The 115,343-nt window shown below is 45.9% G+C and carries 97 protein-coding genes and 1 other annotated feature (1 of these 98 running past the window's edge); of the genes, 74 read left to right on the top strand and 23 right to left on the bottom strand.

The genetic code is table 11. From position 1 onward, the window contains the following. The first annotated feature begins 29 nt into the window (after positions 1 to 29). Positions 30 to 1,742: a methyl-accepting chemotaxis protein gene (locus MHB85_RS06360; protein WP_091015461.1), complete on the top strand. Its 1,713-nt coding sequence runs from the start codon at positions 30 to 32 to the stop codon at positions 1,740 to 1,742. A gap of 340 nt (positions 1,743 to 2,082) precedes the next feature. Further along, on the top strand, positions 2,083 to 3,060 hold the full coding sequence (locus MHB85_RS06365; RefSeq protein WP_091015459.1) for a TRM11 family SAM-dependent methyltransferase: 978 nt from the start codon (positions 2,083 to 2,085) through the stop codon (positions 3,058 to 3,060). A 302-nt stretch (positions 3,061 to 3,362) separates the two neighbouring features. On the opposite strand, the gene MHB85_RS06370 is transcribed toward MHB85_RS06365, so the two are convergent. Beyond that, positions 3,363 to 4,319, bottom strand: coding sequence for a D-2-hydroxyacid dehydrogenase (locus tag MHB85_RS06370; RefSeq protein WP_192133055.1), 957 nt, complete (start codon positions 4,317 to 4,319; stop codon positions 3,363 to 3,365). Between the two features lie 207 nt (positions 4,320 to 4,526). On the opposite strand from MHB85_RS06370, the gene thpR reads away from it, so the two are divergent. Continuing rightward, positions 4,527 to 5,129, top strand: coding sequence for an RNA 2',3'-cyclic phosphodiesterase (thpR, locus tag MHB85_RS06375; RefSeq protein WP_091015456.1), 603 nt, complete (start codon positions 4,527 to 4,529; stop codon positions 5,127 to 5,129). A 130-nt stretch (positions 5,130 to 5,259) separates the two neighbouring features. Beyond that, positions 5,260 to 6,117 carry a cell wall hydrolase gene (locus tag MHB85_RS06380; RefSeq protein WP_091015454.1) on the top strand — a complete coding sequence of 286 codons (858 nt, stop codon included), beginning with the start codon at positions 5,260 to 5,262 and terminating at the stop codon, positions 6,115 to 6,117. Positions 6,118 to 6,392: 275 nt separating this feature from the next. Here the strand turns inward: MHB85_RS06380 and MHB85_RS06385 are convergent, their stop codons facing one another. After that, positions 6,393 to 7,607 (bottom strand): MGDG synthase family glycosyltransferase, encoded by a 1,215-nt coding sequence (locus MHB85_RS06385; RefSeq protein WP_091015453.1) that lies wholly within the window; start codon positions 7,605 to 7,607, stop codon positions 6,393 to 6,395. Between the two features lie 367 nt (positions 7,608 to 7,974). Between MHB85_RS06385 and MHB85_RS06390 the strand changes: the two genes are divergently transcribed. From MHB85_RS06390 to MHB85_RS06405, 4 genes are all read left to right on the top strand, one after another. Then, positions 7,975 to 8,556, top strand: a complete 582-nt coding sequence (locus tag MHB85_RS06390; protein ID WP_036611349.1) for a TetR/AcrR family transcriptional regulator — start codon at positions 7,975 to 7,977, stop codon at positions 8,554 to 8,556. A 206-nt stretch (positions 8,557 to 8,762) separates the two neighbouring features. Continuing rightward, positions 8,763 to 11,045, top strand: a complete 2,283-nt coding sequence (locus tag MHB85_RS06395; protein ID WP_210109520.1) for a YhgE/Pip family protein — start codon at positions 8,763 to 8,765, stop codon at positions 11,043 to 11,045. Between the two features lie 672 nt (positions 11,046 to 11,717). Further along, complete coding sequence (gene gltB / locus MHB85_RS06400) at positions 11,718 to 16,316, top strand: glutamate synthase large subunit (protein ID WP_210109519.1); 4,599 nt, start codon at positions 11,718 to 11,720, stop codon at positions 16,314 to 16,316. Positions 16,317 to 16,546: 230 nt separating this feature from the next. After that, entirely contained in the window at positions 16,547 to 16,702 is a 156-nt protein-coding gene (locus MHB85_RS06405) for a hypothetical protein (protein WP_017690128.1), read from the top strand. Between the two features lie 97 nt (positions 16,703 to 16,799). Here MHB85_RS06405 and MHB85_RS06410 read toward each other — a convergent pair whose 3' ends face one another. After that, positions 16,800 to 17,168, bottom strand: coding sequence for a helix-turn-helix domain-containing protein (locus MHB85_RS06410; protein WP_017690127.1), 369 nt, complete (start codon positions 17,166 to 17,168; stop codon positions 16,800 to 16,802). A 378-nt stretch (positions 17,169 to 17,546) separates the two neighbouring features. On the opposite strand from MHB85_RS06410, the gene MHB85_RS06415 reads away from it, so the two are divergent. From MHB85_RS06415 to MHB85_RS06550, 28 genes are all read left to right on the top strand, one after another. After that, positions 17,547 to 17,951, top strand: a complete 405-nt coding sequence (locus tag MHB85_RS06415) for a hypothetical protein (RefSeq protein WP_341072648.1) — start codon at positions 17,547 to 17,549, stop codon at positions 17,949 to 17,951. A gap of 155 nt (positions 17,952 to 18,106) precedes the next feature. Then, positions 18,107 to 18,865, top strand: coding sequence for a tyrosine-protein phosphatase (locus tag MHB85_RS06420; RefSeq protein ID WP_105597655.1), 759 nt, complete (start codon positions 18,107 to 18,109; stop codon positions 18,863 to 18,865). Between the two features lie 32 nt (positions 18,866 to 18,897). Next, positions 18,898 to 19,653 (top strand): YveK family protein, encoded by a 756-nt coding sequence (locus tag MHB85_RS06425; RefSeq protein WP_197997772.1) that lies wholly within the window; start codon positions 18,898 to 18,900, stop codon positions 19,651 to 19,653. Further along, entirely contained in the window at positions 19,634 to 20,311 is a 678-nt protein-coding gene (locus MHB85_RS06430) for a CpsD/CapB family tyrosine-protein kinase (RefSeq protein ID WP_091015443.1), read from the top strand. The genes MHB85_RS06425 and MHB85_RS06430 overlap by 20 nt, the downstream gene beginning before the upstream one ends. A 192-nt stretch (positions 20,312 to 20,503) precedes the next feature. After that, on the top strand, positions 20,504 to 21,406 hold the full coding sequence (galU, locus tag MHB85_RS06435) for a UTP--glucose-1-phosphate uridylyltransferase GalU (RefSeq protein ID WP_036611572.1): 903 nt from the start codon (positions 20,504 to 20,506) through the stop codon (positions 21,404 to 21,406). Next, positions 21,403 to 22,101 carry a sugar transferase gene (locus MHB85_RS06440; protein ID WP_036668903.1) on the top strand — a complete coding sequence of 233 codons (699 nt, stop codon included), beginning with the start codon at positions 21,403 to 21,405 and terminating at the stop codon, positions 22,099 to 22,101. Before galU ends, MHB85_RS06440 begins: the two co-directional genes overlap by 4 nt. 34 nt (positions 22,102 to 22,135) lie before the next feature. Beyond that, positions 22,136 to 23,512, top strand: coding sequence for an O-antigen ligase family protein (locus tag MHB85_RS06445; RefSeq protein WP_091015441.1), 1,377 nt, complete (start codon positions 22,136 to 22,138; stop codon positions 23,510 to 23,512). After that, positions 23,509 to 23,967, top strand: coding sequence for a PssD/Cps14F family polysaccharide biosynthesis glycosyltransferase (pssD, locus tag MHB85_RS06450; RefSeq protein ID WP_036611329.1), 459 nt, complete (start codon positions 23,509 to 23,511; stop codon positions 23,965 to 23,967). Before MHB85_RS06445 ends, pssD begins: the two co-directional genes overlap by 4 nt. Continuing rightward, positions 23,964 to 24,443, top strand: a complete 480-nt coding sequence (pssE, locus tag MHB85_RS06455) for a PssE/Cps14G family polysaccharide biosynthesis glycosyltransferase (RefSeq protein ID WP_091015440.1) — start codon at positions 23,964 to 23,966, stop codon at positions 24,441 to 24,443. The genes pssD and pssE overlap by 4 nt, the downstream gene beginning before the upstream one ends. Before the next feature lie 38 nt (positions 24,444 to 24,481). After that, positions 24,482 to 25,549, top strand: a complete 1,068-nt coding sequence (locus MHB85_RS06460; protein WP_341072649.1) for a glycosyltransferase family 4 protein — start codon at positions 24,482 to 24,484, stop codon at positions 25,547 to 25,549. 21 nt (positions 25,550 to 25,570) lie between these two features. Then, complete coding sequence (locus MHB85_RS06465) at positions 25,571 to 26,515, top strand: glycosyltransferase family 2 protein (RefSeq protein ID WP_091015437.1); 945 nt, start codon at positions 25,571 to 25,573, stop codon at positions 26,513 to 26,515. A gap of 11 nt (positions 26,516 to 26,526) precedes the next feature. Next, positions 26,527 to 27,549, top strand: a complete 1,023-nt coding sequence (locus MHB85_RS06470; RefSeq protein WP_341072651.1) for a glycosyltransferase — start codon at positions 26,527 to 26,529, stop codon at positions 27,547 to 27,549. Between the two features lie 46 nt (positions 27,550 to 27,595). After that, positions 27,596 to 28,498: a glycosyltransferase gene (locus tag MHB85_RS06475; RefSeq protein WP_105597659.1), complete on the top strand. Its 903-nt coding sequence runs from the start codon at positions 27,596 to 27,598 to the stop codon at positions 28,496 to 28,498. Positions 28,499 to 28,506: 8 nt separating this feature from the next. Further along, positions 28,507 to 29,883, top strand: coding sequence for a lipopolysaccharide biosynthesis protein (locus tag MHB85_RS06480; protein WP_091015432.1), 1,377 nt, complete (start codon positions 28,507 to 28,509; stop codon positions 29,881 to 29,883). Continuing rightward, positions 29,870 to 30,898: a polysaccharide pyruvyl transferase family protein gene (locus MHB85_RS06485; RefSeq protein WP_253506276.1), complete on the top strand. Its 1,029-nt coding sequence runs from the start codon at positions 29,870 to 29,872 to the stop codon at positions 30,896 to 30,898. The genes MHB85_RS06480 and MHB85_RS06485 overlap by 14 nt, the downstream gene beginning before the upstream one ends. Then, complete coding sequence (locus MHB85_RS06490) at positions 30,895 to 32,277, top strand: sugar phosphate nucleotidyltransferase (RefSeq protein ID WP_105597661.1); 1,383 nt, start codon at positions 30,895 to 30,897, stop codon at positions 32,275 to 32,277. Before MHB85_RS06485 ends, MHB85_RS06490 begins: the two co-directional genes overlap by 4 nt. Before the next feature lie 32 nt (positions 32,278 to 32,309). Then, positions 32,310 to 33,641 carry a UDP-glucose dehydrogenase family protein gene (locus tag MHB85_RS06495; RefSeq protein ID WP_105597662.1) on the top strand — a complete coding sequence of 444 codons (1,332 nt, stop codon included), beginning with the start codon at positions 32,310 to 32,312 and terminating at the stop codon, positions 33,639 to 33,641. A 13-nt stretch (positions 33,642 to 33,654) separates the two neighbouring features. Then, positions 33,655 to 34,575 carry an LCP family glycopolymer transferase gene (locus MHB85_RS06500; RefSeq protein ID WP_105597663.1) on the top strand — a complete coding sequence of 307 codons (921 nt, stop codon included), beginning with the start codon at positions 33,655 to 33,657 and terminating at the stop codon, positions 34,573 to 34,575. A 39-nt stretch (positions 34,576 to 34,614) separates the two neighbouring features. After that, complete coding sequence (locus MHB85_RS06505; RefSeq protein WP_341072652.1) at positions 34,615 to 36,756, top strand: WD40/YVTN/BNR-like repeat-containing protein; 2,142 nt, start codon at positions 34,615 to 34,617, stop codon at positions 36,754 to 36,756. A 10-nt stretch (positions 36,757 to 36,766) separates the two neighbouring features. Beyond that, positions 36,767 to 37,351 carry a VanZ family protein gene (locus tag MHB85_RS06510; protein WP_091015422.1) on the top strand — a complete coding sequence of 195 codons (585 nt, stop codon included), beginning with the start codon at positions 36,767 to 36,769 and terminating at the stop codon, positions 37,349 to 37,351. Positions 37,352 to 37,435: 84 nt separating this feature from the next. Next, complete coding sequence (locus MHB85_RS06515) at positions 37,436 to 37,957, top strand: hypothetical protein (protein ID WP_091015421.1); 522 nt, start codon at positions 37,436 to 37,438, stop codon at positions 37,955 to 37,957. A 251-nt stretch (positions 37,958 to 38,208) separates the two neighbouring features. Beyond that, positions 38,209 to 38,460, top strand: a complete 252-nt coding sequence (locus MHB85_RS06520; RefSeq protein ID WP_127551208.1) for a hypothetical protein — start codon at positions 38,209 to 38,211, stop codon at positions 38,458 to 38,460. 32 nt (positions 38,461 to 38,492) lie between these two features. Continuing rightward, positions 38,493 to 39,401, top strand: coding sequence for an ABC transporter ATP-binding protein (locus MHB85_RS06525; RefSeq protein ID WP_192133078.1), 909 nt, complete (start codon positions 38,493 to 38,495; stop codon positions 39,399 to 39,401). Continuing rightward, the gene (locus MHB85_RS06530) at positions 39,394 to 40,185 is read left to right on the top strand and encodes an ABC transporter permease (protein WP_091015416.1); all 792 of its coding nucleotides are present in this window, start codon (positions 39,394 to 39,396) and stop codon (positions 40,183 to 40,185) included. The genes MHB85_RS06525 and MHB85_RS06530 overlap by 8 nt, the downstream gene beginning before the upstream one ends. 177 nt (positions 40,186 to 40,362) lie before the next feature. Continuing rightward, positions 40,363 to 41,436 (top strand): AI-2E family transporter, encoded by a 1,074-nt coding sequence (locus MHB85_RS06535; protein WP_244660966.1) that lies wholly within the window; start codon positions 40,363 to 40,365, stop codon positions 41,434 to 41,436. A gap of 216 nt (positions 41,437 to 41,652) precedes the next feature. Continuing rightward, the gene (locus MHB85_RS06540; protein ID WP_341072653.1) at positions 41,653 to 42,048 is read left to right on the top strand and encodes a GntR family transcriptional regulator; all 396 of its coding nucleotides are present in this window, start codon (positions 41,653 to 41,655) and stop codon (positions 42,046 to 42,048) included. A gap of 341 nt (positions 42,049 to 42,389) precedes the next feature. Beyond that, positions 42,390 to 43,172, top strand: a complete 783-nt coding sequence (locus MHB85_RS06545) for a DUF1648 domain-containing protein (protein WP_181155315.1) — start codon at positions 42,390 to 42,392, stop codon at positions 43,170 to 43,172. A gap of 58 nt (positions 43,173 to 43,230) precedes the next feature. Further along, positions 43,231 to 44,820 carry an alpha/beta hydrolase family protein gene (locus MHB85_RS06550; RefSeq protein ID WP_341072654.1) on the top strand — a complete coding sequence of 530 codons (1,590 nt, stop codon included), beginning with the start codon at positions 43,231 to 43,233 and terminating at the stop codon, positions 44,818 to 44,820. 125 nt (positions 44,821 to 44,945) lie between these two features. Here the strand turns inward: MHB85_RS06550 and MHB85_RS06555 are convergent, their stop codons facing one another. Beyond that, complete coding sequence (locus tag MHB85_RS06555) at positions 44,946 to 46,304, bottom strand: hemolysin family protein (RefSeq protein ID WP_076209623.1); 1,359 nt, start codon at positions 46,302 to 46,304, stop codon at positions 44,946 to 44,948. A gap of 376 nt (positions 46,305 to 46,680) precedes the next feature. Here MHB85_RS06555 and cls point away from each other — a divergent pair, with 376 nt between their 5' ends. Both cls and MHB85_RS06565 read left to right on the top strand, forming a co-directional pair. Then, positions 46,681 to 48,120: a cardiolipin synthase gene (gene cls, locus MHB85_RS06560; RefSeq protein ID WP_341072657.1), complete on the top strand. Its 1,440-nt coding sequence runs from the start codon at positions 46,681 to 46,683 to the stop codon at positions 48,118 to 48,120. 347 nt (positions 48,121 to 48,467) lie between these two features. Further along, complete coding sequence (locus MHB85_RS06565) at positions 48,468 to 49,379, top strand: YitT family protein (protein ID WP_036668942.1); 912 nt, start codon at positions 48,468 to 48,470, stop codon at positions 49,377 to 49,379. 55 nt (positions 49,380 to 49,434) lie between these two features. Here the strand turns inward: MHB85_RS06565 and ligD are convergent, their stop codons facing one another. From ligD to ku, 5 genes are all read right to left on the bottom strand, one after another. Next, on the bottom strand, positions 49,435 to 50,325 hold the full coding sequence (gene ligD, locus MHB85_RS06570; RefSeq protein WP_341072659.1) for a non-homologous end-joining DNA ligase: 891 nt from the start codon (positions 50,323 to 50,325) through the stop codon (positions 49,435 to 49,437). Between the two features lie 39 nt (positions 50,326 to 50,364). Then, the gene (locus MHB85_RS06575; protein WP_341072660.1) at positions 50,365 to 51,315 is read right to left on the bottom strand and encodes an ATP-dependent DNA ligase; all 951 of its coding nucleotides are present in this window, start codon (positions 51,313 to 51,315) and stop codon (positions 50,365 to 50,367) included. A 54-nt stretch (positions 51,316 to 51,369) separates the two neighbouring features. Continuing rightward, positions 51,370 to 52,467: a GerAB/ArcD/ProY family transporter gene (locus MHB85_RS06580; protein ID WP_341072662.1), complete on the bottom strand. Its 1,098-nt coding sequence runs from the start codon at positions 52,465 to 52,467 to the stop codon at positions 51,370 to 51,372. Between the two features lie 177 nt (positions 52,468 to 52,644). Then, positions 52,645 to 53,514 (bottom strand): VOC family protein, encoded by an 870-nt coding sequence (locus MHB85_RS06585; protein WP_091015400.1) that lies wholly within the window; start codon positions 53,512 to 53,514, stop codon positions 52,645 to 52,647. 316 nt (positions 53,515 to 53,830) lie between these two features. Then, positions 53,831 to 54,745, bottom strand: a complete 915-nt coding sequence (ku, locus tag MHB85_RS06590) for a non-homologous end joining protein Ku (RefSeq protein ID WP_017690092.1) — start codon at positions 54,743 to 54,745, stop codon at positions 53,831 to 53,833. A gap of 248 nt (positions 54,746 to 54,993) precedes the next feature. Here ku and MHB85_RS06595 point away from each other — a divergent pair, with 248 nt between their 5' ends. The 7 genes from MHB85_RS06595 (at position 54,994) to MHB85_RS06625 (ending at position 61,861) form a co-directional block, all read left to right on the top strand. After that, on the top strand, positions 54,994 to 55,290 hold the full coding sequence (locus tag MHB85_RS06595; RefSeq protein WP_192133236.1) for a hypothetical protein: 297 nt from the start codon (positions 54,994 to 54,996) through the stop codon (positions 55,288 to 55,290). 4 nt (positions 55,291 to 55,294) lie between these two features. After that, positions 55,295 to 55,471 carry an H-type small acid-soluble spore protein gene (locus MHB85_RS06600; protein ID WP_026081228.1) on the top strand — a complete coding sequence of 59 codons (177 nt, stop codon included), beginning with the start codon at positions 55,295 to 55,297 and terminating at the stop codon, positions 55,469 to 55,471. A gap of 266 nt (positions 55,472 to 55,737) precedes the next feature. Beyond that, the gene (gene tsaE / locus MHB85_RS06605) at positions 55,738 to 56,220 is read left to right on the top strand and encodes a tRNA (adenosine(37)-N6)-threonylcarbamoyltransferase complex ATPase subunit type 1 TsaE (RefSeq protein ID WP_017690089.1); all 483 of its coding nucleotides are present in this window, start codon (positions 55,738 to 55,740) and stop codon (positions 56,218 to 56,220) included. 2 nt (positions 56,221 to 56,222) lie between these two features. After that, positions 56,223 to 57,071 (top strand): tRNA (adenosine(37)-N6)-threonylcarbamoyltransferase complex dimerization subunit type 1 TsaB, encoded by an 849-nt coding sequence (tsaB, locus tag MHB85_RS06610; RefSeq protein ID WP_341074203.1) that lies wholly within the window; start codon positions 56,223 to 56,225, stop codon positions 57,069 to 57,071. 239 nt (positions 57,072 to 57,310) lie between these two features. Further along, positions 57,311 to 57,832, top strand: coding sequence for a ribosomal protein S18-alanine N-acetyltransferase (gene rimI / locus MHB85_RS06615; RefSeq protein WP_036668955.1), 522 nt, complete (start codon positions 57,311 to 57,313; stop codon positions 57,830 to 57,832). Then, positions 57,829 to 58,884 carry a tRNA (adenosine(37)-N6)-threonylcarbamoyltransferase complex transferase subunit TsaD gene (gene tsaD, locus MHB85_RS06620; protein WP_091015395.1) on the top strand — a complete coding sequence of 352 codons (1,056 nt, stop codon included), beginning with the start codon at positions 57,829 to 57,831 and terminating at the stop codon, positions 58,882 to 58,884. The genes rimI and tsaD overlap by 4 nt, the downstream gene beginning before the upstream one ends. Positions 58,885 to 59,632: 748 nt before the next feature. Then, positions 59,633 to 59,969: a binding site (T-box leader), on the top strand. Between the two features lie 332 nt (positions 59,970 to 60,301). Continuing rightward, a complete protein-coding gene (locus MHB85_RS06625; protein WP_192133091.1) occupies positions 60,302 to 61,861 on the top strand; it encodes a 2-isopropylmalate synthase in 1,560 nt (519 codons plus the stop codon). A 649-nt stretch (positions 61,862 to 62,510) separates the two neighbouring features. On the opposite strand, the gene MHB85_RS06630 is transcribed toward MHB85_RS06625, so the two are convergent. Then, a complete protein-coding gene (locus tag MHB85_RS06630; RefSeq protein ID WP_091015391.1) occupies positions 62,511 to 64,469 on the bottom strand; it encodes an ABC-F family ATP-binding cassette domain-containing protein in 1,959 nt (652 codons plus the stop codon). A gap of 278 nt (positions 64,470 to 64,747) precedes the next feature. On the opposite strand from MHB85_RS06630, the gene MHB85_RS06635 reads away from it, so the two are divergent. From MHB85_RS06635 to MHB85_RS06680, 10 genes are all read left to right on the top strand, one after another. Beyond that, positions 64,748 to 65,386 carry a 5-formyltetrahydrofolate cyclo-ligase gene (locus MHB85_RS06635; protein WP_192133093.1) on the top strand — a complete coding sequence of 213 codons (639 nt, stop codon included), beginning with the start codon at positions 64,748 to 64,750 and terminating at the stop codon, positions 65,384 to 65,386. Between the two features lie 27 nt (positions 65,387 to 65,413). Next, complete coding sequence (gene moaC, locus MHB85_RS06640; protein ID WP_306068493.1) at positions 65,414 to 65,905, top strand: cyclic pyranopterin monophosphate synthase MoaC; 492 nt, start codon at positions 65,414 to 65,416, stop codon at positions 65,903 to 65,905. A 37-nt stretch (positions 65,906 to 65,942) separates the two neighbouring features. After that, positions 65,943 to 66,428, top strand: a complete 486-nt coding sequence (locus MHB85_RS06645; protein ID WP_017690080.1) for a MogA/MoaB family molybdenum cofactor biosynthesis protein — start codon at positions 65,943 to 65,945, stop codon at positions 66,426 to 66,428. 208 nt (positions 66,429 to 66,636) lie between these two features. Further along, complete coding sequence (tatA, locus tag MHB85_RS06650) at positions 66,637 to 66,885, top strand: twin-arginine translocase TatA/TatE family subunit (RefSeq protein ID WP_036611264.1); 249 nt, start codon at positions 66,637 to 66,639, stop codon at positions 66,883 to 66,885. Between the two features lie 78 nt (positions 66,886 to 66,963). Next, complete coding sequence (gene tatC / locus MHB85_RS06655; RefSeq protein ID WP_192133095.1) at positions 66,964 to 67,746, top strand: twin-arginine translocase subunit TatC; 783 nt, start codon at positions 66,964 to 66,966, stop codon at positions 67,744 to 67,746. A gap of 472 nt (positions 67,747 to 68,218) precedes the next feature. Further along, entirely contained in the window at positions 68,219 to 68,500 is a 282-nt protein-coding gene (gene groES / locus MHB85_RS06660) for a co-chaperone GroES (RefSeq protein ID WP_017690077.1), read from the top strand. A gap of 83 nt (positions 68,501 to 68,583) precedes the next feature. Next, entirely contained in the window at positions 68,584 to 70,218 is a 1,635-nt protein-coding gene (gene groL, locus MHB85_RS06665) for a chaperonin GroEL (RefSeq protein WP_036611259.1), read from the top strand. Between the two features lie 204 nt (positions 70,219 to 70,422). Continuing rightward, the gene (locus MHB85_RS06670; RefSeq protein WP_091015384.1) at positions 70,423 to 70,860 is read left to right on the top strand and encodes a hypothetical protein; all 438 of its coding nucleotides are present in this window, start codon (positions 70,423 to 70,425) and stop codon (positions 70,858 to 70,860) included. A 113-nt stretch (positions 70,861 to 70,973) separates the two neighbouring features. Further along, positions 70,974 to 71,216, top strand: coding sequence for a hypothetical protein (locus tag MHB85_RS06675; protein ID WP_341072663.1), 243 nt, complete (start codon positions 70,974 to 70,976; stop codon positions 71,214 to 71,216). 132 nt (positions 71,217 to 71,348) lie between these two features. Further along, entirely contained in the window at positions 71,349 to 71,696 is a 348-nt protein-coding gene (locus tag MHB85_RS06680) for a hypothetical protein (RefSeq protein WP_091015379.1), read from the top strand. 126 nt (positions 71,697 to 71,822) lie between these two features. Here MHB85_RS06680 and MHB85_RS06685 read toward each other — a convergent pair whose 3' ends face one another. Next, a complete protein-coding gene (locus MHB85_RS06685) occupies positions 71,823 to 72,392 on the bottom strand; it encodes a hypothetical protein (RefSeq protein WP_143786497.1) in 570 nt (189 codons plus the stop codon). A 315-nt stretch (positions 72,393 to 72,707) separates the two neighbouring features. After that, positions 72,708 to 75,827: a glycoside hydrolase family 2 TIM barrel-domain containing protein gene (locus tag MHB85_RS06690; protein ID WP_105597684.1), complete on the bottom strand. Its 3,120-nt coding sequence runs from the start codon at positions 75,825 to 75,827 to the stop codon at positions 72,708 to 72,710. A 93-nt stretch (positions 75,828 to 75,920) separates the two neighbouring features. Here MHB85_RS06690 and MHB85_RS06695 point away from each other — a divergent pair, with 93 nt between their 5' ends. The 14 genes from MHB85_RS06695 to MHB85_RS06760 all read left to right on the top strand — a co-directional run bounded on the left by MHB85_RS06695 (position 75,921) and on the right by MHB85_RS06760 (position 95,140). Continuing rightward, entirely contained in the window at positions 75,921 to 76,787 is an 867-nt protein-coding gene (locus MHB85_RS06695) for a helix-turn-helix transcriptional regulator (RefSeq protein WP_223199868.1), read from the top strand. A gap of 240 nt (positions 76,788 to 77,027) precedes the next feature. Continuing rightward, entirely contained in the window at positions 77,028 to 77,963 is a 936-nt protein-coding gene (locus MHB85_RS06700) for a helix-turn-helix domain-containing protein (protein ID WP_192133097.1), read from the top strand. Between the two features lie 27 nt (positions 77,964 to 77,990). Continuing rightward, positions 77,991 to 78,479, top strand: a complete 489-nt coding sequence (locus MHB85_RS06705; protein WP_192133099.1) for a DinB family protein — start codon at positions 77,991 to 77,993, stop codon at positions 78,477 to 78,479. 190 nt (positions 78,480 to 78,669) lie between these two features. Next, the gene (locus MHB85_RS06710) at positions 78,670 to 78,957 is read left to right on the top strand and encodes a hypothetical protein (protein ID WP_091015368.1); all 288 of its coding nucleotides are present in this window, start codon (positions 78,670 to 78,672) and stop codon (positions 78,955 to 78,957) included. 169 nt (positions 78,958 to 79,126) lie between these two features. Continuing rightward, complete coding sequence (locus MHB85_RS06715) at positions 79,127 to 79,819, top strand: hypothetical protein (RefSeq protein WP_192133101.1); 693 nt, start codon at positions 79,127 to 79,129, stop codon at positions 79,817 to 79,819. Positions 79,820 to 79,938: 119 nt separating this feature from the next. Beyond that, positions 79,939 to 80,463 carry a GNAT family N-acetyltransferase gene (locus tag MHB85_RS06720; RefSeq protein WP_192133103.1) on the top strand — a complete coding sequence of 175 codons (525 nt, stop codon included), beginning with the start codon at positions 79,939 to 79,941 and terminating at the stop codon, positions 80,461 to 80,463. A gap of 383 nt (positions 80,464 to 80,846) precedes the next feature. Continuing rightward, the gene (rhaD, locus tag MHB85_RS06725; RefSeq protein WP_105597690.1) at positions 80,847 to 81,692 is read left to right on the top strand and encodes a rhamnulose-1-phosphate aldolase; all 846 of its coding nucleotides are present in this window, start codon (positions 80,847 to 80,849) and stop codon (positions 81,690 to 81,692) included. 326 nt (positions 81,693 to 82,018) lie between these two features. Beyond that, positions 82,019 to 83,836 carry an APC family permease gene (locus MHB85_RS06730; protein WP_192133106.1) on the top strand — a complete coding sequence of 606 codons (1,818 nt, stop codon included), beginning with the start codon at positions 82,019 to 82,021 and terminating at the stop codon, positions 83,834 to 83,836. Positions 83,837 to 84,179: 343 nt separating this feature from the next. Continuing rightward, positions 84,180 to 85,142, top strand: a complete 963-nt coding sequence (locus MHB85_RS06735) for a carbohydrate ABC transporter permease (RefSeq protein ID WP_192133107.1) — start codon at positions 84,180 to 84,182, stop codon at positions 85,140 to 85,142. After that, the gene (locus tag MHB85_RS06740; RefSeq protein ID WP_091015359.1) at positions 85,139 to 85,960 is read left to right on the top strand and encodes a carbohydrate ABC transporter permease; all 822 of its coding nucleotides are present in this window, start codon (positions 85,139 to 85,141) and stop codon (positions 85,958 to 85,960) included. The genes MHB85_RS06735 and MHB85_RS06740 overlap by 4 nt, the downstream gene beginning before the upstream one ends. 350 nt (positions 85,961 to 86,310) lie before the next feature. Further along, complete coding sequence (locus MHB85_RS06745) at positions 86,311 to 87,690, top strand: ABC transporter substrate-binding protein (RefSeq protein ID WP_192133109.1); 1,380 nt, start codon at positions 86,311 to 86,313, stop codon at positions 87,688 to 87,690. A 188-nt stretch (positions 87,691 to 87,878) separates the two neighbouring features. Next, on the top strand, positions 87,879 to 89,033 hold the full coding sequence (locus MHB85_RS06750; protein WP_192133111.1) for a copper amine oxidase N-terminal domain-containing protein: 1,155 nt from the start codon (positions 87,879 to 87,881) through the stop codon (positions 89,031 to 89,033). Between the two features lie 605 nt (positions 89,034 to 89,638). Continuing rightward, positions 89,639 to 94,795: an S-layer homology domain-containing protein gene (locus MHB85_RS06755; RefSeq protein WP_192133113.1), complete on the top strand. Its 5,157-nt coding sequence runs from the start codon at positions 89,639 to 89,641 to the stop codon at positions 94,793 to 94,795. Between the two features lie 132 nt (positions 94,796 to 94,927). Beyond that, positions 94,928 to 95,140, top strand: a complete 213-nt coding sequence (locus MHB85_RS06760; protein ID WP_047842001.1) for an immunity 17 family protein — start codon at positions 94,928 to 94,930, stop codon at positions 95,138 to 95,140. A 252-nt stretch (positions 95,141 to 95,392) separates the two neighbouring features. Here the strand turns inward: MHB85_RS06760 and MHB85_RS06765 are convergent, their stop codons facing one another. After that, positions 95,393 to 97,981 (bottom strand): glycine betaine ABC transporter substrate-binding protein, encoded by a 2,589-nt coding sequence (locus tag MHB85_RS06765; protein ID WP_192133115.1) that lies wholly within the window; start codon positions 97,979 to 97,981, stop codon positions 95,393 to 95,395. After that, on the bottom strand, positions 97,947 to 99,176 hold the full coding sequence (locus MHB85_RS06770) for a quaternary amine ABC transporter ATP-binding protein (RefSeq protein WP_192133118.1): 1,230 nt from the start codon (positions 99,174 to 99,176) through the stop codon (positions 97,947 to 97,949). The genes MHB85_RS06765 and MHB85_RS06770 overlap by 35 nt, the downstream gene beginning before the upstream one ends. Positions 99,177 to 99,677: 501 nt before the next feature. Between MHB85_RS06770 and MHB85_RS06775 the strand changes: the two genes are divergently transcribed. Continuing rightward, complete coding sequence (locus tag MHB85_RS06775; RefSeq protein WP_341072664.1) at positions 99,678 to 100,253, top strand: GbsR/MarR family transcriptional regulator; 576 nt, start codon at positions 99,678 to 99,680, stop codon at positions 100,251 to 100,253. Between the two features lie 127 nt (positions 100,254 to 100,380). Here the strand turns inward: MHB85_RS06775 and MHB85_RS06780 are convergent, their stop codons facing one another. Both MHB85_RS06780 and MHB85_RS06785 read right to left on the bottom strand, forming a co-directional pair. Continuing rightward, positions 100,381 to 102,012: a helix-turn-helix domain-containing protein gene (locus MHB85_RS06780; protein WP_341072665.1), complete on the bottom strand. Its 1,632-nt coding sequence runs from the start codon at positions 102,010 to 102,012 to the stop codon at positions 100,381 to 100,383. 186 nt (positions 102,013 to 102,198) lie between these two features. After that, positions 102,199 to 103,485 carry a DUF5050 domain-containing protein gene (locus MHB85_RS06785; protein ID WP_341072666.1) on the bottom strand — a complete coding sequence of 429 codons (1,287 nt, stop codon included), beginning with the start codon at positions 103,483 to 103,485 and terminating at the stop codon, positions 102,199 to 102,201. A 243-nt stretch (positions 103,486 to 103,728) separates the two neighbouring features. Between MHB85_RS06785 and MHB85_RS06790 the strand changes: the two genes are divergently transcribed. Then, positions 103,729 to 104,742: a Gfo/Idh/MocA family oxidoreductase gene (locus MHB85_RS06790; protein WP_192133124.1), complete on the top strand. Its 1,014-nt coding sequence runs from the start codon at positions 103,729 to 103,731 to the stop codon at positions 104,740 to 104,742. 32 nt (positions 104,743 to 104,774) lie between these two features. Beyond that, positions 104,775 to 105,761 carry a Gfo/Idh/MocA family protein gene (locus MHB85_RS06795; RefSeq protein ID WP_192133233.1) on the top strand — a complete coding sequence of 329 codons (987 nt, stop codon included), beginning with the start codon at positions 104,775 to 104,777 and terminating at the stop codon, positions 105,759 to 105,761. Between the two features lie 3 nt (positions 105,762 to 105,764). On the opposite strand, the gene MHB85_RS06800 is transcribed toward MHB85_RS06795, so the two are convergent. From MHB85_RS06800 to MHB85_RS06810, 3 genes are all read right to left on the bottom strand, one after another. Next, on the bottom strand, positions 105,765 to 106,598 hold the full coding sequence (locus MHB85_RS06800; RefSeq protein WP_192133235.1) for an SIS domain-containing protein: 834 nt from the start codon (positions 106,596 to 106,598) through the stop codon (positions 105,765 to 105,767). A 98-nt stretch (positions 106,599 to 106,696) separates the two neighbouring features. Then, positions 106,697 to 107,530, bottom strand: coding sequence for an ABC transporter permease (locus MHB85_RS06805; protein ID WP_091015342.1), 834 nt, complete (start codon positions 107,528 to 107,530; stop codon positions 106,697 to 106,699). Next, complete coding sequence (locus tag MHB85_RS06810; protein WP_192133126.1) at positions 107,523 to 108,428, bottom strand: ABC transporter ATP-binding protein; 906 nt, start codon at positions 108,426 to 108,428, stop codon at positions 107,523 to 107,525. Before MHB85_RS06810 ends, MHB85_RS06805 begins: the two co-directional genes overlap by 8 nt. A gap of 444 nt (positions 108,429 to 108,872) precedes the next feature. Here MHB85_RS06810 and MHB85_RS06815 point away from each other — a divergent pair, with 444 nt between their 5' ends. Both MHB85_RS06815 and MHB85_RS06820 read left to right on the top strand, forming a co-directional pair. Continuing rightward, entirely contained in the window at positions 108,873 to 110,708 is a 1,836-nt protein-coding gene (locus MHB85_RS06815; protein ID WP_192133127.1) for an HSP90 family protein, read from the top strand. Further along, positions 110,708 to 111,763 carry a hypothetical protein gene (locus MHB85_RS06820; protein ID WP_091015337.1) on the top strand — a complete coding sequence of 352 codons (1,056 nt, stop codon included), beginning with the start codon at positions 110,708 to 110,710 and terminating at the stop codon, positions 111,761 to 111,763. The genes MHB85_RS06815 and MHB85_RS06820 overlap by 1 nt, the downstream gene beginning before the upstream one ends. 157 nt (positions 111,764 to 111,920) lie before the next feature. Here the strand turns inward: MHB85_RS06820 and MHB85_RS06825 are convergent, their stop codons facing one another. From MHB85_RS06825 to MHB85_RS06840, 4 genes are all read right to left on the bottom strand, one after another. After that, positions 111,921 to 114,128, bottom strand: coding sequence for a serine hydrolase (locus tag MHB85_RS06825; RefSeq protein ID WP_192133128.1), 2,208 nt, complete (start codon positions 114,126 to 114,128; stop codon positions 111,921 to 111,923). A 50-nt stretch (positions 114,129 to 114,178) separates the two neighbouring features. Next, positions 114,179 to 114,949, bottom strand: coding sequence for a DUF3169 family protein (locus tag MHB85_RS06830; RefSeq protein ID WP_192133129.1), 771 nt, complete (start codon positions 114,947 to 114,949; stop codon positions 114,179 to 114,181). A gap of 1 nt (position 114,950) precedes the next feature. Continuing rightward, a complete protein-coding gene (locus MHB85_RS06835; RefSeq protein WP_192133130.1) occupies positions 114,951 to 115,160 on the bottom strand; it encodes a helix-turn-helix domain-containing protein in 210 nt (69 codons plus the stop codon). A gap of 175 nt (positions 115,161 to 115,335) precedes the next feature. Next, a protein-coding gene (locus MHB85_RS06840) for an MDR family MFS transporter (protein ID WP_341072667.1) crosses the window boundary here: on the bottom strand, positions 115,336 to 115,343 show its final stretch. Its footprint extends 1,273 nt past the window's final position; 8 of the gene's 1,281 nt are visible here — the last part of the coding sequence; its start codon lies off the right edge, out of view — the gene reads right to left on this strand; its stop codon occupies positions 115,336 to 115,338.

Genomic DNA, 115,343 nt, shown 5'->3' on the forward strand with positions numbered 1-115,343 from the left:
ATGACCGAAGAGGTCAAGGGGGAAATCATATGTTCAGCAGATTCAAGATCAAGAGTATCGGTCTGCGTATCAGCATCGCGTTCTACTTGTTAATCCTCTGTTTAATTGTTTTGAGTGTCACGATTGTCACCCGGATGAATTCAATTGAAACCAATACCAATGAAATTACGAACAATTGGATGCCATCAATCCAGCAAATTAATCGGTTAAACTATACCACAGAGCATGTCCTGTCACTAAGTTATCGTCACTTTGACGCGGAAGAAACAGACAAGGCATTTTTGTCAGAAGAGCGTACCAAGTATATTCGTGAGACGACGCAGGCGATTAAAATTTATGATCAGCAGGAGAAGTCTGCGGAAGAGCTCGAACACTGGTCTGCGTTCAAGAACAAATGGGAAGCATATCTCAAGATTAATACGCAATCGATCAAGCTGAGTGATGAGGGTCAGACACAGCTGGCGAAGGAAGTAGCTGATAAAGGTGCTGATTCCTTTGACACTATGCAAGTCGATCTCGATTATCTCGTGGAATACAATCAGGAACAGTCCAATCTGGCGGCGTCCCAAACGATCCGATCGGTGCAGGATGGTAGGTTAATCATCATTATCGGTGTTCTTGTCATGATTGTCATTACAGCGATCAGCATTCCGATTATTCGTTCACAGGTCGTGAAACCACTGCTACGTGTCATTAGTGCGGTGAAACTGATTGCAGAAGGCCAACTGAATGTTCAGGACATACATACCAAACATGAGGATGAAGTCGGTGTTCTGGCCAAAGCGGTGAATGACATGAAAGGTAACCTGACTTCCATGGTTCTGAGCGTCAGACGAATTGCGCAAGCTGTCAATCTGCAAAGTGGAGAACTTGCAATATCCTCAGAAGAGGTTAAGATTGGTAGTCGCCAAATTGCTGTGACCATGGAAGAGTCAGCCAAGGCCGCGGAGAGCCAGGCAGAGACAGCCGTGGAATCAGCTCGTACGGTTGAAGTGTTGAATGATCACATTCAGAATCATACGGAACAAGGTAGCCAGCTGCGCGTCATGTCGGATCTTGTACTGGAGCAAGGGCTGAATGGTCGCAAGGCGATGGAACAGTCGGTGCAGCAGATGCAACAGATTTCCGGTTCGGTCTCGGCTTCCATGAACAAGATGGAACGGTTGAATCGTAAAAATGAAGATATTTCCAAGCTGGTTCAGGTCATTCATGACATTGCACGTCAAACCAATCTGCTGGCATTGAATGCCTCCATTGAGGCAGCACGTGCGGGAGAGAGTGGACGCGGATTCGCTGTAGTTGCATCAGAAGTGCGGAAGTTATCTGAGGCTGTGCAGACTTCGGTCGAAGAGATCACAGCGATTACCGAGGATATTCAGCAGGAGTCACAAGGGGTAGTTGCGGAATTACGTACGGGCGTTCAGGAGACCGAACTGGGTCAGGAACATGTGCTTGCTTCAGGTCAACTCTTCCGTACAATTAACGAATCGGTGGAAGGCATGGTTGGTGTCATCAGCACGATGACAGATGGTCTCGCAGGTATGCAGGAGGCAAGCGGACGAATGAATGATTTCAGTCAGCAGATTTCCGCTGTTTCGGAACAATCGGCAGCGAGTGTGGAAGAAGTTTCTGCATCGGCGGAAGAGCAGGTAAGTTCCATGGAAACGATTAGCGGCAACATTCAAAGTCTGAAAGAATTATCGGAAGATTTGCTTACATCCATTGAAAAATTAAAAATATAACCTTCTTCTTATAATAGAAGAAGCTGGAATCAAGCAGGCGGCGATTGGTGAGAAATCAGTATGATATATGAGCTGTTGGCCTATAACGTTTGCCAGCAATAATGATTAGGTTTCCAATGTTATAATCTCAAAATAAAGTAAGGCGTTCCTAAACAATGGGAACACCTTACTTTTTTCTTTCCAAATAGATACGTGCAAGGAAATGGATAGTTGTTTAGGAGCCTAACATTGTATACAATGACTACCTGAAGCAAACGTATGAGTCGTATTTGATATGTCTTCAATGAGCTTACTATTTATATAGAAGAAACATGATTAATGAAGGAAGGAGAGGGGGATTTTGCCTGATGAAACACTTGGTATTTACGCTACTTCTGGAAAACACCTCTACACCTTTGCTTGCCACGAGAACGAGCAAGAATTATGCATGCTGGAGCTGAATACGCTGCTTGAACCGAGTTCGGAGATCCCTATGGATATGGGGTCGTATGTGTGGTCTGAACGATGTATTCCACCTGGACGTAGTCCTTTTATCCATGGCAGACTTGACGTGATCGGCGAAGGGGATGCCGTGACTGATTTGCTTCCTCTTGCCAGAGATATTCATCTGTTGCCTGAAGAGACATTTAAGGTGGTTTGTCTGAAAGAAGGGGACCATACCCCTGATTATGCACAGTCTCGTCAACTGGAAAAAGAAATCGGCATGTGCATTAAGGGCAAGGCACAGATGAAACAACCTAAGGTGACTTTCGGCCTAATCCAAACAGGAGAAAAATGGATCTTGGGCCAGTGGACAGAAGCGGATCGATCATGGCAGATTCACCGGCAGAAGCCGCAAAATTACTCGACTGGATTTGGCATCACGCTCGCCAGAGCGCTGGTTAATATTGCTGTTCCGAGAGTAGAAAACCATCTCTTGCTTGATCCATGCTGCGGTATGGGAACGGTTGTAATTGAGGCTTTATCCATGGGAATTGATGCAAAAGGTAACGATCTCAATCCGCTGGCTGTCCGAGGTGCACGTATCAATCTGCCGCATTATGGGTATGATTCGGATCGAATCACACTGGGGGATATGAATGAGCTGCAAGATTTGTATGATGCAGCAATTCTGGACATGCCCTATAATCTCTGCTCTGTACTTCCGGATGCTGAGCAACGAGCCATGCTGGAGAGTTTGCGCAGATTGGCAAAACGGGCAGTGATTGTTTCCACAGAGTGGGTAGAAGAGCACTTGTTGGAAGTGGGATGGGCTGTAAAAGAGTACCGAACAGTACACAAAGGCACGTTTATACGTCATATTTGGCTTTGTATGTAAGCGTAAAAAAACAAACACTCTACCTCTAGGGAAATTTCCAGAGGTAGAGTTTTTTTACTGTGTACATTTCAATTGAACTAATGATTTACACGAGAACGTAGAGGACAGAAATAACCTGAAGAAGCGGAGCGTTCACCTTTATTCACAGATTTTAACCTTTCTACAAGTGAATTAAAAAAATCTGGGAATAACAGTGATCGGAAGGTTGTTCTGTCATCGAAGTTGCAAGTGTAAATATTTTTTAGTTCTATTGAAATCGTTGATTTGATTTGCACAATATTGCATGGGAACGGGTGTTTGTGTTAATATTTATGACTATAATCCACAAGGTTCACCGGCAGGGTATCGCCAGCGACGTAAGCTTCCAGATTTTTGACGAAAATATCGACTGCTCGATCCGCGTATTGCTCTGTACTTCCTGCGATATGGGGCGTAATTAACACGTTATCCATGCTCCATAGCGGGTGGTCTGCAGGAAGAGGTTCTTCTTCGAACACGTCCAGTGCAGCGAAAGCAACTTGACCGTTTTGGAGTGCATTCAGCAACGCTTCCGTTTTCACACTAGGGCCACGGCCCACATTGACGAAGCAGGCACCGGATCGGAACTGCTCAAATGCAGTTTGATCATATATATGTTTGGTTTCATCAGTTAGCGGTAAAATGTTAATTACATAATCGCCTTGGCTCAAGGCTTCATGTAAACCGGTCATGTCGTACATTTGGTCCACATTGGGGACATCCTTACCTGAGCGGCGAACTCCGATTGTGTGCATGCCGAGTGCTTTGAGAATACGGGCTGTTTCCGTACCGATCTCACCTACACCAACGATGACCGCTGTTTTGCCATGCAGTTCCGGTAGTGGTTTGGCAGGAGCTTTCCATTCGGCCTGTTGTTGATGCAGCATAGCTTGTCTCAGCCAGCGACTGTGGGATAACATCATGCCCAGAATAATTTCGGTGATAGGAATCGCGTGAACTCCATTTGCACTGGTGACCTGAATGTTCTTTTGTTGCAAATCTGCGAAGGGGAGATTGTCTACACCAGCAGACCAGACCTGAACCCACTTCAACAGGCTGTCCTGTTTCAATGCATGCTCTGTGACGAGTGGGGACCAACCTAAAATAACCTCAGCTTCTTTCAACTCAGCGGGATCCAATTCCTTGGCTTTTCCGAATTTCAGGGTGTATCCCGGTGCAGCATTCTGAATGCGCTCTTGCTGTTCTTCGGATAGAGATGGAAAACATACAATTTTACCCATAATGTGTGGTCCTCCTGAGATAAATAGTTTGATGAGTTTGATAATTAAAGTGTATCAGATTTGGTGTTGGATGTGCATTAAGGTGGGAAATGCAGGAATCTAGCCTTATTTGCAAATGGTTATATTTGTGTCACTCTATACTTACCCAACTTGAAACGATATGTATAGTTATGAAATAATAGAGCGAACTTTAGAGAGGTGTATGCAATGAATAACCAATCACATCAGGATCATTCCTCCCGACGGGAAAGATTGTTTGTAGCCATTCGTCTTCCTGTTGCTGTTCAGCAGTCTCTTCAGATGGATGCGAGGCTTGTACAGAACAAGCTGGATTTTCGTAAATGGACAGATCATAGAGATTATCATATAACCTTGCAATTTCTGGGGGATACGTTAGTTAGTGACATCGGACACCTGCGAAAAGCATTGCGCTCAGCAACAAGCGGATTCCAGCCGTTTGAACTTCAGCTTTCCGACTGGGGCACATTTGGGCTTGAAGAAGCACCTAAGGTGCTTTGGAAAGGTGTTAGCGGAGAGATAGAGCGCTTGTTTTCATTGCAAAAACAAATCGTGCAGGCGACTTCGCCCCTTGGGTATGAAGCTGAATTAAGACCTTATGCTCCCCACATTACCATTGCCAGAAAATATCTGGGACAGGTTCCAGGTAATGAGAATAAAGGGGTATCTGGAGTGCTTCCGGAACATTCCACAGGTGTTAATTCATGGATGGTGGAGGACATTGTACTTTATGTGACAAGGCTTGGCCAATCGCCAATGTATGAGGTAGTGGACACGTTCACTTTTTCCTGATAATCATTTTTATGCCATAAAATCACATTGACATAACGTTTATCCCTATGTAATATTAGCCATCGTTATTCAAATTCTTTTTTTTGGGTTACTTAGTTAAGGGAATTGTTTCGACAGGAGGAATCTTCGAATGAACATTATAAGCAAAAATCGTTGGGTAGCACCGATGTTATCAGTGCTGCTTGTATGTATAGTGGGGGTAAATGTCGTTCAGGCGACGGGGAAGTGGAATGAAGCTAGTGATAGTAAACAGATGACCGAACTTGCGGCTTCTGGGCAAAATAATCAAACATCTACGCAAGAAGAGAGGCGCATGATGGAAGATGGGACAAGTCTGTCCTCTAATCTGTCTGCCCAAACTGTAGCGTGGACTGAATCTCTGCCAGCGAAGAACTGGCTTACAACTGCTCAAGAAGAGCAGGAATTGCAAGAAGCCAAGGCCAAGAACAAAGCTAGAGCGGTAGCTGCGGCCAAAGCCAAAAAAGAAGCTGCACTGAAATTGGCCAAAGTGAAACGTGCCAAAGAAGTCGCTGCTGTAACAACTCCCCCCCAAAAACTATACTTTACACGGACCAAACTTCTGAACCAGGAAGACTCGAAACTTGCAACCTGGTCATACAGTGTGTCCGATAAAGAACTGCATCTGCTGCAAAAAATCGTCATGGCAGAAGCGGAAGGTGAACCGTACGAAGGCAAAGTGGCAGTTGCCAATGTTGTCTTAAACCGGCTGCGGTCAGCCAATTTTCCCGATACCATTTACAAGGTCATCTATCAGAAATCCCAGTTTAGTCCTGTAGCGAACGGACGCATGAAGCGTGTGGTTCCCAACGAGGACAGCATCAAAGCAGTGAATGCTGCGTTGAACGGGAAGAAGGAAGTTGCCGATGATACGTATTATTTCTTATCATTGACGCTTGCCGACGATCTGACAGTTGCTCGTTCGCAGAAAAAAGTAAAAACGATCGGTCATCATACTTTTTACAAGTAATCGACCCGTAAATTCTGCAAACAGGCAGGGTAGTTAACTGTGTGTGCATCACACGGCCCTTGAAAAAGCCTGAATCGTAGTTTTATTTCGTTATTTAAAAATATCGTTATACTCTAAATTACCCTTTTTTCTGCCAAATCATACGGTGGAATTCGTGAAAATAAAAGAAGGTTCCCTTCCAAAAATGCGGAAGGGAACCTTCTTTGTATATCGTGAGCAATTGTCTTGTCCCCTATAACACCTCGTGAGAGCTATTCTATAGGTCCGTAGAGGCGTCAGAATGGTATTCTGGTACCTGACAAGGACGTGGCAGTAATTCCGGCTGTGAAGCGCTCCAAGGAGGTTGTTGTGACATCGGCTGTCGTTGGAAACAATAAGTCATGAACAGCTTGAGCACAGCACTTCGGATCATAGACCGAATGGTTACCTGAATGATGCGCTACGTTCAGCGGGCTTTCAGTTTGAGTAGATGCCTGCTCAACTAGTTGTCTGAAACGATTGGTGATCACGTCGGCAGAGTGAATGACCTGGCCGTATCCGGCTTGTACAAAGTATTCACAGTTCTCTTCCTCTTGACCTGCAATTGGAGGAATGAACAACATCGGTAGACCCTTGGCCAACGCTTCAGTGCATGTCATACCACCTGGCTTCGTAATCAGCACATCGGATAAATCCATCAGTTTGCTTACTTCCCGTGTATATCCCAAAATACGAATATTCGGATGCTGGAAGCAAGGCATTTCCTTCATTTTTGCAATCATTTTTTCATTACTTCCTAGACAGAAGACCAATTGAACACGATCTGCCCAAGACGTGAGAGCTTTCATATGATCCTCATCAAACGAAAGTCCCCATCCGCCACCCATAAGTAGCGCCGTAGGCATGTTCTGAAGCCCCATCTCTTCCCGTAGCTTCACCTTATCTCCTGCTTCCCAGAAGTCTGGATGCACAGGTATTCCCGTGATCTGAATATGGGAGGGATCGACACCCCGGATCTCAAGCAATGCTTTGACCTGAGGGGTAGAGACCAGATATTTGTTCACTTCCGGATTAATCCATGTTCCGTGCACGTCATAATCCGTCACGACCGTATAGAGCGGGATATTCAGACCCTGGCGTTTGAGCCGGGAGATGACAGCATTCGGAAAAGGATGGGTACAAATCACTGCATCGGGTTTCAGTTGGGATACGACCTGTGCCGTCTGTGTATAGAAAATTCGGTGCAACGCCAGCTTGGTAAAACCATTTAATGATTTATTGTACTGTGTGCGGTACAACAGGCTGACCAGTTTGGGTTGAACCGATAGTGTCTTTCGATATGCAGAGAAAATTAGTGGAGCTACCGTTGGGTTCAAAAATTTGCCTAGTTCAATGACACGACTGTGAACATGTGGACTGACTTTTTTGATGCCATGTGCCAGCGCATGAGCGGCCTGAGTGTGACCGGTACCGAAACCTTCCGATAATAAGAGCACTCTTGGTTTTCGCATGAGTTCACCTTTATTCATAAGTTTTAATTCATTGTTTATTCTAGCTATGGAATGCGTTACTACATGAATATACATTGAAGCACAAAATCATGTTTCTTCTATGAATATTTACACCATATATCTTACAATGAGACAAACTAAACTTCATTATATACACGTATTATCTGAGTCATCTTACACTATAGACGACGACAGAAGGAGTTTCCACTGCATTTAGGTTAAAAAATATTAACACAATTTTTAAAATGTTAGGGTTGCAATCTGTTTTTGAAGGTGGTATTGTAGTTTTTGACCGAATGACTGAATTGTATTTTTGGTCATTTATGTAGAGCGATTGAACAATGAACGTGATTAAAGGAGGGATACGATGGCTCCGATTGACAGGAGACAGCAGGTTATTCATGCAGCAGCCCAGTCGTTTGCCATGTTTGGATATAAAGCAACGACGATGGATCAGGTCGCCAAGATTGCGAACGTTGGCAAAGGAACGATCTATACGTTTTTCACCAATAAGGAACAATTGTTTGATCAGATCCTGGTAGAAGTGATTCAGGAAATGAAAAACATCGCGCATCGTGAAGTACATCAGGAAAGTGCATTTTTCGATAATCTGTTTCGGGTACTGGATGCATTGTTAGAGTTTCGTCGTGATCACGATCTGCTCGTTAAGTTATCTCAGGAGCTGAAGGACTTTGGAACGCTGCAGGCCAAGGAAGGATTGGACAAGGTGGAGAAAGTAATCTCCGACTTTCTGGCTAAGGAGCTTGAGAAAGCAAAAGACAATGGAGAGATTCGAGATTGTGATCCGCAAGTCGTCGCATTTATGATGATTCGCCTGTACATTGCACTCACTTCAGACTGGAGCAAACAACATCAACCGCTGAGCAAAGAGGAAATTAAGACTTACTTTCGCCTTTTCTTAATGGAAGGAATTGCTGCTGTAACGTAATCCGAATTTAATCTACTATAATATAAGGATTTTTACGCGTATCAAGCAGGGAGGCTTGTCGGAAGACAGGTTGTTTTTTTGTCCTAAAGTGACCGTTTGAGGAAAGTGGTCACTTCGTATTTCAGTATGTTTTCTGGAATGCGACATTGTATTTCATTATGGTTATTCCTGCTCATGGAGCAGAGAGATTAAGGGGAGAAAATGACATGAAATCTTTATCCGTGTTTTTCAAGGATGTGGGATCGGCCGTGAGAAACCCGAAGGTGTTGATCCCTGTTATTGCAATAATGTTCATACCGATCCTATATAGTGGCATCTATCTGGCAGCCTATTGGGACCCGTATGGTCATGTGGATGAGATGCCGGTTGCCGTTGTCAATCTGGATAAAGGCGCTGAGCTGGAGGGCAAATCCCTCCATGTGGGTAGTGATCTGGTGGATGAACTGAAGAAAAATGCCGATTTCAAATGGGATTTTGTCAGTGCGAGTCAAGCCAAAGAAGGCATGAGTAATGACAAATATTATATGCAAATTACGATTCCGGAGAACTTCTCATCCCAAGCAACAACATTGCTCGATGACAAGCCGGAGCCGGCTGATCTGATCTATGAACCAAACGGCAATTACAGTTTTGTCGGTGCACAGATCGGTAAGACCGCTATTAAGGACCTGAAAGCAAAAGTCTCAGCCAAAGTAACGGAATCCTATGCAGAAACATTGCTCGACAAGTTCTCCGAAGTATCGGATGGCTTGGCTGAGGCAGGTGATGGGGCGGGTGAACTGAATACCGGCGCAGGCAAACTGGATGATGGTGCTGTTAAGCTTAAGGATAACCTGGCGAAGCTTGCATCAGGAACGCTTGAACTTCAGGAAGGACTTTCTCCATTAAGTGATGGTGTTAACGCGCTGCATACAGGGGCAACCAAGCTTGAAAGTGGAACATCGAATCTTGTATCCGGTCTGCAACAGCTTCAGGCAGCTGCTTCGAGCCAGCTTCAGAGCGGAGCAGATCAGTTGAAGGATGGCAGCGCCAAGTTGGAAACCGGACTCCAGTCTTCACTGGATGGCACAAGTAAGTTGCAGGCTGGCCTGAAATCGTCAGAACAGGGCAGTGCGAAGCTGTCAGATGGTCTGCAAAGTGCCGTTCAGGGCAGCGGTACACTGGCAACAGGCCTGCAATCGGCTGTAGATGGCAGTGGTAAGGTTGCTGATGGTGCACAGGGCGTAGCCGCCGGATTGAAACAGCTTGCTGCATCGAACCCCGAACTGGCCGAAAATACAGATGTACAGAAGCTGCTTGCAGCAAGTGAGGCTGTCGCTGACGGCAGTGCACAACTGCATGAGAGCGAGCAGAAGCTGGCACAAGGTGCAGATCAGCTGCATCAGGGCAACCAGCAACTGGCTGCAGGTGCAGCCGAGCTTCATGGAGGTCAGGAGCAACTTCTTGCTGGTGCGAACCAACTGGTAGATGGTCAGCAGCAATTGCTAGCTGGTGCCGGACAGCTTAGTCAAGGAGGAGCGAAGCTCTCCGATGGTCTGAAGCAGTTCAGCGGCAAACTGGGCGATGCTGCAAGTGGTGGTACATTGCTTGCAGATGGTGCCAAGCAGCTGGGCTCAGGGACAACGGCTTTGCAAACGGGTGTGGGTAAACTCAGTGGTGGTGTTAATTCACTAACCGATGGTTCCAAGCAACTGGGTGATGGCGCTGGCAAACTGGCTGACGGTCTTACCGAGCTAAAAGATGGCTCAGGTGAACTGGCAACCAAGCTGAATGATGCCGCACAGAAAACATCTGAAGTTAAGAAAACGGATGATGTGGTGAACATGTTCGCTGAACCTGTAAACTCCTCGGAGAACACAGCAGAGAACGTGAGCAATTATGGTACAGGATTGACACCGTTCTTCCTGTCGATTGGTCTGTTTGTGGGATCGCTGATTTCCACGATTGTATTGAAAATGCGGGAAACGTCCGTACCGGGTGCAACAGGCTGGAATCGTTTTGTCAGCCGGACACTGGTATTTGGGTCTGTGAGTATTTTCCAATCGGTTATCGTGGCAAGCTTCATGTTATATGGTCTTGGACTGGAGACGCACAGCGTAGGGCTGTTCTATCTGTTTACCATTATTACAGGGCTGACCTTCATGTTGATCGTTCAGGCACTTGTAACCTGGCTGGATCTGCCTGGACGTTATGTTGTCATTCTGCTTCTGGTCTTCCAGCTTGCGGCTAGTGCAGGGACCTTCCCTGTAGAACTGATTCCATCATGGCTTCAAGCATTTAGCCCTTGGTTGCCAATGACACACAGCATTATGGGCTTCAAAGCCGTGGTATCGAGTGGTAATCTGGATGTGATGTGGCATCAGGCAGGAATTCTTAGCATCTATGCAGGTGTATCCATCCTGCTGACGCTTGCTTACTTCCTTTGGAATGGCAGACGTCCGAAAAAAGAAGTCGAACAGGCTGATTCTGGTCAAGTTGTGACGGCATAAGTCGAACCTGATCTTCAGCAGGGTCATATTTTTGAAAAAAAACTTTATTTTCTTGTAGTGAAATTATGCAATATAGTAGTCAAATAGTGCAAATAGCCTGTGACCCCAAAAAGGGGTTGCAGGCTATTTTGTATACAAATGCATAGAGAAGTAAAGTTTCACTGGCTTAAGCAGTGAAAATTTGGTGGAATTATGGATAAACCTAGGCTGTACATGGAACGATTTTCTTCTGTCAGCAATTTAATTCAGTTGTACTCTGGCTTAAAAAGTGTATAATTATTCGAAAAAGAGATGAATTTAAACGTCACTACTGTAAAGCTGTACTGCAAAACATTTCTTATCAGAGGTATTAAAAAGTTTAAATTGCGCTGATGTTAGGTCGGTGTTAAAATAATAGAACTATATCAAAAAAACGTCGCTCCATTTCAGTAGTCGTGCCAGCGGCTGCGTGATGATTTATACATGCTGTTTGCCGGATCGTCCGGATCAGCTCATCTCATTTAATGGCTTCTGCCCAATAGCAGGCATTATTTTTGACAGTCTCATGCTGTCCCCTCTTCTATCTAGCAGGCTCTATCGCAAGCGAAAGGCCAGCTCCTCCCGTTTCATTGTTGCCTGTTGCCTATGTTCTTGATCTTTCCGAAATACTTCATTATAGAAAGGTTGCGTTCCATGAGACACATCGGATTACCTCCAAAACAGGGTCTGTATGACCCGCAGTTCGAAAAAGACGCATGCGGAATGGGTTTTGTTGCCAACATCAAAGGAGTACCTTCACACGATATCGTTAGTCAGGCACTGACCATGCTTAGTAACATGGAGCACCGTGGAGGACAGGGAAGTGAACCAAATTCCGGTGACGGAGCAGGTATCCTGATTCAGATCCCGCATCGCTATTTTGCACAGGAAGCGGAACGTCTTGGTTTTGCATTGCCTGAACAGGGTTTCTATGGCGTAGGGATGTTGTTCATGTCCCAAGACCCTGCCATCCGTAGTGCACATGAAGAGAGCCTTAAGAAGATTATTGAAGAAGAAGGACAGACGTTCCTGGGTTTCCGGGATGTTCCTACTTTTGATGAAATGCTTGGCCGTTCTGCACTTGCAGCGAAACCTTATGTACGTCAGGTGTTCATTGGAAGATCAGCAGATGTGAAGGATGAGCTTGGATTCGAGCGTAAGCTGTATGTTATTCGCAGACGTGCTGAGCTGGCTATTCGTTATTCGGCAGATGAAGCAGAAGGCGGTTCATTCTACCTTCCAAGCTTGTCTTGTCGCAAAATTGTATATAAAGGCATGCTGACAACGGAACAGGTGGGAGAGTTCTATCTGGATCTGCAGCAAGACCTTGTTGAATCGGCTATTGCACTTGTGCATTCCCGTTTCAGTACAAACACCTTCCCGAGCTGGGAACGTGCCCACCCGTATCGCTTCATGATCCACAACGGTGAGATCAACACGATGCGTGGTAACGTGAACTGGATGCATGCTAGACAGTCCTTGTTCGAGAGCGAGTTGTTCGGTGACGACATCGCGAAAGTAAAACCGGTCATCAATCCAGACGGTTCGGATACAGCCATGTTTGATAACACACTGGAGTTCCTGTATCTGAGCGGCCGTTCTCTGCCACACGTGGCCATGATGATGGTTCCTGAACCTTGGAGCACGGATGAGGGAATGGACCCTGCCAAAAAGGCATTCTATGAATATCACAGCACGATGATGGAGCCTTGGGATGGACCAGCAGCAATGGCCTTTACAGATGGTTTGCAAATTGGTGCAACACTTGACCGTAACGGCTTGCGTCCAGCTCGTTATTATGTAACCAAGGATGACCGTATTATCCTGTCCTCAGAAGTTGGGGTACTTGATATCGCACCGGAAGAGATCCTGTACAAAGATCGTCTGCGCCCAGGTCGGATGTTGCTTGTGGATACACAAGAAGGCCGCATCATCGCGGATGAGGAAGTAAAAGCAATCATTGCAGCCGAGAATCCGTATCAGGATTGGCTTGATGAGCATTTGATGGATCTGAGCGAGTTGCCGGAAGCACCGGAACTTCCTGATCCAAAACATGATAACGTGACCCAGCTTCAGCTGGCATATGGTTATACATTTGAAGAATTGCGTAAAATCCTGGAGCCCATGGCAACAACAGGTATGGAAGCTACGGGGTCGATGGGTTATGATGCACCGCTGGCTGTGCTGTCGGATCGTCCGCAGCGTCTGTACAACTACTTTAAACAGATGTTCGCCCAGGTAACCAATCCGCCAATCGATGCAATCCGTGAAGAGATTGTAACGTCTACGGCAACAACCATTGGACCTGAGCGCAACTTGTTGAATCCAGAACCGGAGAGCTGTCGCCAGATCCGTCTGGATACACCGGTATTGTCGAATGAAGACTTTGCGAAGATTCGCCATGTGCGTCGCCCAGGCTTCCGCTCCATGACGATTCCAATTTTCTTCACCGCTGCGGAAGGAGCAGAAGGACTGCGCAAAGCAATGGATCTGCTCTTCGAAGCTGCGGACCGTGTCATCGACAAAGGTCATAACATTCTGATCCTGTCTGACCGCGGTGTGGACGCAGAGAATGCTGCCATTCCTGCATTGCTTGCTGTAGCAGGTCTGCATCACCATCTGATTCGCCAGGGAACCAGAACAAAAGTCAGCATTATGCTTGAATCGGCAGAACCGCGTGATATTCACCACTACGCGTTGCTGCTGGGTTACGGTGTAAGTGCGGTGAACCCTTATCTGGCCTTTGAAACGCTGGATGACATGATTCAGCAAGGGTTGCTGCGTGGTATCTCGCATGAGAAAGCAGTGAAAAACTACATTAAAGCAGCTACCAAAGGCGTTACTAAAGTGTTGTCCAAAATGGGAATTTCTACGATTCAATCGTATCGTGGGGCTCAAATATTCGAAGCGGTAGGTCTGAAATCAGACTTCGTTGACCGTTACTTTACCTGGACACCTTCCCGTATCGGTGGAATTGGGTTGGAAGAAGTGGCAGCCGAAGCGTTGACACATCATAACCGTGCCTTTACGGAAAAAGACGGTAACGATAAAGTATTGGATTCCGGTGGGGATTATCAATGGCGTAACGACGGAGAAGAGCATCTGTTCAATCCGCAAACCATTCATACTCTGCAACATGCGGTACGCACTGGGGATTACAAGCTGTATAAAAAATATTCCAAACTTGTGCAAGGTGAGAATGATCAACTGTTGACCATTCGCTCCATGCTGAAACTGAAACCAGTTGGAGATTCCATTCCACTCGAAGAAGTTGAATCCGTAGAAGATATCATGCGTCGTTTCAAAACAGGTGCAATGTCCTTCGGTTCGATCAGTAAAGAGGCGCATGAAGATCTTGCCATTGCTATGAACCGTGTTGGAGGTAAATCCAATACCGGTGAAGGTGGAGAAGATCCGGCTCGCTTCATTAAAGATAGCAACGGGGATTCCCGTCGCAGTGCGATTAAACAGGTCGCATCCGGACGTTTTGGTGTTACATCCAACTACTTGGTTAATGCCGATGAAATTCAGATCAAAATGGCTCAGGGAGCTAAACCAGGTGAAGGCGGACAACTGCCAGGACGTAAAGTGTATCCATGGGTTGCTGAAGTCCGTGGTTCAACACCAGGTGTAGGTCTGATCTCGCCTCCACCGCATCACGATATCTACTCGATCGAAGATCTGGCAGAGTTGATCTATGACTTGAAAAATGCCAATCCGCGTGCTGAGATTAACGTGAAGCTTGTATCGGAAGTGGGCGTGGGTACCATCGCAGCTGGTGTAGCCAAAGGCCGTGCCGATATCATCCTCGTCAGCGGATATGACGGTGGTACAGGTGCATCACCGCAAGGTTCGATTCGCCACGCAGGTATGCCTTGGGAACTAGGTCTTGCAGAGACACATCAAACGTTGATGCTGAACAATCTCCGTGACCGTGTTGTCCTCGAAACAGACGGTAAAATGCTTAACGGCCGTGACTTGGCGATTGCAGCCTTGCTTGGAGCAGAAGAGTATGGTTTCTCTACAGCACCGCTCGTTGCACTTGGCTGTATCATGATGCGTGTCTGTCAAATGGATACCTGTCCGGTTGGTGTAGCGACACAGAATCCGGAATTGCGTAAAAATTATATGGGTGATCCAGCTCATGTGGTTAACTTCATGCGATTTGTTGCTGAAGATGTGCGTGAGATCATGGCTGATCTTGGTTTCCGTACGATTCAGGAGATGGTCGGACGTACAGATTGCCTCGAAACGGTAGAAGCCGTAGATCACTGGAAGAAAAAAGGTGTGGATCTGTCTGTATTGCTGCACGTGCCTGAAATGCCGGAAGGCTCTGCACGTTACCGCACACAGCATCAGAATCACCAATTGGAAGAAACGCTGGATATGCAACAATTGCTGCCACTGGCACAGTCTGCTATTGAATCCGGTCAACCGGTTGAAGCGGTGCTTCCAATTACAAACGTTAACCGTGCAGTAGGTACCATTTTGGGTAGTGAGATCACACGCAAATATGGACTCGCAGGATTGCCTGAAGATACGGTTAAATTCAAATTTGTCGGCTCTGCCGGACAAAGCTTTGGGGCCTTTGTACCTAAAGGTATGACCTTGACCGTTGAAGGGGATTCCAATGACTACGTAGGTAAAGGACTGTCCGGAGGTAAACTGATCGTGATGCCTTCTCCGAAAGCAACGTTTGAGGCGGAAGATAATATCATTATCGGTAACACGGCTCTCTACGGAGCAACAAGCGGCGAAGCGTATATCCGTGGTATTGCGGGTGAGCGATTTGCTGTACGTAACTCGGGCGCCAAAGTAGTCGTTGAAGGGGTAGGCGACCATGGTTGTGAGTATATGACAGGTGGACGTGTCGTTGTACTGGGCGATACAGGTCGTAACTTTGCAGCAGGGATGTCCGGAGGTATTGCCTATGTGTATGATCCGGAAGGCACATTCCTGAAACGTTGTAATCTGGAAATGGTTCTTTTGGAGCGTATCGAAGATGTGGCAGAAAGTGCAGATCTGCGAGGCATGATTCAACGTCATGTTGCCAATACAGGAAGTGCTGTCGGTCAGCGCGTTCTGGATAACTGGCAAGATGCGCTGAATCAGTTCGTTCGGGTTATTCCGAAGGACTTCAAACGTATGACAGAACAGATCGAACGGATTCAGGCAACAGGTTTGACTGGAGACGCAGCGCTGCTTGCAGCGTTTGAAGCGAATATGCGTGAACTTGCACGTGCTGGAGGTTAAGAACTTCCTTGTTCAAACGTATAAGTGCATGAACAGGTTGTATTAAGAATAATAGGAGCAATATGGTTGCCATCCCGGCACCATATTGCTCCTATTTTGCTTTCGACAAAATTAGAACCCCTTCAAAAAACGTTATCGCCATGAGACGACAACATCAAGGAACTTTCTCAAGTATAATAAGGCTAGTTTTGGAGGGCAGGGAAAGTATAAAGATAAGAGAGGTTAGCGGAATGAATATGAAGCATCCAAACAGGGACGATCGTAGGCCGACAGGTAAACAAGTCGAAGCAACCCAGATGGACATCATGAAGGTTTTACTGCAATGCGGAATCGACCCGGAGCGTTGGAACCATTTCGTATCCTCCGTCAACAACAAGCGTCCTTGACACAATAGACAAGCATGGAATGAAAGGGAATTAAGACACAAAAAAAGCCCAGAAGCCAGAGATGTTATCTCTCGGGAACTGGGTCCTCTTTTCGGGTTTAGTCCATACTGCGTTCCATTCGGACAAACGCAATAAAACGACGTGCCTCTTCTTCTGTTAAAGACTTCCCATCAATCATCAGATCGAAGCGTTCCAACACTTCCTTATCCGACAACTCCAAGGTATCAACGAATTCACGTACATCTTCATCCATCACAACATCGCTTTGCTTTGTACGTCCTATAAGATAATCAATAGACACCTCAAAGATGTCAGCAAGTCTCGTTAACACTTCGAAATCCGGTTTACGACGGTTCTTCTCGTAGTGGGAGAGAGCAGCTCTGGTAATATGAATGGAGCTCGCAAGTTCTTCTTGAGTAAGTCCCCGCTGTTCCCGTAATTCAGCAATGCGATTTCCGTAGCTCATAAGCTATTTCCCCCTGAACGACATCAAATATATATTGAAACAATCCTGAGCCAAGTGTTTGATCAGGGCAGCTTTCCTGCAAAAGAGTAACTCCTCATGTGTTTCCTTTAACTCATTTCCATTTGTAAATAGGTCTGTCTAAGGACATCTCAAATTGTCGTAAATCAAAAGAACCATGTCCAAATACCGCTTGACATGATACGTATTGTATCGTAAATTGGACGTATGGAGTTACAAAATGTATCATTTGGAATATTTTAAGTATCTCCTTGTTGCCTGGACCATATACCTGTGAGAAGGAAGTGGAGGCAGTCCATGTAGGCTAATCCATTCTAAAGGAATGAAACCATGTATTCAATAATTCAGGAATGGGCTGATATGAAATTAAATGTCCATATGTACATTCAGGAGTTTCAAGGGAAAATGGTAGACCGCAAAAGACGCCCTGTTCTGTTACTTGGAATGGACACTCAAGCAATCACCTTCCTGAGCGACCTGAACTTGCCGGTATCATCAGAAATGCTCATTGGTTTGGATGTTGAAGATCAACATCTATGTGTACGACTTAACGCAAGGTTGCAATGGAAACAGCCCTTCGGAGAGCTCACAATGTATCATTCAAACTTGCATATTCAGCACGAACAGAAACTATATATAACTGGACAGTTAAACACAATGCTTACTGAAGTTCAGTTTCCCGCGGTTTCCCGTTTTCAGTATGAAAAGGCAACAGAACAAAAGGCTCTGCAGGAACCCTATCATTACATTGATTTCACCATATAATTCCAAGTCAATTCTTAACATTTTCTGAACAAAACATGTACTTAACGCCATTTTACTATATTTCATAGCGTTATGCATTAGTTCTTTAACACCAAAAGCATTTGCGCAATGAATAAAGGGGCGAGGGGGCTCATACTATTTCAGGAAGTTTGGATATGGTTGAAATGCACTGCCACATATTATCCGGTCTGGATGATGGTCCTGTTCGAATGGAGCAGTCCGTTGCGATGGCTGAGAAGGCGGCAGCCTCAGGAATCACCTCCATTATTGCTACTCCGCATCACCTGAACGGGCAATACAACAATGAACCGATGGTGGTCAATCAGGCCGTGAACCTGCTTCACGCAGAACTTCGCAAACGTAACATTCGCCTGGAGATCCGTCCCGGACAGGAGATCAGGGTGCATGACAACCTGATTGGAGACTTATATGCAGGAAAGTGCTGCACACTCGCCGGAAGTCGTTACATGTTGCTGGAACTGCCCTTTGGTCATATTCCCTCACAGTTCCCCAGGATACTGCATGAATTACGAATAGCGGGAATCACCCCTATTATTGCTCATCCGGAACGTAATCGTGTCATTTTGAAGAAGCCAAGGTTGTTGGCTGATTACTTGAGTCAAGGCGGACTATGTCAGCTCACAGCTCAATCTTTCACTGGGCTTTTCGGACGGAAAGTTCGGCAGTGGTGTTTTCATTTTTGCAAAGAAAACGGGTTTCATTTCATTTCATCAGATGCACATGATACGTGCAAAAGGACATTTGCCATAAGTGAAGGAGAGCGGGCCATCGAGCGTCGATTTGGAGCTGAAGCCGTTAAGCGGCTGGCAGAGAATGCGTCGCACATTCTATCGAATTCGTGTCTGGTCACAGAACGCTGGAAACCTCGCAAATGGCTACTGTCCATCTGGTAGTTACATAGGATAGATCACAACGTATAGGAGGAATGAAAGTGGAACTGAAAGGATATTTTCGACTCTTACAAAAGAAACTGTGGTTGATTGTTGCAATTGCTTTGATAGCCGGTGTGGGTGCAGGGGTCAAAAGCATTTTCTTCACCCAGCCCATCTATGAAGCAAGTTCCAAATTGATCGTGAACCAGACTTCTAACGTTCAAGGCCAGGCGATGATGGACTTCAGCATGATCCAAACCAATATCAAACTCATTAACTCATACAGAGAAATTATTAAATCTTCCGCCATTATGGATAAAGTCGCTACTACGTATCCAGACCTGGGCTTAACCTCTGCTCAGCTCATGAACAGCACCTCCGTCTCTACAGCCAGCGAATCCCAAGTGATGAGCATAACTGTACAAGGGACTACCTACGAAAAAGCCGCCAAAACGGTTAATGCCATCTCCAACGTGTTCCAATCTCAAATCCCCCTAATCATGAAAATCGATAATGTGGCTATCCTCAGTGAAGCAAAAGTGGATAGTAACGCATCTCCAATCAATATGAAAACCACATTAAGCATCATTGTCAGTCTGTTCGCAGGTCTTGTGCTCGCGATTGCACTTGTGTTCCTGATGGATTATCTGGATGACACATTCAAATCCGAAAGTGAACTTGAAAAAGAACTGGGCCTGCCTGTGCTTACGGTTATATCCAAAATGAAAAAAGATGATCTGAAAAATACGAAAAATTACGTATCTCAACAGAAAGTGGGGGATGGCAAATATGTCGCGGCTAACCAATGAAAATAACAGTCTGGTGACCTATTTTAACTCCAAATCTCAAATCTCGGAGGGATACCGTAAATTACGGACCAATATTCAGTTCTCCTCAATCGATAGTCATATCAAAAAGATCATGGTGGCTTCAGCCGAAGCCGGCGAAGGCAAGACCACAACCATTAGCAACCTGGCGGTAACCTATGCCCAGGAAGGCAAAAAGGTTCTGCTGATCGATGCGGATCTGCGTAATCCTTCCTTGCACCAGGTATTTTCCGTACCGAATCATATCGGTCTGAGTAGTGTGCTGTCTAATCAGTACAGTGTGGAAGACGTGCTTAGAGAGAGCTATATCGATAATCTCCAATTATTCACTTCTGGCCCAATTCCGCCGAACCCTTCCGAGATGATTGGTTCCAACCGGATGAAAAGGCTCATTGAGAAGTTAGAGGATCAATATGATGTCATCATGTTTGATACACCGCCAGTGCTCGCGGTAACGGATGCACTCATTGTGAGTTCGCTGTGTGATGGCGTGCTTCTGGTCGTGAACTCGGGCAAGGTCAAGAAGGAACTGGTGAAGAAAACCAAGGCTGCTCTGGAGCATGTGAATGCACGAATCCTGGGCGCAATCCTGAACAATATCAAAAACGTTGCAGTTCCGGTGGGCTACGGAGAGAAGTAAACCTTCCATCCAATGCTCCCAAGTAAACAGGTAATGTCTACTGTACCTTTATCACTGTAGGCACTCGGTCATGCTGTGGGTTCAGTTCAATGAACCTTAGACGTTAATCGTCGAAGGTATGACGTGAGGACGGGTTAGATGCCCTGGTTCAACTTTTATCAAACTAAAAAAAAAGAGGATAGGGTGGTATTTATGAAAAAAGTGAGAAAAGCAATCATTCCTGCAGCTGGACTAGGTACACGATTTTTGCCAGCCACAAAAGCGATGCCCAAAGAAATGCTCCCTATTGTGGACAAACCAACCATACAGTATATCGTTGAGGAAGCCATTGCCTCTGGAATTGAAGACATCATTATCGTAACCGGTAAAGGGAAACGGGCAATTGAAGATCATTTCGACAACGCTTTTGAATTGGAACATAACTTGCTGGAAAAAGGGAAGCTGGGCCTGCTTGAAGAGGTTCGCAAATCCTCTAACGTGGATATCCACTACATAAGACAAAAAGAGGCCAAAGGACTTGGTCATGCTGTCTGGTGTGCACGTAACTTTATCGGTGACGAACCTTTTGCCGTGTTGCTCGGAGATGACATCGTCGTATCGGAAGTTCCATGCACCAAACAATTGATTGATCAATATGATCAGGTTCAACATTCCATTGTTGGCGTACAAACCGTACTTGCTGAACAAACAGACAGATACGGTATTGTGGACCCGCTTCAATCGGATGGCCGTTTGACAGAGGTTCTCAGGTTCGTAGAGAAACCTGCCCAAGGCACAGCGCCTTCCAACTTGGCGATTATGGGGAGATACGTACTGAGTCCAGAGATTTTCGAACATCTGGAGCAACAAGAGATTGGTCAAGGGGGAGAGATTCAATTAACAGATGCGATTCAGCGCTTAAATGAGACACAAGGAGTGTATGCTTACGATTTCGAGGGAGTACGTTATGACGTGGGCGAGAAACTGGGATTCATTTTGACAACCATCGACTTTGCTCTGCAAAAACAGGAACTTAGAATTCCAATGCTGCAAGCTCTGCAACAGATTCTGGAAAAAGAGTCGGTAGAACATGTAGCCGGGGGGGAGTTTGAATGAGTCCATCTCCCCAAACGAAGGAAGCGGAGATCGTTATGGACCCAAGTCTGGGGTACAATGCATCAACGATGTCAGGACAAAATGCGGATAAAGTGTATCTATTTATGAAAAGAATGCTCGATTTGCTGGGTTCTTTCATAGGTTTGATCATTTTGTGCCCCTTGTTTGCGGTCATCGGATTACTTATCAAAATAGAGGCCCCGCAGGGGTCTGTTTTTTTTCGTCAGGTACGGGTCGGACAGAATGGAAAAGAGTTTCATATGTACAAATTCAGGTCCATGGTTGCAAATGCAGAAGATCTGTTGGAACAGCTGATTGATCAGAATGAAGTGAACGGGAATATGTTCAAAATGAAAAATGATCCCCGCATTACCCGGATTGGCAAGTTCATTCGGAAAACCAGTCTGGATGAGTTGCCACAGTTGTGGAACGTGTTCAGAGGAGAGATGAGTCTCGTTGGACCCAGACCGGCTCTGCCCAGAGAAGTGAAGAACTACACTTCCTACGACAGACAACGCCTTCAGATGATCCCGGGATGTACGGGATTATGGCAAGTCAGCGGACGAAACAGTGTTGGTTTTGAAGAAATGGTAGAGCTGGATCTGACGTATGCCCGTGAGCGCAGCATGATGGTGGATATCAAAATTATCTTCAGAACGTTCAAGGTGCTGGTAGGTTCGAAGGATGCGTTTTGAAACACGATTCTGGCTTTGAGGTGGCATAGCAGATATGCAAAAGACCGGTATACTTGCTGCATTAAATATGAAGTCGTTTAATATCATTCTTTTTTCGCTGGTAATTGTCTTCGCAGCAATCTATCTTCCGCTAGTCTCGGTTGTTGCACTCATAGCTGTGATTCTGCTGGGCGTTTATATTAAACAGCCCAGCTGGATTTTTATGATTCTCATCGTAAGTTTTTCTTTGTCCATTGACAAAATATTTAGCATTCATCTGGCAGGACTGGATTCGCTGTCCTTCTACAAGCTGGCGATTCTGGGTTTTGTTGTCTCTCTTTTTTTACGCTTTGGTATTCGCAAAGAGTTGATATATCCTGCACTGGCGATTGGTTTTTTATTTGTGGAGAGTTATTTTCTATCGGATCTGCCCAGTAAGGTTAGTCCGCTCGATCCATTCAAGGCCTTTCTGGGAGTCATTGTTCCTTTTTTGTTACTGATGCCCCATTTTTCAAGAGAAATCAGTCAACGAATTATACGTGTACTGGCATGGTTGCCGCTGTTCAGTCTGGCTGGTGGTTATATTCTGCAACTCGCCGGCATATTGTCCATTACTAACCTGGAGATGTCGGGTGTAACCCGGTTACAGGGAGCTAACATCGCCGCGCATCTGGCCATGTTGTGTTTTATCTCCATCTGCGTCTGTCTGATTCAGATCAAGCAAGGCCATCAGGTTGTTCTGTATTACATGCTTACCTTGACACATCTGGTCATTCTGGTCCAGACAGGAACAAGGGGGCCACTTATTGCGCTCATTCCGATCATTCTGGTCTATCTTTTTGATCAACTGAAAGCCTTCATCAAAGGCAGAGTCAGTGCCATTATTCCTCTCATTATGTTCGTTGTCGCTGTGGCCTATATGGTAATTGCGCAGTGGGACAATTATGAAATGAGGTCAGAGAGCAAAGGCCTGTCGGGAAGGGATGTAGCCTGGAATTATTTTATTGGCAAAGCAAATGAGTATCCGATCTTTGGACGTGGACTCGGCTCAACTCTTGTAGCAAATGATGGAAGTATTTTTTCTGGATTCGTTGTTCCTCATAATGAATACATTCGTTTTTATTACGATGGCGGGTTAGTTGGAGCCATCCTGTTATTTCTATCGCTGCTGCTGGTGTTTCGGGCTGTTTACTTCCGATTGGGCGGCATGATCAGGTTGTATTTTGCCGGTATGATTATCGGTTTCCTGACCTATTCCTTTTTTGACAATACCCTGTCCACGGTTCATCTGATTGCTCCATTCTGTATCTTCCTGAACGCGTTATATGCTACGGGAAATGGAGTTCATTCCAAGTCAGGGGCTGAAGCAGAAGTGGATATACAGATACAGCGAGCCAAGGACGTATCCTTTTCAAAGGAGATTAGAACATGAAGGTCTGTTTGATCAGTTCTACAGGCGGTCATTTTGATGAATTAACCAAAATTATTCCTGCGGTTGAAGAACATGATTATTTCCTGATTACCGAGAAGAATAAAAGCAGAAAAGTAGATTCTGCACAGGGCAAAGTATACTTCTTAATGCAGCAAGAGCGTAAAAATGCGATGTTCTTGCTAATCTTTGTGGCTAATATTATCAAGTCGTTCTTTCTATATCTGCGTGAGCGTCCAAAGGTGATCATTACAACAGGGGCCGGTGCTACCTACCCTTTTTGCCTTATCGGTAAAATCTTCGGTGCCAAGCTGATTTATATCGAAAGTTATGCCAAAATCTATTCCTCCAGCGCAACCGGGAGATTGATGTACAAAATCTCGGATGAGTTCTTCATCCAATGGGAAACGTTGCAGGATAGCTATCCCAATGCAAAATACAGGGGGGCTTTATTTTGATATTTGCTATCGTTGGAACCCAGCGGTTTCCCTTCAATCGGATGTTTGAGCTTATTGATGAGGCGATTGAGTCAGGAATTATTGAAGAAGAGGTCGTTGCCCAATCTGGATATACCGAGTATCAGCCGCGAAATTTCACTGTGATTCCTTTCCTCACGCAGGAAGAGATGAATGAATATGTGGTGCGAAGCAGATGCATTATTTCTCATGCGGGTGTTGGCTCCATTACAAATTGTCTTGAACGTGGCAAGCCGGTTATCGTCATTCCACGCCGGAAAGAATGGGGCGAGCATGTGGATGACCATCAGCTTGAAATTTCCAAGGTTTTTCAGGATAACGGCTACGTGGCCGTCGCGGAGAGTCAGGCTGAATTGCAAAAGTTGGTTCCTTGCATAGAAGAGCTGACGTTCCAGCCCTATGTGAGAAAACAGTCTGATCTGATCTCATCCATTAAAAATTACGTGAATAGTCTGTAAGAGGTATGAAGATTAACCATGAAAAAAAGGAGTCTATCATGAAACCAAAAGTATTGGTTGTTGGATCATCCTTGAAGGATATGGGCGGAATTGTGAGTGTCATCAAAAACATTGAGGATTCCTCCATCTCGGAAATGTATGCCATGCAGCGGGTCGAAACGTATATCACGGGCAGCGTGTTCTCGCGGCTGCTTATTTTTATACGGGGATTCATTCAATTCTGGATGAAACTGTACACGTTCAGGCCGGATATCGTGCATATTCATATGGCGAACAACGGGAGCTTTTATCGGAAGTCACTATTTCTGCTAACCGCACGAAAGTTGTTTCGAAAGTCAGTTATTCTGCATATTCATGCGGCCAGCTTTGATGATTTCTACAATCAATTTGCTCTGCAGCGCAAGTATTGTCACTACATTCTGAATCAGGCAGACAAGTTGATTGTCTTGTCCCAGACGTGGAAAGAATACTTTGCTACGATTGTGCCGGAGACAGCTATTGAGGTGCTCTATAACGGAGTTTTTGTGAAAGAGCCCTTTGCGAAAGAGCAGAAGGCGGCAGTTAATGCTCTCTTCATGGGCAGACTGGGTGAGCGAAAAGGAGTCTACGATCTGCTTCAGTCCATTCAGCAATTGAAGGCGCTAGGCGTTACAGCTACCTTCAATCTGGCGGGGGATGGCGAAGTCGAAGAAGTCAAAGCACTTGTGCAGCAGTATGGAATAGAGGATCGTGTCAATGTACTCGGCTGGATTAACGGAGAGCAAAAGGAAAAGCTCTTGCGGGAAGCGGATCTACTGGTCCTGCCTTCTTATCATGAGGGATTACCTATGGCCATACTTGAAGCAATGAATTGTGGCTTGCCCATTATATCGACCGCCGTCGGAGGCATCCCCGAAGTGATTACATCCGGTCATAATGGGCTGTTAATCGAGCCGGGAGATGTGCACGGGCTGACATCAGCGCTGGAATATCTCATTACAGATGAAGAGGTTAGAGCAAGAATGGGTTCACATAACAGAGAGATTATATCGGATAAGTTCGATATGAATCTACTCGTAGGCAGATTGTCAGGAATATATGATGCACTTCAAGTGAAGGTATCCTAGTGAACAGGAAAAGGTGATGAAATGAACCCCTTGGTATCTTGCATCATTACGACCCATAACCGGGCCAATTTATTGAAAAATGCGTTGAGAAGTGTACGTGAGCAAACACATCCGTATCTGGAAATTTTCATTGTGGATGATGGATCAGAAGACCAGACGCCAGAGATCTGTCAGGCATGGACCCGGGAAGATTCACGGATTCGGTACATCCGGGTTCCATATCCCAAAGGAGCCAACCATGCACGGAATGTAGGGATATCCCAAGCCAATGGCAAGTACATTGCCTTCCTGGATGATGATGATGAATGGATGCCTGACAAAATAAAAACCCAGGCGGAAGTGCTGGAGCGTACACAGGAATCGTTTACCTTTTGCAGCAAGTATCTCGCATACACGAATGAGCAGCATCAGGTGGTCAAGCGGAAATTGTCGGTGGAACCTCGCGATGTTGTGCGGTATGAGGATCTGCTTACATTCAACTGGATTGGGGAAACGTCCAAAATCATGGTACTTACCTCACTGGCTCGTGAAGTTCGATTCGATGAAAATCTGACATCCGCTCAGGATTATGACTTTTATCTGCGCATATTGAAACGAGGCTACATCGCCGTGAACGTGAAAGAACCGCTGGTGGATATCAATATCCATAGTGGTCCACGAATTTCAACCTCTACAACGGCCAAGTACAAGGGCCAACGCAAGATTATATTAAAATACTACAATGACATGTCCAAGGAACAGAAGCGTCGTCAGTTACACCATTATCGAATGCTCGAATGGTCGAGAAATACACTTCGCAATAATGTTTATTTGAAAAAAGCACTGTCGCTGTATCCCTGGTGGAAAGATTGGGTGCTGCTCAAGCGTAATACCAAAATTATGATGCAAGGATTTTTAATGAGATTTCATGCAAGGCGCGCAGTTGGAACGTATACAGAGGAACCTGTGCGAATGAAACTAAAGTAAGAGGTGTCTGGATGGAAAATCCGACGGTGTATATGCTGCCCAAGATGATTGAGAACAATAAATTCAATGAGCTGTTATCCGATTCCATTGAGAACAAGGGATGGGAAGTAAAACAGTTTACCAAAAAAGATCTAATCAAACTGAAAAAAAATGATGTGCTGCATTTTCATTGGCCCAGCTTCTATTACAGAGGTTCATCCTTGCTGACAACCGTGATCAAATCCATTCTATATGTATTGATGATTTGTTTTGCACGTTTGCGCGGGGCCAAATTGTTTTGGACAGTGCACAACATCTGGCCTCACAACAGCGGTAAGACGCGCTTCGATTATTGGATGAGAAAAATACTGGTCCGAAACTGCTCCAAGCTGATTGTCATGGGCAAACCCCTGATCTCTGAGATCTGTTCGACGTTTGGGATTGATTCCAGCCGGATCGAGGTTATCCCACATGGACATTACAAGGGTGTGTATCAGGGAAAAGGCGTGAATATCCGTTCCCGGTTTGGCATCCCGGAGGATAGTTATGTGTATGCTTTCTTCGGTCAGGTGTCGCCTTACAAAGGCGTTGATGATTTGCTGGAGGCATTCAAGGATCTGGATTCCGAACAAGCCCATCTGTTGATTGCTGGCAAAAAGGTAAAGGATTATGACCTTGGAGATGAATTTCTCAAGAGTGGACACATCCATACCCATTTTCATTTCATTGAAGATGATGAATATTCGGACTATTTTGATGCGGTCGATTCGATCATTCTTCCATACAAGCAAATCGCAACTTCTGGCAGTGCGATTCTGGCATTGACCTTCAGCAAACCGGTGGTGGCACCACGGATTGGCTTGTTGGAGGAATACCTGCCCGACGATTGTGCGGTACTCTATGAACCTTCTGATCCGGATGGATTGCTTAAAGCGATGAATATGATCCGTTTAAAACAATCGGAGTTTCAGGAAGGCAGTGGTTTTATCAAAGCGTTAGAGCGGCTGGATTGGCCAGTGATTGCCCAAAGGACACTCACCCTGTACTCCAGTTAGTACAGATGAAAGGGTGGACCTAATTGAAAAATATGGGGATGAAATGATGAAGGTAACCGTCGCGATCTGTACGTATAACCGTGCACATGATGCGGTAGAGGCCATACGAAGTGCAATACAACAGAATTACGCAAGCAGCGACTATGAGATCATACTCATTGATAACAATTCAAAAGACAACACACGGGAAATCGTGCTTCAAACGATCTTGCAGCATGAGAACCATTCGATCCGGTATGTGTTGGAAGAAAAGCAAGGCTTGTCTGTAGCCCGTAACCGGGCCATTCACGAGGCGCGCGGCGAGTATATCCTGTTTCTTGACGATGATGCCTTTGCTTGCAGGGATTGGATTCGCCAGATCGTTAGTGTGTTTGAGATGAGTGAAACTATCGGGTGTGTCGGTGGCAAGATTGATCCGATCTGGGAAGTGCCTGAGCCAATGTGGATTCCACCGGAGAACAGGTCACTATTCACCATTCTGGATTTTGCAGATGAAGTCACTGAAATGAAAAGCCCCTATATTCCATTTGGTGCAAATGTGGCTTTTCGTTTATCCGTCTTTGATCAACTGGCTCCCTTCCGTGAAGACCTTGGAAGAGTGGGCAACAATCTTCTCTCCAGTGAAGAGAGTGAGTTAATTGCAAGAATACGGACAAAGTTCAAGGTATATTACACGCCGTATGGGGCGGTACAACATAAAGTAGCCAAAGAGCGAACAACGAAGAACTGGTTTCTACGCCGAATCTATTGGCAGGGTGTGAGTGATGCCATTCGTGATCAGGATCGTGGTGTTGTGCGTACGGCCAAACATGGCATCAAGCTGGCACAGGGGATCACAACTTCTCTGATCTACATTTATAATGCAGATCGGTTCACACGTCAGCTTGCCAAAGTATGTTACCGAAACGGCATGATTGTTGGGTCGCTTCGTCAAAACAGTAAGGGATGAGGATCGCTATGGCGCAAGTTGCACTTCGCAAAGTATTCAGAGGAAACGGCTTAATGAGTGCCATATTTCAGACAAGTGGAACCAATCTGCTGGTCATGACACTGACGATGCTGTCTTCCATTTTGACGTCACGCATGTTCGGCGTAGAAGGAAAGGGCGCATTCTCAGCCATTCTGTTCTGGCCTGCGCTCTTAACCGGATTGGTTGGATTTGGACTACCCACTTCTATCATCTATAACATCAAACAGAGCGCAACCGAGAAGAGTGCACAGTATGTGCGGTTAAGCTTTCTTTTTCAAGTTCCGGTGTGCATCATCATTGGCATTGTGGCCTGGTTTGGATTACCTTTCTGGCTTTCCAGCTTTCCGCCGGAGGTCGTGCAGATATCCAGATGGTACACGATTGCTACGGTTCCTGTACTTATTGTCATCAATCTCATATCAGCCCTCTCGCAGAGTCGGGAGAAATTTGCTGTATATAATGGCATCCGGTTAATGATCCCCCTGTTTAATGTAGGTGGGCTTTTTGTGTTATGGGGCCTGGGCATGCTGAGCATTCAGCTCGCGGCTGCGATCTATTTTGTAACCAGCTTCTCCGTGGTGGCGTGGGCCATCTATGCCAACCGTAATGAATTGAGACTGAGATGGTTCAAGGATCGGGTGGACCGGAGCTCAGCCAAGAAGCTTTTTGGTTATGGCAGCAAGGTGTATGGCGTTGAATTGTTAGGAACGCTGTATACCCAGTTCGATAAAATCATTATTTTGGCTTTGCTCACCCCGCGTGATTTTGGACTGTATTCCGTCGTATTTGCCTTATCCCGAATCTATAATGCCGTTCAGACGGCGATTAGCAATGTTGTTTTCCCGAAAGTGACCGGATTGCCTCAAGAGCAGATTATTCGCACGGTTGGCAGAGCCTTCCGCATCTCGCTCATGGTCATGATGATCATTGTAATACCCACCATGTTTATAGGGAACTACCTGATGGGTCTTCTGTTTGGCTCCGAATTTTTGGAAGCAAGCGTCGCATTTTATATTTTGGCTGTGGAATGCATCATTGGTGGTGGCTCCTGGATTCTGGCATCCGCATTTAATGCACTTGGTCGGCCTGGACTTGTAATGATCAGACAGTTGATTGCTTTATCGGTGACGGTGGCTTTGTTCTTTGTATTCACCCCGCTGTGGGGGCTCAACGGAATTGCGATTGCCTTATTGATCGGGTCTATTGTGCGAATGGTGGTTACTGTGGCTGCGATGAAGATTGTATTTAAGGTGAAGTTTGCCGCCATGTTCTATGACAAAGAAGATTTGCCGTTCCTCTATGAACGGTTAAACAAAAAAAGAAGAAGAGTCACCCAAGGAGGAGATGGAGATGCTGGGCACTAACAATATTCATCCAATGGAAGAGTTGAAGGGACATTTACGTCAGATTTTGAAGGTCATTCCACCTCGTACCGAAATCTATTATTTGGATTACCCGGTGCATAGTAACGGTGGCGACTTGTTGATTATGAAAGGTACTGAGGCTTTCTTCCGGGACAATGATATTCATGTACGTGCCAGATACAGCATTCTGGATTGCCCTTTGTCCCTCAAGGTTCCGGAAGGTATCACGATTGTGTTGCACGGGGGAGGTAACTTTGGTGATCTGTACCCTGCCCATCAGAAATTGAGAGAACGAATGATTGCCCAGCATCCGAATCACCGGATTGTTATTCTGCCACAGACGATGTTTTACAAAAGTGATATTGAATTGAAAAAGACAGCCCAAGTATTCAATCGTCATAAGGATGTGCACTTTTTTGTCCGGGATACCTTATCTTATGAGATAGCCAGTAAAGAATTTCAACAAACAAATGTCTATCTGTCTCCGGATATGGCGCATCAGTTGTGGCCTCTTAAGTCCAAGAGCAAGCCTAGTGCAGAGATGTTGTATTTCTTCCGTAAAGACATTGAGAAAACTCAGAATCAGGTGCATTACGAATCCGTCAGTGGACCTAAGGCCACGTTTAAAGACTGGGAGACATTGTACAACCGGGTGGACCGGAAGATCATTCGCATGATTACATCCCGGTTAAAGTCAGGAAAAGGCAGCTCTTTTGCCCGCTGGTTGTGGTACAAATACTCTGATCGGATGGTACATACGGCCATTAAGGAATTCAATCAATACCAAACCATCACGACATCCCGTCTGCATGGACATATCCTGGCCTGTCTCCTGGATCAACCGAACATCCTGCTGGATAATTCATACGGCAAGAACTCAAATTATTATGCAGCCTGGACCAAGAGCAACCCAGCAGGCAGACTCGAATCCAATCAGACCAGCACATATAACAAACCAACCGAGACCGGCAAGGGAGCAAGTACGGTTGTGTTGTCGGATGGTGCAGCCCTATGAGAAGTATTCTGTTATCCGGCGGTTCTGGCAAGCGTCTTTGGCCGTTATCCAACGATTCCAGATCCAAGCAATTTCTTAAAGTTCTTCATGGGCCAGAAGGAAATCCGGAATCCATGGTACAGCGGGTATGGCGACAGCTGAATCATGCCGGACTTGCATCAGAGGCGCTTATCGCGACCAGTTTGCCACAGGTGGAGATTCTGACTTCTCAGCTGGGAGACGATGTCAGACTCGTTGTGGAGCCTGAGCGCAGAGATACGTTTCCTGCGATTGCGCTGGCAGCCTCCTATCTGTATTCCGTAGAGAGTGTGAGTCTGAATGAGACGATTGCAGTGTTGCCTGTAGATCCCTTTGTTGAAAAAGAATTCTTCGAAGTGCTGGCAACCTTACCGGAGATGCTTGATAAGTCTGGTGCTGATCTGGCCTTGATGGGAGTTGTGCCGACGTACCCGTCAGAGAAGTATGGATACATCATTCCGCAATCCCTATCTTCCAGTGAAAATAACAATGAATACGTGAATGTAGCGAAGTTCCAGGAGAAACCCTGCGAATCCGATGCGGTCCTCATGATTGAGCAGGCCGCATTATGGAATTGCGGGGTTTTTGCTTTTAAGCTGGGGTATTTGATCAATCTGCTCATTGAGATGGAACTGCCGATCCAGTATGACGAAATGCTGAAGCAATACGGTAGATTGAACAAGATCAGTTTTGATTACCAGGTTGTCGAGAAGGCAAATCAGATTATCGCTATTCCGTATAACGGCTTCTGGAAAGATCTAGGCACGTGGAACACACTCACGGAAGAGATGGGGAGCTCGGTAGTAGGAAAAGGGTGGATTACGGGAGATTCCCTGAATACCCACTTGGTCAATGAATTGAACATTCCGGTTGCCATATTGGGATTGTCGGATGTGGTGGTCGCCGTGAGTCCAGATGGCATTTTGGTCAGTGACAAAGAAGCCAGCCCACGGATCAAGGAAATCTTGAAGAATGAGGATCAACGCCCCATGTATGAGGAGCGTAGGTGGGGGTGCTACCGGGTTCTGGATTACACAAGAAACGAAGCTGGCGGCGAGGTTCTCACCAAACGAATCTGCATCAGTGCCGGGAAAAACCTGAGTTATCAATACCATTTGCTTCGCAATGAGGTATGGACGGTTGTATCGGGAACAGGGGAATTGATTCTGGATGGGCAGAGCCGAATGATCGGGCAAGGAGATACGGTGATCATTGACCGGAGTATGCTTCATTCCGTCAGAGCCGTTACGGAACTGGAGATCATTGAAGTACAGATCGGCAGCCAGCTGATTGAGGAAGATATCGTTAGAGTGTCTACCGAATGGCAGGATATTGTTCAGACATATGTGAAGCACGCGTAACCAACACATTAGAACATGGGGGAGATTATGGAATGAATATTACGGTGATTGGCACAGGGTATGTGGGTTTGGTATCGGGCGTATGTTTTTCGGAACTGGGAAATAACGTGATCTGTGTCGACAACAATGTGGAAAAAGTGAATATGTTAACGGACGGTCATGTTCCGATCTATGAACCGGGTCTGAAGGATATCATGAATGCCAATATGAAAGCAGGAAGGCTGTCATTCACCACCAACATTCAGGATGCTATCAGTCTTTCGGATATCATCATTATCGCGGTGGGTACGCCATCCCTGCCTAATGGTGAAGCTAATCTGAGTTTTATTGAGCTTGTCGCGCGAGAAATAGGTTCTTATATGGATAATTATAAAATAATAATGACTAAAAGCACTGTTCCTGTCGGAACCAACGATCGTATTCAGGAATGGATCAGCAGTTTGACGAATCATCCATTCGACATGGCATCGGTACCGGAGTTCCTGCGAGAAGGTACCGCTGTCCAGGATACGCTCTATCCTGACCGGATAGTCATTGGGACACATAGTGAGCGGGCAGTCGCCACGTTGAAAGAGCTGCATCAGCCATTAACCGATCAGATTATTGTTACGGATATTCGTTCGGCCGAAATGATTAAATATGCATCCAACGCTTTCCTGGCAACCAAGATCTCATTTATCAACGAAATCTCTAACATCTGTGAAAAAGTAGGAGCAGATGTCAGCCGCGTTGCCGAAGGCATGGGCTATGACAGACGAATCGGTGCCTCCTTTCTCAAGGCAGGCATTGGTTACGGAGGTTCCTGTTTCCCTAAGGATACACAGGCTCTGATTCAAATTGCAGGTAATGTGGATTATGACTTCAAACTGCTGAAGTCCGTGGTGGAAGTGAACAAAGATCAACGCTTCAACGTCATTCGTAAACTGGAAGACGCACTAGGCTCACTCGAAGGAAAGGAGATTGCCATCTGGGGGCTTGCTTTCAAACCGGATACCGATGACGTTCGTGATGCTCCGGCGATTGAGATCATTCAGCGTTTGCTTGAGCAGGGAGCAGTGATTCGGGCATATGACCCCATCGCTACCGAGAACTTCCGCAAAGAGGTGGATTCCCCATCCATTACGTGGGAAGAGCGTGCCATGAACGCGGCGGAAGGTGCTGATGCACTCTGCGTTCTGACGGAATGGAAAGAGTTCATGGAGGTTAATCTGACTGATTTGGCAGCACATATGAATCAACCCATCCTGATTGATGGAAGAAACATCTACGGAGAAGATCAGATTAAAGATACATCCTTCCAATACTACTCCGTTGGTCGTCCAGGTCTAACCAATATCGATGGAAGAAAAACGGCAGTCATCTAACGGAGGCCATAACATGAGACGCGGGATCAAAATAACATTAGGTGCCATTTCCCTTGTTGCAGTTGTCATGATTGGATATTCTGTGTACCTGTATTCGCATGTTAAATCAGCGGCGGATCAAATGTATGAACCCCGGGAACCCATCAAGCAGGTATCTATTGTCGACCAGCGGGGTGGGGGCGATTTCCCTGTGGACATGGAGAATGAAGAACCTTTTAATGCTTTGATTCTGGGTGTGGATGAACGTTCCAATGATCGGGGGCGCTCCGACACCATAATTGTATTAAGTGTTAATCCTGCGAAACAATCCGCACTTATGTTTAACATCCCCCGAGATACCAGAACGAATATTGTTGGTCACGGCACGGAGGATAAGATCAACCATGCCTATGCTTTTGGGGGCGTTAACATGTCTGTGCAAACGGTGGAACAATTGCTTGATGTTCCCATACATTACTACATGAAAGTGAATATGGAGGGCTTTGCACAGGTCATCGACATGGTGGGTGGAGTGGATGTGAATAACCCGTTTGCATTTGACTATGAGGGTTACCGGTTCGAGCAAGGCAATATTCATCTGGATGGTGAAGCTGCTTTGGGATTTTCACGGATGCGTTATGATGATCCGAAGGGAGATCTCGGGCGGAATGATCGCCAGCGGGAGATCATCAAACAAGTGCTGAAGAATACGGTCCAGGTATCTAACGTGTTGCAACTGGAGACGTTGCTGGACGAAGTCAGTGCTCACGTTAGAACCGACGTTACCTTTGATGAGATGAAGCAGATGTTCTCCAAATATCGTTCGGTACTGGATCATATTGAATCCGTTGAGATTAAAGGCACGGGCAAAAAAATAGACGGAGTGTATTACTATATTGTGGATCAGTCGGAACGAGACAGGATACATCAGATGATTGAAGAACATTCAAAATGATCGGATAGGGCGGTGAACCAGATGCGTATCTCCAGGCTAATGAAATTGTCCCTGATTGTGCTACTAATGTATATGCTCATGATACCGGCAAGTACAAATTATGTTCAATCAGCTCAAAACTATCAATGGCATAATATACCTATTGGTGGTGGGGGGTACGTTACGGGGGTGGTCATTCATCCGACTGAGCCTGATCTGGTTTACGCTCGAACTGACGTTGGAGGAGTCTATCGGTTGGATGCAGCTTCAGGAGATTGGATCCCACTACTTGATCATTTCGGAGATGAGGACAGCAATCTGTACGGCGTGGATGGAATTGCGCTGGATCAGCAAAACCCCAATGTCGTGTATATCGCTGCTGGGAAGTATGGGAACGTGGGGCCGAGTGATATTCTGAAATCCACAGATCGGGGAGAGACCTGGATTCGAACCGGACTTAATCTTCGGAATGAATCGAATGGAAATATCCATCGAGCCATGGGAGAGAGCATTGCGGTTAATCCCACGAATTCCAATTACCTGCACGTGGGTACACGATATGATGGATTGTACACTTCCAGTGATGGTGCAGCCACTTGGAGCAAGGTATGGGATGTACCTAGCGGGCTGTCCGGTGAGGGAATTCGGAGTGTAGCTTATGGATTGAATCCCGTGACCAAGCAAGGTCAAGTTGTGTATGCGGGGGTTCGCGGCATTGGTGTGTATAGCAAAGCACCAAGAAGCAATGGTCAGACCACTTGGCAACTTACCGGGAGAAGCCCCGAATATCCTGCGCGTATGACTGTGGCGAAGAACGGGACGTTGTATGTGACCACGGATAATCAAGGCGTTTACAAGTTCAATGGTGTGCAGTGGACGAATATAACACCCAGCCCCAGTTACTCATCTTATTATGGAATCACGATTGATCCCAATAATGATAATCACATCCTGGCAGCCGTTCGAACAGGCGGGGATAATCTGCCACTGTATCGTTCCGTTAATGGCGGACAGAGTTGGACAACAGTGAGCAAAACGCTGGTATCCAAACCGTCATGGTGGACACCCAACATGTTTTTCTCAGCGACATCCAGTATCAAGTTTGATCCGCATAATCCGGGTACCGTATATGCTACAGACTGGTTTGGCGTGTACAAAACGGAAAATATCAATGGTACCAATGGATTGACTGGCAATACAGAGAGTACTTGGGAAGCCATTACCGATGGTCATGAAGAAGTCGTCGCACTCACGGCATCCACACCACCTCAGGGTGTTTCATTCTTCAGTGGTTTAACGGATCAGGTCGGATTTAGACATGAAAATGTAACCGATGTTCCTCTTAATAAAATCCCGCTCGCGGGTATGCGAGAAATTGTAAGTATTGACTATCACGAAGCAAATCCGAATTACATGATATTTCTGGGAAGCAGCGACTGGTATGGTACGACCACACGTTTATTTGTCTCTTCCAATAATGGAGTTACCGTAACTCCAATGAATGTTCCGGCTGGCTCCAAACTGGGGAGGGTCGCCTACTCGGCCATTAATCCGAATGTAATTGTTTATTACCCCCAGACCGGTAATCCGGTCAGAAGCACGAATCGTGGCGCAACCTGGCAAAATATGAACGGTGCCCCTTTTCAGGCTATCGGGGGGAATATGGTCTTTGCCTATAATCATCCACTGGCTGCCGATCGCATCAATGGATATAAATTTTATATGTATGCTGCTGGTTATCTGTATCGCTCAACGGATGCAGGTGCCAACTGGTCCAAAGCCAATGCGGTTCGCCTTCCTGTTAATACGGATATCAATACAAGCTCCATTAAAGTCGAGGCTGCACCTGGTGTGGCGAATGCCGTATGGGTAAGCTTGGGAACTGATGGACTATATGCATCGACCAACTCGGGAAATACATTTTCCAAGATCCAGAGCGTACAGAATTCCAAATTATTTGCCTTTGGAAAGGCTCAGCCAGGCAAATTGGTTCCAGCCGCCTATGTATATGGCACCGTAAATAATGTGAAAGGATTCTTCCGTTCAGATGATATGGGGGCAACCTGGAACAATATAGGTCCTTTAGGTGATGGAATCGGGCTGGGCAATGAACCGCAGATTATGGCGGCAGACCGTCAAATCTATGGTCAGGTATATGTAGGTACAAATGGCAGAGGCATGTATGTTGGATCAATAGAATAACGATAGAGATATGAAAGTGGTGAAGATCAAAATGATGGAGGAGGGCTCCGGGCGTACGAGACAAAAGCATGTACGAAGAACGTATGGATTTCTCATTGCTCTGCTGTTGATTGTGATCTGGATTCTGGTCATCTGGTCCATGTCCACGCAATCCTCTCAACAGCAAGACATTCAGCCTTGGCTTCATAAATGGTCTCAAAAATTGCACATCGGTTTTACACTTCCTGATGTGCAATTCACTTATGGGGAGTATGAGTATTCGCTGAAGCAGCGGCCGTATGATTTTGCAGAGTTCGTCTTTCGCAAGAGTGCGCACTTATTTGTATACGCTGTGCTCGCTGTGCTTGTGTACGGCGGGCTGCGGTACAGAAGAACATCCCTTGTGACCAGTATCGTTTCTGCTCTGGCTGTGGTGTTTGTCATAGCCTCCATTGATGAGTATATTCAGCAGTTCAGCCCGGACCGGACAAGCTCGATACGTGATGTTGGAGTAGACTTGCTTGGCGGCTGCTGTGGGATTGCCATATATGCAGGGCTTCAGTCCATGATCCGAAGGATCAGAAAGGGAAAGCGTACTTCCATTCGCAGCGAGTGATTTCCCAGGAAATTAGATGTATCGTTCAACTTCTACTTGTCTGCCATCCATCATAAGTATGGAGTAGGACAAGGAGGATTGGACATGCTGCGAAGAAGGAACCGCAATGCTTTGCTCAAAAAGATCGGGTTCATCACGATCATTGTATTATTGCTGTGGTTGATTGCCAGAACCATTCCGTATTTGTTTCAGGCAGATACAACGGATGAAGCTGCTGCTGTTGCCGAAGAGTTTTACAAATATGAGCAGACGGGTGACTTCGGCAGTTCATGGGAACTCTTTCATCCTCTGATGAAAGAGCGGTTTCCCAAGAGTGCTTACGTACAGAACAGAGCACATATATTTATGCAGCATTTTGGCGTGGAAACCTTTGAGCTGGAGATGGATAAGCCGGAGCGCGAGTTCGATGTAACCGTGATCGATGGCGTTAAGCCATTTTCTGAAGCCTACAGAATCCGGGTCACCCAGAAGTACTCAGGTACCTTTGGCCAATTCGATATTGTGCAGACCTGTTATCTGGTAGAGGATGGCGATGAGTGGACCCTACTCTGGTATTATCCAAATCAGAAAAATGAGGATGCCTCGCAGGTCGACAATAGTGACTGATCAGGAAATGATATTAACCCATACATTGAACCGAATTGTATCATTTACCTAACATGAGACTCCATAAATGCGAGACTTTTGTCGCATTTATGGAGCTTTTTTTGCGTTTTTCTTGTTTTTATGGCGGTAAAGCCTTGACATTAGTCCCGGTGTCAAGTAAATTACGAGGTAGATACAAAATGTATCAATTTTCAGCGTCTAACGACAAATAACAAGGACTTCTAAGCTCCTTGTGAGGGGAAGGAATATCATTGATCGAAACGGGCCGCTTTTACTGTGTCAGTTGTGGGATGATTGTGTCGGTCACTAGAAGCTCTGTCGAAATGAAGGAAGAGGGCAATGGAGGCAATCACGTATTTCGCACCGGATTCTACCGGAGTGAAATGCCGCTTGGATGCTGTGAAGCGTGTGTAGTTGAAGCGAAACGTCAGGGGAAATCCCAGTTTGCGGGACAATATACTAAAGATTATGATACACTATGTGCATATGAGAAACGGGCATGAATGATATGCTCGTCCATGAAGGAGGGGATTGAATGCAGCAGGAGCCGGTCGTCCGGATTCAGGGCGTCAGCAAGATCATATCCTCCCGATCATTGGTCAGCGACCTGACTCTGGATATTTCTCCGGGGCAGGTTTTTGGTTTTTTAGGACCTAATGGCGCGGGAAAAACAACGACGATTCGAATGATGGTTGGACTGATGTCCATCAGTAAAGGTGACATTTTCATCTCGGGACACAGTGTGAAGAATGAATTTGAGAAGGCGGTAGCCCAGGTAGGCGCTATTGTGGAAAATCCGGAAATGTACAAGTTTCTGACCGGGTACCAGAATCTCGTTCACTTTGCCCGCATGTCGCCGGGAGTTACGAAGGAACGTATTGCGGAAACAATTGAGCGTGTGGGGCTCACAGCCCGTATTCACGATAAGGTCAAAACCTATTCACTGGGCATGCGCCAGCGTCTGGGGGTCGCGCAAGCGATATTACATAAACCGAAGCTGCTTGTACTGGATGAGCCGACCAATGGTTTGGACCCACAGGGTATACGGGAACTGAGAGATTATTTGCGTCAGCTCACCCAAGAGGAAGGCATTACGGTCTTTGTATCCAGTCATTTATTGTCGGAGATGGAGCTGATGTGTGATACCGTAGCCATCATCCAGAACGGCAAGCTGATTGATGTAAGAAACCTTCGGGCTGAAGCAGGTTCGGATGCATTAATCGAAGTTGCTTTTGAGTTGAATGATGCTGATCGCGCTGCGGATCTGATTCAGGGTGCTATCGTACAGGGCAATGTCCTGGTGGTACGGGTGTCTCGTGAGCAGATTCCGGATATCAATGCCAAGCTGGTTAGCGAAGGGGTTCAGGTATACGGTATTCGTAACGTGACTCACACCCTGGAAGAACAATTCTTGCAGGTCACTGGGGGTGGAGGCATTGGGTAGTTTCGGTAATCTGATATTGAATGAGAATATGAAAATTTTTCGTCGTCCCCGTACCTGGATCATGTTATCGATTCTTGCGCTGATCTCGCTATTAATGCCAGTGTTACTGCGAGAAGGCATGGGATCCAATGAAGTTTTGTACTGGGAAGCAGCTGTAACGACCATCCAGATTACGTTTTTCCTGAACACGATCTTCTGTGTCGTGATTGCAGCGGAATCGGTCGCGGGGGAATTTACCTGGGGAACCATTAAGCTATTGCTGATCCGCCCATGGTCACGAAGCAAAGTTCTTGCTTCCAAATATCTGACCGTCGTTGGCTTCAGTATTGTCAGTACATTACTGGTCATTGTGATGGCCATGCTAACGTCGTATATCCTTTTCTCGCATGATGCTCCGGGAGGAAGCAGTAGTCCAGCTACGAATGCTCTGACGTTATGGGGATATTTGTACGTTGATCTGTTTATTACGCTTGCGATTGCCTTTATGGTGTCGTCCGTATTTCGTTCAGGTGCACTTGCGATTGGATTATCCCTGTTCATTATGTTCTCACAAAGTATCTTCTCACTCATATTCAATCCGGTCCGTTATGAGTGGGCCAAGTATGTCCTATTCAACAACATGGATCTTAGCAAATACATGACCTCAGGGGCGGATTTTGCGCTAATGGGTGGTCCAAGTGCAGGAATGACACTGGGTTTCTCCATTGCAGTTCTGGCGGTGTATTACGTTATTTTCATGGTGATTTCCTGGGTTGTATTCAGCAAAAGAGATGTGGCAGGCTAACGCCTGCTTCTTTTTTTTGCGTCCAATATTGTTTTGGAAAGAAAAAAAGTGTATATTCAGCATCGCCTGTGGCATGACTGTCATTTAAGGGTACTTAGTATCATAAGTAAATGACTAGATATACATATGAACGCCGCAGTCACTTTGGCAGAGCAGCGCATGGAGGGATCACGTTTCTTGATAAATAACAAGTTCTACCGCATATGCACAGCGATAATTCTGTTGCTGCTCATCGTGTATCTGGGGGAAAAAGTGAACTTTATTTTCAGTCCCCTGACCTCACTGATTCACATCATCATCATTCCGCTGCTGATTGCTGGTTTCTTCTATTATCTGCTGCGCCCGCTCGTCGATTATATGGAAAGGCATAAGATTAAACGTGCATTGTCAGTTCTGATTATTTATGTCGTAATTGCATTAATACTTGCAGGTTTTAGTGTGCTTGTATGGCCTTCCCTGCGTGAACAATTGATGAATTTCGTGGAGAATGCTCCAGCGTTGGTTACTTCACTCAGCGATCAGTTGAATGCAATTGAAAAGAGCAATTTTGTATCCAGATACCTGCCTGATGATTCCAATCTATTCTCACGTTTATCCGATGTTCTGAGTCAAGGGATCACTCAGGTAACCGATTATGTATCCGGGTTATTCTCCGTGGTATCCAATCTGGTTATTATTCTGGCAACGTTCCCGATCATGTTGTATTACATGCTCAAGGAAGGCAGCAAGTTTGGAACGAATCTAACCTTATTGTTGCCAAGACATTATCGGAAGGATGGGGAAGAAACCGTCCATGAGATCGATGAAGCACTAAGTAACTATATTGTTGGCCGGGTTATTGTTAATGTGGCCTTGGGGATTCTGATGTACATCGGTTTTCTCATCTTAGGTTTGCCTTATGCTTTGCTGCTGACCGTTGTATCCATCATTCTGAACTTCATCCCTTATGTGGGGGCTTTGCTGGCAGCTATTCCGGTTGTCATTGTTGCGTTTATTGAATCACCTTCGATGGCGATCTGGTCCCTGGTCATCATTGTAATCGCACAGCAAATTCAGGATAACCTGATCTCACCTTATGTCTATGGCAAGCAGCTTGATATTCATCCACTGACTACCGTTATCCTGTTGCTCGTGGGTGCTGACCTGGGAAATATCTTGGGTATGATCATCGTGATTCCCCTATATATGATTCTGAAAATTATAGTTCGCAAAATCCATTATCGGATTGTCGAAGATAAGACTGAAACTTAAATGGAATTTGAAATACAACGCTGTCATGTGCCACTACTAATGTTTGTTATTGAATCACATCGATAAGCTCAACAGGATAAGCCGCATATCAATGGTGAAGGGTCAGGTAAGTTTACCCTCGCCATTGGTATGCGGCTTTTTTTCATCCATATTGCTCACTCATGTTATATCTGTTATACTTGATATATAACAGATAACAAAAAAGAAGGTGAACCCTTGATTATTCAACTGGATATGCAATCCGAACTTCCCATCTATTCGCAACTTGTTTATCAAATTATTGAAGGCATTGCTAGTGGTGAGTTACAGCTAGGTGAGGCGTTACCTTCGGTTCGGAATTTGGCCGCAGATATCGGTGTTAACCTTCACACCGTCAACAAGGCTTACACACTACTCAAGCAAGATGGATACATTCTGGTTCATAGACAAAAGGGAGTTGTGGTAAACCCTGATGGAATGCCAGATTTAACAGATGATTTTTTGAAAAAGCAGCAAAGAGAATTAAGACCGATTATTGCGGAAGCGATATGTCGCGGAATGACCAAAGTGGAACTATCTGCAGTGTTAGACCAAATGTATGATGATGTGAAGATGGGTCACAACAAAGAATAAAGAATCAAGGGAGTGTGTTATGTATGCAACTATTTAGTATATTGCCTATCATTTTAATCTTTGCTCCATTAGCCTTACTGCTATCCTTTGCACCTTATGTGACAAGGGAAACAATCAGCTTTGGGGTTACGGTAAGTCAATATAATTATTACACACCAGTCTTACGTAAGCTCCGGAGAACGTTTGCTACAGTAAGTCTGATCGGAAACGGGTTGATTATTCTTACCTGTCTGTATATACTCCGATCTGCCAATGAAGAGTCTACCACAATGATCACCGGTGTTTGCACAATGATATTCATTGTGTACTGGGCCGCACTACACATATTATTTCATTTCAAGATGAAAAAGATAAAAGAAACACTTACAACTGTAGAAGTACCTCAAAGGGTTAAAATCGATACCACCTTCCGCCAAAATAAACTCACCTATTCCAACTATTGGTTTCTCGTTCACATAGCTATTATTGTAGCCATTGCGATCATTACAATCTTGAATTATAACGCACTACCTAACGTCATTCCGATGAAATATGATCTTCAGGGCAATGTCACTTCCAGTGTGCCCAAAACCTACCTTTCAGTATTGGCTATTAACCTTGTACAGCTAGGAATCATTGCACTGATGATGTTGGTGAACTGGAGTATTAAAACAAGCAAACAACAGCTTACTCCATCTAATCCTGCCCAATTTGCTGCTGATCATATCCGATTCCGCCGTAAGTGGTCCCTATTTACGATCATAACAGGCTTGCTTCTTACCATCTTATTTGCCTTCATTCAGATAAATATGTTCGTTCCTAATCAGGTCTTGTTAACAGCGATTAGTCTGATCACCTCAGTGGCGATCTTATTAGGCGCTATATTGCTGTCTCTTACAGGCAGACAAGGCGGTGGAAAAATTAGGAACCACCAGGAAGATCGCGAACGGTCCAAGGAGCAGCCTGTGAATGACGATGAATATTGGAAACTTGGTTTTATTTACTTCAATCCCAAAGACCCTTCTTTTACCGTAGAAAAACGTTATGGAATAGGTTGGACGATTAACTTCGCTCGTCCACTATCTTGGGTCCTAGTGTTATTCATTATTGCTATTGTTGTTTTAAGCAGAGTTCTGAGCCAATAAATGCTCATAATTCTATGCATATAATAGATGAAATTAATTATTAGGAGGAGTTATTACAATGAACAATTGGAAAAAGCTATTACTTTCTCTTACTTTCGTAGGTCTCATTCTTCCGGTGACATCCATCTCAGAAGCTGCTGAAAAATCCGCTGGTAGTGAAAATCTTGTTCCTATTCGTGAGATTGCAGAACAGAATGGGGCAGAGGTATCTTGGCAACAAAAGACAGGAGAAATCACAATACGAAAAAGTGAGCTTACAATTGTAGTTAAGGTAGGAGAGAAACAGGCGATGGTGAATGGGCAAGCCATATCCTTAAACAATCCTGTTCAGTTAACGAAAGGAGTTACTTTTATGGATGGGGCATTTCTTTCCGAGACGCTGAAGGCAGCACCTGAGGATATATTCATTTCCCTTATTAGTGAGGGCGATGGCAAGGAGGCTGCCAAGTATGTTCATACCTCTGTGAGTGGAGTGTTGTCACCCACGTTGTTGAGTCAGCTGTGGGGAGCTTTAGAAGGGCAAAATGGCAAAATTACAAGTGAAGCCATAGCTAAGCATGTAGAAGATAATACAGTGCATCGCAATGTTACCTATACGTTCAAAACAGAGCTGACTCGTTTAAATATTACGGTCAGAATGAATCATAACGGACTTGTGGATGATTTGCATATTGCCGCCACTACTCCAGATGTGTATCAAAAACCAAGCTACGACGACCCATCTGCCTATACAGAACAAGAGATTACGGTTGGTCAGGGTGATTTAGCTTTACCAGGGACATTAACTTTGCCAAAGGGAGAGGGACCTTTCCCAGTTGTTATTCTGGTACACGGATCTGGGCCTAGCAATCAAGATGCTGCCATTGGTGGTGCAAAGCCATTTCGCGATCTTGCGGTAGGTTTAGCTTCACAAGGAGTTGCTGTATTAAGATACGATAAGGTCACTTATGAGCATACCTATAAGGTCGCTTCTCAGCCTAAATTCACATTAAAACAAGAGAGCGTAGATCAGGTAAACGATGCAGTGGAATTGCTTAAAAAGAATGCACATATTGATTCTACAGCGATTTTTGTAGCTGGACATAGTCAAGGCGGGTTTGCAATGCCGTTAATCATTGCTGAGGATAAGCAGCATGATATTGCAGGAAGTATTCTACTTGCTGCACCAAGTAGTAGCTTTGTGGATGTGCTTACCGAGCAGCAGGACGAATTGATAGAGCGGATGAAGCAGCTTGGTTTAGACACGGATGTCATCCAAGGGCAAGCTGATTTTTATAAAAATGTAGCTGCGATGGTTAAAGATCCACAATATTCTGTAGATCATCTTCCTGAGGCGTTTCCGCTTCAACCTGCTTATTGGTGGTTTGAGCAAAGAGATTATGTGCCTGCGGAACTGGCTAAAACACAAAATACACCTATGCTTGTTATACAGGGCGAAAACGATGTGCAAGTGTCTATGAATCAATTCCAAACCTGGAAATCGGCTCTTCAAGGTCATTCCAATGTAACGTACAATAGCTATCCAAAGGTAAATCATCTTTTGTCCAACTATAATGGACTTTCAATCGGTCAAGAGTACGCTGAGCCATCTAATGTCTCCAAAGCCATTATCGATGATATTGCGAAGTGGGTATTAAAATCAAACTAAAAACGGGAGTTCCATTCTTGGTTTGAATGATAACTTGGAGAATTGACGGATAGGGCGAGATATAATAAGAAGAGGAGCACTTACCCAAATAGGCAAGAGCTCCTCTTCTTATTTATAAATTTGCTTTATTTAGACCAATTGGACTCTTTCTCGTCTTCATCTGTGTAATCAGACATGGTCAGTGGTTCCTTGGGAACAACGGCCACTTTGTAGAACCGATTTTTGTCTTTTTCCAGCAAAACAAAGATTAGATTTTCGAACTCATATTCTTCCTGTTCGTTCATCTCGGGACGGTGGCTGTAGAGCCATCCACCAATGGTGTCCCACTCATCTGCATCCAGGCTGGACATAAACATGTCGTTCACCTTCGATAAGGAAACCTTGCCATCCATAATGACATAGTTCTCATTGATGACTTGAATATCTTCCACTTCGTCTGCGTCGAACTCGTCGCGAATCTCACCAACAATCTGCTCAAGTACATCCTCGATGGTTACAATTCCGGAAGTTCCTCCATATTCGTCGACAAGTACGGCGATATGTACGCCATCCTTCTGCATTTTCTTGAGCAAGTCCTTCACAGGAGTTGTTTCGTGAACAGCCGATACAGGCTGAATCAGGGAGGATAGATCAACAGGTTCATCGTTTCCGTAAAGTTCCAGGAAGAATTGTTTCGTATTAATGATACCGATGATATCGTCTTTACTCTCATTCACTACTGGAAAACGTGTATATTGTTCTTCACGAATGATCTCCAGGTTTTCCTCGTTTGTTCTATTCACATAAAGGCAGACCATATCGGTCCGGGGTACCATGATTTCTTTGGCTAACATCTCATCAAAAGCAAAGATCCGGCTTACATAACCGAATTCGGCTTGGTTGATTTTACCACTTTCAAAACTTTCATTAATGATGATCTGCAACTCTTCTTCGGAGTGTGCATCTTCATGTTCAGAAGCCGGTTTGATTCCGAACAGTTTCACCAGTTGGTTCGCTGAGCCGTTTAACAGCCAGATAAAAGGATACATAATTCGGTTAAACCAGATGATAGGTGTAGACGTCAGCAGTGCAACAGTTTCGGCTTTCCGGATTGCAATCGTTTTTGGAGCGAGTTCACCAACCACAACATGCAGATACGTGATGGAAGCAAACGCGATAACAAACGATAAGAATGAAGAAACCGCCTCAGGAATTTGCAAGCTTTCAAACACAGGGTGGAGAATCTTCTCTACCGTCGGTTCACCCAGCCAGCCCAGTCCCAGAGATGTGATCGTGATTCCAAGCTGGCAGGCAGACAAATATCCGTCCAGATTGGCAACGGCTTGTTTAACAGCCAGCGCACGCTTATTTCCTTCTGCAATCATTTGGTCGATCCGGCTCGGTCGAACCCGCACCAGAGCGAATTCCACTGCAACAAAAAACGCCGAAAGTCCTATCAAAAAAGCAACCATTACTAAATTTAACGCATACCTCTCACTTTCCATTCACTGCTCTTCTCCTTTAGGTAATAAGTTTTTAACGATTATTATATCTAATTTTACGTAAGAAGACCACCTCCAGACAAAGAAATGAGGAAGAGTCTGGAAGGTGGAATGAGCAGATTGGCGTCACAATGCGAATCTGCTCATTCATTAAACTGATATGTAGAAGGTAACACAGTCAGAATATACAATGAACGAAGTAGAAATTTGAATTTCCAGAATCAAGTATTCCGTCGGCTTATGTAAAGTTTTATCTAAACAAACGTTACGAATAGGGGGTACATTGGGTATCTATGATTAGCCGTATACATAATCGTCAAAGCTGTGTAGGTGAGAGAAGGGCAAGGTCATGAAGCTTGCCACTTGAGGAGGAAGCCGAATGTTCTGGCTGGTCATTATATTACTCGTATTTATTTTCCAGGCAGCCACAATTCTTTTGCTGGAATTTCGTAATCCGGCTAAAGCTGTGGCTTGGCTGTTTATTTTGTTCTGCGTGCCTTTGATCGGTTTTGTAGTGTACTACTTCGTGGCGCAGGATTATAACAAACGAAAAAAACTCCGAAAGGGTGGATCGCGGATCTTCCGTGAAATGAAGGAAACGATTTGGGAACAAGCCCACATCATTGGAGATGTCGAACAGATGCCTGGCGATCGTTTCAGCCACCAGCATCGATTGTTTAACCTGTTATCCCATCTGTCGGAGAGCCCGATTACAGGTTGTAACCACAGTAAGGTGCTCACAAATGGTGAAGAGGCATTTGCGGCAATGCTGAGAGAAATGGAAAAAGCAAAGCACCATCTGCATGTGGAATTTTACATTTTCCGTGATGATGTGATCAGTACGAAGTTTCAGGATGTCATGATTCGCAAGGCACAGGAGGGCGTGAAGGTTCGGTTTATATGTGACGGTCTCGGCAGTCACAAGATGAGCTGGAGTTTTATCCGCAAACTGCAGGATGCAGGTGTGGAGTTTCATTATTTTCTACCGCCACTGATTGCAACGATTGACCGAAGAGTCAACTACCGGAATCACCGTAAAATTGTTGTTGTGGATGGACAGGTAGGTTTCGTGGGTGGCATTAATGTAGGCGATGATTATCTTGGACAATATCCAGAGGTGGGTTTCTGGCGGGATACACATGTGCAGATCGAGGGAGATGCCGTGTACTTCCTGCAAAGTACGTTCCTGAACGACTGGAAATTAGCTTCCGGTGAGCGAATTACCGAACCCCAGCTTGTGGAATTGTTTCCACCTCATATCTGTAGCGGGGAAGAACGAATTCAGATTCTGGCCAGTGGGCCGGATCAGGACTGGGATGCCATTCAGGAAATGTGTTTTGGAGCGATTTCGGTGGCCTGTGACCGGATTTACATTACCACACCTTATTTTATTCCTGATCCTGCCCTTTATGAGGCACTCAAAACAGCTGCTGTCAGTGGCGTGGATGTGAAAATTATCATTCCGTATCAATCCGATTCAAAGCTTGTTCATTTGGCATCTCTTTCTTATGTAGAGGAACTTCTGCGAGCAGGTGTTGAGTTCTTCCAATATCGCAAAGGTTTTGTACATGCCAAAGTGATGATTGTGGATGAGTTGCTTGCAACGGTAGGCACGGCCAATATGGATATGCGCAGTTTTTTTTGCAATTTTGAGTTGACGGCTGTCCTGTTCGAGTCCTCTCCGATTCAGCGTTTGATCACTGACTTTGAACGTGATCTCGGGGAATGCAGTCAGATCGATGGGGAGGTATTTCAGAAGCGTTCACGACGGCAAAAAGGCGCAGAAATGCTTTCTCGGATGCTTTCTCCGCTTCTTTAGCCGATTTAGGGCAGATTTCTGAAGATAAGTTCACTTTTTGTGAATTTATCTTCTTTTTGCTGAGTATTTTGCGCAAATTTGATCTTTTATGATATAATAGATATATAAATCATGTCTTGGCGAAGGAGGGGAGTCTGCGGGAAAACAGGCTCCCTTTTGCTCTCTTTTGAAGTGCAAACCGGGATGAATAATATTTTGAATCCATTTTATATCGCCTTTAGATGCTTGCGCTGTATAGCCAGGGTACATATAGAACGCAGTTTGCTGTTCTCCATATGTAGATTCACCCTGAGTATTTAAATGATTTATAAAATGGATTCACACACTGATTTAACGGGGGGGATACCATGTCCAATGTAACGGTGAAAGAACTAACAGCCAAGCAAGCTGACCGCGGGGTCAAAAGCTCGGTGTTTACATTAAAGCTGCTGCAACGTATTGTGATGATTCTGATCGGTGCTGCACTAATGGCTGTATCGCTTGAAGTGTTTCTCGTACCGAATGGTGTTATTGATGGTGGGATTACGGGGATTTCAATTATGGTGTCAGAACTTACACATCTGCCACTCGGCGTATTCCTGACCTTGCTCAACTTGCCTTTCCTGATTCTGGGTTACAAGCAGATTGGTAAAACATTTGCGTTATCCACGCTGCTGGGGATCGTGGTCATGTCCATCGGGACTTCGTTATTGCACCATGTTCCTGCATTAACACCAGGGGAGCCTTTGCTCGGAGCTGTATTTGGCGGATTGATCCTGGGTGTGGGTGTTGGACTTGTCATTCGGTCTGGCGGTTCACTGGATGGTACGGAGATTGTGGCCATCTTGCTTAGTGAGAAGTCACCGTTGTCTGTAGGACAGATCGTATTGTTCATTAACGTGTTTATTTTCGCCGGTGCAGGATTTGTATTCGGTTGGCCGAATGCCCTGTATTCCATGATTGCATATTATATTGCGATGAAGATGATTGATATTGTGAATGAAGGACTTGACCAGTCCAAATCGGTATGGATCATTAGTGAGAAATATCGTGATATTGGTTCAGCCCTGACAGACCGTCTTGGTCGTGGTGTAACTTTCCTAGATGGAGAGGGCGGATTCAGCGGGGACGAGAAAAAGATCATTTTTGTCGTGATCACCCGTTTGGAAGAAGCGAAGCTGAAGACCATCGTTGAAGATTGGGACCCGCAAGCCTTTGTGGCTATCGGTAACATTCATGACGTGAAGGGCGGACGTTTCAAGAAAAAAGGTATCCATTAGCGATTGATATATACATGAATAAAAATAGCCGACACCCTTGTGATGAGGGAGTCGGCTATTTTTTCTTCAAATGTTTGAGAATGTGTTCAACGGGTTGGGGTTCAACAGCTGCGATTAAATCACCGGTTTGGTTCAAGCGTTCAATAATGTTCATCAGATGATAATCCTGGATGGAGACGTTGCTTCGAACCTCATCCCAGGTAAGGGGTGTAGAGACAGTGGCGCCAGATTTGGCACGTGGTGTATAGGGAGCGGCAAGGGTCTTGCCTCCATAATGCTGGAGATAGTCAAAATAAATGCGGTCTCCACGGTCCTTTTTGAGTCGTTCCAGTGTGAACAGATCCGGGTGCTTTTGAGTGACATATTTGCCTACAAAATAACCAACCTCTCTCAATTCATCAAAGGTTACCCCTTGCACGATGGGAACGATGATCTGAACTCCTGTTGCGCCCGAAGTTTTGGGAATGGACCTCAGACCAAGGGAAGTCAGGGTTTCGCCAACGATGAGTGCAGCTTGCATGATCCGGGGTTCATGTTCCTGAGTGGGGTCCAGATCAATCATCCATTCACAGGGCAGATGGTTTCCCACAGCATGCAAAGAAGGATGGAATTCAAGTGCGGCCAGATTGCCAAGCCATAACAATTCGGGAAGTCCATTCATGACCACATAGCGGATGCCGTCGTGAACTTCAGTGCGCACATAATCTGGTACAGGCTCAGGGGCATTCTTTTGATAGAAAAATGTTCCTCCAGCGCCGTGGGGATACCTTATCGTGGTGAGAAGTCGATTGCTCGTATACTTGAGCAGATAAGGAGCCAGAGCGGCCAGCTTTTGCAGATAGATGGCTTTGGTAACACCCGCATCCGGCCATAACAGCTTGTCCGGGTTTGTGACCGTCAGTTCTGTGCCTTCTATTATGATGGTTCCCTGGATCTTGGGGGCCATTTGGAACACCTCCTATACGTAATCTATATACGAACTCATTCATTGAAGAAGCTGATTCGCCAGACAATCCTCACGAGTTACATCCGCGAAGGTCTGAATACTGGGATGGCGTAGAGTTTGGTGATGAGTCAGCTCCATATATTGCACTTTGACTCCTATTCGTGGTTCCACCCAGGTGGTCTCTGCACTGCGCTCGGGTACATTATGGAACGGTCTGTCCTGCCTGATCAGAGGCTCGACTTGATGTGTGAGTTCCCGCCAAGTATTGGAGTTCAGCTTGCCAGTCCCGACATGACCAATATAGACAAAGTTTGGCCCATCATATACACCGACCGCGACGGCATTCACAATACCGCTCCGGTACGTGACTCCCCCGATCATGGCATATACATCATGCATGATTTTGACCTTCTGCCAGCGCTGATCCTTGCCCTGTATGCCATAACTGCTGGTGAGATCCTTGCAGACAATGCCTTCCATCTGATGTTGCCTCATGACCGTAAGCAGGGAAGCGGCGTCAAGCGTATTGGTGACCTCCTGAACATGGGGAGCGGTGTTAAGGACCTCGTGCAACAGGCGCTGTCGATCTGCCAAAGGCTGATCCGTCACCCATTTCCCCTCATAAAACAGGATATCAAATACCATATATGTGACCGGAATCTGATGTATGGCTTGGGCAATACCTTCGGGTCTGCTCATCCGATCCCGTCGAAGAACGTGATAAAACGAAGGTTTTCCGGTGTCTGGGTCCAACGCAATAACTTCTCCATCCAAAATATAAGAGGAGCCTGAACATAGATTGCGTGGTGTTACCAGCTCGGGATACTGTGCGGTTCGATCATGTAATCTGCGATTCACCAGGCGCAGCTCCTGCCCGTCCTCATAGGCAAGCATACGGACTCCATCCCACTTGACCTGGGCAATCCATTGCGGCCCTGTGGGCAAAGTATCTCTGGAGATGGGTTCGAACGGAATCAGCGGTTTGAACATGGGGTAACTCCTTCCTCGCCCTAATGAGCCGGCGCAGGTTCATTCGGAATTTTGTTATATTTTTTGGAAGCGGGACTTCATATGATGCACCAAAATGAGCAGTAACGGAAGTGCTATGCCACAGGTCAGATCCCAATCAATCCAATAGGGAATAACGACCTTGAGATAAAAGTGCTCGTTCGGAGAGATTAGAATAGACATGGCGAGAATAAGCATGGCACCCGGCAGGATCAGAGAACGGTGACTGGACAAGCGAAACAGGTGAGCGACGCCCAGGACAAAACCGTAGAAGAACAGGGTGGCTTTGAAGAAAACAGCGATAATCCAGACCGATGCTATGAAGGCTTCGATGCGTTGCACAAAGTTTCCGATATTGATCTTCTGTGAAAGGTTGAATGAAGCGAACCAGTGATGCTGGGTCATCCATGGTCCCATAACGAGCAGACACATACTTAGCGTCAGTGTGAGTAGCAATCCGCCAATCATCCCTGCTAACAGGATGTCCTTCTCCAGATGGGGCTCATTTTTGGTGTATGGAAAGAGCATCATGAAGATGCATAGTTCACAGTAGGGATATGTGAGTACAGCAACAAAACCTTTGAATGGATCAAGAAACCCTTGTGCCAGCACAGGTTGGATGTTGGCCAAACGTACATGGGGGATTAGACACACCGTCAGAATAAGCAGGAACAACACGATCAGAGGAAGAAAGACCTCTGCAGTTTTACCAATGCTCTCCAGACCCGACAGAAGTCCCCAGACAAGCGCACACATAAAAACCAAATGCAGAATCAGTAATGGAGATTCCGGCAAGATCTGGGTAGACATAAAATCGCCAATCTCCCTAATGAACGTTGAGGTACTGATCAGGAAATAAAAGAGATAAAAAGAGCCAAACAAGGTCCCGATCCAGGGTCCCAGTGTTCGAAGGGCATTTTGAATCAGATTTAACCGGGGATGCAGTTTGTAGGCAACAAGCATAATGAAGAGTATGCCAAGGCCCCCTGCGACTCCCAATAAGGCTGATAACCAGACATCCTGATGAGCGTAGGATGTGATCATGGAAGGGAAGACCAGAATCTGCTCCCCAATTGTACACAGGAACATGAGTGAAGCGAGCTGTCTAACAGTCAAACGTCCCTTTTCGATCATGAGGTATCTCCTTAACATATCTTGTCTATGTATTGGTTAGAATGCACCAATTGTGCCAGTTTTATAAAAGCCAACTCAAAAAGCCCGTGCAGCCGATCTCTCTGTGATGTAGAGAAATCAGTTACCCGGGCTTTATAAAATGAGGTTAAGCAAACATATTGTAACGCCTAAACAAAATCAGTTCGCAGTTGTCAGACGTATACGAATATTTTGTGGGTCTACCGTAAACCAGGTACCCTCTACTTGTGTAACGACTGCGCCGGATTGACGCAATTGTTCAAGTGCTTGTTCCACGTGATCCTTTGTGGCGTAGACAATGGTGAAGTAGTCAATTCCTGTAGCGTTATCTGGATTAACAGGTGCATTCACTCCTGCCCAGATATTCAATCCCAGATGATGATGATAGCCGCCTGCGGATACAAATAGTGCTGACATGTTGGCGAAGTTACCCACGATATCGAAACCGAGTACGCCGGTGTAGAAGTTGCGGGCTTCTTCCAGGCTGCGGACGTGGAAATGTACGTGACCAATAACGGTGCCAGCAGGCAGGCCCTGCCAAGGTTCATTCTCCGATATGGCAAACAGGCTTTCCACATCAACAGGATCACTTGCCATTACGTAGTTATTGTCGCTATCCCGTTTCCAGGTATCACGTGCACGGTCAGCATAGATCTCAATCCCGTTCTGATCGGGATCGGAGATATAGAAGGCTTCGCTGACCAAGTGATCGCCTTGGCCGATATCGATACCGGATGCAGCCAGATTACGAAGAGCAAGACCCAAGGACTTACGGTCAGGCAGCAGGATGGCGAAATGGTACAAGCCAGCGTGTGAGCGTTCCGGCAGGGTAATTCCATCCGTCAGTTCTTCCAATCGCAGCAGGGACTGTTTCCCGTCGGCTGTGAGTGTAGCCACTTTGCCACTCCGCTCCAGCAATTTCAATCCAACCACATCGGTATAGAATTTAATCGAACGGTCCAGGTTCATAATTCGGAGACTCACTTCACCCAGATGGGTTGTGGCAGGGATTTGATACGTTGTATTCATGATTGTTTCCTCCTGATCATAGATAATATGTGTTCTCGTTTGATTGTTTATATGCGTTGAAAACGGATTATTAAATGACATGCTGTTGAAGAAGAATTGCAGGGTGACTGTATATTCATAAATAAGTTACTTTTCATAAGTTAATATAAAATATAAATCTGCTTTCGTCAATCGCATTTTACAATTATAGCTGGAGTTTTATTGACAAGAACTGCTTCAATAGTTCTGAAAACAAAAAAATCCGACTGTGAAGCCGGATCGGAGTAAACCTCATTACATGAGTTATATAACGTAATCGGTCTTGCCTTAGCGACATTCAAACTTTTGGTTTGGGTGTCGCTTTTTTTCTTTTGGCTGGTGCAGCGGGTGTATCGGATTCTCCTCCGGCAACCGCTTGAGCAGGCGTTTTTCGTGGCGCACGTTTCTTAGGCTTGGCCGTTGTTGTCCCAGGGTCAGCCGGAATAGGCTTCACGGCCTCAATACTTGCCTGCAAGGCAGCCATCAAATCCATCACATTGGCTTCAGGTTTGGCTGGAGCAATCTTGATTTCTTCGCCTGCCACTTTGTGCTGGATAAGATCCAGCAGTTTGCTGCGGTAGTCATCGGTGTATTTACCGGGTTCAAAAGGTGTGGACAATTGATCAATCAGCAGCTTTGCCATCGTGAGTTCCTTTTCATTCACGTTCTGCACTTCCGGCAAGTTGGGCACCTGGGAGACAGGACGAATCTCGTCCGGATAGAAAATCGTCTCCATGGAAAGGCAATCTTCCAGCACACGTATGGCAGCCAGACTGCTTTTCGAGCGAATGGAGATTTTGGCGATGCCAATTTTGCCGGTATCCCGCATCGCGTTCATCAAGAGCTGGTAGGCATTTCCACCAGCCTGATCGGGAGAAAGGTAATATGTTTTCTGAAAATATATTGGGTCAATCTCAGTCAAGTCGACAAAATCCAGGATGGTAATGGTTTTGCTGGTGGAATCATTTAACGCTTCCAATTCATCTTTCTCGAAGAGTACGAACTTTCCTTTTTCATATTCATAGCCTTTGGTAATCTCTTCCCACTTCACGTCCACTTCACAGGATGGACATTGACGAACATAAGCGAGCGGGCTGCCGCAGACTTTATGGATATAGCGCATCGAGATGTCTTTGTCTTCGGTAGCCGAGAACATTTTGACAGGGACATGCACAAGGCCAAAACTGATTGCGCCTTTCCAGACGGTATGCATAGGTCGGCTCCTTTCGAAAGGTTGTTCAAAAATTCCATCTTCTCGGTACTAAAACCGGACTTTTTGAACACGGATTTATATTCAATAGTATGGGCATCTGGCGCAAGGGATAATCGTCTTGTAGACGAACAATTCGTATGGTTCGGCAAGAGTCGGGGATGATAACAGAAACATGCTTGGATTTCGACAGGAAGATGAGCATGGGATAGGTAGTTATTCTCGCAGCACATATGCCGGGAGGTGCAATATTGAAAAACAGACGTGATGAGGAAGAAGCACACAAGCATGCATTTTCTCCGTATCCTCTTGCCAAAGCCGAAAGTGCTGAAGAATTCTATACACCTGCTACAGCTGTAAACTGGGAAGCGGTCACTTCGGAAGAATTGCCCCTTGATCGGGAGTCGTTCATGCTCGACATTGACCGGATGGTGAATGAAGGGTTAGGCGGGGGGCAGGTTACGGAAGATAACGGTTATATTGGTGATAGCACAACAGACACCATGATTAGGGAAGACCACGAAGATCCGGAAGGGGAGTATGAATAAGATGATGGATGCGAAGCGCGCCAAAGCGATCTATGATTCCAAAGATACCATTGCCGTTACGCTGGAGGGAGATCCAGTCTGGATCGAGAATGTGGATGAAGCCAATGGTATGGCAACCGTTCAGGTTGGCAGCAGACCGGGAAATACCCAGACGGTTCGTGTGGACCGCTTGGAGGAGTAGATACAAGTAGCATATAGTTATTGAGCATTCGAGAATGAATAAAAGCTGAAATATATGCATATCACGGCCGGTACCGAGAGGTGCCGGTTTTTTGGTTTTTACTAATAGGTGTCTGAAACTTCGAAGGAAGCGAGTTTTGAGACATGTCTAATCATGCATGTTATATTTCCGCTTGCCTCCTTGGATGTTGCGGGGGAAGAAAGGGACCGATATAATAAGGTTCAAAGTGAACTCAGGCGGCTGGACCGCCAAAGGTGGGGCGAATATTGAATCAGACGCACGAGCAGTGGGTGTATCAATCCCATGGCATTGCAGATACAGAAGCACTTGCTTCCGCACTCGCCAGACAGGCAAACGCCGGCATGGTGATTGCTTTGGATGGTGATTTGGGCGCGGGAAAAACGGCATTTTCACAGAAATTTGCCTGGCATTTGGGTGTACGTGATGTGGTAAGTAGTCCTACATTCACACTAATCAAGGAGTACGAAGGGCGTCTACCTTTGTATCACATGGATGTATATCGCATATCGCTGGAAGAAGCGGATGAGCTTGGACTTGATGAATATTTCTATGGAGCCGGAGTCAGTCTGGTGGAGTGGTCGAGTATCATTCCCGAATTGCTGCCGCAAGAGCATTTGCATGTGCAGATTGAAACAACGGGCCTGGAGGATCGAACGATTACACTGGATGGGTACGGCGAGACTTATGCAGCCATGTGCCGACAGTTCAGACAGAATGGAGTCAAATGATGATGGAAGATTTACAAAAAGAGCCGCGTCAGCGGTTTTTGGCGTTGGATACATCCACCGCAGTGATGGCAGCTGCGATGATGGAAGATCATGCGCTTCTGGAAGAGCGCAATGAACGGGCTGAGCGCAACCATTCGGTACACGTTGTACCGGTGATGGAACAGCTGCTGGCCGCCAGCAACACACAGCCTGGGCAACTTGACGGCATTGCCGTTGGCGTTGGCCCAGGCTCGTACACGGGCATCCGCATTGCGGTGACCGCGGCGAAGACACTGGCCTGGGCGTGGGACATCCCCGTAGCCGGGGTGTCCAGCCTTCAGGCCCTCGCCTGGGGCGGCTGGCACAGCGGCCTAGCCGCCAAGGCAGAAGCTGCGGCAGAGGAAGCCGCAGCAGGGGCTGGCGGAACGCCATCCGCGGACCAGGGCAGCACAGGTGCTGCCCCTGTCCACTGGATCGTTCCGCTTGTGGATGCACGGCGCGGTCAAGCGTGCACCGCGCTGTTTGCCTCCGCCGGGAGCGATGCGCCCCGGCGTTTGGCGCCTGATGCCATCCGCAAGATGGACGGATGGCTGGAAGCCCTCGCCGCCCGCATGGCGGAGGCGGCGCCGGAAGAGCGGCCCGCAGCCGTCTGGATCGTCGGCGAGACGGGCCCTCATGCTGCGGCAGCCGCGGAGCTACGCTGCCCCGCAGGAACGGCACTCCAGCTCGTACCTTATGAGCTGGAAGGCCGCTGGGTTGGGCGCCTTGGCGCCGCCGCGCTGCTTGCAGGTCAGCGTGATGACGTGCATGCACTGGTGCCGAACTACACCCAGTTGTCTGAAGCGGAAGCCAATCTACTGCGCAAAGGCTAAAAGAGGTTGTTCAAAAAGTCCGCTTTTGATTACGAAGGATACCTGGTGGCATCATCAGCATCGAATATGGAATTCAGCCGAAATAAGCGGGGGGGCTTACGAAGTATGTTTCCTTTGGAAACATTGTAGTTGCTCACGTAGTTTTCCTACGCTCCGCTACTCCATTTCTAGCCTCATCCCATCTTCTCGGTACTGAAAACCGGTCTTTTTGAACACGCACTAAAGGGGAGGGGAAGCAGATGGACAATGTGGCGAATAATAAGCAGGAAGCAACGCTTCAGTTCAGGTTCATGACACTCGCGGATATTCCCGATGTGATGGAGATTGAACATGAGGCCTTTACCCTGCCCTGGACGGAAGAAGCATTTCAAAATGAATTGACACACAATCATTTTGCTAAATATATGGTGATGGAATTGGAAGGAAAAGCCATTGGCTATGCAGGTATGTGGACCATCATGGATGAAGCCCATATTACCAATATTGCAGTCAGAGGCGCGTATCGTGGACGCAAGCTTGGTGAAAAGTTACTGGATGAATTAATGAGTACAGCGGCTTATCTCGGGATGGAACGAATGACGCTGGAGGTAAGAGTCTCTAACAGCATTGCTCAGCGTTTATATCAGAAAAAAGGGTTTGAATCGGCAGGTCTTCGTAAAGGGTATTACTCCGATAATGGGGAAGATGCGATGATTATGTGGGCGAACTTGCCGTCTGCAGGCCGGAGCGGCGAAGAGGAAGGAAGCGTACTGGATTCATGAACGAACTTAATGAAAAAATAAATTCTGCACCCTCCTACATTTTGGCGGTGGAGACAAGCTGTGATGAAACATCGGTAGCTGTTGTTAAGGATGGGAGAGAAGTGCTGTCCAATCTGATCTCAAGTCAGATCGAGACGCATAAGGCATTTGGCGGAGTGGTACCTGAAGTGGCTTCACGCAAACACGTTGAAGTCATTACGTTGATGCTGGAACAAGCGATCGAACAGTCCGGCATTCGTCCACGTGATCTAAGTGCAATCGCCGTAACACAGGGGCCTGGGCTTGTCGGAGCACTGCTGGTGGGTATCGTTGCGGCCAAAACGATGGCGATGGCACTGGGCAAACCACTCATTGGCACACATCATATTGCGGGGCATATCTATGCCAACCGACTTACTCATGAACTGCAATATCCAGCGATGGCACTGGTCGTATCCGGTGGACATACAGAACTCGTGCATATGGAATCCGAGGGCAAGTTCAAACTGATTGGTCGTACACGTGATGATGCCGTAGGCGAAGCGTATGACAAAGTAGCACGTGCATTGGGTTGTCCTTATCCGGGTGGCCCGCATGTGGACCGGATGGCGTCTGAAGCGGAGGATGTAGTGCCATTACCACGGGTATGGCTGGAAGCGGGTTCGTACGATTTCAGTCTCAGTGGTCTGAAGTCTGCTGTACTGAATGTGCTCAATCAGGCCAAAATGCGAGGAGAAACCTTGGAGCCGTCTGCGGTTGCACGTGGTTTCCAGGAAGCTGTTGTTGAAGTGTTGGTGGAAAAAGCCGTTAGAGCAGTTCGTGAATATGGTTCACGACAATTACTGTTGTGTGGTGGTGTTGCAGCTAACCGGGGGTTACGCTCGGCATTACAGGAGCGATGCACGAAGGAAGGGCTTGAACTGTTAATTCCGCCAATGGAATATTGTACGGATAACGCGGCTATGATCGGAGCGGCTGCATATCTGAAATGGCAGCGGGGAGAAATTGCTGAATTTGATGCGAAGGCAGATCCGGGGCTTTCCCTGGAGGCATGGTCCGTTCAGTCCTTATAGAGGTTGTTCAAAAAGCCCGCTTTTGATTACGAATGATGCCTAGCGGCATCATCAGCATCGAAGATGGAATTCAGCCGAAATAAGGGGGAGGCTTACGAAGTATGTTTCCTTCGGAAACATTGTAGTTGCTCACGTAGTTTTGACTACGCTCCGCTACTCCATTTCTAGCTTCATCCCATCTTCTCGGTACTGAAAACCGATCTTTTTGAACACGCACTTATAGTTTATATAAACAGGCTGTTTGAGATTAAGAGTTGACAGCCTGCATGTGAAGAATGTATATTAGTTACAAATTTAAACAGGAAGTTATTTTCCTGAACTGATAAACGCGATGAACAGGAATAGTAAGGTCAATCCCGGTCTTAGAGAGCTGCGGTATGGTGCAACGCAGTCGAAGGAAACCTGAAACTCACCTGGAAGCGGAACGATGGAACACGGTGACTCCCTGGGAGAATCCGAAGGCCAATCATGGCCCAAAGTACATGGTTACGGGTTGCCTCCGTGAATGGGCCGTTGTCGGTAGGACCGTTATTAGAAGGATCAACTGACAATAACTGAGGGGGCTTTCAGGCTGCTTCAAGTGATCCGGATATGCGAAAGCATTCATGGGTTGTCTTGAATGAACAGGAAGGAAGTCAACAAGAGTGGTACCGCGAAGGTGAACAGCCTGTCGTCTCTTGCATTATTGCATGAGGTGGCAGGCTTTTTTTGATTTTCAAAATAAAGATGAATGAAGTTAGGTCATATTATAAATGTGATGAACGGGAGCAGTAGAACGATAAAGCGCTCAGAGAGCTGCGGGGTGGTGCGACGCAGTGGCTGGAATCATTCGAATCTCGCCCGGGAACGGAGTTGTGGAAGCGTGGGGACGATATCAATCGTCCAGTTGTCCTGATGGACAACAACATGTGTTACACAGCAACGGTTAACCCCCGTTATAGGGTGTTTCTCCGAATTCCATTGGTGTCGTGCGTGTACGCACATCCAGCGGATCGGAGACGACGAGGTGGATGGAGTCCGGCGCAAGCCTGGCCCATCAAGCGAGAGTGGTACCGCGGAGGGGATAATAACCCGCCGTCTCTTATATGAGATGGCGGGTTATTTGTGTTTGCTGCCGGCAGCAGGGTGGGCATGGGAAGAACTATATGGGGATTGAAAAGTCAGAGGATCAGGGTGTAAGTCGACGTACACTCTGTCATGAGGGTAAGCGGGATATACAACGAACGAGTAATGAACATTGAACAACAAGTATAGGCACTAAACATTCATCAGGCTTTAATGATCACTCAGGACTAAGCTACAAACAACATACGCATTTACAAACAAAATATATAACAACTCGGCGATTAGCGGGTGTTCTTGTGGCACGTGGATCGTAACGAAACTATTTATAAAAATTTGATGGAGGTTGATGGATATGACAACAACTAATAACAAACGCATGATTGAAATTTTTGATACAACGCTGCGTGATGGAGAACAGGCACCAGGGGCAAGTCTGCAACCCGAGCAAAAGATTGAACTGGCACACCAACTGGCTTCTCTGGGTATCGACGTCATTGAGCCTGGATTCCCGATCTCCAGTCCAGGTGAGTTCGCGGCGGTTCAGGCGATTTCGAGACAGTTGCAGAACGTGGAGATCTGTGGATTCGCACGTGCGGTCAAAGGTGATATCGATGCAGCAGTTCAAGCAACAGCGGATGCAGCACGGCGCCGAATTCACCTGTTTATCTCCTCCTCGGATATTCATATTGAGCATCAACTGCGCCGTCCGCGCAGTGAAGTGGTGGCTACCGCTCGTGAGATGGTATCTTATGCACGCCAGTTCACGGACATCGTAGAGTTCACAGCCATGGACGCTGCCCGTACCAAGATGGACGATTTGATTGAAATGGTTGAAGTCGCCATTGAAGCTGGAGCGAGCATTATCAATCTGCCGGATACGGTCGGTTATGCCCTGCCACATGAGTATGGCGAGATGTTCCGCCGGGTGCGTGAGGGTGCAAGAGGCGGCGATCAGGTTCGTTATAGTGCTCACTGTCACAATGATCTGGGCCTGGCCGTAGCCAATAGTTTGGCTGCGATTGCCAATGGGGCTACCCAGATTGAAGTGACCATCAATGGTATCGGAGAACGGACGGGGAACTGTGCACTGGAAGAGCTGATTATGGCGCTGGAGACTCGGGGAGACGCAATTGGTGCAACGACGAACATTAAGCTGAATCAGCTGTATGAGACTTCACGTCAGATCAGCCGTGCGATGCACTTCCCGATTGCGTACAACAAGCCAGTGGTAGGACGTAATGCATTCCAGCATGAATCCGGCATCCATCAGGATGGTCTGCTGAAGAATCGGAGCACCTATGAGATTATGGACCCGGAAGCGCTGGGTATCCCACGCAGCATGATTATTCTGGGCAAACACTCCGGTCGTCACGCTCTGAAGGACCGGGTTCGCAAATATGGTTTTGAGCCGGATGAGCAACAGATGGAGCAATTGTATGAGGTATTTAAAGAAACCGCAGACCAGCAAAAAGTGGTCAGTGACGACCAGTTATTACAGATGGTTAGCCAGACCATGAATATTCCTGCACAGGACTATGAACTGGTTGAATTACAGGTGACGGCGGGCAGTATGACGGATCGAATGGCCGCCGTTCGCATTCGCACAAGCGCTGGAGAACATTCTTACTCTGCTGTTGGCGGTGGACCCGTGGATGCAACCATCCGTGCGATTGGTCAAAGTATTTCCGATGATATTGCATTTGTAGATATGGAGATGCATGCCTTGAGTGGTGGAGAGGGTGCAAGTGCAGAAGCTGTAGTTACCGTGGAGCGTGCAGGACGTGAGTTCCGGGGAACAGCAACACATAATGATATCGTCATGGCTGCCGGTTTGGCTTATGTAGCGGCTTGTAATGCTGCTGGGCTTAAGGCGGAGTCTTCCGAACAGCATGAACAAGAAGCACATGCGTAAAACATCTTTGCCAGATCGCATCTACAGCGGCAATAGTAGCAATTGCGATTTGATGTAAATATGCATGGCATATAGTAAATAAATGACGGGCAGGCCTTGAATGACAAAGGTCTGCTTTTGTCTTATTATGGAGGAACATTGAGGAGTGGAAGGATGCATTTGTCAAGGTGTGACTATAGTTATCCACATATCCAGTGAAAATTGTGGGTAACTAGGATAAAGCCAAACCAGTATAGTTTTCGAAAGGAAAAGGGTTTAGGGGATAGAATGACTCTTTACTATCCACAAAGTTGTGGATAAAGTGGATAACTTGGTGGATAAATATGGTTTTTGTGTGTAAAAGGCTATTCTACCGCTGTATAATTAAGCTTATTAATGTGCTTGCTATCTTGCTTTCTTGTGGATAAGTGTGAGGGGCAGATGGATAAAAATATTTCTCTTCATTCGAGTAAATTTGACAAAAGTCAAAACAGCTCCCTAACCTCCGTATGTTAGAGTTCAATCTCAAGGAACATAAAGAACATAAGGTGCATAGCTTTAATACTCATCCTCAACAAACAAAAGCTGATCCCAATAAGGAATCAGCCGGTGGTACAACTATACTTGCATAGAGCCGATCAAGCCATGATCTGAGTCTGTACTATTCGTACTATTCCATAGCTAGTTCTTCCCAGTCCTCGTATGCCTTGGTGAGTTCTGCTTTGTGTTCCTCCGATTGTTGCTGGAGTTCTTGCAGCTTCATATAATCCTGATAGATTTCAGGCAGAGCCATCTGTGTCTCAAGTTCGGTAATCTTCGTTTCCAACTCCGCAATCTGTTGTTCCAGAGCTTCCTGCTTGCGTTGCCGGTTACGCTCTTCACGCTTCGCCTGTTTTTCCGCTTCGAATGAAGCCGCTCCGGATTTTTCGGTTGTGGCTGTGTTCAGATCGGATTTGGACGAGTTCTTGGATGAAGCCTGACGTGCCTCAGCAGCTTCACGTGCGATGTCCTCAAGCTCCTGTTTTTTCTCCACATAATCATCATAATTTCCGAGATAGTGTTCCGTTCCACCTGGATGAAGCTCGACAATGCGTTCAGCCATTTTGTTGAGGAAGTACCGGTCATGGGAGATGAATAGCAGGGTGCCTTCATAATCCATTAATGCCGCTTCCAGCACTTCTTTGGCAAACAGGTCGAGATGGTTCGTAGGCTCATCCAGAATGAGCATGTTGGCTTCCTTCAGCATCAGCTTGGAGAGAGAGACACGTGCTTTCTCACCGCCGCTGAGGGAGGAAATTTTCTTGAGCACATCGTCACCGCTGAACAAAAAGTTCCCCAGTACGGTCCGAATGCGTGCTTCTTCCATCCCGGGATAGGCACTCCACAGTTCTTCCAGAACCGTGTTGGACGGATTGAGCCCAGTCTGTTCCTGATCATAATAGCCGATCTGCACTTTTGTTCCCCATTGGATCTCCCCGGTCACCGGACGTAAACTTCCAGTGAGGCACTTCAGCATGGTGGATTTACCTATACCGTTTGGACCAATCAGAGCAACCGTTTCCCCACGCCGCAGATCGAAGGATACGTTGCGGAACAATGGAGAAGCCTCGTCATAAGCGACGGACAGCTGATCCACTCGAAGCACTTCCTTGCCTGACATCACGGCAGTTTCGAAGGAAAAATGGGCTTTTTTCAGATCTCCCATCGGTTTATCAAGCCGCTCCATTTTGTCGAGGGCTTTGCGCCGGCTTTGCGCCCGTTTGGTCGTCGAAGCACGTACAATGTTTTTCTGGACAAAATCTTCCATCTTGGAGATTTCACCCTGTTGTTTCTCATATTGCTTCATCTGAGTTTCATACTCGGCAGCTTTGAGCTCCATATAACGACTGTAATTTCCCGTATATTTTTTGGAGCGGTGACGTTCGATCTCAACGATGGTTGTTACGAGTCGATCAAGGAAGTACCGGTCATGGGATACCACGAGCAGTGCGCCTGAATAACCTCTCAGATAATCTTCCAACCATGTAAGGGTGGCGATGTCGAGATAGTTGGTAGGCTCGTCCAGCATGAGCAGATCAGGTGCCTGAAGCAAAATACGAGCAAGGGCAAGGCGTGTCTTCTGCCCGCCGCTCAGAGTTGCAATGGGGGTGTCTGGCGAAAATTCGCCGAATCCCATCCCGTGCAGTACGCTGCGAATGCGGGTTTCCATCTCATAACCGCCATGGTCCTTGAACCAATCGGAGCGTTTCGCATAACGTTCCAGCAGGTCAGCATACTTTTTCTCATCTTCCATCTGGGCAGGGTCGGCAATATCGCGTTCCATCTGACGCAAATCAGCTTCAGCTTGTGTCAGGTGAGCGAAGACGTTCATCATTTCTTCCCAGATGCTGCGATCGGATTGCAGCCCGCTGTTCTGAGCGAGGTAACCGAGCGTTGTTTCTTTGGACTTGAAAATCTGTCCTCCATCATAGGACATTTCACCGGCTACAATTTTGAGCAAAGTGGATTTCCCTGCACCGTTTACGCCAACGAGGCCGATGCGCTCGCGTTCTAATATTTGTAAGTTCACGCCGTCCAGGATTGGATCGACACCAAAACGTTTGATAATTCCGGATACTTGCAGCAGCATAAAATTAAGTTCCTCCATAGGTCCAGTTCTTGATATGACAACTATATCCCAGTTTACATGAAATACAGAGCAATTGCACCGATTGGGAACGCATGGGGTATGTAGTCTTTTTGATCAATCAATGATAAACTGAAAGAAGGCATGTTAATACATGAGGATTTTGCAGAAAATGAATCATTTTAACCCTTTCAACAAGATGACAACTGGTCATAACATATAAATTTTTTTAATGAGAGCTTTTTTCTACCTTCCCTATCAACAGGAGGTTATTCAAGGATATGCAGGATCATGCGGAACTGAAAAGTCAGCTTCGATCCAGACTGAGACAGAGCCGTGATCTGATGGATGCAAGCATGCATCAGCAGGCGATGACTAAGATTAACGCTGGAGTGAAGCGGGAGCTGGAGCGCCTTAGACAGGCCAAGAGCAAGGTTGTGAACAAACCACTCGTCATATTCAGTTATTTGTCCTATGGAAGCGAAGCATCCACAGCTTTTCTGTTTCAAGAGGGCTGGAATCATGGAGATGTGATGTTTGCACCAAAAGTCTTGGCGAATCCACCTCGAATGGAGTTACGGCGGGTGGCCGGAGAACAAGATCTGGAGCCAGGCATATGGGGGATACCGGAACCCAAGGATTCCTGTGAAGTCCTGACGCCTGATGATTGGCCGGATATCGATCTCATATTGGTACCGGGACTTGGTTATGATCTCCATGGCGGGCGTATTGGTTATGGTGGCGGTTATTATGATCGTTTTGCCGAGACGCTTGCAGCAACATGTGTGATGACGGGCAAGAAACCGTTGATGGCTGCGATGGTATTGCCGGGTCAGTTACAAGAGGATATCCCGATGGACCTGCTCGATCTGCGGATTGATCTGTTGATAACAACCGAAGGTATATTACATATCGAATAAAGGGTTGTGATGTGATTGAGTTCAGAAGTGAACAACGGCCAGGCTTCGGGTGGAAAACTGACCCATTTTAATGAACAGGGGCGGGCCCGGATGGTTGATATTTCAGGTAAGGAAATTACCGTACGTACGGCTGTGGCCGTAACGAAAGTGACGATGAATCCAGATACACTGGAAGCGATTCGGGAGGGCCGAATCGGCAAAGGTGATGTTCTGGCTGTGGCTCAGATTGCCGGGATTCAAGGCGCGAAGAAAACGTCGGATTGGATTCCGATGTGCCATCCGCTGGCACTGACGGGTGTGGATATTCGTTTTCATGATAATGGAGTGGATGAATTACACATTGAAGTTACTGTCAAAACCGAAGGCAAAACGGGTGTTGAGATGGAGGCGCTCACGGCTGCCTCAGCTGCAGCACTGACGGTCTATGACATGTGCAAGGCCATGCAAAAAGATATGATTATCGGTCCAACCATGTTGAATTCCAAGAGTGGTGGCAAAAACGGTGATTACAGCCGATAGGCAATATTTATTTTCATAGAGGAGAAGGGTGATCTTTATGGTGTGGAGAACAGCAATCCTGACAGCCAGTGACAAAGGAGCCCGCGGGGAACGTGAGGATACGAGTGCACAAGTCATTCGGGAGCTGGTGGAAGAAGAGCTGGGTGGTCAAATCGTGGAGTACCGTATCGTTCCGGATGAACCCGATGAGATTATTGCGGCTTTGATTGAGATGACGGATTATTTTCACGCCGATCTGGTACTGACTACCGGTGGAACGGAGCTGGCCATTCGTGATATTACTCCGGAAGCGACCCGGCGCGTAATTGAGCGGGAAGTTCCCGGGATGGCAGAGGCCATGCGGTACAGTGTAATGAGCAAAAACCGTTCTGCAATGCTGTTCCGTGGGGTATGTGGCATTCGTGGACGTACGCTGATTGTTAATCTGCCAGGTACACCAAAGGGTGTGCACGAACATCTGGCTGCCATTATGGATCAGCTTCCGGAAGCGCTGCTGATGGTTACGGGTCAGTTCAAGCAATAATCGAGCATGGACTCTGGGGCAAGATATCCGATTAGCCATGACTGTTGTTAGATTGTTCTAGTGACATCTCTTATTTGTGAATTTTGCGGGTTATGTAAGTGGTTACATCTATGGTATGATGGGCTTAAATTAAGAACGCAGCAGAGACATCTATGAACATCTGGCCGAGTATGCGCATCTTCGAAGCTTGAGACGAGGAGGATTATCAATGTTAAGTTCCATTGGACCAACGGGTTTTATTTTGCTGGCCGTGATTGCATTGTTGTTGTTTGGACCCAACAAACTTCCGGAACTGGGACGTGCAGTTGGGCGTACCTTCCGTGAATTTAAAGAAGGCGCTCGCGAGATTATCTCTGAGGATGACTCGTCCAATCGCAAAGAGCAGGAGAAGGCGAAACCGCTGGCAGCTGAGAGCACACCTGCAGACAAGCCTGCTGATAAACGCCTGCCGGAATAATCTTGACGGCAATGAAAGAGAAATCCCTTCCTGCCGGAAGGGTTTTGTATTTTAAGCTGGCAATAATGGGGGGCAGGCATGACGCAGCAAATGGAAGAAATGTCGATTACGGAACATCTGAGTGAGCTGCGGAAGCGGCTGATCTACGTATTAAGTATTTTTGTGCTGGGACTGATTGCAGGATTTTTTGTGGCGGACCCGGTATACCAATATCTGACCAAGGCAGAGTCGGCAAAAGGTTTTGTATTGCATGCCTTCTCGTTTTGGGACGGGATTGGCATCTACATGAAGATTGCAGGGCTGTTTTCACTTATAATTACACTTCCATTTACGGTGTATCAGATCTGGAAGTTTGTTAGTCCAGGGCTAAAGCCGCGCGAACGAAAAGCGACGCTGAAGTATGTGCCCTATGTGTTTCTCTTATTTCTGACAGGAATGGCTTTCTCGTATTATGTTATTTTTCCAATGGCACTTGCCTTCACAACAGCGATAACGGAGAAGATGGGGCTTGTGGAGACCTACGGGATGAAGCAGTATTTCAGCTTCCTGTTTGGCATTGTGCTGCCTGTGTCCCTGTTATTTGAACTTCCTTTACTTATTATGTTTCTGACAGGACTGCGGATTCTGAATCCAATTCGCCTTCGCAAGATGCGCAGAGTTGCTTATTTTGTTCTGATCTTCATTGCAGTGGTTATTACACCTCCAGACTTTATATCTGATCTGCTGGTGATGATTCCTTTGCTCCTGTTATATGAGATCAGTGTGTTATTATCCGCAATCGTATATCGCAAGCAGCTTGCAGCCGATGAAGAGATCGAATCCCGTTACGTTCGTGCCGAGGATAAGAAACATGTGGGCTAGAACATAAGTTGATATGAAAATGGAACAGAGGATATCTCATTCATTGCTGGTGTATGACTGGTATGTGTGTGGATGAGGATGATTTGTAATGTGCCCGGAAAAGACGGTCTGTTCTTATCCGGGCTATTGTTGTAGATTGTTCCCCTGTAAGCAAGGACAAGCAGGCATATTATGTTCAACAATGGATACAATGGGGAAGGGACTGTCTGTTAACGTTGCAGAAGGGTTAAACAATTTCGTAGAATAAGATTAGTGAATTGCAACATAGAACCAGGCACAGCGGGTGTAATTTGGCTATGTTTGTGTAAATTCAACGTAAATTCTCGCAGGAATTCGTCAAAAGGACTTGAAATCATGCTTCAAGTTGAGTATCATAAAGTTGGTTGTTAGCACTGAACACTGTCGAGTGCTAATACATATGGCTACAACCTACAATGTAACGTTATATAATTTCAAAAGGAGGCTATTTTTCATGATCAGACCTTTAGGTGAACGCGTATTGGTAGAACCACTGGAGCAAGAACAAACAACTTCTTTCGGGATCGTACTCCCGGACTCCGCCAAAGAAAAACCGCAAGAGGGTAGAATCATTGCAGTTGGTGCTGGAGTATTGAAAGACGGCGTACGTGTAGCTCTGGAAGTGAAAGAAGGAGATCGCGTTATTTTCTCCAAATATGCCGGTACAGAAATCAAATTCGAAGGTAAAGAATATTTGATTATGAAAGAGAGCGATATTCACGCGATTCTCGACTAATTCAAATTTAATCGGATAACCGAACCATATAGCACGACATAGCACGACCATTTTCCAACAAAAACTAGGGAGGTTTTCTTAACATGGCTAAAGACATTAAATTCAGTGAAGACGCTCGTCGCTCCATGCTTCGTGGTGTGGACGCATTGGCTAATGCAGTAAAAGTAACACTCGGTCCTAAAGGTCGTAACGTGGTTCTGGAGAAAAAATTCGGAAGCCCGCTCATCACTAACGATGGTGTAACCATTGCTAAAGAAATCGAACTGGAAGATGCATTCGAGAACATGGGTGCACAACTGGTTAAAGAAGTAGCAACAAAAACCAACGATGTTGCCGGTGACGGTACTACAACAGCAACTGTATTGGCGCAAGCGCTGATCACAGAAGGTCTGAAAAACGTAACTGCAGGCGCTAGCCCAATCGGTATCCGTAAAGGGATCGACAAAGCGGTTAAAGCTGCGGTTGCTGAATTGCAATCCATCTCCAAACCAATCGATTCCAAACAATCCATCGCACAAGTTGCAGCAATCTCTGCAGCTGACGAAGAAGTAGGCGAACTGATCGCTGAAGCTATGGAAAAAGTAGGTAAAGATGGCGTAATCACAGTAGAAGAATCCAAAGGATTCGCTACAGAGCTTGAAGTGGTTGAAGGTATGCAATTCGACCGTGGATACATCTCTCCTTACATGATCACTGATACGGACAAAATGGAAGCTGTTTTGGACAATCCGTACATCTTGATCACAGACAAAAAAATCTCCAGCACGCAAGATATCTTGCCATTGCTTGAGAAAATCGTTCAACAAGGCAAACCGCTGGTATTGATCGCTGAAGATATCGAAGGCGAAGCACTGGCTATGCTGGTTGTGAACAAATTGCGTGGTACATTCAATGCTGTAGCTGTTAAAGCTCCAGGATTTGGTGACCGTCGTAAAGCAATGCTGCAAGACATCGCTGCCCTCACTGGTGGCCAATTGATCACGGAAGAACTGGGACTGGACCTGAAATCCGCTGTTGTGGAACAACTGGGTACAGCTCGTCAAATCCGTGTAACAAAAGAAAACACAATCATCGTTGACGGTGCTGGTAACAAATCCGATATCGATGCACGTGTTAGCCAAATCCGTACACAACTGGAAGAAACAACTTCCGAGTTCGACAAAGAGAAACTGCAAGAGCGTCTGGCTAAATTGTCCGGCGGTGTAGCAGTAATCAAAGTTGGTGCGGCTACTGAAACAGAATTGAAAGAACGCAAACTTCGCATCGAAGATGCCCTGAACGCAACTCGCGCTGCGGTTGAAGAAGGTATCGTATCCGGTGGTGGTACAGCGCTCATGAACGTATATAGCGCGGTTGCGGCTGTAGCTCTGTCCGGTGACGAGCAAACAGGCGTAAACATCGTCCTGCGTGCTTTGGAAGCACCAATCCGCACAATCGCAGCTAACGCTGGCGAAGAAGGTTCAGTAATCGTGGAACGTCTGAAAAAAGAACAAACAGGCATCGGCTTCAACGCTGCAACTGGCGAGTGGGTTAACATGATCGAAGCTGGTATCGTTGACCCTGCGAAAGTAACTCGTTATGCATTGCAAAACGCGGCTTCCGTAGCAGCAATGTTCTTGACTACTGAAGCAGTTATCGCTGACAAACCAGAACCTGCAGGTGCTGGTGGCGGAATGCCTGACATGGGCGGTATGGGTGGAATGGGCGGCATGATGTAATAAAGGTGTAAAAACCTTTAAAGCATCATGTGCCTGGCGGAGTGGATTCTAGTTACGATGTGACGAGAATTGGTGAAGCAGTCACTGATACAAATTATAAATAATACAAAAACCACTTCTTGGAAATTATTAGGGAGTGGTTTTTGTGTTGTTGAGTATTTGCATAATCAAAATTAGTATCAAGAGATATGGAGGGCATATATCATGAAACATATTAGAAAAATGATATTAGCAGTTTTGGTTTCTATTGCTGTTATTATCTTAATTTATAATTTCACTTCTAATTCTGAAGGGAGATTAGCAACTGAACCTAGAAGTACTCCATCAACTCCATTAACAGTAATTAATAATGAGGATTTCGCAGGTACTACAAATACGCATCGGTTTAATATTCCGGCAGGATTTAGTTATGTGAAAGTGAGTTTTAAAAACAGGGGTTCGAAACGCTTCACATTTACGATCAATAAAAGATCTACTAGTGGAACCGAGATAACGTCTGGCAGTGTCCCGGCAGATGGAAAAGAGCATACATATTATAGTGACAAAGCGTTGTCGACGGGTTGGTATTATGTGAGTACCTCTTCTGCTCAAGGGATGTCTGGCACATTAGATGTTTCTCTGGGAACTGATGCTTATAAATGATTTGGGAATCGCTCTAAATGTAGATTTGGAGCCCTGAGATTGAAACCTTGTTTCTATGATTTCGTATGTACAGGGATACATAGAAGGTTTATTAGGAACTATTTGAGGAGGAAATGATTTTGAAAAAGGGTACGAAGTGGACATTATGGATTCTGGGCTTGATGCTCGCTGCAATATTTATCAACTTTTTTATGAATTTATATAGCTTTGCTTATGCACTGATTACGGTGCTGTTACTTGCCTTTATGGGCTGGGGATTCTTAGCGAAGTTAAAGAACGATGTCCGTCAGCATGAAGACTATCATAGAAGAGAGCACGAATCTGCGAGCGATGACATCGATAGATATACAAGATAGGTAACACATACATGATTTTTCACACGTAACCTAGCTTAGCTCTGATCTGATAATCTAGCCAATTGGTTTATCAGCCGTTTTTCGAGATTGATTTTTCAATTTATGGTTATTTTATTATATTGGAGGGATTTTATGAAATTATTTAAATTGCCATTGATTCTTTGTACTATATTAATTTTATCTATTGTCTCAGCTTGTAGTGCGGATGATAGGCTACACGGAAAGAGCGATAACTGGGATGTGTCTCTTCAGAGATCAACAGGGAACTATAGTATTACTTATATAGGTGATGAAAAGCGTATAAAGGATTTTGTGTTTGACCTTACCGGCAGTAATATAGACCAACAGGGAAAAGCGCTTGAGGAACAAGGGGTACCGTTCAGTATGTCGGGAACGGTTACTGAGGCGGAGAAAACGAAAGACCCGATTACCTTTAAAATGAGTTGGAACAATCAAAGCGAGACTGTAACTTTTGAGTAACTCTCGCATGGTGGAGGCGTTCATCATTGGTTTGGTGGCAAACACTGAATCATTCCTATAGTACATACCACACGTTAGGCCGTTCCTTCATGGAGCGGCCTTTTTACCTTTTTGCACAATCGCATCTTATTTCGCAACAGTTATTTCAAAAGTAGAGTGTTCATGATCTTGTACGCTGAAGCGATATTCCAATCCGTTGCGAACTGTCGCCCCATCAAAATCAGACTGATTCACGTCGCGATCCAATAGACGCATATCCTGAATGACATCTTGTGCATCGTTATACGAGTACTGACTATTGGTTGTGAGAATGAGTGTGGCGATAGCAGTCATATAAATTCCACCTGTTGGTTTACGCGTATCGCCAGTTGCGTATAACCTGAATTCCTGAATGCTCTTATCTGCATTCACTGCACCAACCAAACGCAACTCGTCATTGAATACATACTCGAAAGTACCAGTGCCCTGCTCGGAAGAGTCTTTCATATCCAAGCGGGTAATACTCAAACCATTCAGTCGGTATTTGCCCACGGCGCCATTAAACTTGTTTTGGAATTCATCGGTAGTCATGTGGAGGCCCGAAAGTTTAATCTGGGTTGAAGTTGCTGGATTTTTTTCTGTTGTAGCGTCACTTGATTCGTGTTCCAACGCCTGATCTATTTCAGACTGAGTAGAGTTCGAAGATAAATTCAGCATCCCATATAAACCTATTGAAGCAATCGCAAAACAGGAAGTCGTTAGAAAAATAAATCTGATCGGTAACCTATTACCTTTGCGAATAGATAAGATCATCAGAATAAGAAATCCCAAAAATGCGATAAATCCAAGAATGAAGAGGGTGATAAACAGATATTGCAAATTCTCACCTCGTAATAGAGTAATAGCTAATAAAGATCTTTTCTTGCACCTCATTCATTATAATGTTCCCATGGAAAACTTCAAACACTCACTACTCACTGCCCCAACAAAAAAAAGCACTGCCGGCATGCTGCCAGCAGTACTTGCTTGATGTTATACAGGTCTTACCGTAAAGGTGAAGTGATACGCTCGGTTGGCTGGCAAGGTGTATTCAGCATGGGTACGTGCGCCCCAGCTATCGTCTCCGCCGACACCCATTTGCTTGTAATTGATGCGAGCGACAGTCTGTGTACTCTGAGGTAATTTGTAAACATGGTCGTTTGCTTCCAGTTCCTCCGGTGTCCACGGCAACGCATTGATTTCAAATGGTATGTTGGCTTCAACATGAAGGCCACTTTGACCATCCGCTGACGTAATTTCGGCAAAGCGTACATCCGTTTTGTTACCACACTCTTGTGGTTTCAGATATGGAACAAATTGATCTCGAACCGCACCTGTGTAATAGCCAAGACGTGCACTGGTTAGACGGTCTGCGTAGTTGTCATGCGGACCTCTGCCGTACCAGGATATCGTATCCAGGCTGCTATTCAGTTGCAGCAGCATACCAAATTCCGGTAGATCGGGTAGGCCCTCGCCTGGAATAAGAGTTTGGCTGATTTCGAGCACGCCATCCGGACTAATTCGGTACGTAATAGACAGCGTACATCCCGGATGTTGATCCCACGTATAATCGCTCGTCACTAGAATGCCTTGCTCGTCTGCATGGTGTTCAAAGCGAATTAATCTGCTGGTAGCGTGAGCATCTCTCCAGAAGGCAGAACGCTCATTCAGGCGGTTCCCCATATCATTGTCTGTCATGGCTCTCCAGAAATTCGGGCGGACAGGTGCCAGCAATTGCTCCTGATTATTGATCTGATAAGACGTCAACGCGCCAGTAGTCGGGTTAAAGCTCAACGTGACTTGACCTATAGCTACTTTCAATTCATCTTGCAGATCCTGTACCTGTGGCGAATTGTCTTGTCCTTGGTGTACCAGTTGGATTGGACGCAATCGCGGAGATACCACGAACTGATCCCAGCCGATTTCATGACCTGTTCCTGCCCATTTGGTTGCAACTTTGGTTACCAGAGATACAGTCAATACCGCTTCTTTGAACAGATCGGATGATGGTGTGTAAGGGATACGGACTTCAGTCGATTCGCCAGGAGGTACCGCGATGTCCAACGTGCCGTTCTCTACAGACACGCCATTATGTGCTAGTGTCCATACCAGTGAGTATTCGCTCAGATCCGTGAACAGGAACTGGTTTCGAATGCGCAGCAAGCCTTCTTTGACGTCAATGGCTTCCATACGAACGTTCTGATAACATTTCTTCACTTCTTCCAGCTTCGGTGTAACTGTCTTGTCGGCCAGAATCAGTCCGTTTCCGCAGAAATTGCCATCATGAGGAGATTCACCGAAATCGCCGCCATAAGCAAAATATTCTACACCGTCTGCCGTAGTGGTACGAATGGACTGATCGACCCAGTCCCAGATGAATGCACCCTGCAACACATCATATTTATCGAACAAATCCCAATACAGATGCAGACCTCCACAAGAGTTACCCATGGCATGGCTGTATTCGCAGATAATATAAGGTTTCTTCGGACCCTTCATGCGCGCGTATTGCTCCACATCTTGTGGGCTGATATACATTGTGGATTCAATATCACTTGCCGAATCAGAAGGGCGATAATGGAAAGTCCCTTCATAATGAACGAGACGGGTCGGATCGACTTGTTTCAGATAATCGTACATGGCGATGAAGTTATCGCCGCCGAAGGATTCATTACCCAGAGACCAGATAATAACGGACGGATGGTTTTTGTCCCGTTGGAACATCGAGTTACAGCGATCTATTACGTTACTACGCCATTCCGGCTTACTTGCGGGAATATTGTTTTCATTCATTTCCTTTTGCCCATAATCCCAGGTACCGTGAGTCTCCAGATTCGTTTCGTCAATGACATAGAGGCCATATTCATCACACAGTTCGTACCAGAGTGACTGATTCGGATAATGGGATGTACGCACAGCGTTAACGTTATAGGATTTCATCAACTCGATGTCACGGATCATGTCTTCCCGACCAATGGCTCGACCCTTATCCGGGGAAAATTCATGACGATTGACGCCCTTGAACACAATGCGTTTGCCGTTGATTTGCATCAGGCCATCCTTCAGTTCAAACTTGCGGAATCCGATCCGGCTGCGAACAGCCTCCAGTATTTCGCCCGATTCATTCTGAATGGACAGCACAAGTGTATATAGATGGGGGGTCTCGGCGCTCCATAGAAGCGGATTGATAACCTCTGCTGACAACTGGAATGAAAGTTCATCCTCGCCCTGGAAAGTGACCGCCGCAGTAAGTGGTTGCTTCAGTACAGTCTGCTGTTGTGCATCATAGAGCTGTGCCTGAACGGACAATCCGGCAGTCGTCTGCACCGCATTATGATTGAATAATTTCACATCCAACAGCAGCTCCGCATCCTGATAGGCATCATCCAGTTCAGTGCGAACAAAGAAATCGGCGATCTGAACCGGGGAAGGTGAATGCAGGTATACACCACGGAATATGCCGCTTAGCCGCCAGAAATCCTGATTTTCCAGCCAGCTCGCATCACACCAGCGATATACCTCCACAGCCAGCTTGTTTTCACCTTCCGTCAGATATGAGGTGATATCAAATTCTGCGGGTGTAAACGTGTCTTCGCTATAACCGACGAGTTCCCCGTTGACCCATACATAGAAGGCAGATTCAACGCCCTCAAAGTGCAGCAGGACAGGCCGGTCTTTCCAGTCCGCAGGAACAGTAAACGTGCGGATGTACGAACCCACCGGATTATAAGTTGTTGGTGCAAAGGGTGGCTTCAATTCAGGCTCGCGCTCGACCCACGGATACGTCATATTCGTATATTGAGGATAATCGTAACCTTGTAGCTGCCAGTTGGAAGGAACAGCGATCTCGTCCCAGTCACTGGCGTCATAGTTGTTCTCATAAAAGGATGCAATCCGTTGCTCCGGTGTCTCCGCAAAGGCAAACTTCCATGGACCATTCAGTGATTCGTACCATGGCGATGCGCTGGAATCATTGGACAATGCTTCTGTTATAGATGGAAACGCTACCATAGACGCATGTGCGGGTAGACGGCCTACTTGAAAAGTCTCGGGATTATTGTTCCATTCCGGGTATCCATTTGCCGGAGGGGTGTATACCAGTTTGTTTCGCATAACAGCAACTCCTTCTGAAATGTTATAATATTGTCATTATAGAATTGAATGATGACTTAGAGAATAAAGAATATTGCCCATATATATCACAATATGAAACTAACACTGAAGAAAGTGGTGTACTGGATGGATACCCGGATTTTTTTTGGTAAAACAGAAGAAGCTGCTCGCCTGCCGATCTATATGACCACGGTTGGTTACTGGGAACACCAATATGAAACCGAGCGTCCAGAGGGATTCCCGGATTATCAGATCCATCAGATTATTAGTGGCCAGGGGAGACTGATTATACAAGACGAAGAGTATATCGTCGGACCGGGTGACGTTTTCTTTCTGTATCCTGATGTCCCGCATCGATATATGCCCATCAGTGATCGTTGGGAGTTGGCTTGGGTCTCGTTTCAGGGGAGAGAGGCCAGCCAGTTATTATCTTATGCGGGAATAACCGGTTCACGCGTGTGCAGACTCAGAACAGCCACGCTGTTACGTGGCCTGGAGCAACTTCTGGTTAGAGGAGAGAATGGGGATACCACGGATTACGCAGATTACGATGTGGAATGCTCCAAACAATTATATGCCCTGCTGCTGGATCTGAAGCCACTGCTCATCGCATCCGCCAATTATAATGATGAACTGGAGCGCTTGAAGCCTGTGCTGCGTTATATCGCAGAGCATCTGGATCGTTCACTTTCGCTGAAGGAACTGGCCGATGTGGCTGTAGTATCTCCCCAATATTTGTGCAGGCTGTTTCAGAAGGCGCTCCATATCAGACCTGTATTTTACGTGAACCAGGAACGGATCAATCGGAGCAAACAACTTATGTTCAGTGAGAGAGAGCTCCGAATATATGAAGTTGCTGATCGAGTGGGTTACGAGAACGCCAGTTATTTCTGTGCGATGTTCAAAAGGCATACAGGCATGAGTCCCGAACGTTTTCGCAAACTGCATGGACTGAATTGAAAGTCTGAATCTTGTTCTTTATTTTGAATTTTGATCTGTTATTCATCCCAATTTCAGTTTTTATTAAGGTTGGGAAGGTAAGATAAGTCTTGTAAACCCCTTCTCGTGTTAAATAGATGTGTGACTGGCCCTATCGGATTGTCCTCCGGTAGGGCACTTTTTTTCTTCATTTCTGCGGTTGGTGGTATGATAGATGAATACATATTGTGTAACCAACTCTAGTGACCGGAGGATGGAATTGTGGATCATAGTCTGCACCCGTTGTTTAAGCCGATTCAGATGAATGGAACGTACCCTAACAGTTATTATGTTGAGAAAATACCTGCTGCCGGTCTGATGGCTTATGTGGCCTGTTATTGGGAATCTGGATCTCTTCCGAACTCGCATGCGGATGTTACTTCGGGTGAAGATCGAGAGCCATCGGTGATGACTGTGCCTGCTCGGGTATTGCCGGATGGTTGCACGGATATGCTGATTACATACGACCCGGTCTGTCAAGAGCACTCCTATGCTTACTGTGGCAATTATACACTGCCGTTCGCTCTACCTGAGCCAACCGTTCATGGTCCTCCTGCTGGAGACTACACTTTTGGTGTCCGGTTCTTCCCGGGTGGAGCGCATGTCTTCCATGGCATGCCTCTGGAGTGGTTTACGGATAAGCGAATTACCCTTCAGGAATGTTGGCCGGAGAAGCTGAACGAGCTTCAGGAACGGATGGCCGAAACGAATAGTTTTGCAGAGCGAGTAGAGGTTATGAATGCGTACTTGAGTCCGTTGCCCTTACAGGCAAGCACATCTGAGAACAATTTGATGAAAAACGTGCTGCACCGCATCTTTATAGATGGGGGACGTATGAGTGTCCAAGAGCTGGCGATGCGTGAAGTGATCAGTGAGCGGCAGTTGCATCGCAAGTTCTCGGAATGGGTCGGAATCAGCCCCAAACGATTCAGTGAGGTGGTTCGTTTTCATCGTGTGCTGAGTGATATTCATCAGGGGAACACGGCAGACTGGGCAATGATTGCCCAGAATCATGGATTTTTTGACCAAGCCCATCTGATTCGGCAATTTCGCAAGTTTTATGGAGAGACTCCGTTGACGGCAGCCAAGGAACATGGCAGAATGTTGTCCGATTTGTACAATAGATCGGTAGCACCTTCGGTTATACTGAAGTCGTGAGAATAAAAGATAAGGGAGACATCATATATGAATGGAACATTGCAGATTCGGGATCACTTGTTGAATGAATTGGAAACAGGCGTACGGACGGGGGCTTCGTTAATTCGCTTGATCCGTTCGGAGGATTGGTCTTATCGTCCACAGGAGAATATGCGTTCATTGGTGGAGCTAGTGCACCATTTTATCCAGATTACCGCATCTGATCTTGCCATTATGCAGGAAAAAGGTGAAGCTGAGGTTGGGCTAGTAGAGAATAGTCTATCGGGGATTGAGGATATCGAGAAGCTTGAAGCAACGTTATGGAGCAATTTCGAATCCTACAAAGCCTATATCACGGGAATGAGCGAAGATGACTTTTTGAATCGTTCAACGAAAGCTTTTTATATGGAACATGGTCACTTGCAGGTTCAATGGCAGATTGAAACGGTAACGCATGTATTCCATCACCGTTCGCAGCTGTATAACTATCTCAAGCAGCAGGGCCATGAACTGAACTTTTTCATGCTGTATGCGTAATTAAACTTGTTATATTTAAAGTAAGCTGAGTTGGCTCCACCGGATGGTCCGGTGGGGCTTTTTTTGCGTACATTCGTCTATCAATCTATGAAGTCTATTAAAATTGGACATTATGACGCTGGTAATTCACCGTTGCTTTAATAGTTTTCAAACATAGAATACCGTATCAAAGCAAAAGGAGGTGATTTCAATGGCCATCCTTTTACCACAACAGTTTTATAATTTGGCAGCAGGTGTGGGCAAATCCTACTATGAGAATTTGGCTGGGGGCACTAATGCCAGTATCACGGTTAACAACTTTGGTCCGTTTGCAGTTGAGTTGGTTGTTACTCGCGTGAATGCACCTGTCATCACGTATTTAATTCCTGCCGGCAACAGCCTTACACTGTCTGTACACTTGCTGCTCGTAGCTGCCTTATTGACTAGTGCAGCTGGTGCTTCAACAGGTACGATTCAAGTGGCAACATCTGATTTCTAATTGTTGTTGCGGGTCTAATTGACCTCTGTCGGACATCTTGTCGACGGGGGTCTTCTTTTTTATGTGGAACCTTCTGGATTGAAAGTGATATTATACTAGAGTCTTATTATTTGATTAATAGGTTGTTATAAGAATGAATTTCTTATACAGCGAGAGAAGGGGAGATTTGATGTTTAGAAAGTTGTTCATCTGCATTTTGGGGGCAACCTTAGGATTGTCTGTAATCTTGTCACCACATGTTGCTCAGGCGACGACTGAGATGACCACCCTAGAGTATGGCAATGGGGCTACATATTATGGAGAGACCAAAAATGGAAAACCTCACGGAAGTGGAACCATGACCTGGGGAAAAACAAAAACCTATAAAGGAAGCTGGGCCCTAGGGGAACGTTCAGGACATGGCGTATATAAAGTGATAACACGCGGTGAGGACAGAATTATAGAGTCCAAGTATGACGGGAACTGGAAGAACGACAAGAAAGATGGTCAAGGTAAACTTGAGATTAACGAAATAGCTTTGACTGGAGAAATGCTGGAATCACGAATCCAAACAGGAACATTTGCCAAAGATCAGTGGATTGCAGGTTATGATGTACGAAATGGAGAATATGATCCGCCATATTCTTTTGTTTACAAAGATTCGAAATTGAGTCTCGAAATTTGGGGAGATGTCGGAAATATTTTGGACGGGTTAAAGAACAACTATTTCTTCTTATTTACATATCAAAAGGGAAAAGTATATAAAAGTGTTGGTGTTGGAGATGAGTACAATCCTAAGCAATTTAGTTCTTTTATAAAAAGTATAGAAAAAGAGATCAAGCCTCACATTAATCAATTCGAGAGATTGGCTAAGCAATTATAAGTGTTATTACAAGGAATGAACATATACAGATTATAAATGTTGTTTACCCCGACGGTCATTCGATTAATTTAAGGTATAGGCGGCACGCAGATTTGTGTTGGCATACAGGAGGTTAGTGGATGATGAACAGAACAATCTTATTTGAAACCGAGCGGTTGGAATGTGCGACGTGGAATGAAGGAGATCGTGCGCTGGCATTTGCGTTGTGGGGCGATCATGAGGTTGCCAAATGGATTAGTAGCAAGGGATTTCTGAGCGAGGATGAAGTAGAAGCGCGATTGACACAGGAGATTCAAAGGCAAAAGGAAGCGGGTGTGCAATATTGGCCCCTTTTTGAGAAAAAATCGGAGGTGTTTGTCGGTTGCTGTGGCCTGCGTCCGTATTCTCCAGAAGAGGAGATCTATGAATTGGGATTTCATCTAACCCGGGATCACTGGGGCAAAGGGTATGCGCAGGAAGCGGCGCGGGCGGTGATTGGTTATGCCTTTGACAAAATGAACGTGAAGGCACTGTTTGCCGGGCATCATCCGGATAATGAAGTGTCACGTCACATCTTGATCAAGCTGGGATTTGAGTATACAGGTGATGAACGTTATGAACCGACAGGAAAGATGCATCCATCGTATATGCTCCAAAGTTCTTAAATCTTTTTCGGAGTATGGACAGGCCTCAGCGTATCACACTTAACGTGAATCCGATTCAAAGAGGTATGTGCTCCTTACTGGGTCAGCTTGCTTTTCATGCTTTTTTTATTTCGCTTTCAGCTTCTATTAAGGTAGCGGAGGTATGATAAATCTTGTAAACCCCTTCTCGTGTTAAATAGATGTGTGACTGACCCCGCCGGGCGCCGGTGGGGTATTTTTTTGTTTTATTTTCAAATAAACAAAACTAAACAAAAATAAGTAAAAGGTTATTTCTGTGTTTTTATTGACTAACAAAGATAAACAAAGGTATAATGAATGTGAAATAAGGAACTTACTATGTACGTGGCAAGTCATATTATTTTCAATATAAGGAGAGATTGATCATGAACGTGACCCTTACGAATGACACAACAAAGGCTGCAGGTTTCGATATTCCATTTGTTCGAGAGATGGCCGAGATTACACAGCATATGTGGAAAAATGGCTGGGATGAGCGCAATGGTGGTAATGTCAGCTATCTGCTGGAGGAAGAGGAAGTAGCCCAATATATCGATATCCATCATGTGATTCGCAAGATCAAACCAGCATTTTCGGTACAGGAGCTGGCAGGCAAGTATTTTATCGTGACCGCATCGGGCAAATATTTCAAAAATGTACTCGCTGATCCGGAGAGTAATCTAGGCTTGCTGCGTGTATCGCAAGATGGACAGGAGCTGGAAGTGCTCTGGGGATTGAAGTCGGGCGCGAACCCAACAAGTGAGTTGCCTACGCATTTCATGAGCCATATCGAACGTTTGAAATTGGACCCGAACCACCGGGTTGTCATGCACAATCATGCCACTCATGTATTGGCTATGACGTTTATCCACGAGTTGGATGAAGCGAAATTCACGAAGACGCTGTGGCAGATGTGCACGGAGTGTGTGGTTGTATTCCCGGATGGCATTGGCATTATTCCATGGATGATTCCTGGATCCAACGAGATTGGCCGCGAAACGGCTGAGAAAATGAAAGAATACCACGCGGTCATCTGGCCGCAACATGGCATCTTTGGAACAGGTACAACGATTGATGAAGCTTTTGGTCTGATTGAGACCATTGAGAAGGCAGCCCAAGTATATATGCTGGTTGCTGGTCACGAGATCCGGCAGAGAATTACGGATGAGCAACTGACCACACTGGCACAAGCGTTTGGTGTTACTCCTCGTCACGGCATTTTGGACAGATAAATAGAAGCTTAAGAAAGAAGCTGCACAGGTCTGGACAAGGCAGATGCAGGGAAATTATATTGCTGTACAGTCAACGCATAGATCAAGGAAGTGGTCTTTGGTTCATTGAACCGAAGGTCATTTCCTTTTTTTTGACGAACAAACGTCATTTTGGTTCAAAAAAGTTCAAATTGCTGAACAAGAATGGCTTTGTTATCGATTATTGAATCGTAGAATGCATTATCACGCGCTGGCGAAATTCGGGTGAAATGACGTATTGTCAACGGCTCTGCGATTTTGCATAATAACAATGCTTCACAGATGAGAGATGGAAGGAAGTTATGATCATGCTTGGCAAAATGAAGAGAATCTTAATAGGCAAGCCAATGAAATCGGCTGAACTGGATGGAGAAAAATTGGGGAAATGGAAGGCACTCGCCATCCTGTCCTCGGATGCCCTATCGTCCGTTGCCTACGGTACGGAACAGATTTTGCTGGTGCTTGTTGCGGCCGGATTCGCCGCCCTGTGGTATTCTGTTCCGATTTCCATCGCCGTGCTGGGATTACTCGTCATTTTAATTTTTTCCTATCGCCAGACGATATTTGCTTATCCAACAGGGGGCGGCGCTTATATCGTAGCCAAGGATAACCTGGGTACAACATCCAGCCTGATTGCCGGAGGATCTCTGCTGGTCGATTATATTTTGACCGTTGCGGTAAGTTCGTCCGCAGGCACGGATGCGATTACATCGGCTTTTCCTATGCTGCATGACTACAGTGTTGTGATTGCTCTGATTATGATTGTTTTTCTAACCATTATGAATTTGCGGGGAGTGACGGAGTCAGCGTCTGTGCTGGCGATCCCCATATATCTGTTTATTTTTTCGATTGCAATTCTGATTATCTCGGGCGGAATCAAGTTTCTTGCCGGGGGGATGGAAGCAGCTGCACCTGAATTCGGAACAAGTCTATCCCATGTGAGTATGTTTCTGTTACTAAAAGCATTTAGCTCCGGTTGTTCGGCCTTGACTGGTGTGGAAGCGGTAAGTAACGCGATCCCGAACTTCAAGCAGCCTGCCGAGAAAAATGCCGCGGGTACATTACTGCTTATGGGTTGTATATTAGGAGCCATGTTCATCGGCATCACCTTACTGGCTTATGGGTACGGATTGAAGCCTGATCCCAAAGCAACGGTCATTTCCCAGATTGCTGAAGCGACGTTTGGCAGGGGCACGATGTATTTTATCATCCAGGGTGTGACGGCACTGATCCTGTTCCTGGCAGCCAACACAGCATATTCGGCTTTTCCGCTACTATCCTTCATGATGGCAAAGGATAAATACATGCCGCATGCATTTATGGTCAGAGGCGACCGTCTTGGTTTCTCAAACGGGATCATTTTCCTCAGTGTGATGTCTGCGCTGCTGGTGGTCGGGTTCAAAGGAAATACGGAAAGCCTGATTCCCCTCTATGCGGTAGGGGTGTTCATTCCATTTACCCTGTCACAGCTCGGTATGATGATTCGTTGGATCAAAGTCAAACCATCCGGCTGGCAGATGAAACTGCTCGTTAATACGATCGGTATGCTGACTACATTATCGATTACCCTGATCTTTATTTTCACCAAGTTCACGCAGACATGGGTCATCTTTATCTTTTTGCCACTTGTTGTCTATGTATTCATGCGCATTCACCGTCACTATTGCAACATCGCAGATGAGCTGCGAATTGACATTCAGTTGGAAAAACCAGCCCACAAAGGTAATACCATTATCATTCCTGTCGCAGGCATTACCCGGGTCGTCATGAATACGATCAGTTATGCGCAGACGATGTCGGATCATGTGGTCGCGCTGTATATTGGATTCGATGATGAGGCCATACGCAAGATGGAGCAGAAGTGGGAAGAGTGGAATCCTGGTGTTCGTCTGGTCGTGATCAAATCGAGATACCGCAGCATTATGGGACCGCTGAAGAAATTCATTGATACCGTAGAGTGGAAAACGGCTGAGACCGATCACATCACCGTATTGATTCCGCAATTCATCACCAAGCACTGGTGGCAAAATGTACTGCACAACCAGACCAGCTTCATGATCCGGGCCTATCTGATCAATTACAAAGACGTGATTGTCACCACGGTGCCATATCATCTTAATCGTTAACTCGAACGGTTCAACGCTTCACCCCGTTTGGAAGATTTACAGATTATTGTAAAATGAGTCACTTCTATTAATGGACTAATGTTCATATTCCATTTACACATATAACCGTAAGGACATCTCCAAACAGGGGAGTTCTTGCGGTTTTTTGTCGTGAATTTGAATTCCGACTTCGGTTTATTGTTAATCCCTTATTTCGTAAAGTCCCTTGTCCATGATTAACGTTACGTTGATTCAGAATGAATTTTGCTGTGACATTCGACTCTTACACTAGATAACGTGGTGCTGAAGTGGATGTAACATTTCACACACACTGAATGCGTGAAACAAGGGGGAAGAAAATCCGATGAGTGAGCTTGATAACCGGATCAGCTTGCCCGCGGCCAAACGGCGTGTATCAGGTACGAGTGAGCGCCGGGCAACCTCGCTGCGTGTGCAGCGAATGCGGGAGAATCTGCTGGCCTATGGTTTCCTGGCACCATCGCTGCTTTTGTTTGCAGTGTTCCTGTTTTACCCGATGTTTAAGTCCGTGTACCTCAGTCTGCATTCCACAGATCCGACGGGACAGATTGCCGCTTATGTAGGACTGGATAACTTCAAGGCAGTTTTCCAATCAGGACTGTTTATGCAAGGGATGAAAGTGACGTTACTATTTGTGCTGTTTACAGTCCCCACGGGCATGCTGGCTGCTCTGATTCTGGCTGCACTGACTCACAACCGTTTCAAGGGAATGCGTGTATTCCAATTTGTGTTCTCTCTGCCCGTGGTACTATCCGTGGGCTCGTCAGCGGTCATCTGGAAGTTTCTATTCCATCCAACCCTGGGCATGCTGAATTATCTGCTTGGCAAAGTAGGCATTGACCCAATCCCTTGGCTTACCAGCCCGGACTGGGCATTGATCTCGATCTCCATCATGACCATCTGGATGAACCTCGGATTTAACTACATTATTCTATCCAGTGGTTTGGCAGGCATACCGGATGAGATCTACGAGAGTGCCAAGATTGATGGCGCAGGAGCATTGCTTACGTTTCGTAAAATCTCAATGCCGCTACTGTCACCAACGTTATTTTTTGTTACGGTCGTATCGATCATTGGTGCTTTTCAATCGTTCGGTCAGATCAACATTCTAACCCGGGGTGGCCCGATGGACAGTACAAATGTTTTTGTATATTCCATCTATCAGGAAGCCTTCGTTAATTTCCGCTTTGGTACAGGTAGTGCACAGGCACTGATCCTGTTCATGGTAATTATGCTGCTGACCCTGATCCAGTTCAAATGGGTAGAAAGGAAAGTGCATTACCAATGAGTGCGACATGGACCAAAACGCTGTTATATGGATTACTGACGATCTGTGCAGCGCTTGTGCTGTATCCGGTGATGTACACCTTTTTCATGGCTGTCATGACGCCGGAAGATGCGAGTGCTTATCCGCCGCATATCATTCCGAATTCCATCGATCTGTCCAACTTTAGCGAAGTATTCGATATTGTTCCGATCGGTCGATTTATCGGTAATACCTTCCTTGTCGCAGGACTGACAACAATTGGTCAATTGATTACAGCGAGTATGGCAGCCTATGCTTTTGCGAAAATGCAGTTCAAAGGCAAAAACGTCATCTTCAGCATGTTTGTCGCAACGATGATGATTCCATGGGAAGTGACGATGATTCCCAATTACCTAACGGTTCGCAGTTGGGGCTGGCTGGATAGTTACCAGGGGCTTACGGTGCCGTTTCTGGCAACGGCGTTTGGTACATTCCTGCTCAGACAGTTCTTTATGCAGCTACCCAAGGAGTTGTTCGAAGCAGCGAGGATCGACGGTTGTGGCCATATCCGCTATTTCATATCGCATGTCCTGCCATTGTCCCGTCCAGCACTGGGTACACTGGCAATCTATTCATTCTTAAGCATGTACAATTCGTATCTCTGGCCGCTGCTGGTGACAAATACACCGGAGATGAGAACCGCACAAATCGGGATCTCGATGCTGGAGTTCCAGGAATCCACAGCATGGAATCTGGTATTTGCCGGAACCGCAATGGTGATTCTACCATCCTTACTTCTCCTGATCTTCGGACTGAAACAGCTTGTCCGCGGAATGGCCGCAGGCGCGCTGAAGGGGTAAAAGGGGGGAGTAGAGTAAGTTTTAATACTATTTAATTGAAGTGAAAGATTCAGAAATTTTGAATTAACCTTGTATCTTCGTACAAGATCTTAAGGGTTGGATACCAGGAGCGAATAAAATGAGGCTCGCATTTTCAATAAGTCTCTTGAAGAGCTGCAAAAGTAGTGAAGGAGAAGAATCGATTCTGAAGAAGCGAAGCGTTCGCCTTTATCACCGGATTTTCCCCTTTGAGAGGGAATGAAAAAAGTCCGGGGATAACAGCGATCAAAAGAACGATTCATATCCGGAACGGCCATCCTGCAGCACCTATGCACTTATTGTTACGCGAGCCATATAAAAGGAGAGCGATTATGAACGGATTTCGGTTGAAAAAAAGAGGAACATTTGCATTAATGCTGGCTGCACTCATGTTGGTTATCTCCGCTTGCGGAACAAAAGCTGAAACAAGCAGCCCGGCGAGTGGCGCTCAAGCAGAAGCTGCTGCCGCTGCCGCCGAAACAACACAACTGACGTGGTGGCATTCCATGTCTGGCGCAGGGGAGAAAGCCATTAACCAACTCGCTTCCGACTTTAACGCCAGCCATCCGGACATTCAGGTGAAACCCATCTATCAAGGGAAGTACGATGAGAGCTTGAACAAACTCAAAGCATCCATGGGCTCAGACAGCGGTCCAGACATTATCCAGGTCTATGAGATTGGTAGCAAGTTCATGATTGATTCAGGTATGATTACGCCGGTACAACAGTTCATAGACAAGGATCAGTTCGATCTGTCCCAACTGGAACCAAACATCATCCGTTATTACACCATCGATGGCAAATTGAATGCCATGCCGTTTAACACATCCAACCCGATCCTGTATTACAACAAGGATATGTTCAAAGCAGCTGGTCTGGATCCGGAGAACCCGCCGAAGACATATGAAGAGTTTGAACAAGCAGCAAAAGCACTGGCGAAAGACGGCAAGCCAGGTGCGTCCATGGCGATCTACGGCTGGTTCATGGAACAGTTCTTTGCAAACCAGAATGCAGATTATGTAAACAATGGTAACGGAAGAACCGAAGCAGCTACAGAGTCTCTGTTGAATTCCGAAGCAGGCGTGAAGACATTAACGTGGTGGAAAAAGATGATCGACGAGAAAACCCTCTCCAATCTGGGGCGTAGCACAGACGATACAACAGCAGCATTTACCGCTCAGCAGATTGGTATGACTCTGGATTCCACGGCTGGCCTGCGCAAAATCGTAGAAGGTTCAGGTGGCAAGTTTGAACTGGGAACAGGTTTCCTGCCTCGTCCAGCAGATGCCAAAGAAGGCGGCGTTGTAGTGGGTGGAGCGAGCTTGTACATCATGAACAACAAATCGGAAGCACAACAACAAGCGGCATGGGAGTTCATCAAGTACTTGGCTACACCAGAGGTACAAGCGAACTGGAGCGTTGCGACAGGATACTTCCCTATTACGACAGCAGCCTACAATGAGCAAGTATTAAAGGATAATATGGCGAAGTACCCGCAATTCCAGACAGCAGTCGACCAATTACACGCTTCAGCAGATTCGACAGCAACATCCGGGGCTTTGATGGGCGTATTCCCGGAAGCTCGACAACTTGTCGAAGGAGCGATTGAAACCGTCCTGAATGGACAAGGTACACCACAGGAAGCATTGGATGCAGCAGCCAAACAAATTACAGACAAAATTGCGCAGTATAACAGTACGGTGAAGAAATAATCTAAATTTATATCCATGTTGAATGCAGTGATTAAGCTGCATTCAATTTTTTTGTTCTACTAAAGAAAAAGACTAACATTTTTTGTTAATGCATCCGAAAATAGAATAGGAAGCTGAAAGGGGTATCCCAATAAATGGATTCATGAAAAGCAATGGACAATAATAAAAATAAGAAGGAGTACAAGTGAATGAAAAGAGTAACGGTTCTAATGATGGCATTTATGTTTTTGTTTGTTTCAAGTGTTTATGCGGAGGAACTTAAAGTTAAAAATATTGAACTCATCCCTAATACTTCAGTTTCGGTCGGTGGTAAGATTAATCTTAATATAGTTGTTGTGTATGATGATGAAAATTCAATACATAGCGATAACGATCCATACTACAGAAGAAATACAGGTCTTACAAAAACAGATTATACGATCAGTGAACCTCATATACTTCAAGTGCTGAGCACTGGGATGGTAAAGGTAATAGGTGTAGGTTCTTCAACAATTACTGTTAAAGTCGAAAATGTTGAAAGATCAGTTACTATTTCAGGTAGCTTGGATGAAGCAATTGATGGAGGATACATAAAAAATGGTGTGACTCTTGTTCCGATGAAAGAGGTATTCAAGGCACTGGGAGGGAGTGTTAGTTACATTGCTCAACAGGACGTCTTCGAGATTAAAGTTGGTTCTACCAGATTAACTCTCCCGAAAACGGGAACTAAAGCAACGTTAAATGGAGAGCCATTAACTCTCAAGTCCCCACTGCTTGTTCAAAATGGCGTAACTTTGTTTCCTGCTTCTGTTCTCTCAGATGCTCTGGATGGAAATTTGACTTATAATTCCAAAGCTAAGCAGATGCAAGTATCCATTGGTAAAGGTAAAATGACTATTAATATTGAACAACCTCAAAAACAAAATAGTGTAACAGCTGCAACCCCAACAAAAGGAAAACTTTATGCTGTACCAGCTACTGGAGACATGAAAGGGTGGAGCATTCTCAAGGGTCATCCTTACGAAAAAAGCATCCGTGTGTACTTCAAAGTCAATGGGTCAACTGTACAAATATATACTAAGGATATAAGAAAGGTAGATCTGAATAAAAAAGTAACATGGACCGATTTAGAGGGGAAAAAACACACAAATACGGTAAAACAGTTATATACTGTTTTTGGGGAATTAAGTAATGAATATACTAGTGACATACTATATAAAATGTTTGGAAAAACATATTCAGACTGGATCGGGTCAACTTCACTGAATGCAGATCGATACGTTGATCAGTACTTGGAGCAACAAGGATTAATTGAACCCTATGGAAGTAATATTACATTGACACCAGACACAGAAGTGTATTGAAGACCGTCTGTAACATTTCGAAAAAGTGAAATTATTATCATATTTTATATTACCCCACAAGAAAATCTCTTAGCGTAATTGGAGATGTTCTTGTGGTTTTTTTTTGTTGTGGTTATATGTCTTTGTTTATTATCAGGTAATAATTAACACTCTATTAACTCTTACTGATTTTACGTTTAATAGTTCTCTTTTATACTCAGTTAATGTGGTGATTTAATGTGATCCGTACATATCGTTTTATCATGTGAAAATGCATGTCTCAAGACTCAGGTTTTAGTGGTTTTAAAGAAATGAGGACTGTCACTAAATGTCGAAATACGAAACGATTTATAACTTGTATGTTAATTTATCTAACGTGAATGATTTAATGTGCACATGGATATGACCCAAAAAGATCAAAAAGACATGAATTTGATCTGAAATTAGTCCTAATTAGCATTGGATAATAGAAAATGATTTCTTTCTGTAATGTATATGTTCTATTTTATTTCATATCGATGAAATATTGTTTACACAAGTCTGTTATTCAGTTATCTTATATTTGAACTAATGTACAAGCTGGCTGAACAAATGATTGCCAAGTTGAAAACATGGGGGTAGGACGAATGAACAACAAGCAAGTGAAACGTTGGGCACAAGGGTTTCTGGTTTTCGTTCTTGTCGTTACAGGTGCGGCACCAATAGGTGGATTAAGTAGCACCGCATATGCTGATGAGGAAAGTGTAGTAACGGAAGAGCCGCAAACAAGTGATCAGGAGACATCCATACCGGATGCTGTCCCAACTGAAGAATCGTCAGACCTAGAGTCACCGACTAACGAAGATGATGATATGGATGAAACTAAAAGTGAGGAACCAGCTGAGACGGATAATGCAGAAGTGCAGGAAGCAGACGGGACTGGAATCATATCCATTGCTGATGCACGAGTACTTGCACCAAATACAAATGTAGCCGTTTCAGGTGTCGTAACGTACAGTGAACTCTCCGGAGAATTCACGAATTATTATATCCAAGACGAAGAGGCTGGCATTGTAGTCCGAGCGAAAAATCAAGTTGACGTGGGGGATCGTATTGAAGTGTATGGTCCAATTACCCACTACAGCGGACTCGTCCAGATCGAGAAGGATAAGTCAGGTTTTTCCGAAGGATACATGAAGGTCACTGAGCAAAATATAACACTCCCCGAACCCAAAAATATGGTGTCCACAGACTTTGTCAGACCAGCAGACCAAAGTAACAAAGGTCCGGGCGAAAAGTATGAGGGAATGTTTGTCGAAGTAAGAGATATTCAGGTGACACGGGGCAGTAGTTCGACGTTTTACGCTACGGATAGTCACGGTGCTGAGATGACGATTTATGCCAAAAACTCTCCTACCGCGCTAACTGTTGGCAAAACCTACGAATATGTGCAGGGCGTTCTGACCTTCAACAGTAATTACGGATTAGAGCTTTTGCCTAGAACAGCCGCAGATATTGTAGAAAATAGCCTGTCTGTATTGGCAAGTGTTCCATCTGGCGGGATTCCCCGGAACAATGAAGTCACATTAACCTCTCCAGCCAAGAGTGCAGTTGTACATTACACGACGGATAATACAGAGCCTACTTCTTCTTCCGCCGAGTATAGTAGTCCAATAGTGATTGATCAAGACATCGTAATCAAGGCTGTTGCCATTCTTAATGGACAATCCAGTGCAGTGTACACCTTTACGTATCAAGTACTTCCTGATAAAGAAAACTTGCGTATCCATGATATTCAGGGCGCAGGACATACCTCTGTTTTTAACGGATATGATGTTAAGGATATCGAAGGCATTGTTACTTCTGTCAGTACAAGCAGTTTTTACATGCAAGAGATCCCGGATGAGATTGACAATGATGTTCGGACCTCCGAAGCCATTCAGGTATATAAACCGAGTCATGGAGTTATCGTTGGCAATCAAGTGAAGGTATCCGGTAAAGTTACGGAATATGGAGCGGTTAACGAGTTAACTACCACGCAAATTACGGCGAGTACCATTGTCAAAGTGTTAGATAAGGTTGATTTACCTGTACCTGTGAAGTTGGGTGTCAGTGGTCGCATCATTCCAACAGTTATTGATTCGGACTCTTTTGCAGAATTTAATCCCGAGACGGATGCGATAGACTTCTATGAAAGTCTGGAAGGCATGCGTGTTGAACTGGAAAAGCCTGAAATTATAGGTCCGTACTCCAGTCAACCGGGCTTGGCCGTTGTTGTGGATAATGGTGAGAACAACCCACTTCGCACACCTAATGGTGGTGTTATTTTGACCGATAACAAGAAAGGTGTAAATGAAAGTGATCTCAACCCGCAGCGTCTGTTTATCGGCAAGAAACCTTCCAAAGCAGTAAAAACAGGCGATAAGTTGGATGGTAACGTAATTGGAGTACTGACATACTCTAGCGGTAATTTCAAGGTGAGTCCTGAAGGGAGTTTGCCAGCAGTCATCCCCGGAACAACGAAGCAAGCGACTACTTCCATTGAGAAAGCAGCAGACAAACTGACCATCGCCACGTTTAATGTGGAGAACTTCAGCAAAAAAGATGCAACTCGAGCCAATAAAATCGGCAAAATCATCGTGGATAATCTGAAAACGCCAGACATCATTGGCATTATGGAAGTTCAGGATAACGATGGCGATGCCGACACTGGTACAACAGCAGCTAATGAGAGTTTTCAGACTCTAATTGATGCAATCAAAGAGAACAACGGACCAACATATCGATATAGTGAGATTTCTCCGGAAAATAACAAGGATGGTGGGGCACCAGGTGCCAATATTCGGGTGGGATTCCTATACCAACCGAACCGTGTATCGTTGGCTACCGGTATTGGAAAAGGAAATGCTACGACAGCGATCGCAGTCAAAGCTGACGGCAGTCTATCTAATAACCCAGGTCGGATTGCACCGGAAGACGAGGCGTTCGCCAGCTCTCGCAAACCGCTCGCCGCTGAATTCGAATTCAATGGTGAACGTGTAGTGGTGATTGCCAATCACTTCAATTCCAAAGGCGGAGACCTGAAACCGTTTGGAAGCATACAGCCTGCCACTCGAAGCAGTGAAGTTCAACGTGCGAAGCAAGCGGCATTGGTGAATGGCTTTGTGAAAGATTTACTGAACAAAGACCCAGAGGTAAATGTCGCTGTTCTCGGCGACTTCAATGATTTCCAATTCTCAAATACTTTGAACATTGTTGAGGGTAATGAATTGGACAATCTGGTAAACGAACTGCCAGAAAATCAGCGCTACTCCTATATCTATGATGGTAACTCTCAGACACTGGATCATATTCTGGTGAGTAAAAACCTGACTGAGACGGCAGCCATCGAAGTGGTACATGTGAATGCCGATTTTGAGACAGCGGATGGACGGGTGAGTGACCATGATCCACTACTCGCCCAATTAAGTATCGGAGATTCGGTGGAAGCAGGGGACTTCAACCTGCGCGTACTGCACACGAATGATACCCATGCGCATCTGGATAACATTCCGCGCCGAGTAACGGCAATCAAGGAAGCTCGCAATGATAACACGTTGGTGCTGGATGCAGGAGACGTATTCTCAGGAACATTGTACTTCAATCTGTTTAACGGTCTGGCTGATCTGGAGTTCATGAACATGATCGGATACGATGCGATGACCTTCGGTAATCATGAGTTTGATAAAGGTCCGAGCGTACTGAAAGCATTTATTGAAAAAGCAGAGTTCCCATTTGTGAGTGCCAATATTAACTATTCAAAGGATGCGAGCTTGAGTGGCTTGTACAACAATAGCATCGGTGATCCGGGTGAGAAAGCTGGAATCTATCCGGCGATTATTACGGAAGTGAATGGTGAGCGAGTCGGTATTTTCGGACTGACAACACCTGACACGGTATCTCTTTCTTCACCGGGAGATGACTTGAAGTTTGCGGATTATAAGGCAAGTGCACAAGCAACTGTACAGATGCTGCAAAATGAAGGTATCAATAAAATTATTGCTTTGACTCATCTGGGCTACTCAGAGGATCTCAAATTGGCTGAAGCCGTCGAAGGAATCGACATTGTGGTAGGTGGGCATTCACACACCATTCTGAACGCACCCGTTTTGGTGGATACCCATGCGGACCCAACTTTGGTTGTACAAACCGGTGAATATGACGTGTCTCTTGGTCAATTGGATGTTACGTTTGATGAAGAAGGTATATTGAAAAAGTGGAACGGCAAATTGCTGAGCCTGGATGCGAAAGATGCTAACGGTCAATTCATCTATGCGGATGATGTGGAAGCTGCAAACAAGCTGCAAGAATATGCTCCACTGTTGGAACAATTCAAGAAAACCGTTATCGGTAAAACAAATGTCTTCCTGGATGGAGAACGTGGTACTGTGCGGAAACAGGAAACCAATTTAGGAAACCTGATGACAGACGGTATGCTGGAAAAAGTGAAATCCATTGTGCAGGAGAATGATGTCAAAGGATACGTCGCAATTCAGAACGGCGGTGGTATTCGAGCTTCATTCCAGACAGGTGATATTACGCTGGGCAATCTCCTGACTGTGATGCCATTCGGGAATAACCTGTCTGCATTGAAAATGACAGGTAAGGAAATCACAGCCGCGTTAGAAAATGGGGTTAGTGGTGTGGAAACGGGAGAAGGGCGCTTCCCGCAAGTGGCAGGCATGCGGTTCTACTACGATTCCACGAAACCAGGTGAAAAAATTGATGCCACAACCAACACCGTAACCCAAATCGGTCAACGTGTGGTCAAGGTTCAGATTAAGAATGCAGATGGGACCTACTCGGATATCGATCCGAACGGGTATTATATCGTTGCTACCAATTCATTCATGGCTAACGGTGGAGATTTCTATCGTGCTATGAGAATAGTGAAAGATGATAATCGATTCTACGAATTGAATCTGGTCGATTATGAAATCTTCCGTGAACATTTGGACCGTGTAGGTACAGTCAATCAAAAGACGGAAGGACGCAGTATGGATTTGAAGGGAGCGCCACTTCCGGGGGACGGAAATGGAAGCAACCCTGGTAATGGTGGCGGCAATAATGGAAGTAATCCGGGCAGTGGTAACAGTGGTGGAGGGTCTACAACACCTACTCCGCCTATAACTCCAACCACACCGACTACACCAACCAATCCTACAAACCCCACTACGCCAACCGTTCCGGGTAATGGAGGAATTCCTAAACCAACCACACCTGTTGTAGACCTGAAGGACATCGGAAATCACTGGGCTGCGGCTGCCATTGAGCAGGCCATTTCCCGGGGAATTGTGAACGGGTATCAGGATGGTAATTTCCGTCCGAATGCACCAGCCACCCGCGCCGAATTCATTGTTATGTTGGGAAGAGCATTTGAACTTCCAGTAAGCAACAAGGTATTGACGTTTAAGGATGCGGCTGGTATACCTGCATGGGCGCAATCCTTTATTGCTCAGGCAGTCGATCAAGGAATCATTAGTGGGTATACGGATGATACGTTCCGTTCATCGGGCAAAGTATCACGGGTAGAGATGACGGTTATGCTCGTCAGAGCACTCGGTCTTCCTGTACCGTCCAATCCGTCATTGAGCTTTGCGGACGCAGATAAAGTACCAACCTGGGCTGTTCCATATATCGCTGCTGCATATGATGCAGGACTGGTGAAGGGAACAGGGAAGAATATGTTTAACCCACTCGCTGAAGCAACACGTGCTGAAGTGGTAACCTTGTTATTGGCGGCAAGCGATTTGAAAAAGCAATAAAATACATGATATAGACGGTGTAGAACAGTTTGCAGACTTTCATCTGCAAGCTGTTTTTTCTAGTTAATGCCTGTTAATTTTCACCAAGTGAAGGTATAGTAGACAGGATTATATTGAAGGAGTGTAGACGACATGCAAGATCAACCCGTTTTAATCGCACTATTTGCCATAGCGGCAGGAATTTTTAGTTTGCTCGGAGGTATCAACAATTGGGACTGGTTTATGAAGAGCTTTAGAGCAGGAATTTTTGTGAAGACCATTGGACGGCAGGGCGCTAGAGTAGTATATGGTATTCTCGGTGTAGTCATGATTGTCATTGGTGTACTACTGTTACTGATCGGATAGTTACTGGGATAAACGAACTCACCAAGTATCATCTACATACGATGTTCATGAGCGAAGGCAAAGTAAGAGGATATGTGAGAAGAGTCAAATGAAAAAAGCGTTTGAATGCTTAAAGTAGCAGTATGCAGTGTGACCAGGATAGAATATCAAATCAAATAGCATGCCTGAAAAAAACATAGCCATACCAAAAAGACCACCGAAAAATTTCGGTGGTCTTTTTACCAAATTCAGGTTTATTCATCTCAATCTGGTTTAATTATCTTTTAAGTCTTCAACAGAATTGATATCCATGTAAGTCGGAACAACCAGACCTTGTTTAACTCCTGTCATGCTGACAGCGATATCTTCAATCTGGTCACCATATGTCTCCCAGTAGTCTCCATGTGTAAGTGGGAGCCAAACGGCTGGAGAAGCATCAATATCACCTGCTGCCAAGCCTGCCCACATGGGACCAGCTTCGACTTGCAATGCTTTGACTGTGTAACCCAGATCCGTCTCAAGCACATACTTCATCAGGTTGGTACTCGCAATTTCAGAGTCCCATGCAACATAACCGAGACGTAAATTGTCACCTTTAACCGGGGTTAACCCCTTGGTCCATTCTTCAATTTGGTCCGGATGTTTTTCTGCATAAGTCTTGGCAGCTTCTTCAGGCGAAACGCCCTTTTGAATGTCTACCATGATTTCACTCATTTGATCCGCAGTCCAATTAAAACGAGAGAAGAACTCATAGGCAACGGGATGATCTTCTTTGATTCCCTTACGTCCAACCGTGTGAACTTCCTCTGCATCGCCGAAAATTAAGTCGGGATCGTCCAAATACTTCAGATCATACTGATTGAACATCCAGTGCGGAGTCCAACCCGTAACGATGATGGGTTCTTCATTTTTATAAGCTTTGTCCAGCGATGCAGTCATTGCGGCTCCGGAGCCTTCGATTAGATTCCAGTTTGACAAATCATAATGCTTAATGGCGTTTGCTGTGGCCTTCATCAGACCTGCACCTGGATCAATTCCAACAATCTGGTGATTAACCTCTTCGCCCACATTGGCACTTGCCGATGGAGTGGAAGAAGCGGCACCTGTCTCCAGATCTGCAATCGAATTGACTTCAGTCATGTAACTAGGAACCACGAGGCCTGTACGTACACCTGTCATATTGGCCCCCAGATCGTCCACCTGGTCTTTGTAACGTTCCCAGTAGTCTGCGTGTGTCAATGGCAGCCAAGCTGCTGGAGAGGCATCTACGTCGCCTGAGGCAACACCCGTCCACATGGGCCCGGCTTCGACTTGCAGAGCGTTAACTTTATAACCCAATTCGTTTTCCATTACATATTTCAGCAAGTTCGTACTTGCAATTTCGGAATCCCAAGCCACATAGCTCAGTTTGAATGCATCACCGTTCACTGGAGTCAGACCTTTGGTCCACTCAGCAATCTGATCGGCATGTTTCTCAGCATAAGCTTTAGCTGCTTCTTCTGCGGATGTGCCATCCTGGATAGCAGTCATCATTTCACCCATGTCATCCGAGGTCCATTGGAAACGGGACAGGAATTCAAATGCAACAGGGTGATCTTCTTTCAGACCTTTACGGGCGATGGTGTGAATTTCTTCAGCATCACCGAAAGATTTCTCCGGATCTTCCAGATATTTCAGATCATATTTGTTGAACATCCAGTGTGGAGTCCAACCTGTAATGATAATTGGATCTTCATTTTTGATCGCTTTGTCCAGCGTGGCCGTCATGGCTGCACCAGAGCCTTCAATCAGAGTCCAGTCAGTCAATTTATAGTCTTCGATCGCTTTTGCAGCGGACTTCATGATACCAGCCCCTGGATCGATACCGATAATCTGATAGTTTACTTCTTGACCTACAGCATTGGCTGCTGAATTGTTGCCACCAGCCGAAGTTGTACCACCAACGAAGTATTGTGAGAAACCAGCTACAAGCACAAGGAATGTTGCCGCAGCAGTGATCCATGCTTTTTGCTTGGCTGTAATGCGTGAGTTCTTTTTACGACCTGGCATAAACACATTTTGTGTAAAACGGTCCAGGACAATCGCGAGTACAACAACGGCCAGACCGGCTTCGAAACCTTTACCGATTTGAAGCTGTGTTACAGCACGATAGACTTCCGCACCAATACCTTGTGCACCGATCATGGAGGCAATAACAACCATGGACAGTGACAGCATGATGGTCTGGTTAATACCGGACATCACGGTAGGCAAAGCGAGTGGAAGTTGTACTTTGAACAACTTTTGCATGGAAGTTGAGCCGAATGCATCAGCTGCTTCAACCAATTCGCCAGATACCTGTCTGATACCCAGGTGAGTCAGACGAATCGTTGGCGGAATCGCAAATATAACGGACGCGATAACACCTGGAACGACACCAAGACTAAAGAATGTAACCGCAGGCAGCAAGTAGACAAATGCAGGCATCGTCTGCATGAAGTCAAGCAACGGTGTAATGATACGCGCCGCAGTTTTACTGTATGCGAGCCAGATTCCGACAGGCACACCAAGCAGGATCGAAACCAATCCTGAAGTGATAACCAGACCGAGTGTGTCCATCGATTGGGACCAGTATCCCAAGTTATCTACGAGCAAGAACCCGATAACCGTAAATAGTGTCAGTGGGAGTCGACCTACGAGGAACGCAAGAACACCCAATATGGCAATGAACAGGAGTGGATGGGGCAGCATGAACAGCCCGGAGAAGAATCCAACTACTGCCTGAATAACAATAGAGATTACATTAAACAATCCGGAGAGCGAGGAGCTCATCCAGTCAACGATGGATTCAATCCACGATGCTAGTGGTATTTTGGGAATCATTCGCAAGTTCCTCCTTTACTGCAACTTCACCGCTAAGTGCACCCAGCAGGGCACCGCGGACGATAACGCCTTGCAGACGGCCATTCTCACCAACAACAGCGAGCGGCACATGGGCAGAACTTACAATCTCGAACAATTCATGAATCAAGGTCTCAGGCGCAACAGTAGGCCCGTCCGTGATCAGAATGTCGTTCAATAATTTGTTTTCGCGCATAGCACGGGTTGCATCTTCAGCTGTAATTACACCGAGCAGTTTGATCGAACGGTCAATGACAAACAGGTTGGAAATACCACGTTCGCGCATTAATTCGAGGGCAACACGAGGACCACGATCAAGCGTAATTGTTTCAGGGCGACGCATTACGTGAGATGCTGTAAGGACCTTGGACAGATCCACGTCTTCGACGAAGCGGGCCACGTATGAGTTGGCCGGTTGAATCATGATTTCTTCCGGTGTACCGATCTGCACAACTGCGCCGTCTTTCATGAGGGCAATACGATCGCCGATGCGCAGCGCTTCGTCCAAGTCATGGGTAATGAAAATAATGGTCTTTTTCATTTTATCCTGAAGCTCGATCAACTCATCTTGCATATCACGGCGAATCAATGGATCAAGAGCACTGAAGGCTTCATCCATCAGTAGTACTTCCGGGTCATTGGCAAGTGCACGCGCCAAGCCGACACGTTGCTGCATCCCGCCACTGAGTTCATCTGGCATTTTGTCTTCCCAGCCTTTAAGGCCAACCAACTCCAGTGAAGTTTTCGCCTTCTCCCGGCGTACTTCCTTATCCACTTTTTGTATTTCCAATCCATACTCCACATTATCAAGAACGGTACGGTGCGGGAACAACGCAAACTTCTGGAAGACCATGCTAATCGTTTTCCGGCGCACTTCGCGCAATTGTTCTTTGTTCATCTTGCGTAGATCCTTACCATGGACCAGAATTTCTCCGGATGTTGGTTCAATCAAACGGTTGAACATCCGAACCAGTGTGGATTTACCACTCCCGGACAGTCCCATAATAACGAAAATCTCGCCTTCTTTAATGTCCATGTTGACCCGGTTGACACCAACCGTTATCTGTTTTTCTTTGGCCAACTTTTCTTTACCCCAACCTTGCTCCAGTAATTGCAGACCTTGCTCGGTTTGGGGGCCAAACAATTTACTTACGTTTTTCACTTCAAGTATGGTCATGTTTTCACCCCTTCTGATGTGTTGTGCACTTCGAACGGCTTTCAGCATCCATAAGCCCATACACTTATGCGCCCAGCCACGAAATCCGGTAGTTGTTGCTTCGCTTCCCGTCTTTCTGGGTAACGAGTTTAATACTAACAATACTTAACCAGTATATCAACCGAATAAACAGTACATAATGTTTGTACAGTAAAAACTGTACAAAGTTTCTCGTCCAAATACTCCGTCATTCTCCTTATTCTGGCTAATAAGGCAGCTTTACATTTGACATTGCTTTTCCTACAATAGAAAATGAGCTGAATTGAAGCTGAATTTTTTGGTTAAAAGATAGTCATAGGCAATTGTATCCTGGTAAAGTTCCCATTTTCATACATTGGGTGAATGAAAGCCCTCTGGCATATATGATGTCCGGCCGAGTGCTTTCCCATGTAAGCAGGACTTTTAAAGTGTTGCAATTATTTCGCCAAAGACTGTGGAATGTTCAGAATGGAGGTTGCAAGCATGGGCTTGGACCATTTAGAAGAGGAACAGCAGGCAACCGTGCTGAAGATTCGTAAGCGCGTCATTGAAGCCATTGGACGTAATATGGATCTCTACGGGGTTACGCTGTCTACGGGACACTTATATGGATTGCTATTTTTTGCAGACAAACCAATGACCCTTGACGATATGGGACGGGAAATGGAAATGAGCAAAACGAGTATGAGTACAGGTGTACGAACACTGCTGGATTTGAAAATGGTAAATAAAGTGTGGAGCAAGGGCTCCAGAAAAGACCTATATGAAGTGGAATATGACTGGCATCAGACATTTACGGATTATTTTGCAATTAAGTGGAGAAAAGCCGTGGAGAGTAACCTTCAGATTCTGCGCAAATCGATTGAAGAACTGAATCGACTAGTCGATGATTTGGATGAAGAGGCGGATGCTGAACTTATCCACATCCTGATGGAAGACAAACACAAAGTTTTGCAAGCGGAAGCATATTACAAATGGTTGGATCGGTTGATTGATACCATGGAAAATGAAGAGATATACAAGCTGGTTCCGAAGGAAGAGATTAAGGAACATTCATAATGACATGCGAAGGGCCCTTTCCGTTATAGGAGAGGGCCCTTTGGCCTGTGCAATATCTTACTGAATTATAATGAAGGAACACGATGTAAAAGATAATCTTGCCCATCGTATCAACCTATGTCCACATCTAATGTCCGATCAGACCTGTCTGAGGAAAGACTACAGACTGCTGAGTAATCTGTTCCAGTTCATTTAGAATCTGCAGATGTCCAGCCGGAGTCCAGCATAACTGTTGCCAATTCGAGATATCGTGAACGTTACCATACAATACAGCAGGGGATCGATTCCATGATGCCGTTTGTTTCATGCGTCGGAACAGCTTTTCACTGACAGGCTGGAGCGAAGCACGATGGATTAACAGGTAATCCGTGTCAAGTACGGGGATACTATCCGCTGCACACTCATTTCTGGAACTTTCGGGAGATACAAGCTGAGCAGGCTGGAGTCCCAATTCGGCATACAATAAGTGATTTAATGGATGCTCGCCAGTTCCTTGTAAACGGATGAACTGATTCGTAACCTCCATCAGAGCCAACCGTTTTTGTCCGAAATAGGGTTGTAGGTTCAGGCTTGCTTCAAGCTTGCGAAACACAAGTTCTTTGAAATTTAGCAACGCTTGCTTCTCACGTCCGACCAGTTCGGCTATGCGAATATGGTTCTCTTTCCAGTCATCAGTAGACTCCAAGATGATGGTGGGTGCAATACTTTTCAGGTGATCGTAATAGGGCTCGTGGTAAAAGTCACCGATGATCAAGTCTGGCTTCGCCTGCCGAAGTTGATCGAATTGTCTGGTTAATCGGCGTTCTTGTTCATATTCATCCGATTCTCGGTCAAACAGACCTTGACCTTCCAGCACAGCTACCGGGCGCAGTCCAAGCGAGGCCAAGTTCTCATGGAATCCCATAATGGATGCCGTAGCTACGCGAAGTTGATCTCTTTTCATATATACGCTGGGAGCAATCCCCAAGGTTTGTTTGAATTTGCGGCTAAAATAATACTCATTGCCATACCCGACAGATACCGCGACGTCTTTGAGGACACAGGATTCCTCTGTCAGCTGTTTCTTGGCTTCGTCTATACGTAAACGATTCAGGTAATCGGTCGGTGACATGCCTTTGGCCTTCTTGAAACTGCGTGAATAAGAGCTTGGTGTGAGTCCAGCAATCTTGGCAAGCTGATCCATGCTGATTCCTTCACTCATGTAACGTCGCATATACATAATACTGCGTTCCAAGGCAGGGTCTACTTTCTCATGATTGGCTTCCAGCCGGTTCTCTGAGAGAAATTGCAGCAGTTCATGCAGCTGGCTATGTATGCTGATAAAGTGATCCGGTTGAAGACCTCGATAGGTTTCATACAGTTGTTCCAAACGTAATACAGCCTGCTGCTCATGACGAACCAGCAACCTGCCTGTCTGCCAATCCAGCGGGAAGGCAGGTGAAGAGGTCATTTTCCATTCACCGCGTACTTGCTGCAAACAAACCGTATCCATGCTTAGCAATATACATTCGGTCACATTCGAGCGTGCAGCGGCCTCAATGGTTGTTCCTGGCTTCAGTACAAACAAGTTGCCCGCTTGCGCCGTATAGACTGTATCATTCAGGACCAGAACACCGTCTCCTTGCAAAATAAGACAGAGCATGGGCCGTGACACCGTCTTGCCTTGCACACGGAAATTCTCCCCACGACGCACACGGCACATGGAGGAGAGGAGTGGTAGAGATGAGGTTTCAGCAACGAAGGGAAACTGTTCAGTCATACGGACCATCCTTTTGTCTCATTTTCTTAATGATAACAATTATCATTCTCATATGGAAGATGTTTTTTTAAAATAGTTTTCGACAACCCAAAAAGGATTACCAAGAGCCACTAGGGCTACCAGGTAATCCTTTTTGTTATGGATAAGTCCGTAGAATGAGCTACATGCTTGAATCAACATTATATGTTAGTACGGTGTTACCAACAGAATATTGTCGAGGAAAACGTCACTCATTACTTTTTTTCCTGTTCCACCCGTTTGCACGTGATACAAGCGATATTGATCTTTGGCATTGATGTAGAAGAGACCCGCAACATCATCTCTGATATGGAATGCATCCCATTCGTCCCCGGTAAGTTTCGTTACCTTGAGAGCTGTATTGACCGAATAGAGTCCGTTGTTGCCCGAAATGTATGCAGCCGTAGATGTACCATTGGTCAATTGATTCGCAACATACGTTACATTTGTCAGGTTCAGGTTGGCGGATTTGGTCACTTTGTTGCCCGAGACCGTTTTGGCATAAGCCTTTTTGTCTGCATCAATAAGGACAACCTTGTCTGTACCTAAGGCACTTACTTCACGAACGCTCTTGTTATGAAGCTGAAGTGTTTTGGCTGAAGTTGTTAACGCAAACGCTTTGCCTTTGGCATAATTGTAATCCTTATTGCTGTCGAGAACGATTCCTTTGTTATACACGTAAAGATTGTTTCCCCAACCACCGGAATATACAGCATTCACATCCAGTTTGGCTTTGGGATTAACAGCGGTCGCTTTACCGGTGTTGTAGTTCACCTTATACATGACAACAGCATTGGTGGAATAGAAATCCTCGTACGGGTCTGTATTTACCATCAGTTGCAGTTCGTTTTTGGCTTGATTTGTAAAATAACGTCCTTCCACTGCGCCTGCGGCAATCCGCTGCACAGCTCCAGAACCGTTGGACGTTTTGGACACGATCCACGTGTTTCCATTAACCAACGCATTATAGTAGGCACGCCCTTTGGTTACCAGGAGGAATGGGAAGTCGGTATCAGCCTTGTCAGCAATCTTGGTGACAGCTGAAGCGTCACTATTGCCATTCGCGCGATAAATGGTACCTGTAGCATCCAGATAATAGATGAATCCGTTATCCGTATAATAGCTGAGTACATCTGTAGCAAATGTCTCCGCCGCATCGCTGGACCCGTCATTTGGAACCCGAAGCAATGTTGTGGAAGAAGCAGTCTGCGTGTAGTAGAGATAAGAGCCTGCCCCGTGCAAGTCCACACCTTGGAAATCAATTAATACTTCTGTTGTATTGCTGCCATCCGCGGAAACTTTGTACAAAACTCCGTCAGACTCATAATACACTGTGGATTGGCTAAGTGAAGCTGCCTGGGCTGCGGTTCCACCTCCCAATGTCATTGCTGCAATGAGTGTAAATAACAGCAATGTACAGATGGTGCGTTGTAAGTATGTATACCCTGTTTTCATTCGTTCATCGTCCCCTTCGTTCTTCTATATGTATGTCGTTAATTCCTTATGTTATATCGGTAAACTATGGAAGATATGTTAGATCTCAAACATGAAAAAAAGAAGAGGATGAAATTGAATTTCATAGTCATTCAAACCTGAAATCGAATTGCGAATGATGCTGCCAATCCGGTTCCAAAGCATTCTTCGCCTGACTTGATCGTGATAACATAACATTCAACCAGAGCAGAGGAGTGAGCGATCATGTTAATGAATGTGGCGATCATCGGATTTGGAAACGCAGTGGTGAATTATCATTTGCCTTATCTGGACAAAAAAGAAAACATCAAGGTGAAGACGATATACCGTCGCGAGGAAGATCGGGTTGGCGATACAGAACGTGAGTTACTTTATCCCGAGATTACTTTTACAACGATTATCCAAGACATATTGCAGGATGATGAGATTGAATTGATTGTTGTCGCTACCCATGTGGATAGCCATATAGAATACGCCAAGCTGGCCTTGGAACACGAGAAACATGTGCTGGTGGAGAAACCATTTGCCTCCACTTCTGCGGAAGCCAAAGATATCTTTGAACTAGCCACTCGTAAAAATCTCATCGCCATGGCAAATCAAAATCGCAGATTTGATGGTGACTTCCTGACATTGAAAAAAGTGATTGAGGGCGGCAAATTGGGGAATATTGTTGAAATCCAGTCCCACTATGATTATTTTCAGCCACAGTACGCGAGAAGTGGATTTGGATTGCTGCATGGTTTGGCTGTACATACGATCGATCAGTTAATCTCCATCTATGGCGTAGCTGACCGAATTGATTATGATGTTCGGAGTTTGATCGCGCCGGGTGAATCCGATGATTATATCGATATTGATTTTCGTTATGGACGAATGAAGGCCACGATTAAGTGCAGTCTGCTTGTGAAGATCGAACATCCAAAATTCATTGTCCACGGTAATCGAGGGAGCTTTGTTAAATACAGCAGTGGGCATCAAACGAAAAATGGAGATGGACGAACCAGGGTATCCATTCAAGCTGAACCGGAGGATAACTGGGGGACGATTAGTTATGTGGACGATGAGGGAACATCACATACGGAGAAAGTCCCTTCGGAAGCGACAGACTATGGCATTTTATATGATCAACTGCTTCAAGCCATTCGACATCACGGTGATAAACCGGTCAAGGATGAAGAGGTTTTATATGTATTGGATATTTTACATGACGGAATCGAAGCAGCGAAGAGAGCCAACTGACAAAAAACCAACGACAGGAGCGAAACGATATGATGAATATAGCAACGATTGGTACAGGGTCCATTGTGGATGCCATTTTAGCTGCGATCAATGAATTGGAAGATGTTACTTGTACAGCGATGTACTCCCGGAAGAGAGAGACAGCACAGGAGCTTGCGGGTAAGTATGGGATCGGTACAATCTATACGGACCTGAAATCCCTATTATCAGATACAAATATAGATCTCGTATATATTGCTTCACCAAACAGCATGCACTACGAACAGGCCTATCAGGCACTTCAACATGGCAAACATGTCGTCTGCGAAAAACCGTTCACGTCCACGCTTCAGGAAGCAGATACGCTGATTGCACTTGCAAAAGAAAAGAATCTGTTGCTGTTTGAAGCCATCTCCAACATTCATCTGCCCAATATTAAAGTCATACAGGAGCAGCTACCAAAGCTTGGTCCGATCAAGCTCATCCAGTGTAACTACAGTCAATACTCGCGCAAATACAATGATCTGCTTGCAGGGGAAACACCGAACGTATTTAATCCACAATTCTCCGGCGGAGCGCTGATGGATATCAATATTTATAATCTGCATCTGGTCATGAATCTGTTTGGCAGTCCGAATACCGTATCGTATACCGCGAATCAGCATGCAAACGGCATTGATACGTCAGGAGTTGTGGTTCTCCAATATCCGGAGTTTATTGCGGAATGTGTAGGTGCCAAAGATACAAACAGCATGAACTTTGTGCTCATTCAGGGCGAGAAAGGTTATCTTCAGGTTGTGGGAGGAGCAAACGGTTGCCGGGAGATCAAGCTTCAAATCGGGAATGAGCCTGCTGAGGCGTTTAATGCCCAGAGCCAATCCAATTGGCTGTACTATGAGTGGGAAGCGTTCAGGGACATCCATGCAAATGGGAATTACAAACGGTGTTACGAACTACTCGAACACAGCCAGTCTGTAATGAGTGTACTCATGAGTGCGCGCAAGAATGCCGGGATTGTATTTGCAGCGGACCAGCTTTAATCGTTAATACGTATCGCTAATGCTCCCCATGTACAACATGTCGAAAATGTAGAGTACCGAGACCATCGAAGACATTTTGGATAGCCTTAATTGTTCATTGTATCCATAAGCCAGCAACGTTTCATCACAATGTCTGGACAGGGTTGAATGGTTGTTGCCCGTGACCGCGATGACTTTCATCTGTTTGTTGCTTAGCACTTTGGCGGCTTCAATCATGGATTGGTTCTCACCTGTGTGAGATATAACAAAAGAGAGCGTCAGGCTATTGGGATTCATCGTGTTCAAATAATGCATGTTCGGACTGTTATGAGCAATCGCAGATATGCCGAGTTCATTCCACTTGGCACAAGCCTGTTGAGCCAGATAATAATTCATATCACTGCCATAGACATCAATGCGTACAGATTCTTTGACCCAACTCGCGATTCGTAGCAAAACAGGAGCATTTAACATCCGGCGCGTATCATCCAGCGCCTGCTGGTACAGGTAAGGAACAGAGTCGATGGCAGCCAGCACGTTGCCTTGTTCTGCAATTGCATGATCCTGCGTTTGCAACGCGGAAGGCATGCGTTGATATTCAAGAGCAAGCTTTAACTGAAAGTCTGGGTACCCCTTGGTACCCAGCTTTTTGCATAGACGAACAATGGTGGATGAGCTTGTATAGGTCTGCTGAGCCAGTTCATGGGCTGTAGAATCAAATACAACTTCGGGATTGTTCAGGATATAGTCCACAATATGTTTCTCCTGTGCCGTTAATTGTGAAGCATATTTTAATTTTTGAAGTAGTTTGGATTCCATACAGTTGTTCCATTCCTCTCTATAATCATCCCAGAGCATATTTCTCCAAACATCATAACCTGCGCTTATTGATTTCTCAATCTGCATAACCGAGCCCAGTGTAATCTGTTGAATTTCCTCGCTACACTCCACATCATTCAGATCTGACTTTCCGCCAGTTGCTGACGACTATTCCACGACGTGACCAGACGAAGGAGAACCACACTAATGAGCATGAGCACAGCTCCGATCATGAGTAACATCCAAGGACCAATCAGCAGCATGCCACTGGCTTGACCAGCGACTAAGGCGATGAGGGGAAGGACAATTAATCCGCCAAGCTGATAGGCTTCCTGGAACCCACGGACCTTGGCCGAGATGAGGACGTTTAATAAAATGACCATAAGACTGCAAGCGGGAACAACCCAGACCACAAGTATGATCCAGTTCAGATTGGGAAACATCAACGTTCCAAACATGGGGTACATCAGAATATTGGCAATGATTCCATAGATCAGGAAAGTAACCCAGGATAATAGAATGGAAGGGATCAGGGCAGCTAGCACTTTGCCTTTAAAAAGAGTGTTCATACTGATCGGTGTGAATAACAACCCTTCCAGCGTCTTACGTTCCTTCTCACCAGCGAAACTATTGGCTGTCAGAATGCTGGAGGCCATCACCGGAATGATGAGAAACAAGGGAGCGAACATATACATGGCCAAGTAATAGACAATACGATGATTATCTGTAGGCATGGAAGCAAGCTGGGGAATCTGTCCACCATGGGTTAACGCATCCAATGATTCGAGTAGAAAGCTGATGTTGCCCAGAGAACGAAGTTCCATTCTGGAGGCCGCCCACAGGAGGGCGGAGGGCATAATGATTCCGATAATCAGTGGAACGATCAACATGGGCAACCAGAGCTGAACGCTGGCTGTGACGGACCGGATATCTTTACGTACCAGTGCACGTATGGCTTGGCGGTTATTCATGGTGGTGTGCCTCCCTTATGGCAAAATAGATACTTTCCAGATCACTGCCCGTGATGCGGGCCTGATAGACTTGACCATGCTCCGTTAATTGCCTTAGCAGTAATGGAATATCTTCACGCGATGTAAGCTGGAATGTCGCTTGATGTGCGGAGATTATTTCAGGTGTAAAGTGGGTTGCCGTGTGCCATCCATCGGACATGTCGGCTTCTACTTCGAGCTTCGGAGTGGACAGGTACCGGCTAACAATCTCCTGTTCCGTGCCTTCCTCCACGATGCGCCCCTTTTCCATGAAAATATAATGATCACAGACGGCTGACAGTTGGGACAGCACGTGGGATGAGACCAGAATTGTCATCTTTTCTTCCTTATTTAACTGACGGATAATGCGCAGCACCATCTGAATTCCATCCGGATCCAGGCCATTGGTGGGCTCATCCAGAAACAGGATGGAAGGACGATGCAAGAGTACTCGTGCAAGGCCCAAGCGTTTCTTCATGCCTGTGCTATAGGTGCCGACTTTTCGATGCTGATAATCCTGCAACTCGAACAGAGTTACAAGCTCTTCGATTCGTTTCTGGGCATGCTTCAGGCCAAAAACATCTGCGAAGAAAGTCAGATTGTCACGCCCGCTCATATTTTCATATAATCCACTTTGCTCGGTAAGAGTGCCACACATGGCCAGTACTTTCTCTGCCTCACAAGCGGCATCCAATCCGTTAATGGTTACCTGTCCACCGGAAGCGCCCAAGACCCCATTCATGATACGGATCAGTGTAGTTTTGCCCGAACCATTAGGTCCAATCAACCCGGTGACACTGCCTTGTTTAACTGTAAAACTGACATCATGTAGTGCTTGATGCACCTTGAATTGCTTGGATATGTTACGTACTTCGATCATGTATATTCACCGTCCGATCTGAGTTTGGAGATTATACGTGCGGTAGGCTGATATCGTTCAAATGGACGATAAAAAAGATATTTTCCTCCTTCAATAGTCCCGAATGCAGGATGCACATTTACCCTGAAGTCTGCCTGAAATCGGGTCTCAGGTTTGTTTTCACTCTGCCTTGTAACATGTATCCTTATTTTAGGGTAGAACATCCGTTTCATTGCTATTCATAACGTGGTAATGAAAGATAAGGCCATACGTCTCATGAATGCCTGAAATATGCATATACGCCGGTCTTGGTTATCCAGGGCCGGCTTGACGTGATGTTTTGGCGTGCCTGTCACGGGGAACGTCTGTTTCTAACGATTACATAATGAATTCGTCTAACACATCCATACGAATACATCGTATGGGTACATATTGTGTTTGGACGTAGAGGAAGGTGAGTGAGTCATGACAGCATCCAATGAATATCGATTTCAAGTGAATCTGAGCGGGATGATCCAGATTTTATCCAACCATCTATATAGTAGTCCCAAGGTGTTCTTGCGTGAACTCATGCAAAATGCAACAGATGCCATCACGGCACGCAAGGAAGTGGAGCCGGGATATCAGGGAGAAGCACGAATCGAGCTGACAGGAACCGGTGATCAATTGACGATGATGGTGGAGGACAACGGAGTTGGCCTGACCGAAGCGGACATCCACGAGTTTCTGGCGATGATTGGACAATCCTCGAAGCGGGGACAACAGGCACTGCTGGATGGCGAGACATCGTTTATTGGGCGTTTCGGTATTGGTCTGCTCAGCTGTTTCATGGTAAGTCATGAGATCGTTATGCTGACTCAATCGATTAAGGGTGGTCCCTCGATGGAGTGGAGAGGTAAGCCGGATGGTACATATACGATTAGACAATTGGACACACAGTTGTCCCCCGGAACGAAAGTATATCTGCGTTGTACACCGGATGCAGCACATTATTTTGAAACGGAGTATGTGAAAGAAGCTTTATTTTACTACGGCGCTTTGCTTCCTTATCCGGTTACGTTGATACATGATGGGGCGCAGTCTGTTGTCAATCAGGATTCTCCGATCTGGCTTACACGCCCGGAACTTGCCCGTTCTTGCCGAGCGGAAGTGCTTGCTTTTGGTGAACGTCTGCTCGGGGAGAAGTTCCAGGATTTCATCACGCTTACAACGGCTTCCGGTCGTACGGGAGGCATTGCTTATGTTCTGCCCCATGCGGTGAATCTGAATGCCAAGCGTTCTCACCGGGTGTACCTGAAGCGAATGCTGATCTCGGAGAAAGCCGAGAATATTTTGCCGGAGTGGGCGTTCTTCGTGAAATGCCTGATCTGGACCGATGAGCTTCAACCGACGGCATCAAGAGAACATTTCTATGAAAATGAAAAACTGGAAGAGGTGCGCTCCGAGCTTGGAGACGCTCTGCGTATGGGGCTGGCTGACATGGCTGAGAATCAGATCGAACGTCTGCAGAAGCTGATTCGCCTGCATGCCCTTTCGATGAAAGCACTGGCCGTTCAGGATCAGGCGTTCTACGCGATGATTCACCGCTGGCTGCCTTTTGAGACGACGAGAGGACACCGGGAACTGGGTGAACTGATTGATGAAGGGGATACGCTGTATTACACCGGCTCCATTGATGAATACCGCCAGATTCACCATGTGGCTTCAGCACAGTCCATGCTGGTCGTCAACGCAGGTTACATCTATGATAAGGAACTGATGGCGATGCTTCCAGTCATACTGAACCATGTACAGACCGAGCGGATTGAGCCAGATGAAGTATCGATGACATTCACGGATGTTGCACCTGCTGAACGTAACCAGTATTATGATGCGCTGCGTTTGGCAGATTCGGCATTACAACGTTTCCGCTGCCGGGCAGAGGTGAAAGGATTCAAGCCATCGGATCTGCCGGTGTTGTTTACCCTTTCGCAGGAATCATCCACGCTGCGTGCGCTGGAAAAAGCAAGCGAAGAGAGTACTGACTTATTCTCCTCTGTTCTCGGTTCGTTGTCGGCAGGCATTAATTCGGCAGGGTACTCGACGTTGTATCTGAATGTAAACAATCCCATCATTAAACGGGTGCTGACTTCACCAGATAATCAGATGACACCGATTGCTATAGAAATGCTGTATGTCAACGCACTGATGATGGGCCATTACGCCATGAACAAGCAGGAGCTTGAAGTGTTGAACCAGGGAATTGTACGGTTTATTGATTGGGGTTTACGCGCAAATATGAACCATGAGGGAGATGCCTGATGAAGACAGAGATGGATTTTGAAGATTTGATGGAAGAGGCCTATCAACTGCCTAATGGTCCTGCAAAGCTCGGTTTTTTGGAGGAAGCAGCGCGGGTAGCCGATGTGAATGGTATGGTTGAGGAGGCGTACGAAGCACGCTCCGAGATTGTGGATGCAGCCACCTTCTGTGGATATCCGATGAAAGCTTTGATCGCTTTTTCCTGGCAACTTGGCAAGTTCGATCAGCAACCAGAGCTGTATGATGAAGAAACGTTATTATGGTCATATAAATGGATTCTCGGCAAAATGCCTGACTTCCCGGAAATATCACGTGACAAGATCATGGAGCTGCTGGAGGACTTCGGAGCACGGTTCAAGTCTTATGGTTACAGTGAGCGTTCTTACTGGTACTATCGTTTCCGCATCTTTATGGATTTCGGAGAGCTGGAAGAATCAGGACGCAGTTATGACAAGTTCAGAACATTAGACCGCGACTTCATGAGTGACTGTGAGGCGTGTGAGCAGGATGAGATTATGCGATATTTCTTGTTAAAAGGAGACGATGAGAAGGTGTTGGAAGTGGCACAGCCTATTCTGAAAGGGCGTATGAGCTGTGCAGAGATTCCGCATCTAACGTTGTCGGAAATTCTGATGCCGCTATATCGGTTGGGACGGACTGCGGAAGCAGATAAACATCAGACCAAGGGATATCGCCTGATCAAAGGCCAGAACGATTTTGTGCAGAGTTTTGCGGAGCAGATGGATTATCTCACACGTACGAATCCGGCAAAAGGAATTGATATCCTCGAAGAAACACTGATGCTCGCAGCCGATCATGAAGATGCTTACGCCAAAATGATGTATTATGCGAAGGCAGCTCCGTTATTGCGGCGCTGGGCGGAAGAAAAAGAGTCGGAAGGGTATCGCATGCGCCTGCCAGCGTCCTTCTCGTATGAAGGCGATCCAGGCGACCTGCTCAAGCTGGCCGATTACTTTGCGGAGCATGCTCAGACCGTTGCAGCCAAGTTTGATCAGCGCAACGGGAACCGTCATGTATCTTCGCTGATCGAATAGAGATGGATATAATTCGGTAACATGTAACCGATAGCTATTATAACGTAAGAAACCTAAAGAAACAGGCTTGTTCATGAAGGATCATTCCCTTCTGAACAAGCCTGTTTTTTTGCATCATGAGCATGATAAATCTAATCGGTATGAAGATGTTTTATTTTTATTGTGCTGAAGCCGCAGAAGGGACCGGCGCTGGTACTGGAACCGGTGCAGTTTCAGATGTCTCCTCTACAGCTTCGGCTTCTTCAGAAGGTTCTGCTTGCGGCTGCTGAGCAGCCATCAGTTCAGCGACGATTTGATCTGTTGGTTGGGTAAGCAGCGCATACATGATCGCAGCCTCTTCCTGACGAATCAGAGGTTTGCGGGAAAGGAAATCAACAGAACCATCCTCCATTACCTTCACCTCGGGTCCATGGATACCAAGCTTCGCCATCATCTGAACGGCTGGTACAGCCCATGGGTCTGTGTGTCCCGCAAGTTTGACATCCGTGAACAGTTCACTAGGATATTGCAATTGCAGAATTCTCCACATCATGACCATGGCTTCCTGTCGGATAATGACTTGATCCGGCTTAAACTGCTGTTTGTCCTTGCCAGTAATCATACCCATTTCATATCCAAGTTGGATATATCCGGCTGCTGCATGGTCTGCCCAGTCAGTGCCTGCAGGGGGCGTTGTTTTGCTAGGCTTCAAACCACTCAGTTTAAGGGTGTTCTCAATAAATTCAGCTCGTGTCACAGCTGATTTCGGTTGGAAAGACTTGTTAGCATCATTCTCATAATATCCAAGAGATTGGATGGCATAGATTGCTTCAGCATAAGGACTGTTATCACGAACATCCCGGAAGCCCATAGGCTTTTGCCCTTTTTTCTCATAACCCATGGGGTTGAGGTAAGGTTCTTTCATATAGATGGTTCCATCAGCATTTTTCTTGAATGCTGTGAATTGACCGGTCAATTCATCTTTGAAGAGATTATCTTCCATTTGAATCAGGTTGCGTTGACCCAGAAAAACGTCCGAAATGCTCAGTTGTCCAGGTTCTTTACCAGCATTTTTCAAGGAGCTGACGATCGTGCTAATCCGCAGATCCGCGTACAATCCGGTGAAGCGTTGCAGCTCAGCCGCGGATTGCGGCGTGTAATCCTTGAACTGCACAGGCTCTGCATATTGCGGGAAGAAGCTCTGAATAAATGCAGGGTAGAACAGATTACGAAGTGCTCCATTTTGATTATACGTCAGGAAAACGCCTGTATTTTGCTCGGGAATAAGGAAGAGATAAGAGCTGAATCCAGCCAGGTCGCCTGCTTTCGTAATAATTTTTGGACTACTTCCTGCTCCGGGAAGCTGAAATGCAGCTTCGAATCCATAGGTGGTATTTGGTAGCAGTGGATGAATGGATGAACGGTACTGCTCCATACTTTTCACTGTGGATTCCTTGAGAATACGCTCGTTGCCCTTCACGCCATCATTCAGGAACGCAATCATGAACTTCCCGATGTCCTCAGCAGTAGACAACATGCCACCATGAGGCATTGGTGTTGGAGAGATGGTGTACAGATCAAGCGGATTGTGTGCCGCATCATAGCCAGTAGCCAGCTGCTTTTGGAACTTTTTGTCCAGCATGAAACTGCTGTTATCCATTCCCAACGGTTTGAAGATATGTTGTTGCATGTAGGATTCAAAAGGCTCGCCGCTTACATTCTCAACAATCATGCCAAGCAGCAAAAACGAGAAGTTATCGTACATGTAGGCGCTACCAGGCTCGCGAACGACAGGAGGCATGTGTTGCTGTGCGTAATCCTCCATCGCTATGTACTTGTCGAAATCAGTATGGATGTCTTCCTGCTGCGGATCACGGATCTCGAATCCGGTCGTGTGTGTCAGCAGGTTCTCCACAGTTACAGGTTTGTGAAAAGGATTATCGAATTCGAGCCCCTTCACATAGGTCTGAAAATCAGCTTGCAGATCAACCTTGCCTTGCTCTACCAGCTGCATTACAGCTGCTGACGTGAACGTTTTGGAGACAGAGGCTACACGGAAAGCGGTATTTTTGGGATCGATCGCTGTTTTGCTCTCCACATCGGAGAATCCGTATCCTTTTTCCGCCAGAACTTTGCCATCCTTCACAACAACCACGGAGGCGCCCACATAATGGGGCTTTGCCTCAGGTGAATCGAAGAATGAATCCAGAAATGCTGTAGCCGATTCAGTTGTCAGCGCTTTCGTCTTTCCCTGTTCAGCAGCTACTGGAGTTGCAGTCTCCGCCTGAACCGCGGGTACCCATAGACTGAGAGACAGAACCACAGCCATAAAAGCTCCTGTTAGGGAGGTGAACCTGAAACGGGTCTTTCGTCTGGATAAATGCATGCAAACACTCCTTTATGAAAATATTTACAAAATAGTTACCTACCCATGTATTACTGATTACTCGCACGATAGGTTTCACGATAATAGATTCCAATGTTGGCAATCCAGATTACAGAGAGCATTACGATCGGGAATGGAGCGAAGGTGAATAGAACCGAATACAGCACCATAGAGACCATTCCAACACCAAGAAGTACATTCATCATCTGAAAAGAACGATAGGCTGCGCGATACACGATCCATTTCTCGCCTTCATCCAGCTTCTCAAAATGATCTTTCTTCATATTGCGCGAGTTCAGATCCAGAGTGCGTTCAGGATAATAACGGTTGTATCGCTTCACAGTCAGAGTTTGCACGACCACAACGATGATAATAGAGATACATGAAGCAACTAAATTCAAGAGGTTGAACAGTTCTGGAGAATTCGGCATGGTTCGGTTGGATGCATACAAGGACAAAGCAAGTGCTGCCCAGGTAAACGTAAGGATAACGCTGAATCCGCTGAGGATCATCGCTTTTCCGAGGGAGCGCTCTGCGGGAGAGATGAGTGAATCGGAATCTCCATAAGCATCATCTCCCATGGGAGGGACAGATGGCGTGCGGGAGAGACTGAAGATGTTCCACACCGTCATAACTACCACAAAAGCCGCCAGAATTGCGAATAAAAGATCATAGTCATAATACACGGACAGCGTCCAGTTCAAGTCAGAAGGGAGTTTACTGACTCCGCTAGCTCCCAGAAAACCAACTACAGCACCACCTGCTGCATACAAGGGAAGACGCAACCGCTTTTTAATGGACGAGGATGATGAATTTTTCATTTTAATCTCCACCTTTCAGTTCAAAGATTTTTTCAACAGGTTCACGAAATACATGTGCTATTTTTAGTGCCAGAACGACCGACGGAGAGTAATCTCCACGCTCAATCAGGGCAATGGTTTGACGGGATGCACCAATGTGTTTGGCCAGTTCTGCTTGGGATAGCCGCTCTCTGGCTCGTAACTCCCGAACGTGATTGTGTAATTCTTCCACTTGCTCACCTCCATGAAACTAATGTACATGATATTTGACTAAATGTAAACTATAATATACAAAATGTTAAAGATAATTTACTTCTAAACGTTGATAATGGACATGAAAAAGAGAGCCACTTGGGCTCCCTTAGGATCATTATTTTGTTGTCGGAAAAGTTGTCGGAAAAGTGAAATCAAGATG

Source organism: Paenibacillus sp. FSL K6-4396 (assembly GCF_038002525.1).
GTDB lineage: Bacteria > Bacillota > Bacilli > Paenibacillales > Paenibacillaceae > Paenibacillus > Paenibacillus amylolyticus_B.

Bases quoted from the DNA above. Each gene is read 5' to 3' on its own strand.
- MHB85_RS06360 (WP_091015461.1), top strand. From the start codon at position 30: ATGTTCAGCAGATTCAAGATCAAGAGTATCGGTCTGCGTATCAGCATC.
- MHB85_RS06370 (WP_192133055.1), bottom strand. From the start codon at position 4,319: ATGGGTAAAATTGTATGTTTTCCATCTCTATCCGAAGAACAGCAAGAG.
- thpR (WP_091015456.1), top strand. From the start codon at position 4,527: ATGAATAACCAATCACATCAGGATCATTCCTCCCGACGGGAAAGATTG.
- MHB85_RS06380 (WP_091015454.1), top strand. From the start codon at position 5,260: ATGAACATTATAAGCAAAAATCGTTGGGTAGCACCGATGTTATCAGTG.
- MHB85_RS06385 (WP_091015453.1), bottom strand. From the start codon at position 7,607: ATGCGAAAACCAAGAGTGCTCTTATTATCGGAAGGTTTCGGTACCGGT.
- MHB85_RS06390 (WP_036611349.1), top strand. From the start codon at position 7,975: ATGGCTCCGATTGACAGGAGACAGCAGGTTATTCATGCAGCAGCCCAG.
- MHB85_RS06395 (WP_210109520.1), top strand. From the start codon at position 8,763: ATGAAATCTTTATCCGTGTTTTTCAAGGATGTGGGATCGGCCGTGAGA.
- gltB (WP_210109519.1), top strand. From the start codon at position 11,718: ATGAGACACATCGGATTACCTCCAAAACAGGGTCTGTATGACCCGCAG.
- MHB85_RS06405 (WP_017690128.1), top strand. From the start codon at position 16,547: ATGAATATGAAGCATCCAAACAGGGACGATCGTAGGCCGACAGGTAAA.
- MHB85_RS06410 (WP_017690127.1), bottom strand. From the start codon at position 17,168: ATGAGCTACGGAAATCGCATTGCTGAATTACGGGAACAGCGGGGACTT.
- MHB85_RS06415 (WP_341072648.1), top strand. From the start codon at position 17,547: ATGAAATTAAATGTCCATATGTACATTCAGGAGTTTCAAGGGAAAATG.
- MHB85_RS06420 (WP_105597655.1), top strand. From the start codon at position 18,107: ATGGTTGAAATGCACTGCCACATATTATCCGGTCTGGATGATGGTCCT.
- MHB85_RS06425 (WP_197997772.1), top strand. From the start codon at position 18,898: ATGAAAGTGGAACTGAAAGGATATTTTCGACTCTTACAAAAGAAACTG.
- MHB85_RS06430 (WP_091015443.1), top strand. From the start codon at position 19,634: ATGTCGCGGCTAACCAATGAAAATAACAGTCTGGTGACCTATTTTAAC.
- galU (WP_036611572.1), top strand. From the start codon at position 20,504: ATGAAAAAAGTGAGAAAAGCAATCATTCCTGCAGCTGGACTAGGTACA.
- MHB85_RS06440 (WP_036668903.1), top strand. From the start codon at position 21,403: ATGAGTCCATCTCCCCAAACGAAGGAAGCGGAGATCGTTATGGACCCA.
- MHB85_RS06445 (WP_091015441.1), top strand. From the start codon at position 22,136: ATGCAAAAGACCGGTATACTTGCTGCATTAAATATGAAGTCGTTTAAT.
- pssD (WP_036611329.1), top strand. From the start codon at position 23,509: ATGAAGGTCTGTTTGATCAGTTCTACAGGCGGTCATTTTGATGAATTA.
- MHB85_RS06460 (WP_341072649.1), top strand. From the start codon at position 24,482: ATGAAACCAAAAGTATTGGTTGTTGGATCATCCTTGAAGGATATGGGC.
- MHB85_RS06465 (WP_091015437.1), top strand. From the start codon at position 25,571: ATGAACCCCTTGGTATCTTGCATCATTACGACCCATAACCGGGCCAAT.
- MHB85_RS06470 (WP_341072651.1), top strand. From the start codon at position 26,527: ATGGAAAATCCGACGGTGTATATGCTGCCCAAGATGATTGAGAACAAT.
- MHB85_RS06475 (WP_105597659.1), top strand. From the start codon at position 27,596: ATGAAGGTAACCGTCGCGATCTGTACGTATAACCGTGCACATGATGCG.
- MHB85_RS06480 (WP_091015432.1), top strand. From the start codon at position 28,507: ATGGCGCAAGTTGCACTTCGCAAAGTATTCAGAGGAAACGGCTTAATG.
- MHB85_RS06485 (WP_253506276.1), top strand. From the start codon at position 29,870: ATGCTGGGCACTAACAATATTCATCCAATGGAAGAGTTGAAGGGACAT.
- MHB85_RS06490 (WP_105597661.1), top strand. From the start codon at position 30,895: ATGAGAAGTATTCTGTTATCCGGCGGTTCTGGCAAGCGTCTTTGGCCG.
- MHB85_RS06495 (WP_105597662.1), top strand. From the start codon at position 32,310: ATGAATATTACGGTGATTGGCACAGGGTATGTGGGTTTGGTATCGGGC.
- MHB85_RS06500 (WP_105597663.1), top strand. From the start codon at position 33,655: ATGAGACGCGGGATCAAAATAACATTAGGTGCCATTTCCCTTGTTGCA.
- MHB85_RS06505 (WP_341072652.1), top strand. From the start codon at position 34,615: ATGAAATTGTCCCTGATTGTGCTACTAATGTATATGCTCATGATACCG.
- MHB85_RS06510 (WP_091015422.1), top strand. From the start codon at position 36,767: ATGAAAGTGGTGAAGATCAAAATGATGGAGGAGGGCTCCGGGCGTACG.
- MHB85_RS06515 (WP_091015421.1), top strand. From the start codon at position 37,436: ATGCTGCGAAGAAGGAACCGCAATGCTTTGCTCAAAAAGATCGGGTTC.
- MHB85_RS06525 (WP_192133078.1), top strand. From the start codon at position 38,493: ATGCAGCAGGAGCCGGTCGTCCGGATTCAGGGCGTCAGCAAGATCATA.
- MHB85_RS06545 (WP_181155315.1), top strand. From the start codon at position 42,390: ATGAAAAAGATAAAAGAAACACTTACAACTGTAGAAGTACCTCAAAGG.
- MHB85_RS06550 (WP_341072654.1), top strand. From the start codon at position 43,231: ATGAACAATTGGAAAAAGCTATTACTTTCTCTTACTTTCGTAGGTCTC.
- MHB85_RS06555 (WP_076209623.1), bottom strand. From the start codon at position 46,304: ATGGAAAGTGAGAGGTATGCGTTAAATTTAGTAATGGTTGCTTTTTTG.
- cls (WP_341072657.1), top strand. From the start codon at position 46,681: ATGTTCTGGCTGGTCATTATATTACTCGTATTTATTTTCCAGGCAGCC.
- MHB85_RS06565 (WP_036668942.1), top strand. From the start codon at position 48,468: ATGTCCAATGTAACGGTGAAAGAACTAACAGCCAAGCAAGCTGACCGC.
- ligD (WP_341072659.1), bottom strand. From the start codon at position 50,325: ATGGCCCCCAAGATCCAGGGAACCATCATAATAGAAGGCACAGAACTG.
- MHB85_RS06575 (WP_341072660.1), bottom strand. From the start codon at position 51,315: ATGTTCAAACCGCTGATTCCGTTCGAACCCATCTCCAGAGATACTTTG.
- MHB85_RS06580 (WP_341072662.1), bottom strand. From the start codon at position 52,467: ATGATCGAAAAGGGACGTTTGACTGTTAGACAGCTCGCTTCACTCATG.
- MHB85_RS06585 (WP_091015400.1), bottom strand. From the start codon at position 53,514: ATGAATACAACGTATCAAATCCCTGCCACAACCCATCTGGGTGAAGTG.
- ku (WP_017690092.1), bottom strand. From the start codon at position 54,745: ATGCATACCGTCTGGAAAGGCGCAATCAGTTTTGGCCTTGTGCATGTC.
- MHB85_RS06600 (WP_026081228.1), top strand. From the start codon at position 55,295: ATGGATGCGAAGCGCGCCAAAGCGATCTATGATTCCAAAGATACCATT.
- tsaB (WP_341074203.1), top strand. From the start codon at position 56,223: ATGGAAGATTTACAAAAAGAGCCGCGTCAGCGGTTTTTGGCGTTGGAT.
- rimI (WP_036668955.1), top strand. From the start codon at position 57,311: ATGGACAATGTGGCGAATAATAAGCAGGAAGCAACGCTTCAGTTCAGG.
- tsaD (WP_091015395.1), top strand. From the start codon at position 57,829: ATGAACGAACTTAATGAAAAAATAAATTCTGCACCCTCCTACATTTTG.
- MHB85_RS06625 (WP_192133091.1), top strand. From the start codon at position 60,302: ATGACAACAACTAATAACAAACGCATGATTGAAATTTTTGATACAACG.
- MHB85_RS06630 (WP_091015391.1), bottom strand. From the start codon at position 64,469: ATGCTGCTGCAAGTATCCGGAATTATCAAACGTTTTGGTGTCGATCCA.
- MHB85_RS06635 (WP_192133093.1), top strand. From the start codon at position 64,748: ATGCAGGATCATGCGGAACTGAAAAGTCAGCTTCGATCCAGACTGAGA.
- MHB85_RS06645 (WP_017690080.1), top strand. From the start codon at position 65,943: ATGGTGTGGAGAACAGCAATCCTGACAGCCAGTGACAAAGGAGCCCGC.
- tatA (WP_036611264.1), top strand. From the start codon at position 66,637: ATGTTAAGTTCCATTGGACCAACGGGTTTTATTTTGCTGGCCGTGATT.
- tatC (WP_192133095.1), top strand. From the start codon at position 66,964: ATGACGCAGCAAATGGAAGAAATGTCGATTACGGAACATCTGAGTGAG.
- groES (WP_017690077.1), top strand. From the start codon at position 68,219: ATGATCAGACCTTTAGGTGAACGCGTATTGGTAGAACCACTGGAGCAA.
- groL (WP_036611259.1), top strand. From the start codon at position 68,584: ATGGCTAAAGACATTAAATTCAGTGAAGACGCTCGTCGCTCCATGCTT.
- MHB85_RS06670 (WP_091015384.1), top strand. From the start codon at position 70,423: ATGAAACATATTAGAAAAATGATATTAGCAGTTTTGGTTTCTATTGCT.
- MHB85_RS06675 (WP_341072663.1), top strand. From the start codon at position 70,974: ATGATTTTGAAAAAGGGTACGAAGTGGACATTATGGATTCTGGGCTTG.
- MHB85_RS06680 (WP_091015379.1), top strand. From the start codon at position 71,349: ATGAAATTATTTAAATTGCCATTGATTCTTTGTACTATATTAATTTTA.
- MHB85_RS06685 (WP_143786497.1), bottom strand. From the start codon at position 72,392: ATGCTGAATTTATCTTCGAACTCTACTCAGTCTGAAATAGATCAGGCG.
- MHB85_RS06690 (WP_105597684.1), bottom strand. From the start codon at position 75,827: ATGCGAAACAAACTGGTATACACCCCTCCGGCAAATGGATACCCGGAA.
- MHB85_RS06695 (WP_223199868.1), top strand. From the start codon at position 75,921: ATGAAACTAACACTGAAGAAAGTGGTGTACTGGATGGATACCCGGATT.
- MHB85_RS06705 (WP_192133099.1), top strand. From the start codon at position 77,991: ATGAATGGAACATTGCAGATTCGGGATCACTTGTTGAATGAATTGGAA.
- MHB85_RS06710 (WP_091015368.1), top strand. From the start codon at position 78,670: ATGGCCATCCTTTTACCACAACAGTTTTATAATTTGGCAGCAGGTGTG.
- MHB85_RS06715 (WP_192133101.1), top strand. From the start codon at position 79,127: ATGTTTAGAAAGTTGTTCATCTGCATTTTGGGGGCAACCTTAGGATTG.
- MHB85_RS06720 (WP_192133103.1), top strand. From the start codon at position 79,939: ATGATGAACAGAACAATCTTATTTGAAACCGAGCGGTTGGAATGTGCG.
- rhaD (WP_105597690.1), top strand. From the start codon at position 80,847: ATGAACGTGACCCTTACGAATGACACAACAAAGGCTGCAGGTTTCGAT.
- MHB85_RS06730 (WP_192133106.1), top strand. From the start codon at position 82,019: ATGCTTGGCAAAATGAAGAGAATCTTAATAGGCAAGCCAATGAAATCG.
- MHB85_RS06735 (WP_192133107.1), top strand. From the start codon at position 84,180: ATGAGTGAGCTTGATAACCGGATCAGCTTGCCCGCGGCCAAACGGCGT.
- MHB85_RS06740 (WP_091015359.1), top strand. From the start codon at position 85,139: ATGAGTGCGACATGGACCAAAACGCTGTTATATGGATTACTGACGATC.
- MHB85_RS06745 (WP_192133109.1), top strand. From the start codon at position 86,311: ATGAACGGATTTCGGTTGAAAAAAAGAGGAACATTTGCATTAATGCTG.
- MHB85_RS06750 (WP_192133111.1), top strand. From the start codon at position 87,879: ATGAAAAGAGTAACGGTTCTAATGATGGCATTTATGTTTTTGTTTGTT.
- MHB85_RS06755 (WP_192133113.1), top strand. From the start codon at position 89,639: ATGAACAACAAGCAAGTGAAACGTTGGGCACAAGGGTTTCTGGTTTTC.
- MHB85_RS06760 (WP_047842001.1), top strand. From the start codon at position 94,928: ATGCAAGATCAACCCGTTTTAATCGCACTATTTGCCATAGCGGCAGGA.
- MHB85_RS06765 (WP_192133115.1), bottom strand. From the start codon at position 97,981: ATGATTCCCAAAATACCACTAGCATCGTGGATTGAATCCATCGTTGAC.
- MHB85_RS06770 (WP_192133118.1), bottom strand. From the start codon at position 99,176: ATGACCATACTTGAAGTGAAAAACGTAAGTAAATTGTTTGGCCCCCAA.
- MHB85_RS06775 (WP_341072664.1), top strand. From the start codon at position 99,678: ATGGGCTTGGACCATTTAGAAGAGGAACAGCAGGCAACCGTGCTGAAG.
- MHB85_RS06780 (WP_341072665.1), bottom strand. From the start codon at position 102,012: ATGACTGAACAGTTTCCCTTCGTTGCTGAAACCTCATCTCTACCACTC.
- MHB85_RS06785 (WP_341072666.1), bottom strand. From the start codon at position 103,485: ATGAAAACAGGGTATACATACTTACAACGCACCATCTGTACATTGCTG.
- MHB85_RS06790 (WP_192133124.1), top strand. From the start codon at position 103,729: ATGTTAATGAATGTGGCGATCATCGGATTTGGAAACGCAGTGGTGAAT.
- MHB85_RS06795 (WP_192133233.1), top strand. From the start codon at position 104,775: ATGAATATAGCAACGATTGGTACAGGGTCCATTGTGGATGCCATTTTA.
- MHB85_RS06800 (WP_192133235.1), bottom strand. From the start codon at position 106,598: ATGCTCTGGGATGATTATAGAGAGGAATGGAACAACTGTATGGAATCC.
- MHB85_RS06805 (WP_091015342.1), bottom strand. From the start codon at position 107,530: ATGAATAACCGCCAAGCCATACGTGCACTGGTACGTAAAGATATCCGG.
- MHB85_RS06810 (WP_192133126.1), bottom strand. From the start codon at position 108,428: ATGATCGAAGTACGTAACATATCCAAGCAATTCAAGGTGCATCAAGCA.
- MHB85_RS06815 (WP_192133127.1), top strand. From the start codon at position 108,873: ATGACAGCATCCAATGAATATCGATTTCAAGTGAATCTGAGCGGGATG.
- MHB85_RS06820 (WP_091015337.1), top strand. From the start codon at position 110,708: ATGAAGACAGAGATGGATTTTGAAGATTTGATGGAAGAGGCCTATCAA.
- MHB85_RS06825 (WP_192133128.1), bottom strand. From the start codon at position 114,128: ATGCATTTATCCAGACGAAAGACCCGTTTCAGGTTCACCTCCCTAACA.
- MHB85_RS06830 (WP_192133129.1), bottom strand. From the start codon at position 114,949: ATGAAAAATTCATCATCCTCGTCCATTAAAAAGCGGTTGCGTCTTCCC.